This window comes from Bradyrhizobium sp. S3.12.5 (genome assembly GCF_040548225.1).
GTDB classification, from domain to species: domain Bacteria; phylum Pseudomonadota; class Alphaproteobacteria; order Rhizobiales; family Xanthobacteraceae; genus Bradyrhizobium; species Bradyrhizobium cytisi.
Genome location: NZ_JBEPRF010000002.1, coordinates 1 through 115,343 on the forward strand (window position 1 = coordinate 1; position 115,343 = coordinate 115,343).

The window sequence follows — 115,343 nt, forward strand, 5'->3', positions numbered from 1 at the left end:
GGCAAGTCCTGGCGCCGGCAAGTCCTGGCGCCGGCAAGTCCTGGCGCCGGCAAGTCCTGGCGCCGGCAAGTCCTGGCGCCGGCAAGTCCTGGCGCCGGCAAGTCCTGGCGCAGCTCCCAATATTCGGCTAGGTCAATTTGGCGTCGAGCGTGATCGTCGCGTTAAGCACTTTCGACACCGGACAGTTCTTCTCGGCCTCGCCGGCGATACGGGCAAAACCGGCGTCGTCGAGGTTGGGCACTTTGGCGCGCAAGGTCAGCGCCGACTTGCTGATCTTGAATCCCTTCCCTTCGGGATCGAGGGTAACCGCGGCCTCGGTGGAGAGCTCAGTCGGCGTGAAGCCAGCGAGCTGAAGACCGAAGGCCAGCGCCATCGTGAAGCAGCCGGCGTGGGCCGCTGCAATCAATTCCTCGGGATTGGTGCCCTTCTCGTTCTCGAACCGCGTCTTGAACGAATAGGCCGTCTCGGCGAGCACGCCGGATTCGCTCGATAGATGGCCGGTCCCATCGCGGCCGGTGCCCTGCCATACTGCTTTTGCCTTGCGGATCATCTCTTTCTCCTGGTTTTGCTTGCCTGCTTGCGCACCGCGCCGACGGAAGGCTATCCCGGCGTCACCGCGGTGTCGCCCTTCAACCGTTCGAGCGCCGGAGCGGTTCCGTCAAATACCGACCTGTCCGGCGTGGAGGCCCAGGCCTAGCCGGATTTCGACGTCGCCCGCGCGGTGGAAACCACGCGCCGCTCCAGCCGGATGTCTTCAGCCGCGACAGATGATCAGCTTGCGATCGACGTTGGCTGAAGAGGTTCTTTATCCCGCCGGCAGCGCATCGAGGTGGCAGGCGACCCACTGTTCGCCCCCAGCCGAACGAAGCTGCGGCTCTTCGGTCCGGCAGCGATCGAACACGTAGGGGCAGCGGGTGTGGAAGCGGCACCCGCTCGGCGGATTGATCGGGCTCGGCACGTCGCCGCCAAGGATGATGGGGTTGCGCTGCGCACCGGGCTCCGGCAACGGAACTGCCGAGAGCAGCGCCTTGGTATAGGGATGCCTGGGCGCCGCAAATATCTCCCGGCGCGGCGCCACCTCGACGATCTTGCCGAGATACATCACCGCAACGCGGTGGGTCATGTGCTCGACGATCGCGAGGTCATGGCTGATGAACAGCAATGCCAGCCCGAACTCGCGCTGAAGATCCTGCAAGAGGTTGACGATCTGCGCCTTGACCGAGACGTCGAGCGCCGAAACTGCCTCGTCGCAGACGATCAGCTCCGGCTCGGCCGCGAGCGCCCGTGCAATGCCGATGCGCTGACGCTGGCCGCCGGAGAATTCGTGTGGCCTGCGGTTGAGCGCTTCCCGCGGCAAGCGCACCGTGTCCATCAGCGCGGTCACGCGCGTCTCGAGGTCGGCCGCGGATTTGGCGAGGCCGAAATTGCGGATTGGCTCCGCGAGGATGTCGCGCACGCGCATGCGCGGATTGAGGCTCGAGAACGGATCCTGGAACACCACCTGCATGCGTTGCCGCATCTGGCGCATCGTGCTCGGATGCGCGTCGTCGATGCGCTGGCCATCGAGGATCACCTGGCCCGACGTCACGTCGAACAGCCGCAGGATTGCGCGGCCGACCGTCGACTTGCCGCAGCCGGATTCGCCGACCAGCGACAATGTCTCGCCGCGCGCAATCTCGAACGACACGCCGTCGACGGCGTAGACCCATTCGGACTTGCGCCCGAACAGGCCGGTCTTGACCGGAAAATGCTTCTTGAGGTCGTTGACCTGGAGCAGCGGAGGGCTCATGCCGCAACCGCTCCCTTGGCGGCGTAGTGGCAGGCCGCGATGTGGCGCGGCGACTTTTCCTCGAGACCCGGCGCATATTGCCGGCAGAGATCGGTTGCCAGCGCACAACGGCCGGCGAAGACGCAGCCGGTGATGGGCTTGCGCAGATCGGGCACCTGTCCGGGAATCTCGGCGAGCCGCCTCGCGGCGCCGGTCAGCGAGGAGCCGAGCCTCGGCACCGCGCCGAGCAGGCCCTGGGTATAGGGATGGCGCGGCGAGCGGAACAGCTCGGCGACCGGCGCCTCCTCGACTTTACGGCCGGCATACATGACCATGACGCGTTCGGCGATTTCGGCGACCACGCCGAGATCGTGCGTGATCAGGATGATCGCCGCACCGACACGGCGCTTCAAATCCAGCATCAGCTTCAGGATCTGTGCCTGGATGGTGACGTCGAGCGCGGTGGTCGGCTCGTCCGCGATCAGGAGCTTCGGATTGCAGGCGAGCGCGATCGCGATCATCACGCGCTGACGCATGCCGCCGGAAAGCTGGTGCGGATATTCGCGCACGCGCCGTTTCGGCTCGGGAATGCCGACCAGCGTCAACATCTCGATCGCGTGCGCCTCGGCGGCCTGCTGGTCCAGCCCCTGATGGATCATCAGCGTTTCACGGATCTGACGGCCGACGGTCAGCACCGGATTGAGGCTCGTCATCGGTTCCTGAAAGATCATCGAGATGTCGTTGCCGCGGATCGCGCGCATCTCGCGATCTGAAAGCTTCAAGATATCTTTGCCCGCGAAGCGGATGGCGCCTGCGATCCTGCCCGGCGGCTCCGGGATCAGCCGCATCAGGGACATCGAGGTCACCGACTTGCCGCAGCCGGACTCCCCGACGATGGCCAGCGTCTCGCCCTCATTGACGTGGAAGGATACGCCGTCGACCGCGCGGTTGATGCCGCTGGGCGTGCGGAAGTGGGTCTGCAGATTCTCGACTTCGAGCAGTGCCATCGCGATCAGCCTCGATACATCAGAGGCTCTTGGCCATGCGCGGATCGAGCGCATCGCGAAGGCCGTCGCCCAGCAGGTTGACCGCGAGCACGGTGACGGACAGGAATGCCGCCGGGAAGAACACGATATAGGGCTTGACCTGCCACAGCGCGCGGCCCTCGGCCATGATGTTGCCCCAGGACGGAATGGTCGGCGGCGTGCCGGCGCCGATGAAGGACAGGATCGCCTCCGTGATCATCGCGCTGGCGCAGATATAGGTCGCCTGCACCAACATCGGCGCCAGCGTGTTGGGCAGGATGTGGCGCAGGATGATCATCGGCGTGCGCGTGCCGCAGGCTACCGCCGCATCGACATAGGGCTGTTCGCGCAACGACAGCACGACGCTGCGGACGAGCCGCGAGACGCGCGGGATCTCGGCAACGGTGATCGCCAGGATGACGTTACCGACGCTGCCGCGCGTCAAGGCCATCAGCGCGATTGCCAGCAGGATCGGCGGGATCGACATCAAGCCATCCATGAAGCGCATCAGAATGCCATCTGCCCAGCGGATGAAGCCGGCGACGATTCCGATGGCAAGACCCGCCGCGGAGGCGAATATCGCAACGGACAGACCGACCGTGAGCGAGACCCGCGCGCCAAACAGCACGCGCGAGTAGATATCGCGGCCGAGCACGTCGGAGCCAAACCAGAAAACAGCCGAGGGCGCGCGGGTCCGCTTGGCTGGCGCGAGCGCGGTCGGATCGACCGTACCGAGATAGGGCGCGAAGACTGCGATAAGAACGAGCATCAGCAGCAGCGCGCCGCCGATGGCGACCGTCGGATGGCCGCGCAGAAAACCGACGATGCCACGCCGGATCACGACAGGCCGAAGGATTTCAGGCAGTTGAGGCGCGACGACGAGGCCGGCCGGGAGCGCGTGCGGGTTGACGGTCATGTCGGTCAATAGCGGATCCTCGGGTCAACGATCGTATAGGTGACGTCGATCATCAGATTGACCAACACGTAAACAAAGCTGAACAGCAGCACGATGCCCTGGATGACGGGATAGTCGCGGCGCAGGATCGCATCGATCGTCAGCCGCCCAAGGCCCGGGATCGCAAACACGCTTTCAGTCACGACCGCGCCGCCGATCAAAAGCGCGATGCCGATCCCGATCACAGTGACGATCGGCACGGCTGCGTTCTTCAGCGCATGAACGAAGAGGATGCCGCCCTGCCCCAGGCCCTTGGCCCGCGCCGTGCGGATATAGTCCTGCTGCAGCACTTCGAGCATGGTCGCGCGAGTAATGCGCGCGATCAGCGCGATGTAGACGCAGCCGAGCGCGACCGCCGGCAGGATCAGATTTTGCAGCCAGGGCCAGAACCCCTCCGTGAGCGGCGTGTAGCCCTGCACCGGAAGCCATTCGAGCTCCAGCGCGAAGATATAGGCAAGGACATAGCCGACCACGAAGACCGGCAGCGAGAAGCCGAACACGGCGAACGCCATGATGGCGCGGTCGATCAGGCTGCCAGCCTTCCACGCGGCCACGACCCCGAGCGGCACCGCGACCACGATCGTGAGCAGCAGCGTGACCATCATCAACGACAGTGTCGGTCCGAGGCGCTGGCCGATCATCGTCGAAACCGGTAGGTTGGTGAAGATCGAGGTGCCGAGATCGCCATGCAGAATACGCCAGACCCAGCTTCCGAACTGGATCAGGAAGGGCCGATCGAGGCCGAGGCTCTGGCGGATGCGCTCCACATCCTCCGGGCTTGCCTGGTCGCCCGCAATCACCACGGCGGGATCACCCGGCGCGATGTAGAGCAGGCTGAACACGAACAGCGCGACGATTGCCATCACTGGCAGGGTCGAGACGATGCGCCGGAGGATGTAGGAGAGCATCTGGCTTCAGCGCGCGGTCATGCGGATTTCGACACGCCCCAGAAGAACGGCAGCGGCCCTTTCGCGATGCCGGAGATGTTCTTGCGCCACGCCGTGTAGCTCAGGAAGAAGCCGGTCGGGGCGTAGACGACGTCATCGAGTGCGGCCTTGTTGAGGCGACCGATGGCGGCCTTCTCCTCATCGAGGTTCTTGGCCTCGAACCAGGACGAGACTTCCTTCTCGGTATTGGGGCTGCTGGGCCAGCCGAACCAGGCCTTGTCACCGTTGGCGCGAATGGCGGTGTAGGGCGCGGGATTGATGCAATCCGCGCCGGCGTGCCAGGTGTGGAACATGTTCCAGCCGCCCTGTCCCGGCGGCGTCTTCGCCGCACGGCGCGAGCCGACCGTGCCCCAATCGGTGGCGACGAAGTCGACATTCATGCCGAGCTGCTTGAGGAGGTCCGCGGTAACGTCACCCTGCGCCTTGGTGATCGGCTGGTCCTGCGCCACCAGGCACGTCACCGGCTGGCCGGAATAACCGCTCTCGGCGAGCAGCTTCTTGGCCGCATCGAGATCGCGCTTGCCCTTCAGGATCTCGCCGCCCATCTCGGAATAGAGCGGCGTGTCCGGCGTGAAGTAGCCGGGCAGCGGCTTCCACAGCGAATTGTCGTCGCCGACGATGGCGCGCATATAGTCTTCCTGGCTCATGGCCATCAGCACCGCACGCCGCGCCCGCACGTCGTTGAAGGGCGGATACAGGAAGTTCATGCGGAACGAACCGATATTGCCGAGGGGATCGCCGATATCGACGCTGATGTTCTTGTTCTTTTTCAGGACTGGAACGAGGTCGGCAATCGGGCTCTCCCACCAGTCGACTTCGCCGTTCTGCAGCGCGGCTGCTGCGGTCGCCGCATCCGGCATCACGATCCATTCCACGCGATCGACCAGGATCTGCTTGCCGCCGGCGAGCCACGACGCCTTCTCTTGCCGCGGCGCATAGTCGGCGAATTTCTCGAACACGGCTTTCGCGCCGGGGACCCACTCGCTCTTGGCGAACTTCATCGGCCCGGAGCCGACATAGTCACCAATCTGCTTGAACGGGTCGGTCTGAGCGATCCGCTCCGGCATGATGAAGGCGCAAGGCGAGTTGTTCTTCGCGAGCGCGTAGAGCATCTTCGGGAAAGGCTGCTTCAGCACCCATTTGAAGGTGCGGTCGTCGACCGCGGTGAGCTCCTGCTGGAGCGCCTTGATCATCAGACCCATCGGATCGCGCGCCGCCCAGCGCGCAAGACTCGCGACGACGTCCTTGCTCAGCACCGGCTCGCCGTCATGGAATTTGAGCCCCGATCGCAGCTTGAACGTCCAGGTCGTGCCATCGTCGGTTACTTCCTCGGATTCGACCATCTGACGTTGCGGTTGAAGCGAGGAATCGATGCCGTAGAGCGTATCCCAGACCAGCGCCGCCGCGTTGCGCACGACATATTGGGTGCCCCAGATCGGATCGAAATTGGCGAGATTGGCCTGTGGCACGAAGCGCAGGGTGCGGGCTGAGGCGCCTTGTGCGATCGCAGGCGCCGAGACGCCACCCGACAATGCCAGACCGCCCGCGCCGGCCAGTCCCTTCAATACGGTCCTGCGATCCATGAAATCCTCCCGGTAATGCCGTGATGCCGGCCGTATTGGCCAAGGGCAGGTGAAACAGAGCCCATTTGCGTGCAAATGGTATGCCAGTAACCGCGGGGCCGCCAGCGGGTTCTCATCGCCTTTTGGGCCTATCGTTGCGCAGCAGCACGGACGAGACCGCGCCAAGGACACGCGAGGTGCTGGTCCGCGACGATCCATCGCGCGCGGTCCGCGATCACAGCAGTTTTGCTCCGAAATTCCGCTCAGGATCCATGTCCGCCACCAGCCGGCCCATCGGCTTTGCCGCCTCGCCGCCGCTCCGCGCCAGGAATTTGCCGCTGCCGGCGCTGGCGAGGCACTTGTCGCCGTCGACGATCACGCGGCCGCGCGAGAGCACCGACACCGGCCACCCCTTCAGCTTGCGGTCCGCAAACGGCGTGTAACCAGCAAGATCGTGCATCATGTCGTCCGCAATCGTGGTCCCGCGATTGGGATCCCAGATCGCGATATCAGCATCCGCGCCGACCGCGATCGAGCCCTTGCGCGGATGCAAATTGTAGATTTTTGCGGGTGCCGTCGCGGTCAGCTCGACGAACTTCTCAAGACCGAGCCGTCCTTTCGACACCATCGCGTCGAACAGCAGCGGCAGCCGCAGCTCCAGTCCCGGCAGGCCGTTCGCGACCTGCTTGAAGTTCGGATTGGGGCCAGCGCGCAGCTTGCCGGTCTCGTCGTAACGATACGGCGCGTGGTCCGAGGAAATGGTCTGGAGATCGCCGAGCGAAAGCGCCTGCCACAGCGCCTCCTGGTCCGAATGCGTGCGCGGCGGCGGGCTGCACATCCACTTCGCCCCCTCCGCGCCGGGCTTGTCGAGATCATCAGCCGTGAGGAACAGATATTGCGGACAGGTCTCGGCGAACACCTTGAGCCCCTGCCCGCGCGAATCGCGGATGACCTTTGCGCCCTCGGCGGTCGAGACATGGAAGATCATGATGGGCTGATCGATCAGCGCCGCCATGCCGATCAGCCGGGTGAAGGCTTCCGCCTCTGAGACGCGGGCGTGGCTGACGGCGTGGTATTTGGGCATCGTGTAGCCGCGCGCGAGCAGCCGCTTCACCATCCAGGCGATGATGCCGTGATTTTCGGCATGGGCGCATAACATCGCGCCGGACTGGCGTGCGGCGAGGAGAATGTCGAGCAGCGGCTCGTCGTCGACCTTGAGCCGGTCGTAGGTCATGAAGATCTTGATCGAGGCGTGCCCCTGCCTCACCAGCGCCGGAATGTGCTCCTCGACCGTCTCCCTGGTCGCGTCCGCGATGATCATGTGAAAGGCGTAGTCGATCACGGCGCCTTTCTTTGCAAGCGCGTGATAATCCTCCACCACCTGCGGCAGCTTCATGCCGACGTGCTGGGCCGCGAACGGGATCACCGTGGTCGTACCGCCAAAGGCCGCCGACACGGTCGCGCTTTCAAAAGTGTCGGCATTCATGATACCGGCCGCGGACAGCTGCTCGATATGCGCATGACTGTCGACACCGCCGGGCAGCACCAGCTTGCCGCGTGCGTCGATCTCGCGCTTGGCGGACGGAAGCCCGCGGCCGATGGCTACGATGGTCTCGCCGGAGATTGCGACATCGGCCTCGAACACATCGGTCGTGGTAGCGACGCGGCCGCCGCGGATAATCAGATCGTAAGTGGGTTCAGTCATGAGGCACTCCATGATAGGCCTGAGCGAAATGATTGCCAGTTTGCAGGAACACCATGGGCATCATTTCTCCGGCGGCGGCACCGCGCCGGTACGGCTGGTGATCAGGCCGTAATGCTCGATGCGGCGGTGCTGTGCAAAGTTGAAGATCGTGGTTTTGCCGAAGGTGGTGGCCTCGAGATCGCAAGGATGGACAAGTAGCTCGTCGCCGTCCGTCCGGGCTTCGGCAACGATCTCGCCGTCGGGATCGACGATCAGACTGCCGCCAAACAACGCATGGCCGTCCTCGACGCCAGCCTTGGCCACCGCGACCACCCAGGTCGCATTCTGATACGCGCCGGCCTGCACGGAGAGGCGGTTGTGAAACAGGCGCTTCTCGACGCCCTCCTCGCTTCGCTCCGCATTCACCGATGGCGTGTTGTAGCCTATCAGCACCATCTCGACACCCTGCAGGCCCATGACGCGATAGGTCTCCGGCCAGCGGCGGTCGTTGCAGATCGCCATGCCGATGATGCCGCCCAGCTCGCGCCAGACGTTGAACCCAAGATCGCCCGGCTCGAAATAGCGCTTCTCCAGATGCTGGTGCGATCGATTGGTGTCGTATTCCGCATGGCCGGGCAAATGGACCTTGCGATATTTGCCGACGATCTTGCCAGACTTGTCGGTGAGGATCGCCGTGTTGAAGTGGCGGCCGTCGGGCGTCAGCTCGGCATAGCCGAAATTCATTGCCATCTGATGCTGCGCGGCACGCTCGAACAGCGGCTTGGTCGCAGCGCTCGGCATCTCGCGTTCGAACCAGCTGTCGAACTCCGCCCGGTCCTCTGCGTACCAGCGTGGGAAGAAAGTTGTCAGCGCCAGTTCCGGATAGACGATCAGGTCGGCACCTTTGGCCTTGGCTTCGTCCATCAGCGCGATCATGCGCTTGACCACGGCCTCGCGGCTGTCGGCCTTCTGGATCGGGCCCATCTGGGCGGCGGCAACATTGACGATACGCATCGGCGAGTTCCTGATTATTTGAAAAATTTCTTGGCGAGGCTGGGGATCGCAGCTTCTGGGGGGCGGCACGCGCAGCATAACGCAGCCTCACGCCATTTTTCCAGCCAAGCAGCTTTCATGCCGCGCCCTCCGTTCAGCGGACAAGCCGCTCCATCCGAGTTACAAGCATGCGGAACCTCTCTCTTCGCTTCGGTTTATAGCTGCGCCCCCCTCTCCTCTTCCCCAATCCCCTCCGGAGCTTTGCGAATGACACCAGCCGACCGTCCGGCGACGCGGCTCGCCACGCGCCTCTCGTTCCTGGTCGCCGGCTTCGGCATTGCGTGCTGGGCGCCGCTGGTGCCGTTCGCAAAGCAACGGCTCGCGGTCGATGACGCGGTCCTTGGCTTGCTGCTGCTCAGCCTCGGTATCGGCTCGGTCATCGCGATGCTCGCAACCGGCATCTTGAGCGCACGCCACGGCACCAAGCCGATCATCATCGCGGGCGGAATTGCCCTCGCCCTGGTGTTGCCCCTGCTGGTCATCGCCGGCACGCCCTTGACATTGGCGATTGCCTTGCTCGCATTCGGCGCTGCGCTCGGCTCCATCGATGTCGCCATGAACATCCATGCCGTCGAGGTCGAACGTGCGGCAGGACAACCGCTGATGTCGGGCTTTCATGCGCTCTTCAGCATTGGCGGGTTCGCCGGATCCGCGGTGATGACGGCGCTGTTGTCGTTTCATCTTGGACCGCTCGCGAGCGCATTGATCTGCGCCGTGCTGATGCTGATCGCGATGGCGCTCGCCTGGCCGCGCCTGCTGCGTTCGGCGCAGGCGCAGGAGGGACCGCTGTTCGTGCTGCCGCATGGCATCGTGCTGCTGCTGGCGTTGCTGGCGGCCATCACCTTCCTGATCGAAGGCGCGATGCTCGACTGGGGCGCGTTGCTCGTCATCGGCACGGGCCTCGTCAGCGAGGCCCAGGGCGGGATCGGTTACATCGTGTTCTCGATCGCGATGACCATTGGCCGGCTCGGCGGCGACGCCGTCGTGGCACGCATCGGCGATCGCACAACGCTGGTCGGGGGAAGCCTGCTTGCCGTCGCGGGGCTTGCAGTGTTGTTGCTCGCGCCGAGCAAGGCCGTTGCCATCGCCGGTTTCCTGCTCATCGGTCTCGGCGCCTCGAACCTCGTGCCGGTGCTGTTTCGTGGCGCAGCCATGCAGACCGCAATGCCCACGGGGCTCGCGGTGGCATCGATCACCACCGCCGGATATGCCGGCGTTCTGGTTGGCCCCGCCGGCATCGGCTTTATCGCCCACGCCACCGGACTGCCGATGGCATTCTGGATGCTCGCCGCGCTGATGTGCCTCGTCACGCTGTCCGCGCGCGCCGTGACCACAAAATAGCAAAGCGCGCCACAGCATCATCTTCCCGTCACACTAGGCTCGACTTGCCGCGGCTCAGCACCTCGCCCGCGCCCTTATCGCCGACGATCCTGCCCTGCTCGTACACGACCCGGCCCCGCGCGATGGTGGTGACAGGCCAGCCGGTGACGTCAAAGCCTTCCCAAGGCGTGTAGTCGGAGCCGTGGTGCAGATCGACCTGCCGGATCGGCTTCTTGAGCTTCGGGTCCCATAGCACGATATCGGCGTCGAAGCCGATTCCGATCGAGCCCTTGCGCGGATAGAGCCCGTAGATGCGGGCGTGGTTGGTCGCGGTCAGCTCGACAAACTTCTGCAGCGTGATCCTCCCCTTCGAGACGCCCTCGGAGAACAGGATCGGCAGTCGCGTCTCGATGCCGGGGATGCCATTCGGCACCCAGCGGAACGAGGTGCGGGCATTCGGCGTCAGCTTGCCCTTGGGATCGTCGTAGCGGAACGGGCAGTGGTCGGACGAGAAGGTCTGAAACACCCCGGTGGTGATGCCTTCCCAGATCGCCTGCTGGCTCTCGGCATCGCGCGGCGGCGGCGAGCAGACATATTTGGCTCCTGAGATGTCCATGTTCAGGCCATTCATGTCGTCGGCCGTGAGCGTAATGTATTGCGGGCAGGTTTCGGCATGCACCGGCAGGCCGCGCTGCTGGGCCCACCGTATCTGCTCCATCGCCTCGCGCCCCGAGACGTGGACGATCATGATGGGGACGCCGATCACCTCGGCATGGCTGATGGCGCGATGCGTCGCCTCGCGTTCGACGGCCTGGGGCCGCGATGTGCCATGATAATAGGGCGCGATGTGGCCCTCGCGTTCGAGCTTCGTGGTGAGGAAGCGGATGGCGTCATAGCCCTCGCAATGGACCATCACCAGCGCCTCCTCGCGGCGTGCGACATCGAAGACCTCGAGCAGCTGCTTGTCGCTGAGCACGAGGTCGTCATAGGTCATGAACACCTTGAACGAGGTATAACCGTCCTTGACCAGCGCCGGCAGCTCCTGGCCGAGCACGACCGCGGTCGGATCGGAGATGATGAGGTGGAAGGCGGTGTCGATGTAGCACTCGCCCTCCGCGAGATTACGGTAGTTCTCCACGCAGGTCCGTAGCGACGTCCCCTTCTCCTGTAGCGCGAAGGGCAGCACCATGGTGTTGCCGCCAGCTGCGGCTGCGCGCGTCGCCGAGGCGAAATCGTCGGCCATCACGACGTCGGGGCCCTGGGCTTGAGAGATGTGGACGTGGCTGTCGATCCCGCCCGGCAGCGCCAGCAGCCCCGACGCGTCGATCTCGCGTGCCGCGCCTTCAATGCTGTCGGCGATGGCGACGATCTGGCCGTCGCGAATGCCGATATCGGCGCGAAACTCGTCGCTGGCCGTCACGATGGTGCCGCCGCGAATGGCGAGATCGAGCTGCGTCACTTGACCTTGAAGCACTTGCGTCTCCGTCACTTGATGATCGGCATTGTCTGGAATATGCGCCCCCACGACATAAGGGTCGCGATGTCGCCGCCGGCGAGGCTGAGGCTTCGCCACAGCGTGACTGCAACGGAGTCAAGCACAACGATATTCAGCTCCTGCTCGAGCGAGGCCGCAAGCGCGGCACCGTCGAGATTGGTGCAGAGGATGACGACGGCGTCGGCGCCCTCCGCCGCCACCACGCGGATCATGTCCGCGATCGTCGCGGACGCGACCTCGCCAAAGGCGAAGTTATCGCGCAGGCCGAGGTGACGCTCGGCGTGCGTCGCAATGCCCTCCTCGGCCCAGACCTCGCCAATCCGCCGCTGCACGTCATCGCTATAGGGCGAGACCAGACCGATACGTTTGGCTCGAAGTGCGCGGACGGCATCGATGCAGGCCAGCGTCGAGGTCGTTGCCGGCACGCCGGTGCGCGCCGTGATCGCGTCGCAAAGGCCCCTGTCGCGGCCGATGCCGAGCCAGCTCGCCGACGTACCGTTCCAGGCGATGGCGTCGACCTTGGCATCGGCCAGCAGGTCAGCGGCCGGCAGCATCACCGATGCATCGAACTGGCTCAGCGCTGCCGCGTCGAGCGCGATCTCGGTGACGCGGAAACGGGAGAAATGGGCGGTAACGCCGTCGATGCCCTGCAGCATGACGCTGGTGACGGGCTCCAGTACCGAATTGGAGGACGGCGTGATCATGCCGAGACGCTTGCGCAGGACTGACATCGATCACGGACGCTCCATTGCGAAGGCGCGATTGCGCCCCTCGAAAGATCATCCTTGCCGGCATCGCGCTGCGCAAGCCGCAATCTGCATGCTGCATACAATTTATTCGATATGCATTTGTTTTGAGCCACATACGTCGCCAATTTGGGCACCGCATTTGGTGGGGAGTGGATAGGGTCATGCGCAGGCAGGAAGCCCGCGTGCAGCAGAAATCCGAACCAAGCCCCGGACGAAAATCGCCCAAGCTCAAGAGGACGGGCTTGCATGAGCGCGCCGCCACGCGGATGCGGACGATGATCATTCGCGGCGAGCTGCCGCCGGGATCGCAGACCCAGGAGACAAAGCTGTCGAAAGAGCTGGGCGTATCGCGCACCCCTTTGCGCGAGGCGATGAAGGTGCTCGCCGCCGAAGGATTGATCGAGCTCCGTCCCAACCGCAGCCCGCGCATCGCCGATATCGCGGTCGACGGCATCTCGGAATTGTTCGAGGCGCTGGCCGGCATCGAGCGACTTGCCGCAGAGCTCGCCGCGGAGCGTGCCACCGAGCGCGACCTTGCCCGCTTGCGCACGCTTCAGACCCGGATGGAGGGTCATCACCGTAACGGCAAGCTCGACGACTACTTCGCCATCAACGGCGAGATCCACAACACCATCGTCCGTATGGCCCGCAACAAGCCGCTGCGCGAAGCGCATGAGATGCTGATCTCCCGCGCCGAGCGCGCGCGCTACCTCGCACTCGGTGCCGACCGCCGCTGGAGCAATTCGGTCGACGAGCACGCCGCTATTCTTGCCACGCTCGAGGCGCGCAACGGCGAGGCGGCCGGCCGCCTGCTCGGCGCTCATGTCGCACGCACCGGGACGGCGCTGCTCGAAGTCCTCGCCAAATCCCAACCCAGGCGGACGGCGTCATGAAGCTTCTGCTGCTCAACCCGAACACCAGCATCCAGGTTACCCGGCTGATGGCGGGCGTCGGACAGCGCGCGGCGTCCCCCGGCACCGAGCTGATCCCCTGCACCGCGACGCGCGGTGTGCCCTATATCTCGACGCGCACCGAGGCCCAGATCGGCGGCGCCATCGCGCTGGAGATGCTGGCCGAGCAGCAGCGGAACGTCGACGCCGCAATTATCGCGGCTTTCGGTGACCCCGGCCTGTTCGCCGCACGCGAGACCTTTGACATTCCCGTGGTCGGCATGGCGGAAGCAGCGATGCTCACGGCCTGCATGGCCGGACGCCGCTTTGCCATCGTCACTTTCGCACGGGCCTTGGGGCCCTGGTACGAGGAATGCGTCCGCGCCCACGGGCTGTGGGAGCGCTGCGCCGGTATCCGCATGCTCGATACGCCGTTTCAAGCGATCTCGGAGGTCGGCACCGAAAAGGAGGATGTGCTCGTCGATCTCGCCCAACGCGCGATCGACGAGAACGAGGCCGACGTCCTGATCTTTGCGGGCGCCCCGCTTTCGGGGCTTGCCGAGCGCGTCGCCCACCGCGTCCCGGTTCCTGTGGTTGATCAAGTGGTCGCCTCAGTGAAGCAGGCCGAGGCGCTGGTTGCGCTGCGCCTGCGCAAGGCTACGGCAGGGACGTTCCGAAGGCCCGCTGCCAAGCCAACCATTGGCCTTGCCGAGGTGCTCGCCGCCCGGCTCGAGCATCGCGACAATGAGTGAGAAGGGTCTGACGATGCGAGAGGTACGATCGGTCTTCAATCGCACGGCTGGCGGCAGACTGGGGCACGAGACTTGCTTTCTTTCCGGGGAGAACGGGAGGCAACACCATGGCTGATACGCCAGGCGGGCGATCGCTCGTCGTCGACGCGGTGACCCATCGCTATCAGAGCGGCGCGCTTGCCGTCGAGAACATCAATCTCGACATCAGGGGCGGCGAGATCATCGCACTGCTCGGGCCCTCCGGCTGCGGCAAGACGACACTGCTGCGTATCATCGCCGGCTTCATTGCACAGACCCAGGGGCGGATCATCATCGGCGATCACATCGTCGATGCGCTGCCGCCCAACCGCCGCGCCGTCGGCATCGTGTTCCAGAACTACGCGCTGTTTCCGCACCTCTCGATCAGCGAAAATGTCGGCTATGGCCTCGCCGCCCGCGGCGTCGACAAGGCGTCGCGCCAGCGTGAGGCGCAGCGGCTGCTAGAACTCGTGCAGTTACCCGCAATGGCGGAGCGGCTACCCCGGCAACTCTCCGGTGGCCAACAGCAGCGTGTCGCGCTCGCCCGTGCGCTCGCGATCAAGCCGTCGATCCTGCTGCTCGACGAGCCCTTTGCCGCGCTCGACAAGAATCTGCGGCTCGACATGCAGATCGAGGTCAAGCGGTTGCAGCGCGTCTCCGGCATCACGACGCTGATCGTGACGCATGACCAGGAAGAGGCACTATCGATGGCCGACCGTGTCGCCGTGCTGAGCCATGGCAAGCTCGAGCAGTTCGGATCGCCGTCGGACGTCTATGACCGTCCGCAGACCTTGTTCGTCAACACCTTTGTCGGCTCCAGCAACCGCATGCCGGGCGTCGTGGTATCCGCGGACCGCACGGCTGCAAAGGTGCGGCTCGATGCCGGCGCGGAGATCATCGCGCGGCCGGCCGGCGGCACTCTCACCGAAGGCGGCCGCGTCACGGTGTGCATCCGCCCCGAGCATCTGCAATTCGTCGGCGACGAGACGGGCTTTGCCGGCGTGGTCGGCATGTCGCTGCCGCTGGGGGCGACCGTCGTGCACGAAGTGACCACCGCCGACGGCTCCGGCGTCAAGATTTCCCAGGCGCGCATCGGCGGGACGCGCGCGCTGGAAAACGGTGCGGCGGTGCGCCTCGCGCCGCTCGCCCCCTCGCTCGCCAACGCCTTTCCCGCAACGCTTTAGATTTTAGTCTAGTCCACAGGGAGTTCGACATGATCCTCAACCGCCGAAGCCTGATGACCACCGCGCTCACCCTCGGCGCCATGAAGGCGTTTCCGGGGCTGAGCTACGCCCAGGCCCGCCCACTGGTGTTTGCGACCTTCACCGGAAGCTGGGAGGAAGCGCACAAGGCCGTGCTGGTGCCGGCGTTCCGCAAAGCCAACGCCGACGCGGCGATCGTGCTCGATCCGATGCTGTCGGTCGACCAGATCGCGAAGATCAATGCCGCCAAGGCCAATCCGCCGATCGACGTGATGCTGCACGATCCCGGTCCGGCGCTTGTCGCGATTGGCCAGGATCTCGCAGAATCCTATCCGGTCGAGAAGAGCGCCTATTTCAAGGACCTGATCTCGGAAGCGCAGGAGCCGATGGGCCCCGCCCCATTCTTCCAGGTCGTCGGCCTCACCTACAATCCGGAGGCCATCAAGACGCCGCCGACCTCCTGGGCCGATCTGTGGAAGCCGGAATTCAAGGGCCGCGTCGGCATCACCAACCTCAATTCGACGCTCGGCACCGGCTGGCTGGTCGAGATCGCCAAGATGCGCGGCGGCTCGGAGGCCAATGTCGATCCCGCCTTCAAGGCGCTCGAAGAGCTGAAGCCCAATCTGGCCGCGGTCGCCGCCAATCCCGGCGCGCTCGCCACCCTGTTCCAGCAGGGCCAGATCGACATCTCGCCCGGCAATTTCAACGCCATCCAGATCCTGAAAGCGCGCGGCGTGCCGGTCGAGTTCGTGGCGCCGAAGGAAGGCGCGATCGCCTTCAAGACCACGATCCACATCGTCAAGAACTCGCCCAACCGCGAGCTCGCCTTCAAGCTGATCGAGGCATCGCTCAGCCCGGAGGTGCAGACCGCGCTGATGAACTCGCCCTATCTGATCGTGCCGACCAATTCCAAGGTGGCGATGGGCGGCGAGATCGCGCGTGTGCTCGCCAAGGACACGGCCGAGCTGAAGCAGAAATTCGTGTTCCAGGACTGGAAGAAGATCAATGAGCAGCGCTCAGCCTGGATCGAGCGCTTCAACCGCGAGATCAAGATCTAGCACCATGGGCACAGCACCGGCATCACGGGACGTGACGTCCTACGGAATGGGATTGGCAGCGCCGCTGGCGCTGTTCTTCCTGGTCTTCTTCGTGGCGCCGCTGCTGCAACTGCTCTGGCTCTCGCTGCACAACGACACGGCCGGGCTCCATTGGGGGCTCGGCCAGTACCTCCACTTCCTCACCGATCCCTTCAGCCTCAGCGTGCTCGGCTCGACGCTGTGGCTGGGTGCCGAGGTGACCGCCGTCTGTCTCGTGCTCGGTTTTCCCATCGCCTGGGTCTACCAACGGGTCGGGCCGCGGCTGCAGACAATCATCATCTTGATCGTGCTGCTGCCGCTCCTGACCAGCGTCGTGGTCCGCACCTTCGCCTGGATCGTCATCCTGGGCCGCCAGGGCATCATCAACGCGACGCTGCAATCGCTCGGCATCGTCGATACGCCCTTAAAACTGCTCTACACCCAGTTCGGCGTGGTGATCGCGCTGGCGCAGGTGCAGATGCCACTGATGACACTGCCGCTGATCACCGCGCTCGGCAGGATCGATCCCAATCTCGACGACGCCTCCTGCTCGCTCGGCGCCGGGAGCTGGCGCACCTTCTTCAGGATCGTGCTGCCGCTGTCGCTGCCCGGCGTGATCGCCGGATGCACGCTGACCTATGCCGCTGCTATCACCGCCTTCATCACGCAGTCGCTGATCGGCGGCGGGCAGATGCTGTTCATGCCGATGTATCTCTATCAGCAGGCGTCCACGCTGCAGAACTGGCCGTTTGCGTCCGCGATCTCGATCATCTTCCTGCTCGCCGTGCTCGCGGTCGTCTCCGTCTTCACCACGCTCGGCCGCATGTCGCGCGGCTATGGAGGGGCGTGATGAGCGGACGCAAACGGACCCTTGAAGCGATCAGCTTCGAATTTGTCATGACTGTCATCGCGATCATCGCGTTGGTCATCATCATTGCACCATCGTTGGTGGTCCTGATCGTCTCCTTCACCAGCGGCTTCTCGCTGCGGTTCCCACCGCCGGGTTATTCGTTGCGCTGGTACGCCGAACTGTGGAACGCCTGGCAGCTCCATTTCGCGGCGAAGAACAGCCTGATCGTCGCGCTATGGGCAACGGGCCTGTCGATCGTGCTTGGCGTTGCGGCGGCACTTGCGATCTCGCGATCGCGCGCGCTGTCGGCGCGGCTGCTCGATTCCCTGTTCATGTCGCCGCTGGTGCTGCCGGCGCTGGCTTTCGGTCTGGCTGCGCTGATGCTATTCTCGCTGGTCGGTCTGCCGGTGTCGCCGCTGACGCTGGTGATCGGCCACACCGTGGTCTGCGTGCCCTATGTCGTGCGCAATACGGTCGCGGCTCTTGCCCAGCTCGAGCCGACTCTCCTGGAGAGCTCGGCAGTGCTGGGCGCGAGCCGCCTCTATACGTTCCGGCGCATCGTGCTGCCGCTGATCCGGCCGGGCATCATTGCCGGGGCCTTCATCGCCTTCATGTCGTCCTTCGACAACGTGCCGGTCTCGCTGTTCCTGCGCGATGCCGCAACCGACATGCTGCCGATCCGGATGTGGCAGGATCTCGAGGGCAAGCTCGATGTCACCATCGCAGCACTTTCGAGCGTGCTGATCATAGCCACAGTCCTGCTGGTTGCTGTCATGGAGCGCGTCACCGGCCTGTCGCGGCGCTTGGCGAACTGATCAGGCGCCGCGGAACAGCGAATATCCCCAGCGCGTAAATTTCAGCGGCAGATGAAAATGCTCGTCGACATTGTGGATGCGGAAGCGGAACGGCGTCACGGTCAAGAAGCCGTCGCTGTCCGCGAAGAACTCGCCGAGATGAAACAGGACCTCGTACTCGCCGGCCGTGACGCCTTCACCCTGCGCGACAGGGTGATCAAGCACGCCGTTGGCACCGAGCCGCCCGTCGGCGATCCGAGACGAATCCGGATCAATCCGCCAGATCTCGACACGCAACCCCTGCGCGGGCCGTCCGCTCGCCACATCGACCGCGTGAATGGAAATGCCGCCTGCCACAATGTTCCTCCCGTGAGCGCGCCGCCATGGTAGACGGAAACGCGGCGGTTCGGCCAGTGCCTGGACTGCTGCCGGCGTTCGGCGCAGCGTGCCTCGCGCTCTGCGCCACACTGGCGTTGATCCGGGGAGGCCATGACAAAGCCGGCACATAGCGCGCGCGAGATTGCGGCCGAGGTCAGCGCCGGACGGATCAGTGCGGTAGAGACTGCCAAGGCCGCCCTCGCCCGCATCGAGGCTGCGAAAGCCTTGAATGCGGTCGTCACGATCGATCCCGAGCGGACGCTCGCTGATGCGGCAGCGGTCGACGCACGCTTGCGCAATGGCGAGGCCATGTCGCTCGCCGGCGTTCCCGTCATCGTCAAGGACAATATCTGGGTCGGCGGCTGGCGCGTGACGCAGGGCTCGCGCCTGTTCGCCGATTTCATCGCGCCGCAGGATGCCATTGCGATCGAGCGGCTGCGCCGCGCAGGCGCTGTTGTCGTCGGCATCGGGGCAACATCCGAGTTCGCCTGCAAGGGCGTGACGACGTCGTCGCTGTTTGGGCCGACACGGCATCCGCAAAATCCCGCACTGACGCCGGGCGGCTCTTCGGGCGGACCCGCCGCGGCCGTTGCAGCCGGCCTTGTGCCGCTCGCGATCGGCACCGATGCCGGTGGCTCCAGCCGCAGGCCTCCGGCCCATGTCGGCGTCGCCGGCTTCAAGCCGTCCTATGGCGCGATCCCCTATGGGCCCGGTTTCGCCGAGCCATTCTTCGGCCTGTCGGTCATCGCGCCGATCGCCATCGATGTCGGCGATATCGCCCTGGCGTTCGAAGCCATGGCCGGCGACGATCCGCGCGATCCGGACTCAGCGAACATCGCGCGACATGCCAGTGACACCTCCAGCCTGCGCATCGCATTCTCGCCACGTCTCGGGCTCGACGTCGCAGTCGACGATGTCGTCGCAAATGGGCTCGCCTCCGCGGTTGCGCGTCTCGCCGCCGCAGGCTTGCCTATCGCACAACGCGATCCCGTCTGGCCGCCGGGTGCGACGGAAGACGCTATCATGCCGCTTCAGCACGCCGGCCTTGCCGCTCTCTACGGCGATGGCTTTCGCAAGGATCCAACCGCTTTCGATCCTGACATCGCCAAGCAGGTCGAACGCGGTCTCGCCTGGTCAGGCAGCGATGTTGCCCGGGCGCTGGTCGCCAGCACGTCGATCGCCCATGCGTTTGCGACCTTCTTCATCGAAGTCGACCTGCTGCTGGCCCCGACGGTGCCCTGTGTCGCCTGGCCGTTGACCCAGCTCGGACCCGACCTGATCGGCGGCCGCCCGGCGAGCCCCCGCGGGCACGCCGTGTTCACACCATTCGTCAATCACGCCCGGCTGCCGGCGATCTCGATCCCATGCGGGCGAGATAAGGCCGGGCTTCCTTTCGGCCTCCAGATCATCGCCCGGCGCGGGCAGGACCGCACATTGCTGTGCGCCGCACGACATATCGAGGCGGTGCTGCGGGCGTAGCTCAGGTCACGAAGGTCGACCGCAAACGGTTCCAGCCGATCACGATGCCCGTGACGGAGAACACCAGGCCAAGCGCGCAAAGTCCGGCGATCAGGACATCGCGCAGATGCGGATGCGCCATCAGGACAGCGAAATCCAGCGTGTGCAGCGCGCTGTAGAACCAGCGATAGGCCCGTCGCGAGGCATCCAGCCGTTGCAGCACGCTGCCATCGGCGCCGTCGATGTCGAACCAGAGATCGCCGCAGCGGGCGCGGTAGACGGGCGCGCCGGGAACGATGGACTGCGCGGGATAGTCATCCTTATAGGCGACAACGGACGCCGCGCCGCAGCCTGTCGCCAGGCGCGTCGTCAGGCTGAGGAAGTCCTGCTCAGTCAGGAACGCCGCTTGCCGAGCCGGGGCCGGCTCGCCCACCCTGGTCAAGGTCTGGCTGTTAAGGCCGGTCCGATCGCGCCGAAAGACGCTCCCCTGGAAGGCAAACCATTCGATTTCACGGACCGGGGAGGAAATGGGCTGCTGATCGAGCGACGGAGCTGCGCGCCAGTCCGGCACGGCGTTCGTCACGGCGGCCTCGGCCGGGGTCAATTGCCCACGCGAGAACAGCCGGCCGTGATCCATCGAGAGCCAGCCGCTGAAAATCCAGGTCAGCACGAAAGCAGTCGAAACCAGCCCGATGATGTGATGCAGGGCGTGCCAACCGCGATAGGGCGACGCGATCCGGCGCGGGCGAATCCTGATCCTGACGACGCCGAGCACCGCGCCCAGCAGTGCGGCGATCAAAGCCACCAGCGACAGTGTCGAGACCACCTGGTCCCACAGCGACCAGTTGCTCCTGAGCACCGTCGGATAGATCCAGTGCACGACGCAGCCGACCCAATTCCATCCGCGCTCGCTGCGGATCGTGTCGAGCACAACCTCGCCGGTGCGCGACGAGACATAGATTTCCGTTCCCGCCGCATCGCCGAGCGCGACCCGAAACAGAGGCCGATGGCGATCGAAACCGTTGGGGACGCTCCATTGATCGTAATCGGCACGCGCGACGATCGTGGCGTTTGCGGCATCGAACCCACGTCGACGAGCATGATCTTGCGCAATGGCGAGCGCGACGTCGGGAAACTCCACCGATGCATCGGCCCCATCGGACGCATGAACCGCCCGCACACGCGATGGTCCCGACACCACATAGACCGGCCCGTCGCTGCGCTGGATCAAGCGCACACGCGTGGCGTCCGCGATTCCACTGGCGGCGACCGCGTCGGCCACCGACATGACCGGCTGCGCGCGCTCAACTGGCGCGAGCCCGGCAAAGCGCTCCGCCTCCGTCAGCGACGGAAACGGAACGAAGTGCATCACGATTCCGCTCGCAAACCACATCGCGAACAGGAAGCAGAACGCGATCCCGAGCCAGCGGTGCGAGAGGACGATCGCGCCCATCATGTGGTCAACACCCTACCATTTGAACGCGGCGGAGATTTCATAGGTCCGCGGTGCACCCAGCAGGATCTGGTCGGGATAAAACGGGTCGCCCCAGATCGCGTAGCGCTTGTCGGTGAAGTTGCGCACCCGGAAGGTTACGCGGGCCTGGTCGACCGCATTGAACACCGTCTTGGGGATATCGACGAAGGCGTAGACATCGCCGACGTTGTAGGCATTCATGGTCACGGTGTTCGCATCGGTGTTGTAGCGGTCGCCGACATGGCGGCCGGTGATGCCGACCTCCACCGGCCATGCCGTCGAGAAGCGCCAGGACGCGCCGGCATTGGCGACGATGCGCGGCACGTTCGGCGGTGTGTTGCCGGAGAACGAGCCGCCGACGAAATCATAATCGGCATAGCGCGCATCGACATAGGCGATGTTGCCCCAGAGACGCAAAGGCTCGATCGGGCGGACCGATCCGGCAAGCTCGACACCCTTGGATTCCTGCCGTCCCGCGATGTTGAGCGTCATGCCGCCGGCCGCCGCATAGACATTCTTGCGCACGATATCGTAGGCCGAGAACGACCACTCCGCCCTGTTGTCCCAGAGCACATGCTTGACGCCAGTCTCGTAAGTGCGCGCGGTCGTCAGGTCGAGGTTCTGGGTCGGAGCAAGCAGGAAGATATTGTTGGCCGAGACGTCCGCGCCGGTGGCGTACTGGCTGAAGAAGGTCAGGCCCGGAACGGCTTCCCAGGTGTAGCCGATGCGGCCGGTGACGGGCGCCCAGGATTTCGAGAATGGGAAGTCTGCTTTCACAAGCCCGGCGGGGTCAGTCGAATTGCGGTCAAGCCCAATATGCTCGACGCGCAGACCACCGATCAGCGCAAAGGTGCGCGTCAGCTTCAGCCGGTCCTCGAACGACAGCGCCTCGTTGTCGATGCGCGCGGTCTGCTGCTGTATCGTGAGCGGGCCATAAAAACCGCGGTCGAAATCGACCAGCGGCACAGAATCGCCAAGGGGCTTGAAGGCACCCGGCCTGACGAAGTCCAGGTAGCTCGACGACAGCGTCGTGACGAGACGATTGTCGAAGCCTGCGATATTCGCATCCCAAGTCAGGTCGGTGATGTTGCCGACCAGCCGCTGGCTGTGCGCCACATAGAAGCGGCTGCGATCAACCGTGTTGGTCGCGGTGTTGAACGCCTCGACCTCGTTGTTGAACCAGGAGCGCTCGGCGCCGTAGGCATAGGCCTGGCTCTTCAACGTCAGGTCGGGGGTAAGCTTCAGCTCGAAGCCGCCGCGCAGCCAGACCTCCTGCGCCACGTTGCGATTGTCGAGGACGTTGTAATTGGTGTTGAAGGTGCGGTCGTCGATCGTGATCGGCCCGAGAATCGAATTGTTGGAGGCGACATAGGCGCCCGAGACGATGCCGGCCGTCGCATGCGATCCGCTATAGGCCACCGGCACCAGTGGCGCGCCCCAATAAGCCTTTGAGCGGTCCTCGCGATATTCGATCGCGCCCCAGACCTTGAGGCTGTCGGAGATGCGGTAGTTGAGCTGGCCGGAGACGTCGAGCGTTTTGGTGTTGGTGTCGTCGGCAAAGCCGTTGAGCGTGGAGCGGCTGACGTCGAAGCGGTAGTCGAGCCCCTCGACATTGGTGCTGCCGCCCGAGCCGTAATGCGCGCGGAAGGAGTTCAGGGAGTCGTATGAAAAGTCAGCCTCGTTCCGGATCGGCCCGGTGTGCGGCTGCCTGCTGACGAAGTTGATCGCGCCGCCGGCGGCGCCCTCGCCCGAGATCAGCGAGGCCGGCCCTTTCAGGATCTCCACGGCTTCAAGATTGGCCGTGTCGGTGATCCGCGAGGTCATGTTCTGCGGGCCGATCTTGATGCCGTTGTAGAGCGTGTTGATCTGGCTGTTGGTGAAGCCGCGCATCGAGAAGGCCGACGGCTCCGCCGGATTGTCGCCGGCGGTGACGCCGACCGCGCCCTGGGCGACGTCGGAGACGGTGCGGTAGCCCTGCTCGCGCATGGTCTCGGCGGAGATCACCTCGACGGTTGCGGGCGTCTCGCGCACGGTCAGGCCGAGGCGCGAGGCACTTTCGGCGACCACGTTGCTGTTGAGCGGCGTCGGCGCCGCAGCGATCGGCACGACCGGCTTGGGCGCGGCCGCTGCCGCGGCGGCCCTGCGCGCCGCCGTGCGGCGTGCGCTTGCCGCATCCCGGCCGGCCGGCTTGGTCTGCTTGCGGGATTGCGGCGGCGAGACCTCCACGGGCGGCAGGGGTTCGCGGACCTGCTGCGCCAAGGCAGCTGGCATGTCGATGGCGACAAAAGATGTGAGAGCGGCGGACGCCAGCAGGAAACGGCGTGGTCGTACAATACGGCTAGAAGACACGGTCTTGGACCTCGGTGTGACGTCAGTGGCACGTCACCGCGAACCAAGGTCCCATCTTCCGGCTCATAAGCCTTCCGATGAAGCCGAATGTCTGTACTCCCCGACCGACATCTTCGCGTGTGACCACGGCTGACGGCAGGTCTCCTGGCTCGCGGGTCGTGACCGCTTCGTCGCCTTCCCGGGACCGAGGACCCAGTGGCTTCTGACGAAGGATTCACCGCTTACAGTTGCGGGGGCAGCTACGGCATTGGGGACAATGTCCCCGCACCGCATTCCCTTTTCATCCCCTCTCGGGGAAACCGTCAAAATCATCTAGGGTTACGATCAAGACAGAGTCAATGTACAAGCTGCGCCATTATTGCCGCAGCGACCAACTTCTTTGGAGATAAGCATGGAAGGCGAGACCTTCCTCTGGCTGATCCGGCATGCGCCGGTCGGCGGCGTCAAAGGGACGATCCACGCCGCCGACGCGCCCGCCGATCTCGGCGACCGCGCGCAGCTGGAGGCGCTGCGGCAGCGCTTGCCGCAGGATGCCGCGAGCTATGCCAGCCCGTCACGACGTACGGTCGAGACGGCGCGCGCTCTAGGGCTAGAGCCGGCGTTGGTCACCGAATTCGGCGAGCAGGATTTTGGCGGCTGGACCGGCCGGCGGCATGACGAGCTCGCGGCCGACGGAGGCCAGGCCTATGCGCAATTCTGGAGCGATCCGGCGCGCGGACGGCCGCCAGGCGGCGAGAGCTTTGAGGATCAGGTCGCGCGCGTCCGGCTGGGGCTAGCGCGGATCGGCACAGCTCACGCAACGCTCGTCGTGCATTCAGGCACCATCCGTGCCGCGCTCTGCCTCGCACTGGATCTGACGCCGCAAGCGGCGTTGCGCTTCGTGATCGATCCGCTGTCGCTGACCCGGATCGATCGGCTCGCGACCGGCTGGCGTGTCGTCTCGGTCAATCAGCGCGTGGCCTGATCAAACAGGCCGATCCGGCACGTTGGCCTGCGCGAACGTCGCCATGTCGTTGTGAAGGCTACATGCCGATCGCACCAGCGGCAGCGCGATCGCGGCGCCCGATCCCTCACCGAGCCTGAGATCGAGGCTGATCAGCGGCTGCACGTTCAGCGCGCGCAGCACCAGCCGATGCCCCTGCTCCGCCGATTGATGCGAGGCGAGCTGGAACGGCTGGCACGACGGGTTCAGCCGCACGGCCGCGAGCGCGGCAACGGAGACGATGAAACCGTCGATCAGCACGGGAATGCGCGCCTGCGCGGCTGCGATGATTGCGCCGGAGATCGCCGCAATCTCGAGGCCCCCCACGGCGCACAGGATCTTTTCCGGCGCCGCACCCGCAACGCCATGACGCGCGATCGCCGCATCGATCACGCGCGCCTTGTGCGCCCGGCCCGCCGCATCGACTCCGGTGCCCGTGCCCGCGATTTCCTCGGCGCTGATGCCGAGCAGGCTCGCGGCGATCGCCGCCGACGTCGTGGTGTTGCCGATGCCCATCTCGCCGAAGATCAGCAGATCGGGCTGATTGGCCTGCGCCCGCCCCACTGCGCGCTGGCCGGCCTCGAAGGCGAATGCAAGCTCGGCCGGCAAGAGTGCTGCGTCGATGCTGAAATCGCGGGTGCCAAAGCGCGGCTTGTCCGTGACGATATCAGGCATCGCCATTTCAGCCAGCGTTCCGGCATCGACGACCTCGAGGGTAGAGCCGAGCTCGCGCGCCAGCACCGAGATCGCGGCGCCGCCGGAGGCAAAATTCGCCATCATCGCGATGGTCACGGCCTGCGGATAGGCCGACACGCCCTGCGCGACGATGCCGTGATCGCCGGCGAAGATGACGATCGGCACGCGTGCGGCCCGAGGGCGTTCGGTCGCCTGCAAGGCGGCAAGCTCGATCGCAAGCTGCTCCAGCCGCCCCAGCGCGCCGGTCGGTTTTGTCAGTTGCGTCTGCCGCGCGATCGCGGCCTCGCGATGAGCGGCGGAGATCTCGGGGCATTTCCGGGTGACCCAATCAGGGAGCATGGTGCCTCGCTTACGGCCTGCGCTTGAGAATGTAACTGTCCATGATCCAGCCGTGCCGCTCGCGCGCGGCCTGCCGCGATGCGACGATGCGCGGGCCGATCTTGGCGAGCGCGCCGGACATGATGATCTGATCGGCCATGCCGAGATAGGCGCCCCACCAGATGTGAAGTCCCTCCGGATCGAGCGACTGGAACGCCGTGCCGCCGTCGAGCATCACAACGACTGTGTCGACGCCCACCGGCCAGCCGCCTTCGCGCAAGCGGCGTCCCGTCGTCACCAGAAACGGCTCGCCGATGTCGTTGAGCGGCAGCGCATGGGCCGCGCACAGCGCCTGGATCGACGTGATGCCGGGCACGACCTCGATATCAGGCAACGGATGGAGCCGCCGCGCGATGCGGAGCGAGGAATCGTACAACGAGGGATCACCCCAGATCAGCAGCGCAACCTTGCCGTCACCGCCGGGATGATCGGCGATCGTCTGCGACCAGGTCGCGGCGACCGCGTCGTGCCAGTCGTCGACGCCCTTGCGATAATCGGCCTCGCCGGCGTCGCGCATGGGGAGATCGAACTCGGCGATACGCGTGGTGTCATTGGTGAGCACATCGGCGCAAATCGTTCGTCTGAGATCGGCAAGATCGGATTTTGCCGTCCCCTTGCGTGGGATTAGAACGAGATCGGCGGCATTTATTGCGCCAATCGCCGCACGCGTGAGCTGCCCGGGATCGCCGCAACCGATGCCGATCAGGGAGAGCGTCATCATGACGATCCGCCCTCCGCCAGCGCGCCGAACACGATCACAGCCGCCGTGGAAGCCGCACCGCCGCGCGCGAGCTGCTCGGCAAGCTCGGAAATGGTGGTGCGCACCAGCCGCTCGTCGGTACGGCCGAGGGACTCGGCGAATAGCGCCGGCGTATTCGGCGAAAGCCCGTGCTCGATCAATTTCGCGACCAACGCCGGAAAGGTGCGCCGGCCCATATAGACCACGGTCGTCGCATCAGGATCGGCCAGCGCGGCCCAGTTCAAATTCTGCGGCAGCTCGCCGGTGACATCGGCGCCGGTGACGAATTGCACCCGGCGCGAGGTGTGGCGACGGGTCAGGGGAATGCCGGCCTGCGCTGCGGCAACGCAAGCCGAAGTGACGCCGGGAACGATCTCGTAACCGATACCGGCCTCGCGCAGCGTCTCCAGCTCCTCCTCGAGCCGGCCAAAAATGCCGGCATCGCCCGACTTGAGCCGCACGACGCGCACGCCCGTGGCAGCGTAGTCGACCAGCAAGCGGTTGACGTGGTGTTGCTTGGTCGAGGGCCGCCCTGCGCGCTTCCCGACCGCGACGAGATTGGCGCCCGGGCGCGCCAGATCGAGGATCGCGCCCGAGGCAAGGTCGTCATAGAGCACGACGTCCGCCTCGCGCAGCCGCGCGGCGCCCTTAAGCGTGAGCAGCTCAGGATCGCCGGGCCCGGCGGAAATGAAGGTGACAAAGCCGCTCACCGATCCTCCGCAATTAGATGGAAGAACGTGCCGGTGGCGTGGCCGCGCCACGAGCCGGTTTCGGCGATGACCGCTCCGGTTGCGTCGTGCACGACTGCCAGCGGCGTATCGGGCTGGGCGACGATCGTCGAATAGTGGAATTCATGACCGCGCAGGCGCGCGCCAACCTGATGGCCCGGCATTGGCGCAGCGAGCGCGGCGAGACGATAACCCAGATGCATCCGGCGCTTGGCAAAGCTCGTCTCCAGTCCGAGCAGGCCCGTCATCTCATGACTGATACCGTCGGCGTCGGTCAAAGCAGTTCCCAGCACCATATACCCCCCGCATTCGCCGTGCACGGGTCGTGTCTCGGCGAAGGCGCGCAAGCCGCTGCGGAAGCGCGCATTGGCGGCGATCTTGCCGGCATGAAGCTCGGGGTAGCCGCCGGGCAGCCAGCACACGTCGGCGCTAGCGTCGGGCGCTTCATCCGCCAGCGGCGAGAACGTCGAGATCTCTGCACCCGCTGCGCGCCAGCCTTCCAGCATATGCGGATAGACGAAGGAGAAAGCGGCATCGCGGGCGAGTGCAATGCGCTGCCCCGGCGGCGTCACGTTCAGGCCGTTCGCCGCTGGTTGCACAGACCAGGCGGCCGCGGACCGCAGCACGGCATCGAGATCGACATGCTCCGAGACATAGCGCGCGGCCTCGTCGATCAGCTTTCCGATCTCGGCCTGCTCCTCGGCCTGCACCAGGCCGAGATGACGCTTCGGCAGGCTGATCTCGGCATGACGCGGCAGCGCGCCGAACACGGCGATGCCGGCGTCATTGAGCGCGCGACGCACGAGGTCCTCGTGACGGGGGCTCGCGACGCGGTTGAGCACCACGCCGGCAAGGCGCACGCCGGCGTGATAATCACGAAGCCCTGCGGCAATCGCCGCCGCCGTCTGCGCCTGCCCGGATGGATCGATCACCAGCACCACCGGCCAACCCAGCATCTCCGCGATGTCAGCGGTGGCGCCGGTGCCGGAGACGCCGCGCGCGGCGACGCCGTCGAACAGGCCCATCGAGCCCTCGGCGAGCACGATATCGGCATCGGTGCCCCGGCCGACGAGATGTGCGATCGTGGCGCGGTCCATCGCCCAGCTGTCGATGTTGACGGAGGCGCGGCCTGTGGCGGCGGCATGGAAGGCGGGATCGATGTAGTCGGGCCCGCTCTTGAAGCACTGCACGCGCAATCCGCAATTGCGCCAGGCGCGCGCGAGCGCCAGCGTCAGCGTGGTCTTGCCGACGCCGGACGCCGGCGCGGAGATGACGAGGCCGGCCGGCATCACGACGCCTCCGGAAAACGCGGCTCGGCACCGACAGGCCGGTAGCGGCGGTCATAGTCGGCGGCGTAAAGCCGGCTCTCGTCGAAATCCGCAGCGCCAACCGTCTTTCCGACCAGGATGAGTGCGGTGCGCTCCATCTCGGCAGCCACCGCTGCATCGAGCGATGCGAGCGTGGCGCGGACGATGCGCTGGTCGGGCCAGCTCGCGCGCCAGACGATGGCGACCGGGCAGTCCGCGCCGTAATGCGGCGTCAGCTCGGCGATGACCTTGTCGAGCAGATGGATCGACAGGTGGATGGCGAGCACCGCGCCGGTTGCGGCGAATGCCGCAAGCTTCTCGCCCTCGGGCATCGCGCTGGCGCGGCCCGGCGTGCGCGTCAGCACCACCGTCTGGGCAAGGCCAGGCAACGTCAGCTCGGCCTCGAGCGCCGCCGCGGCCGCCGAGAACGACGGCACGCCGGGCGTGACGGTGAAGGGAATGCCGAGCGCGCGCAGGCGGCGAAGCTGCTCGCCCATCGCCGACCAGATCGAGAGGTCGCCGGAATGCAGCCGCGCGACGTCCTTGCCATCCGCATGCGCGGCCGTGATCTCCGCGACGATCTCGTCGAGCGATAATGATGCGGTGTTGACGATGCGCGCACCGTTCGGGCAATGCGCCAGTACGCCCTCGGGCACCAGCGAGCCCGCATAGAGGCAGACCGGACTGGCCGCGATCAGGTCGCGCCCGCGAAGGGTGAGAAGATCGGCGGCGCCCGGCCCGGCGCCGATGAAATGCACCGTCATGGGCCGTCTCCTTCCGCGATTGCCGCGGTCGCGGTGCGATCCTGCGAGACCGCGCGCGTCGCGATGAGCCGCGCGCGAGGGCCGGCGGCTGCCAGCGCTGCCGCTTCGGCGACGGATCCCGTGCCGAACTTTTCGGTGATGAGTTTTGACTGCGTCGGCGTCGCGATGCCGGCCAGCACCTCGGCGGCGACGGCCCTGATCGGAACGCCACACTCGCGCGCGAGCAGTTTCAATGCCTCTGCGTCAGCCTTGTCGCTGACGGTTGCCACCGCCGCCAGACCCTCGGGACCGCCGGCGGCCACAAGCGCTTCGCGTAACGAGGCCAGCGTCACATCCTTCTTGAATCCGAGCCCGGCAACCTTCATCGGACCGCACTCCACTGCACCACCGGCCGCGCCGCCTCCCAGGACCGGTAGCGGCCGAGCGGGGTGGCATGCGCAATCTCGACCCGCATCAGCTCGCCGCCATGCTGCCGGTGCAATTCGCCGAGCAGCGCTTCCGTCTCCAGCGTGACGGCATGGGCCACGAGCCGTGTGCTTGGCCCGACGCGCGACCAAATGGCATCAAACATTGCGCGATCAAGACCGCCGCCGATGAAGACCGCGTCGGGCACCTCCAACGTTGCGAGCGCATCGGGCGCCTGTCCCACTACCACGGTGATCCGATGCCCCAATCCGAATGCCGCCGCATTGCTGCGGATGTTTTCAGCGCGATCCTCGCGCGCCTCAATGGCAATCGCAGCTCCCCCGCACAGCGCCCACTCCACAGAAATCGAGCCTGACCCGGCGCCGATGTCCCACAGAAGCTCACCGGATCGCGGCGCCAGCGCCGAGAGCGCGAGCGCGCGCACCGGTCGTTTGGTGATCTGGCCGTCATGGACAAAGAGATCGTCCGACAATCCCGAGCCGCGGGGAATGCCCTGTCCTCCCCACGCCTGCACTGCCAGCGCAAGCAGATTGCCGGCAATATCCTCGGCAAAGAGATCGGCGCGGTGCTGGTCGATGCTTTCGCTTGGGCCGCCAAGCGCAACGAGAGTCCACACGAGTGAGGCGCCCCATCCGCGTTGCGTCAGCCACTTCGCGAGATCGCGGGCCGCCTTGCCATCGCGCACGAGACAAATGATGCGCGCACCTCGCGCCAGATGCGGCACGAGCCGCTCAAACGGCGCGGCGTGGAGACCAAGACAGGCGGTTGCTTCCAGGCGCCAACCCAGCCGCGCCGCCGCCAGCGAGAAGGTTGACGGCGCCGGATGTGCGATCCACTCATCCCCGTCGAGCTTCTCGGCCAGGCTCGCGCCGGCGCCGTGCCAGAACGGATCGCCGGAGGCAAGCACCACTGTCGGCCGACCGCGGCAGCTCAGCACGATCTCCGCATCGAACGGCACCGGCCACGCGCGGCCGCGGTGACCGACCTCCGCAAGCGCGAGATGACGCTCCCCGCCGAACACGGTTTCTGCCTTGGCTAGCGCCTTTCGGCTTGCCTCGGACAGCCCGGCAAGGCCATCTTCGCCGATACCGATGATGGTCAGCCAGGGATCAGACATGATGCGCGCCCTTATATTGGGCGGAATTGCCGATGCGAGCCTGCTTGCCGCGGAGATCGCACGCGCAGGGATCGATGCCGTGTATTCCTATGGCGGCCGCACCCGCGCGCCCGCCGATCAGCCGCTGCCGACCCGCAGCGGCGGCTTTGGCGGCGCGGGCGGGCTTGCCGATTACGTCAGGCGCGAAGGCATCACGCACGTGATCGATGCGACGCATCCCTTCGCGGCCGGGATGAGCCGCAATGCCGTTGAAGCGTGCGCGGAAACCGGCACGGCGTTGATTGCGCTCGAACGCGCGCTCTGGGCAAAAGCGCCCGGCGACAACTGGATTGAAGTCGGCGACGTCAACGCCGCGGTTGCCGCCCTTCCCGAAGCAGCCGCACGCGTGTTCCTCGCCATCGGCCGCCAGCACATCGCGCCGTTCGCGGCGCGGCCCCAGCACGCCTACACGCTGCGCTTCGTCGATCCGCCCGAAGCACCCCTGCCCTTCGCTGCCGATGTGATCGTATCGCGTGGACCATTCACCCTCGATGGCGAGCTGGAGATGATGCGCACGCGCGGAATAAACTGGATTGTGGCGCGCAATTCCGGCGGCGGCGGCGCGCGCGCCAAGATCGATGCGGCCCGCACGCTCGGTCTGCCCGTGATCATGATCTCGCGACCGCAATTGCCTGATCGGTTGCGGGTGGAAAGCGTCACTGAAGTGATGCAGTGGCTTGGTCATCGGACCTGCCTCGGCGCATAGACCCAGCGGCCGACCCGCCGCGTCTGCGAATTTCCGACGATGACGAGCGTGCGCATGTCGGCCATCTCTGATGTCGCGTCGTTCAGCGTCACGGTCACGATCTTCTCGTCAGGTGCGCTGATCGCGCGCGCGAAGATCACGAGGCGCTCGCCGCAGCCGGCTTCTTTCAGCGCCGCGAGCGCGCGACCAAATCCGTCCGGCCGACTCGCCGAGCGCGGATTGTACAGCGCAATCGAAAAATCCGCTTCCGCGGCAAGCCTTAGCCGCTTCTCGATGACCGCCCAGGGCTTGAGATTGTCGGAGAGATTGATCGCGCAGAAATCGTGGCCGAGCGGCGCGCCCGCGCGCGCGGCCGCGGCCAGCATCGCGGTGATGCCCGGCAGCACGCGGATCGGCAGCTCCCGATATTGCGGCGCCTGCTCGAGCGCCTCGAATACGGCCGAGGCCATCGCGAACACGCCGGGGTCACCGGAGGAGACGACGACGACCTGCCCGCCTTCGGCAGCCAGACGCAAGGCTGCGCGCGCGCGCTGCAGCTCTTCGCGGTTGTCAGAGGGATACAGGGTGAGACCGGTACGCGGCGGGACGCGCGCGACATAGGGCGCATAGCCCAGAATATCGGTCGCGGCGGCGAGCGCGGCGGAAACCTCCGGCGTCACCAGTGCATCATTGCCGGGCCCGAGGCCCGCGATGGTGAGCGTGCCCGTCATTCTGCGGCGTCCGGATGCCGGCCCTTGCCGTGCACGAGCACGATCGCAAAGTAAGGACAGTCGGCGGCGTCGATCTCGGCGAGCCGCACGACGCGTTCGCCCGGCATGGTGCCGCGCTCGACCAGCCAGGCATCATCCAGCCGGCCGGCTGACGCGAGCGCACGGCGCACCTTTGAAAGATTGCGGCCGGTCTTCATGATGACGAGCGCATCGGAATCGCGCATGCGGCGTTCGAGTTCGGCTTCGGCCAGCGTGCCCATCAGCACCGTCGTCACGTCGTCGCCGAGCGCGATCGGCTGACCAACGCCGTTCCAGCAGCCGACCATGCCGGGAATGCCGGCGATCACCTCGATCTCGACGCGGCCTTGCAGGCGCGTGTGCAGATGCATGAAGGAGCCGTAGAAATAGGGATCGCCCTCGCACAGCACGACGACATCGACGGCGCGCGCCAGTCGCGCCAGGCGCTCGCTCCATTCGTCGTAGAAGCCGGCCAGCAGCTGGACATAGTCCGGGCTGTCGAAAGCGATCTCGGTCGTCACCGGATACTCCATGGGGTATTCAGTGACGTCGCTTCCGAGCATACCCTCGACGATGCGCCGCGCCTGGCCGGGCCGGCCCTTCTTGCGGAAATAGGCAACGTGCTTTGCGCCGCGCACGGTCCGATCGGCGCGCACGCTCATCATGTCAGGGGCGCCGGGGCCGAGACCGCAGCAGGTGATGCGTCCCATCCCTATTCGCTCCGGCTTGCGAGCGCGTTTACGGCGGCGACCGTCATCGCGGAGCCGCCGAGCCGGCCTTCGACCGTCAACGCCGGCACCGGCGGATCGGCCATCAATGCGGCCTTGGATTCGGCCGCACCGACGAAGCCGACGGGGCAGCCGATGATCGCCGCAGGCCGCGGGCAGTCGCGGTCCTCCAGCATATTGAGAAGATGAAACAGCGCCGTCGGCGCATTGCCGATCGCGACGATCGCACCGTCGAGATGCGGGCGCCACAGTTCCAGCGCCGCGGCCGACCGTGTGTTGCGCATGGATTGCGCCAGCGCCGGAACAGTCTCGTCGCCGAGCGTGCAGATCACGGTGTTGGCCGCAGGCAATCGCTCGCGCGTAATTCCCTCCGAGACCATGCGCGCGTCGCACAGGATCGGCGCGCCCTTCTGCAGCGCTGCGCGCGCGGCGGTCGCCATATCAGGCGTGAAGCGGATATGCGCCTCGAGACCCACCATGCCGGCGGCATGGATCATCCGTACCACGACCTGCTCCTCATCAGGCGTGAAACGCGCCAGATCGGCCTCGGCCCGGATGGTCGCGAAAGACTGCCGGTAGATCGCGGCGCCGTCGGTCTCGTAAGTATGCGGCATCAGTGCCCTCCCATCAGGATGGAGGGATCGCGAACGATATCATCGCGGTCGAGCCCGCGCAGGATCGGCTCATCGCGGGTCGACCCGCCGCGCACGAGATCGAATCCTGCGCCTGTCGCAACCAGCGTGATCGCGGCGGTGCCGGAATGGGCGCAGCCCTTGGCGCAGCCCGAGACGTGAAGCCGCGAGGCCGCGCCGATGTTCGGTGCCAGCGCCGCAGCAAGTGCGCGCGTGTCGGCATGCGCCTCGCGACAGCGCGGCGCGCCGCTGCAGGCAATGACGCGGAGCGCCGGATCGTAGGCCTCGGTGATCAGGCCGGAAGCGGTCGGCATCGTCCGCTTGCCCTCGCTCAAGACCATGCGCCATGGCGTCATCCGCAGTGCATGCCCGCAGCCGGACAAGCGATTGAGCGTCGCATGCGGCATCTGCCCGAAGGCGACGCCGACCATGGCTCCTTGCGGATAAAGGCCGGGGCGCGCTGCCGCCATGATGGGCGCCGGCTCCGCCTCGCTGCGCAGCAGCTCAGGTAATTCCGCGCCAGCCGCAAGATGCTTTGCCATGCGCCCGCGCCCGCCGCTGGCTCCACCGGAGGCGACGAACCAGCTTGCGAAAGCGAGTGCGGTCGTCACAGCCTCGCCGCGCGCGACGCTGCGGCCGAGCCTGGCGCCGTCCGCGCGCACGATGAGACCGCCTGCAGCATCACGCTCGATCCGCACATCCGCGGAATTGCCGGCGAGCACGCGTGACTTGCCGTCATCGATGGCGAAGCCGAATTTCGTCGGAAGCTCGAGCATCGAGTCCGCCAGCACCTCTTCGAGCTCGGCCGCAAGCGCCTGGGTCTCGTCGCCATCGCGCCAGAACGGCGTGACCAGAATGTTGCGCCGGGATTCGGTGTCGGCGTCGGGGTCGAGCAGCGTCAGTTGCGCAAGACCGTCAAGCAGCAGCCGGTGGCTGGTGTCGGTGACGCCCCTGATCTGAAGATTGGCGCGGCTGGTCACGTCGATCAGGCCATTGCCGTGGCGCTCGGCGAGATGCGCAAGCCCGGAGGTCTGTGCCGCATCGAGCCGACCGCCGAACGGGCGCACGCGGACCACGAGCCCGTCGCCCGATTGCATCGGCCGCAGCGCGCCAGGACACCAGCCCTTCACCGAAGCCGCGCTCATGACGCCTCCTTCAGTGCAGCCGCAATCGAATTGCGGCGCGTTCGCCAGAGCGAGGCCTCGTGCAGCCGCGTGAAGCAGGTCTCCATCGCGGCGAGCGCCGACGGATTTTCGCGGGCCATGAAGGCACGGACGTCAGCGTCGCCGAGCGTCGCGTCGTAATAGAGATCGAACAGATGCGGCGGCACGGCATCAGCGAGATGGGCGAAGGCGGCCATGTGCTCCAGCGTCGCGGTGATCTCGGCGGCACCGCGAAAACCGTGGCGCATCATGCCGGCGATCCAGGCCGGGTTGGCCGCGCGCGCACGGACCACGCGCGAAATCTCTTCGGTCAACGTGCGCGCACGCGGCTGCTCGGGTCGCGTTGTGTCAAGGTGATAGAGCGATGGCCCCGCCGCACCGAGATGTGCTGCGGCTGCGGCGATCCCGGCTTCATGCGCTGCATAATCGGCGGCGAGCAGCAGATCGGTTTCCGGCAGATCCTGGACGTGAACGAAAGCATCGGCGGAGGCGAGCCGCTGCTCGATGCCGGCGCGATCCGGCTTGATCTCGCCATCGGCGGAGAACGCCCAGGACGATGCCGACAGCCAGGCTTCGCCCGCGGCGTCGCGCGTCTCGGGCGTGAAGGCATCGGGGATTGCCGAGAGGCCGACGCCGTATTGTCCGGGGCGCGGCGCGAACACGCGCGAGGCGCGGTGGCGATAGGGATTCTCCTCGCCCTCCTCCTCGCGCGACGCCAGCGCCTCGGTGGCAGCCTCGAACAATTGCGCAAGGCCTGCGAACACATCGCGGAACAGGCCAGATACCCGCAGCGTGACATCGATGCGGGGACGGCCGAGCTCGACCGGCGCGACGATATCGTATCCGGTAACCCGGCCGGAGGCGTGATCCCAGTGTGGCGCGAGACCGGCCAGATGCAGCGCCATCGCGAACTCCTCGCCCGCGGTGCGCATCGTCGCCGAGCCCCAGAGATCGACGACAAGGCCTCTCGGCCAGTCGCCGTGATCCTGAAGATGACGACGCAGCAGCTCTTCGGCGAGTTTTATCCCCTGCGCATGCGCCGAGGGCGTCGGCACCGCGCGCGGATCGACGGCGAAGAGATTGCGTCCCGTCGGCAGCACGTCCTGGCGTCCGCGATAGGGCGAGCCTGACGGGCCCGGCGCCACGCGCTGGCCCGCGAGCGCGGCACGCAACCCGTCCCGCTCGGCCTCGCCACAGACGCCGCGGCCGAACACGTGCAGGCCATCGCCGAACTGGCTTTCCTTGAGATCGCAGACGAAGCGATCGATCCGCGGGATCGCTTCGGCCGGCGCGGCCGAGGTATCCAGGCCGAGATCGTCCTCGAGGCCTGCCGTGCGCGCCTCGTCGCGGATCGCAGCGATCAGGCGCTGGCGGCGGGCGGGATCGAGACCGTCAGCGGTCGAATATTCGTCGAGCAGACGTTCAAGCCGGCGCAGGCTTTCCGGTACCGCAGATTGTTCAAGCGGCGGCGGCAGATGGCCGATAGTGACGGCACCGATGCGGCGCTTGGCCTGTGCGGCCTCGCCGGGATCGTTGACGATGAAGGGATAGATGACAGGCAGAGCGCCGATCAGCGCTTCCGGCCAGCAGCGCGACGACAGCGCCACGGATTTCCCGGGCAGCCATTCCAGCGTGCCATGCGCGCCCATATGCACGACGGCATCAATCTCCTGCTCCCGGAGCCAGAGATAGAACGCGACATAGGCATGGCGCGGCGTACGGGCGAGATCGTGATAGTCGGAATCGCGCGTGGTCGCGTCGCCACGCTCGGGCTGGACTGCGATGATCGAGTGACCGCACTGGATCGCAGCGAAGTGGAACGCACCATCGCGGCAGCTCGGATCGTTCTCCGGCGTCCCCCAGGCTTGTGCGAGATCGTCCTGCAAACTTTGCGGGAGGCGCGAGAGCGCCACGCGGTACTCGGCGACGCTCCAGGTCAATTGCTGTTTGAGCAGTGTCGCGCCCAGCGCTTCAACTGGCGGAACATCGAAGCCGGCTTCAGTGAGATCGGACACCAGCGCTTCGACCGAGGCGAGCGCGTCGAGACCGACCGCATGCGCGATCTGGTGCGGACGGCCGGGATAGTTCGAGAGCACGATGGCCAGCCGCTTCTCGGCAGCCGGCGTCTCCGCAAGCCGCCGCCAGGCCGCCACGCGGGCGGCGACGGCTCCCACGCGCTCTTGATCCGGCTGATGAGCCAGATGCGAAAATTGCAGATCGATATCCCGCATCGCAGCCGATTTGAAACTCACCACGCCCGCGAACAGGCGCCCGTCGACCTCGGGCAGCACAACATGCATCGCAAGATCGCCCGGCGACAGGCCGCGCAGCGATTCCGCCCAGTCCTCGCGTCGCGCCGATGAGAGCGCGACCTGGAACACCGGACATGACGCGGCATCGAACGGCGTCGTGCCGTCGTCCCCCATCGCCGAGAACGCCGTCGCATTGACGATCGCCGCCGGAGGATTGTTCGCGAGATACGTCCTCAGCCAATCCGCAACGCCTGCGGCCTTCAGGGAGGTGACGAACGCGCCGTGAGCGTCAAACCCCTGTTCGCGCAGCGCCGCGATCAGCGCATCGACCGGACCGGTTTCGGCAGCCGTGAGATAGGAGCGATAGAACGTCACCAGCGCGCGTGGCTTCCCTTCACTCGGCACCGGCGCGCCGATGACGCCGCGTGGGGGATCGTAAAAGCCCATCTCGGGAACGGTCATCTCGCCGACGACCGGCCCGGCGTATAGGCCAGATGCCAGCGCGAGTTGCGCGATCGCGGCTTGCGCGGCGACGGGGCCGCCGGTGTCGCAGAGCACTTTCAGCCGGCGCAGTGTTGAGACCGGCAAGGTGGAATAGGCATCGAGCCGCGTGTCGTCACGACCATCAGCCGGCAGCACGGCGAGCACGATGTTGCGATCCTTCGCCAGCTGCTGCAGCGCCGCCAGCCCGTACGGCCAATAGGACTCACCGCCGATCAGCCGCACCAGGATGCCGCGCGCCCGCGACAACGTGCGCTCGATATAGGTGTCGACCGAGAGCGGATGACGGAGCTCCGCGAGATTCGCCAGCCGCAGCGACGGCAGGCTGGTGCGGCCGCGGCGCCAGCCGGCCGCGAACGCCGCGAGGTCGGAATCCGAGTACGAGAGCACCACGAGATCGGCCGGGTCCTGGCCGATGTCCCTTGGCGTCGCGGTCTCCTCGAGACCGCGGCTCTCGCGGAAGACGACGTGCATCAGACTCCCAATCCCGCCTTGATCGCGGCCGCGTCGATATCGCCGTGCTCGCCGATCACGACGAGCTTTGACTGCCTGTGACCCGCGCCCCAGGGCTTGTCGAACTGATGCCGCACACGCTCGCCGACGGCCTGCAGCAGCAGGCGCATCGGCTTGCCCGCGACCGCGATGTAGCCCTTGACGCGCAGCACGTTCTGCTCACGTGACAGCTTCTGGACCGATGCGACCAGTGCATCGATGTCAGTGACCTCAGGAAGATCGATCACGACGGAGGCAAAATCGTCGTGCTCGTGGTCCTCCTCGCCATCATGATGCGAGGGGCGCGCGGCGAGATCGTTCTCGGCGGCAGCACCGAGGCCAAGGATGACGCGCGCATCGATCGCGCCGTCGGTCACCGGCAGCATCGGTACGCGGCGCGGCATCTCGGCGGTGATCAACGCCTTGGCGGCCTCAATGCCGGCTGCGCCCGCAAGATCGGCCTTGGTCAGCAGCACGATGTCGGCGCAGGCGATCTGGTCCTCGAACACTTCCGACAGTGGCGTCTCGTGATCGAGATTGTCGTCCGACGCACGTTGCGCTTCGACCGCAGCCGGATCCGGCGCAAAGCGGCCGGCGGCGACCGCCTCGGCATCGGCGAGCGCGATCACGCCATCAACCGTGATGCGCGAGCGGATCTCCGGCCAGTCGAACGCCTTCAGCAGCGGCTTTGGCAGCGCCAACCCCGAAGTCTCGATCAGGATGTGATCGGGCCGCACCGGGCGAGCCAAGAGCTTCTCCATGGTCGGAATGAAATCATCCGCAACGGTGCAGCAGATGCAGCCATTGGCGAGCTCGACGATGTTCTCTTCGGGGCAGTTCGCATCCGCGCAGGACTTCAAGATCTCGCCGTCGACGCCTTCGCTGCCGAACTCGTTGACAAGCACGGCGAGCTTCTTGCCGTTGGGATTGGCGAGCAGATGCTGGATCAGCGTCGTCTTGCCGGAGCCGAGAAAGCCGGTGACCACCGTCACAGGGACTTTTGCGAGCGAGTTCATTCGGCGGCCTCCGGCAACACGGCAATGGGGGGAATGCGGGCAAGCGACTGCTTGCGGAAGATCTCAGGCCTGCTGCGCCACGGCACGAGGCCATCGGGCGCGGCGGCATAGGCGGCAGCGCCCGCGACCACGTCCTGCGCGTTGGCATCCGACAGCCGGCCATAGACATAGGACCAGCGGCCGGGCGCGCTGAGCGCCACCGAGCAGCCCTGGCTGCATGCAGACAGGCATTCGACGGGAACCACATTGACGCCGTCGGGCACGCCGGCCTCGAGGATCGCTCCATGCAGGCGCTTGCCGGGTGTCGCCTCGCCTTCGCTCGGCGTCTCGCCGGCACGGCAGGTGATGCAGACGTGAAGTGTAACGGTCATCGCCTCTTCCAGAAGTATCTGCGGGAGGCGAAGAGGCACACGAACCGTTCTTGCGAAGGCCCGTTTCCCCGTCGCGGAACACCCCGTCCGCCGGTTCAAGAATCGTCCGCGCTGGCAGGTCTCCCGGCTTGCGGAGCAGGGTTTCCCCTTCGATCCCCGCCTTCCCGATCCGCAAGTAGGATCAGTGGCTTTGGGCATCTCTCCGGTCACGGTCGCGGGGGCGGCTGCAGTTTGGACCCAAATCTTGCCGATTCGGACCCTATCGCATTCCCTCTTCGCCTGTCATAGGACAGGAACCAACGCCGGGTCACCATTTGCCCCCGGCCGCCTCTTGTCAAGCCGAAGGACCGGGTACGATGACGCCTGAACCGGATACAAAAACGGCCGCGGAAGCCGACGCCAGGCATGCCGCGAAGATGGCGAAAATCAAGGTCGCGCGCGACAAGATCATGGCGACCAAGAGCGGCGAAAAGGGCCTCATCATCGTCCATACCGGTGCCGGCAAGGGCAAGTCCTCCTCCGCCTTCGGCATGATCGTGCGCTGCGTCGCCCACGGCTTCCCCTGCGCCGTCGTGCAGTTCATCAAGGGCGCCTGGGATACCGGCGAGCGGCGCCTGCTCACCGGCCATTTTGGCGAGCTCTGCCAGTTCCATGCGATGGGCGAAGGCTTTACCTGGGAGACGCAGGACCGCGCCCGCGACATCGCGGCCGCGCGCGCCGGCTGGGACAAGGCGAAGGAACTGATTCTCGATTCCAATCTGCGCATGGTCGTGCTCGACGAGATCAACATCGCGCTGCGCTACGACTATCTCGACATCGCGGAGGTCGTCGATTTCCTGAAGACCTCGAAACCGCCGATGACGCATGTCGTGCTCACCGGGCGCAACGCCAAGGACGAGCTGATCGAGATCGCCGATCTCGTCACCGAGATGACGCTGGTGAAGCATCCGTTCCGCTCCGGCATCAAGGCGCAGGCCGGCGTCGAGTTCTGAAGACACCAAGCTCTGAAAAAACCAAGCTCTTAAAAAAACCATGGCGCGCGCATTGATGATCCAGGGAGCCGGCTCGGACGTGGGCAAATCGCTCATCGTCGCCGGTCTCGCGCGCGCCTTCACGCGCCGCGGACTCCGCGTGCTCCCGTTCAAGCCGCAGAACATGTCGAACAATGCCGCCGTCACCATCGATGGTGGCGAGATCGGCCGCGCCCAGGCGCTGCAGGCGCTCGCCGCCGGCGTCGAGCCGCACACCGACATGAACCCGGTGCTGCTGAAACCCGAGACGGATGTCGGCGCGCAGGTCATCGTGCAGGGCAAGCGCATCGCGACCGCGCGTGCACGCGAATACGCGGCGATGAAGCCTTCCTTGATGGGCGCGGTGCTGGAGAGCTTTGAGCGGCTGAAGGCGCGCTCCGATCTGGTGCTGGTCGAAGGCGCCGGCAGTCCGGCCGAGGTGAATCTGCGCAAGGCCGACATCGCCAATATGGGCTTTGCGCGCAAGGCCGACGTGCCCGTCGTGCTGGTCGGCGACATCGATCGCGGCGGCGTCATCGCGCAGCTCGTCGGCATCAAGACGGTGATCGACCCCGACGATGCCGCGATGATCCAGGGTTTTGTCATCAACAAGTTCCGCGGCGATCCCACGCTGTTCGACGACGGCTACAGGCTGATCGAAGCGAAGACCGAATGGCGCGGCCTTGGCGTGCTGCCCTGGTTCGCGCGCGCCGGCGAGCTGCCGGCCGAGGATGCGCTGGGCTTAAGCGACGCGCGCAAGCCAGACCAGTGCAAGATTGCCTGCCTCGGGCTGTCGCGGATTGCCAATTTCGACGATCTCGATCCGCTGAAGCTCGAGCCGGGTGTCGATCTCGTGATTGTGCGTCCGGGCGAAGCGATCCCGGGCGATGTCAGCCTCGTCATCATCCCCGGCTCAAAATCCACCCGCGGCGATCTCGCCTTTCTGCGCGCACAGGGCTGGGACATCGATCTGCTCGCGCATCACCGCAGGGGCGGTCATGTGCTCGGCCTCTGCGGCGGCTATCAGATGCTCGGACGCAGCGTCGCCGACCCTGATGGCATTGAGGGGCCCGCGGGCGACACGCCGGGCCTTGGCCTGCTGGATGTGGAAACTGTGATGAGCCCGCAGAAGACGCTGACGCGTGTGACGGCGGTCCATGCGGCGACGGATCAGCCGGTCCAGGCCTACGAGATCCACATCGGTCGCACCGATGGACCTGATCGCGCGCGGCCGTTCTCCAAACTGAACGGCGAGCCCGAAGGCGCGATCTCACGCGATGGGCGCGTGCAAGGCAGCTATCTGCACGGCCTCTTTACGTCGGACGCATTTCGCAGGGCATTCCTTGCAAAGCTCGACATTCCCGCGGGCGACGAGCCCTATCACGCCAGGGTCGAGAGCGCGCTCGACGCACTCGCCGATCACATCGAAAAGCATCTCGACGTCGAAGGCCTCCTCGCGTTAGCGCGCTAGGACCTCGGCAAGGCGCAACCATTCGGCCTCAGCGCCCGGAAGCCCAAGGCGCAGCCATGTCGGGTTTTGCGCGAAGACGCGGGACCAGATCTGGCCACGCGCGAGCTTGTCCTGCGCGGCACGCGCATCCGGCGCCTCGTAGAGGCGAAACAGGGGCGCACCGCCAACCAGCCGCCAGCCTTGCGACTGCGCGATGTCGTCGAGGCGAACGCAGTCGCGGGCAAGCCGCGCTGACGTCGCCTTGGCCCAGGCGTCATCGCGCAAGGCGCGGCAGCCAATCGCGATCGCCGCGCCCGACACCGGCCATGGACCTGACGCCGCCGCGATTCTGCCGACGTCATCCGCATGACCGATCGCGAAGCCGAGCCGCAGGCCGGCAAGACCATAGAACTTTCCGAACGAGCGCAGGATCAGCAGCCCCGGCCGCCCCGCTTCCGAAGCGAGCGAGAGCTCGGGAATGCCGTCCGCAAAACTCTCGTCGATGACGAGGTGACCGACGCGCGGCAACAGCGCGAGCAGATCCTTCGGCGCATAACGGCGGCCGTCGGGATTGTTGGGATTGACGACGATGGCAAGGTTCGCCCCCGCCAGCGCGTCGGGCGCCCTCACCTCCTCGACCTCCCATCCCGCAGCCGACAGAACGGCGGCATATTCGTTGTAGGTCGGCGCGAGAATGCGCGCGCGGCCGCGCGGCGCGAGTTGCGGGAGCAATTGAATGGCAGCCTGTGCGCCGCCCATCGCAACGATCGGCGCGCTCGTGCCATAGGCATGCCGGGCCGTCTGAAGCAGGGCGTCGAGCTCGGACCGCGACGGCAACGCCTGCCAATGATGCGCGGCGATCTCGCCCACCGGATAGGTGAGCCGGTTGATTCCGGTCGACAGATCAATCCAATCCTCTGCGCGTCCGCCAAAACGCTGCCGGGCCAGATCAAGATTTCCACCGTGCTCGCGCATGCCCTGTTCTTTCACGCGCAGGCCAGGATCGCAAGGAGCCCCGCGAGCAGCAGCATGGCCCGACGGTAGACGGTCAATCCCTCGCCGATGTCGGCCGCAAGCGGATCGCGCGCGCCTCCGTTCAGCCAGGGCTCGTCGGTGATGCTGCCGTGATAGATGCGAGGGCCGCTGAGCCGCACGCCGAGCGCTCCCGCCATCGCCGCCTCCGGCCAGCCGGCATTGGGCGATCGATGACGGCGCGCATCGCGCATCATGCACGACAGCGCAGCGGCTCGTCGCGGCGCCAGCATCACGAACAGAAAGCCGGTCAGACGCGCCGGAATGAAATTCGCGACGTCGTCGATGCGCGCCGCGGCCCAGCCAAAGGCTTCGTGCCGTTCGTTGCGATGGCCGATCATGGAGTCGAGCGTGTTGATCGCCTTGTAGCCCAAAATACCGGGCAGGCCGAACAGCGCACCCCAGAACACCGGCGCGACGATGCCGTCGGACGCATTCTCCGCAAGGCTCTCGAGCGCCGCGCGCGCGATGCCGGCTTCATCGAGCGCGGCGGGATCGCGACCAACGATGCGCGAGACCGCCGCGCGGGCCGCGGCGATGTCGCCGCCCAGCAGGGGACTCGCGACCGCGGCGACATGATCATGCAACGAACGTAGCGCCACCAGCGGCCAGGCCAGGATGCCGGCCAGCGCGATTCCGATCCAACTCGGGGGAAGCAAGGACTGGAGCAGCCAGCCGAGCGCAACCGCGAGCGCAATCACCAGAAGCGCGCCGGCGATGCCGGCAGCGCGGCGGAGCGCCGGCGGGTCAGATTCGCGATTCCAGCCGGCATCGATGGCGGCGATCAGCCCGCCCAGCCAGGTCACGGGGTGGCCGATCCGCGCAAACAGCTTTGACGGCCAGCCCAGCAAGGCATCCACCGCCATCGCCACCACCATCGCGCCCGCAAAACCCACACTGGCCTCCTGTCCCGCCCCTGTTGCGCAAAGCGAGCGGCGAGCGCAAGCCCCCGGGTGCCTGATTTCGGCTTTGTCTTTGGCCACGATTGGTGATTAGTCAGGCCCACAGGAGACCTTCATGGCCGTCATCTTGATCACGGGCGGAGCGCGATCGGGCAAGAGCAAGCGTGCGGAAACGCGCACGCGCGCCTTCCCCGGGCAGCCGGTCTATGTCGCGACGGCCGAGGCGCTCGATGCGGAAATGGAGGCGCGCATCGCAAAACACCGCGCGCGCCGCGGAACCGACTGGATCGAGCGCGAGGTGCCGCTCGATCTCGTGCCCGCGCTGGTCGCAACCGATGGCGGCGGCGCGCGGCTCGTCGACTGTCTGACGCTGTGGCTCTCCAACCTGATGCATGCGGCGCGCGACTGGGAGCGCGAGGTGACCGAACTCGCCGCCGCCCTGCCCCGGCTCAGCAGCCCGGTGGTCTTCGTCACCAATGAGGTCGGCCTCGGCATCGTGCCCGACAATGCATTGGCGCGCAGCTTTCGCGACGCCGCCGGGATCATGAACCAGACCGTTGCGGCGGCCGCTGACGAAGTCGAGCTCGTCGTTGCCGGCCTGCCGTTGAAACTGAAATGATGCCGCGCGCCGCCATTCTGAAAGACGTGGTCGCCGATCTCAGGATCGCGGCGTCCTTCGTCACGATCGTGCCGGTGGCATCGTCAAAGCCGGCCGGCGACGGTGACATCGCGCGCGCGACCTGGGCGCTGCCGATCGCGGGATTGCTGGTGGGCCTTGCAGGCGCAGTATCCTATGCGCTTGCGAGCAGACTGGGACTGGCACCAGGCATGGCCGCCCTGCTCGCTCTGGCGACAACGACCCTCATCACCGGCGCGCTGCACGAGGACGGGCTCGCAGATACCGCCGACGGCCTCGGCGGCGGACGGACGCGCGAGCGCAAGCTCGAGATCATGCGCGACAGCCGAATCGGCAGCTATGGCGTCTGTGCGTTGATCCTGTCGTTCGGCCTGCGCTGGAGTGCGCTCGCCGCAATCGCCGATCCATGGGCCGTGATGCTGGCTTTGTGCTCGGCCCACGCTGCGGCCCGCGCCGGCGTGCCGGCCTTCATGTCGCTGGTCGCCCCTGCGCGTCCCGACGGGCTCTCCGCGCGCGCCGGATCGCCGCCGGGCCGCAGCGTGGCGATCGCCTTCGCTGTTGGAACGCTCGCCCTCGCCGTTGCGCTCGGACCGGCCAAGGCGCTGGTCGGCCTGGTCCTGCTCTCGCTCACCGGGCTGATCGTGGCGCAGCTTGCCATCCGTCAGATCGGCGGGCAGACCGGCGACATCCTCGGCGCTTTCGAGCAGGCCGGCGAGATCCTGATCCTGCTGGTGGCCGCAGCTTTCCTTCATGCGGGAGGATGATCGATGGTCGAGTTCGACGACGCCTTCCGCCTGCAATTGCGCGAGCTGTTCGTGTGGCGCCGCGACGTGCGCCGCTTTCGCACCGATGCGCTGCCCGACGGCGCCGTGGAGCGGCTGATCGAGACGGCCTGCCTGTCGCCATCGGTCGGCCTGAGCCAGCCATGGCGCTTCGTCACCGTCGATGATGCGGTACGGCGCCGCGCCGTGATCGACGATTTCAGGACCTGCAACGCCGACGCGCTGAATTGCTACTCCGGCGAGCGCGCCGCGCGCTATGCCGCGCTCAAGCTCTCTGGGCTCGAACAGGCACCTCGCCATCTCGCAATATTCGCGGACAAGGCCAGCGAGATCGGCCACGGCCTCGGCCGCGCGACCATGCCGGAGACAACAGAATATTCCGTGGTCGCGGCGATCACCGCCATGTGGCTCGCCGCACGCGCCGAGGGAATCGGGCTCGGCTGGGTCTCGATCCTCAATCCGGAGCGCATCGGCGGCGTGCTCGACGTGCCCGCGTCCTGGAAATTCATCGCCTATCTCTGCATCGGCTATCCCGAGGCGGAGTGCGATCAGCCCGAGCTCGAGCGGGCGAATTGGGAGCACCGGCGGGGTGCAGACGAATTCACGCTGCGGCGCTAAGCGAGCTGCGTCTCGGACCTAGCCGTGAAGCTGCGAGTTGAGGCCGTCCCAATTTGGAGTACGCCTGGTTGCCTCAAGAGCGCCGCTCTGGGAATTACGACGAAAAAGCAGGCCCCTCTCGCCTGAGAGCTCTCTGGCTTTCAGCACGCGGCCGTCCTCCAGAAGGATGCGCGCGCCTGCCGTGACATAACAACCCGCCTCGACGATACAATCGTCACCCAATGAAATGCCGATACCGGCGTTGGCTCCGATCAGGCAGCGCTCACCGACTGTAATCCTCTCTTTGCCTCCTCCGGACAGAGTGCCCATGATCGAGGCTCCGCCGCCAACGTCGCTGCCACTACCCACAACCACACCGGCGCTGATCCGCCCTTCGACCATGCAGGGGCCGAGCGTACCTGCATTGAAATTGCAAAAGCCTTCATGCATGACGGTCGTGCCCGGAGCCAGGTAGGCTCCGAGCCTCACGCGATCCGCATCTGCAATTCTCACATCCGCAGGCGTCACATAGTCAGTCATGCGCGGGAACTTATCCACGCCTGTCACCTCGAACGCCAGGGCCCGCGTTCGTGCGAGGATTCGTGCTTCCGGTACACGAGGGCATTCACAGGGCCCGAGGGTGGTCCAGGCAACGTTAGGCAACAGACTGAAAATTCCCTCGAGGTTCAGGCAATTGGGCTGGACGAGCCGGTGGCTCAGGAGATGGAGGCGAAGATATGCGTCGTGCACATCAATCGGCGCGGATGCAAGAGAGTCAATTTCTGTCTGGATTGCAACGATACCGGCGTTGCGGACGTCGTCGTGCCGCGCGTATCCGTCTGCCGACTCACCGAGCGACCTCTTGATCTCGTCCTTCGTCAGCAGCACCGTTGCCGACTTGCCGGCCTCCTCAACCAGGCGCAGCTGAAGGAACCAGGAATCCAGCACGCGACCGTCGGCGGTCACCGTCGCAAATCCCTCGCCTCTCGCGCCCCTCAGCTCCATCGTCATTTGAATTGCTCACCTACGACCCGACACATAGTGCATACGCGAGTTCCCCTGGAATTGGCAACTCGCTTTGGGTTCATTTTCGACGGATTCAGCGGGGGACTCGCGTCAGCCAGAATAAGGCTGCGGCTTAATGCGTCCGCGTCCTGATCTGGATTGCTTCATCGCGCCAGCGCAAAATTGCTTCGCAATTTGTCGCGGTCAGAGAGAGAGGCAACCCGTCCTACGACTTGCTCTTGCCGGCAACGGCCGCCACGGGCGTGGCGCTCTGCTGCTTCTCGAACATCAGCAGCGGACGGAAGATGACGCGGCCATAGGCCTCGTAGTGATGCTGGGTCGAGACCGCCATCTTCAGCGGCGTCGCGTAATTGGCCTCGAACGTCATGAACTGCGCATACGTCCAGGAGAAGCCGACGCCGACCGAGCCCAGTTCCGTGACGCCGGGGAATGTAGAGTACACCGCACCCCAATCGGTGAAGATGTAGGTGTCAAATCCCCTAAGCCATTGGGACCAGTTGTAGTGCAGCTCGGCGTTGAAGTAATAGCCGCTGTCGCCCGACGCGGCGTTGGTCGGATAACCGCGCACGGTGGTGGGACCGCCGATCGTGAAGATCTGGTCGCCCGGCAGCAGCTTCTCCTGCGTGTACTGCCAGCTTGCGAGCACGTTGGTGCTGAAATTGGCGGGTCCCGCGGTGCTGGTCGCGAGCATCGTGCCAGTATAGGTGTTGAACGTACGATTGTTGCCGAGCACGTGGTCCTGCCATTCGATGTAGTTGACGGCAGGCGAGACCGTGATCGAATAGGTGTTGCCGGAATTGGTCACGGAGACGCCGGCCGTGGCCTTGTCGTAGTGGTCGTCGGTCACCGCGACCGACGAGAAGCGGCTCACCGTCTTACCCTCGGTCTCGGCGGCGTTGAGCAGCACCAGCCAGTTCTGCGTTACCCAGACCGGCTGGCTGAAATTGACCGCGGCCTGGCTCGACCGCCCGGTGACGTCGAGCGCGACGAAGGGTCCGTCGATAATCTTGATCTTGCCTTCGGTATAGCTGACGCCGGCGCGGCCGCCCCAGGGGGTGACCGGGACGCTGTAGGCAACGTTGCCGTTGAGGTTGCCGTCGGAACGGACGCCGTAAAAGGTCAGCCGGTCGTCGACGCCGAACAGGCCGTGGCGCTTGTAGAAGGTGCCCCCTTCCCAGCGGCCTGTATTCTCCGCGGCCTGATTGTCGACGAAGAGCTGCCAGGTATCGACCGGCGGCTCGATCACCGCAAACTGCAGGTCGGTCAGCCCGAAGCTCGCGCCGGGCTGGAGCAGCGCCTTGATCTGCACGTCGTTGGTCCGGTTGAACCAGGTCACGTCGCGATTGAGTTTTGGAACGTCGAGGACCTCGGCTTCCGGCTCCTTGACGCGCTGGAGGATGTAGTCGGTGCGGGTCTGCTTGTTGCCCTCGATGGTCGTCTTCTGGAGCCGGCCTTCGGTCAGCTTGATCCTGACCACCCCGTCCTTGGGATCCTGATCGGGCAGGGTCGCGATGCCGGTCACGATGCCGCGCTCGGTGTAGATCGCATTGATATCGGCGACGATCTGCAGCAGCGTCGCGATGTCGACGTTCTTGCCGACATATTTCTTCGCGACCTCGTCGAGCTCGGCCGGCGTGATGAATTTGGATGAGTCGAATTCGAGCTTGCGCAGGCGGAACTTCGGGCCGCCCGGCTTCAGCAGCGGCGACTTTTCACGTGCGCCGCCGATCACGGCCGGACCGTTCAGCTTGGGTGGCTCGCTCTGCTGTTCGACCTGGCGGCGTTGCCGGTCGATGTCGTTCTGGATCGCGCCGGGATTGATCGATGGCACCTGCGCGCGCGCGGCCACGATGCTCGATGCTGCGAGCCCGATCCCGAGTGCTGCCCCCAGAACCCGCATCTCGACCTACCATGCCTCCGCAAGGCGACTCACCGCCGGCTTCGTCATTGCACCAATTGCTGCGTCCTTCCAACCCGGGCGACCCGTGCGCTGCCCCTGGCGGCGCAGCTTGCGCATGTCGCTGAGCCCTTCGACGTTCACGGCTGGACCAGACCCGATGGTCTCGACCGGCCGCGGCGACAGCAACGCGTCGAGCCGTGCATGGCCGGAGAGACCGAGCTGGTAGAACGTCCCTTCCCCGCTCTTCTGCGCCAGCCAGGTGCCGATGCTCTCATGGCCCTCGCCGTCGACGGAGATGTTGCGCACCATGCTGGCGCCTGTGTAGTCGCTGCAGCAGGCGTGGCTCGAACCGTAATTGGAGACGCTCGCCGAGATATCGCCCGCGTAGAACACCACATAGGCGTTGGTGACGTTGGCGTTGCCGACCTGGCTCATCGTGAACACGCCGTCGGGCTGGTAGAGCTGGAGCGTCGGCCTATTGCTCGGCGCCGGCGTACGGTTGTTCAGCAGCACCTGCTCGGTCGCTGTGGTGAGCAGGAGTTGGCCCGGCACGTAGCCGTTCAGGATCGTCACGGAGTGCGCGTCGGTCAGGAAGTTCGCGTCGATCACCCTGAACTGGTTGACGATGATGGAGTCCGGATCGATCGAGATATTGGCATACTTCGCGATGCCACCATTGTAGCCCGTGATGTTCAGGATCAGCGGAATCGGCGGATTCGAGCGGACCTGCTCGCCCGTGACGGTGATGGTATCGGCGGCGAGGTCGAGCTCCCTGACCACGCTGACCCAGTTGATGGTCAGATCACCCGACGAGGTCAACTTGATGGTTTCGCCGCTGACCCGGTCGAACGAGACCGATCCGGCCACATCAAAACGGGTATCGCCGTTGGCCGAGATCGAGCCGCCGCGAAGCGAGCCGGTGTCGGACTTGACGATCAGATCGCCGGCATCGCCCGGGATGCCGGTCGTGGTGAGCTGGCGGAAGACGACGTCGTTCACCGCATGCAGCGTCTGCGTGCCGCCGCTGATAGCGGTACCGAGGGTGATCCCTCCGACTGTCGCAGCGATGCCGAGCGTGCCGCCGACGTTGAGATTGTCCCACTTGACGACGGTACCCTGCAGAAGCGCGTTGCCGGTCGACGCCGAGAGGTTGTGACCCATGTTGGTGCCCGCGGCGATCAGCCTCACCGAGCCGTTGGCCGAGAGCGAACCCAGCGTCGGCACGCCGGCTGACATCACCGTCTGCGCCAGGATGAAACCGTTGTCCGCATCGACGTTGATGTTGCCGGCGTCGCCATTGATGCCCGTCGCCGTCAGCGCGTTGAAGGTCACGTTGTCGTGGGCGCGGATGGTCTGCGAGCCGCCGCTCTGCGCGGTCTGCAAGGTGATGCTGCCCTGGCCCGCGGTCGCGCCCAGCGTCGTCGCGACGTTGAGGACGTTCCAGTTGATCGGGCCGCCGGCGGTCAGCAGGCCTGAGCCGGTCGTCGCCGCAAGAATGTTGCCGGTGATGGTCGTGGCGGCGATCAGCTTCGCCGAGCCATTGGCGGAGACCGAGCCCAGCGTCGGCACACCGCCGGACATCACCGTCTGCGCCAGGAGGAAACCGTTGTCCGCATCGACGTTGATGTTGCCGGCGTCGCCGGCATTGCCGGTGGAGGCGAGCGAGTTGAATGTCACGTTGTCGTGGGCGTGGATGGTCTGCGAGCCCCCGCTGTGTGCGGTCTGCAAGGCGATGCTGCCCTGGCCCGCGGTCGCGCCCAGCGTCGTCGCGACGTTGAGGACGTTCCAGTTGGTCGGGCCGCCGGCGCTCAGCAGGCCTGAGCCGGTCGTCGCCGCAAGAATGTTGCCGGTGATGGTCGTGGCGGCGATCAGCCTCACCGAGCCGTTGGCGGAGACCGAGCCCGGCGTCGTCGCGCCGCCGGACATCACCGTCTGCGCCAGGATGAAACCGTTGTCCGCATCGACGTTGATGCTTCCGGCGTCGCCATTGATGCCGGTCGCCGTCAGCGCGTTGAAGGTCACGTTGTCGTGGGCGTGGATGGTCTGCGAGCCGCCGCTCTGCGCGGTCTGCACGGTGATGCTGCCCTGGCCCGCAGTCGCGCCCAGCGTCGTCGCGACGTTGAGGACGTTCCAGTTGATCGGGCCGCCGGCGCTCAGCAGGCCTGAGCCGGTCGTCGCCGCAAGAATGTTGCCGGTGATGGTCGTGGCGGCGATTAGCGTCGCCGAGCCATTGGCCGAGAGCGAGCCCAGCGTCGGCACGCCGCCGGACATCACCGTCTGCGCCAGGATGAAGCCGTTATCGGCGGTGACGTTGATGTTGCCGACGTCGCCGGCATTGCCGGTGGAGGCGAGCGAGTTGAGCGTCACGTTCTGGCTGGCGTGGATCGTCTGCAAGCCGCTGCTGCTGGCAGTCCCGATCACGATGCTGCCGTTGGTGGTGACGGCGCTGAAGCTGCCGCTCGCGCCCGTCGCCGTGCCCGCGACCACCTGATCGAGCGTCAGGCCGCCGGTACCGAGAATGTCGACGCTGCCCTTCACGGCAGACAGCAGGATCGCGTCGGTGTCGGTGAGAGCCTTCAGGTAGATTGCGCCGTCGGTCGCGCTTGCCGATAGCCGCGCGGCGCTGAAGATGAACCGGTCCGTCGCGGTGCCGATGCCGTTCGACGCGCCCAGCGAAAGTTCGGCGCCAGTGCCGGACGCGACGAACTTGGTCTGACCGTCGCCATTGTCGATGATCGCTCCGAGCGAGGCGACGCCACCGGCAGTGACGATGATCGACGGAGCGTTGCCGGCTGCAGCATGGGACAGCGACGAATTCAGCTGACCAATCGTCGCATCGCCCGTAGTGGTCACCGAAATCGCGCCGGCCGCGTTGATGGCCGAATAGGCGCCCATCGACAGCGTCGCGGCCACCAGCGTCACCCCGTCGGAGCTGCTGGTCGCAACCATGGGTGCCGTGCTGGTGCCGGCCGCGAAGGTCATGCCGCGATTGGCAAGGAGCTGCATCAGGCCGTCGCTGGTGAGGTCGGCATTGATGGTGAGCGCGCCGCGCGGCACGTTCAGCGTCATCGCGCCGCCGGCCGTCAGCGACCCGTAGGCGCCGCTGGTGCCGACTGCGAGGTCGCCGGTGACCGCGAGAAGGCTGAAATCGCCGCCTGCCGAACCGGTCACGGCGCCGGAGATATTCACCTGCAGCGGCTGGAAGGTCGAGCTGTTGAAGCCGATATTGCCGCCGGCGCGCAGATCGAGGTCGGTGCCCAGAATGTGGATCGCGGTGCGGTCCGAGAAGCCGGCTTCGGCGTAGATGCTGCCGGTCGCGGCAAGCTGGATCTCGTTGCCGGCGGAGATGTTGCCGAGGATGAGATCGCCGGTGGTCTGCTTCACATAGATGCCCTGTCCGGACGAGACCTGGTCGAGCTGGTCGTTGGCCGGGCTGGCAAAGGCGATCTGGATCGCATTGGCATTGGTCGCGGGATTGCTTCCGGCAGTCCCGGGAGCGCCGATATTGCCGTGCTCGGCGATCAGGGTCAGGTTGGCGATATCGCCTGATATCACGGGCACACCGGTCACGCCGGCGGCAGCGGTGATGCCGGTCACGGCGTCGAGCTTGACGTCGCCACGACCGGTCACCTGGATGCCGTTGGCCTGCGCGGCCGCGATCGGGCCGTAGCTCGCCGTGACGCCGCCGAGCGTGAGACTGTTCTTGCTGCCGAGATAGATATTCGACAGCGCGTTGGCCGAGATCGCGGTCGGGTTGTCGAGGACGACGAGGTTCTGCTGCGACAGGCTGACCGTATAGGTCACGACGTGGGTCGTCGGATCCGTGGTCGCACCGACGGTGAGCTGGCCGGGACCGGCCGAGGAGAGCAATCCCCGCTGCACAGTCGTCAGCGACGAGGAATCGACACTGGTGAAGGTGAACGTCTGGGGCGCGGCCGAATTGCCGACCGAGCCGTGCGGCGCGTAGAGCATGATCTGGCTCGCGCTGACATTGGCCGCGACGTTCGGGTCGATCGGCGGCGGTGCCGCGCCGACGGCCGACGACGAGACCGTGTAGGCAAGCTGGCTCTGCGTCCACTGCGCGCCCGCGGTGATGACGCCGTAGACGCGCTCGGTCGATGCGAGCGTGTAGGTGTAGTTCGAATTGTAGGCATTAAGCGCCGTCTGCAGGGCCGTATTGCTCGGCAGGCGCTGATTGGCTGTGGCCACGCCGTCGAACAATTTCGCGAACAGGGTCGTCGACAGCGAGCTGCCGAACACGGTCGCCAGCGGATCCGCGGGCGCGGTACCGAGCAGCGTCGTCAGCGAGCTCTTCAGCTCATCGGTGTTGATCTTGCCGAGCAGGAACTGATCCCGCAGGAACCGTGTCGTGGCCTCGTTCTTCATATCCGTGGTCGAGACCCTGGAAGGATCGATGCCGAGCTTGGCCGCCACCTGCGCCCGCAGCACCGTCAGCCCCACCGAGGTCGGGTTGTAGGTGCTGCCGTTCGCGAAGGCGATATTCTTGAGCTGGAAGTAATCGTTGTAGGCCGACGTGACCATGGACTGGTAGCTGTTGACGGCTGCGGTGGCGGGGTTGCCGTTGAGCAGATCGAGATTGGCCCAGACGGCCTGGAGATGTGCGCTCTCCGCCGCGGTGATACCGGCGGCCGCCCGGCCGTTCAGGATGCTGGCCTGGTTGCCGTCGGAGCCGGCCGCCTCCAGGAACACCGGGCCGCCGGTCGACTGGACCGTGCCGAGGCGCAAATCGCCCTTGGACTGGATGATGTAGCTGCCGGTGGCCGAGGCGCTGTCGAGGACGCCGCCATCGACGGCGCCGTTGGTCTGAACTGTGCCCGTCGCCTGGATCACCAGCGGATTGATGTTGGTCAGCGTGGACGCGCCATTGACGACGCTGCTGGTCGCGCCGATCGCGCCGGCGGCGGAGTCGATCTCGATATTCTTGCCGATCACGACGGGGTTGGCGACGTCGTAGGGGGACGCCGAGTTGATGTCGCCGATGGCCGAGAGGAAGACGCTGCCTTGCGGCGCCTGGCCCGTGACGGTCGGGCTCACCTTAACCTGGTTGATCGACAGCGAGCCGATCGCCGAGATTGAGATGTCGTGGTCGATCGAATTGGCGGTAAGGCTGCCGCCATAGAGCTGCACCTGGACCGGAACACCGTTCGTGCCGAGCGTGCCGATGCCGCCCGGCGCGGACAGGCTGACGCTGGTGCCCGAGATCACCGGGTTGTTCGCGTGCGCGCCGACCGTGATCGACGAGTTGGCGCCGGTGGCCGTGAACGAGGTTGTGCCCTGAAGGTTGTTGACCGACCCGATGAGGACGATGCTGGAGTTCGAATTGACCGCAACGGTGCTGGTGCTGCCGCCGTTGAACTGGATGTTGATCGGGTTCGACGCCTTGACCGTGTTGGTCAGCGTCAGGGTCAGGTGCGTGTAGATCTCCTGGTACCAGTTGAACTGGGAGTCCGCGCCGCAACACGCGTCGGAATGGGTGTTCTGCCCGTTGTTGCCCGGCCTGCTGTCGTTCGGAATGTAATAGGCGCCGGTGGCGGTGACGACTTCCTGGTAGTTGGAGGTCTGCACGCCTGACACCAGACTGACCGCGCGGGTCCAGCTATGCCCGGCGTTTTGCGTATAAGTCCAGCCGTAGTCGAACTGCGTGCTGGTCGGCGAACGATCCAGCGTCGCCGTATCGACCCACTGATAAAGCATATCGGCCTGCGGCGCGTACTGGACACCTGCCGTACCGCTGACGCCGGTGAGCATCGAGCCGGTGTACTGGTTTGCATTGACGCTGTTGGTCACATACGTCGACACCTGCTGGCCGGCCGCCGCGGTGGGGTCGAAGACGTACCACTTGGTCTGCTGCTTGAGCTGGTCGACGATCTCGATCACGCTGGGCGTGGTGACACCGGTGTTGATGGTGTTGGTGACGAGCTGCAGGCCGGTGGTGTTGTTGACCGTGACCGTGCCGGCACCGCCATTGATCACGAGCTTGCCCTGTAACTGGCCGTCCTGGGTCGAGGTCGAGATGATCTTGCCGTTCAAGTAGATGTAGCCGCCCGACCCCTGCACCACGCTGTTCAAGATGATCTGGTCGGTGAGAACGTTGTACTTCGCCCCGATCGTGGCGTCGCCGGTGCCCGACGTCGTCAGATCGGACACCGGTATATCCCAATAGACGCCGTGTTGCGCATTGGCCTGGGCCTGGGCAAGGCCTGTGCCGCTCTTGAGGATGTTAATGTCCGACAGGGCGTTGGCGCCGATGTTGACCGAGTAATTGCTGCTCGAGCCGCTCTGGAGGGTGCCGTTGATGTTGATCACTGACGCCGAGATGATGATCGCCTTGCCGATGATCTGCGCATCGTTTTGAGGCTGGACCGGCGGCGCAGCCTTGGTGATCGGCGTGATCGCGGCCGGCTGGATGTTGATGACCTGGAAGTAGGCATCGCAGGTCGCGCAGTTGAACGGGGTGGAGTATGTGCTCGAACCGCTGGTCGTGCCGCTGTAGACGCCCAGGCCGTCATAGTCGTGCTGGTGCCACGGCGCCGTGGTGATGCTCTGGGTCGTCGGTCCCTCGATGACTGCGAGCGTGGCGGGGTACGGCACGCTGCCAGCGTGCTCATTTCCATCGCCGGGCGCGCCCTGACCCATCGGCAGGAAGATCGCCGAATAGAGCGAGGTGCCGTCGAAATACAGATCCAGCATGCGCGCCGTGAAGATCGTACTGTTGGCGGCCGTTTGCTGAACGCCGGTATTGCCGTCGACGCAGCAATAATAGAAGTACGGGTGATTGCCGCCGCCGGCGATGTGCGGGCTGGTGGCGTAATCGCCGTAGGCACCGAGATAGGTCGCCGCCAACATCACCGCCGTGAGCGTGTCGTTGTCACCCGGCTTGAATTCCGTACCCGCCCATTGATCGGCGACGCTGCCGTTGGTGTCCTTGAAGCTCCCGAGACCGCCGAGGAAGGTGAACGAGCCCTTGGGCACCACCATCTGGATGGTCGCGGCATTCATGGCCTGCGACGCGACGACGCTGCCCGAATTGTTGGTGATCTTGAGCAGGCCGTTGTTGTTGGTGATGGCGCCGTCCAGGTAGATGTCGGGCGTGCTGGTGAGCGCGTTGCCGTTCTGGTCGACGGCCTGGCCGGTGACGGCATCCAGGCGGTTGTAGATGGCCGAGATGTCGATCCTCGGCGACGCGCTCGGCGTAGCGGTGAAGGTCACGTTGGAGTGCGAATCCGGATCGACATGGTCGATCTGGCGGTAGGTGATGTTGCCTCCGCTCACATCGGTGACCGTGAGGTTGTTCAGGTCCATGAAATCGAGACCCTTGTTCTCGACCTTGATCAACGGCGAGCTGCGCGCGATGACCGCCGGCGCCGCGGGATTCGTGCCGCTGTTGCCGGTCAGCTTCTGCGCCAGGATCGAGACGTTGCCGGCGGACACCAGCATGTCGCCGAGCGCGAAGGCATTACCTGCAGCGTCGGTGGTATAGGGCGCCTGCTGGATCAGCGTGTTGATCTGGCGCTGGATGTCGCCGGTCGGATCGGTCCCGGAGGGCGACATCGTGGCCGGGTTCGCGGTCGTTGACGTCGCAAGCTGAGAGCGGATTTGCGCGGCGGTCAGGCCGGTCAGCGTCACGAGCTGGTTGACGATCAGCTGGTAGGGATTGAAGCTGGAGACGATGGTATACTGGACCGTCTGGTGGTTCCAGCTCATCACTGGATTGAAGTGATTGACGTCGGAGACGTATTCGAGAACAGACGAGCCGCTGTTGGTCAGCGACGAGTAAGGACTGGTCGTGCTCACCGTCGGCGCGGTCGCGCCCAGCTCAATCGTGACAGTCAGATCGTCGTTGATGCCCGCAACCACCAGGCCGTTGAGCGCGACGTCGCCGCTGCCGCTGGTGTGGCTGTGGTTGTCGCTGTTCTTGGCGCTGAAGATGTCCAGATACGGATTGTAGTTGCTGCCGTTGCCAGTGGCGGTGACCTGCGCCTGGGTCGCACCCAGATAGATGTTTTGCACGCCAAGCACGCTCGACGTATTGGCGAGCGTCAGGCTCGTGGTGTCGTCCGCATTGGCCGTGCCGCGGTACAGGGTGGAGATCGGGACAGCGGTGTTGTTGTAGACGACCGTCGTCGCCGTCGCCTGCACGCTGCTGAAGACGCTGCCGTCGCCGGCGAGACCCGCATAGATGGTGATGTCGCCCCAGGCCTCGACCTTCGCGTTGCTGCCGACATTCACGGCCTGGTTGGCATGAACCCAACTGTTGGTGCTGGCGCCGACACCGGCGATCGCGCCGTAAAGACTGGCGTTGGCATTGTTGGCCGCCGCCATCTTCGCGGCCGAGCCGACATAGATCTTGCCCGCGCTGAAGAGCTCGCGGGCATTGATGTTGACCGTGAGCGTGGCGTTCGCCGTCATGTCGGATTCGGCGCCGCCGCCGGCGAAGAAGCTCGCCGTGGCCAGGCTCACCGTGTCGTTCGTATTCAGCGTGTTGTAGGCCTCGATGTTGATCACCGCGTTCGACGTCCGCGGATCGTCGTTGAGGCTCAGGACCGTCCCGGCGTCGATGTTGGTGGTGACGGTCTGGGTGACGGTCGAGTTGCTGAGCGCTGCGGCGCCCGAGAACATGCCGCCCGAGCCCGAACGCGCGCCGCCGCCGGCCTGATTGACGATGTCGTTGGAGATAACATCCATGTCGCCGCCGGCCGAGTTGATGATCAGGTGCGTGCCGACCTCCGCGGTCGTGTTTGTGGTCACCGTGTTTTGCGCACTGCCGCCGGACACGCCGGCGGTGGAGGCCTGGTAGGCGTCGCCGCTGGCGGCATAGTTCGTGGTGTGCTTGGCGCGGATGTTGAGACCGCCGAAATAAAGCGTGTCGTCGGTTCCGTTGCCGTCGGCCCTCGCCTGGGTCGTCGCGGTCGAGCTGGTGGTCGCCACCGCCGCGGCGCCGGCATAGGTGCCGCCCGCGCCGACGACCGCATTGGCAACGTTGGCATCGACGCCGGTCGCGGTAATCTGAAGAGCACCGGTGTTGGACGCCGACGTGATCGCGCCCGCCCCGAGATAGGCGTAGGTGTGCGCGCTGGACGATACCTGTGCGACGCTCGCGCCCAATGCCAGGAAGCCGGTCGAAAGTCCGGTCGCCTGGGCGTATTGGGCGCTGTCGTTTTCGGCTGCAATAGTCACGTTTGCGTTGGGAAGCGTAACTCCGGTCCCGCCATAGGCGTTGACCGTCGCGTTCTCCGAAGCCTTGGCGAAGCTGCCCTGGGCACCGATCAGCGATCCGCCACCACCTGCGAGTGCCCAGGCGTAGGTCGTCGTGCCGCCGGTCGGGACCAGCGCCATGGCAGCCACGGAGATCGCGCCGCCTGAGAAGATGGTGTTGTCGCCGATATCGGCCGTGACCTGGGCCCCGACCGTCGACAGGGCGACGGCGACGCCGACCGCACCGCCGCCGACCGCGACGCCGATCGCGCTGCTCGACAGATTGGGCGTGATCGACGCCGACACCAGCGTGCCGGCTCCGGTCGCGGACGTCGCGATCGTGGAGCCTGCGCCGATATCGGCGGTCACGCTCGAATTCTCGTGAGCCTCCGCGTCCGCACCGACGCCCGCGACGATGCCGCCGCCAAACGCCGTTGCCGTCGTGGTCAAGGTGCCCGCGCCTTGCGCGCCGACCGCGAGCGTCGAGGTATTGACATTGGCACCCTGCAGCACCTCTGCCGAGACCGTGCTCGACCGGCTCGCCGTCGAGATCGAGGCGCCGACCGCCGCGGCACCGGCGGTGACACCGCCCGTGAAGACGATCTGGGTCGTGGAATCCTGCGCCATCACGGCAACGCCGGCGCCGCCCGTCCCGGTCACGGAGCCGCCGAGCTCTGCCGTCACGTGGTTGGAGACGTTGCCGATCGCCACCGCGGCATCCGCGCCGAAGTAAAGCGCAGCACCACCGGCGATCGCCTCGGTGTTGATGGTCTGGCCGGCATAAGGCCCGGTGCCGGCGTCCTTGACCACCGCCGCAACCATGACGGACGGCGCGGTGACGGCCGAGCTCAGATTGGCTGTCACGCGACTGTTGACGCTGGTGTAGCCGATGCCTGCACCGATGCCGACATTCTTGGCGAAGCCGGCGCCGAGCAGGTACATCTCGGTCGCATTGGCGCTGGTGGCGCCGACATTGACCTGCGTGCCCGTGGTGGTGCCGCCCGCGATCTGCGCGGTGACGCCGTCGGCACCGCCGACCAGCACGGTGCTGACGTCGTAGGTCGAGCTGACATGGGCGTAGTTCGGATTGCCGGCGGTGCCGCTCGCAACCGCATCGCTGCCGTGCGAATTGCTGGTGCTGTTGTTGACCGCCGTGATGGTGCCGTTGTTGTGGCCGTTGCTGTCGCGCTGATCCAGTTGCCCGGTTTCCTGGATCTGCGTGTCGGAATCGGCCGTATTCTCGCCGATGATGATGACGCCGACCGTCGCGCCGATGCCGACGCTGCCGCCGATGCCCGCGGTGACCGCGTAGGACAGCACTTCCTTGGTGCTGAGCGCGCTGACATTGATCGCGGCGGAGGAGTTCAAATTGCTGTTGACGCTTTCCGCAATGGTCTGGCTCTTGAAGACGAGCACGTTGGCGGCGGCGCCGACACCGACGCCTGAGCCGCTGGCGCCGATCGCGAGCGCGCCGGCGATCTCCTTGATCGCGACATCCTCGTTCGCGCTGACGGTGACCGCGCCGGCTGCGCCGCCCGTAGGCGACCGCAGCGTGGTGTCATAGACACCGGCGATGGTGGTGTTGTTGGCGATCTCGATGTTCGCCATGCCGGCGATCGCGGCCGATCCGGTCGCGAGCGAGCCGCCGACCGAATAGGCCTGGAAGCGGTCCTTGGTGTTGGCCTCGACGTCGAGCGCACCGCTCAGATTGAGCGCGGTCGTGTGGGTCGTGCTGCCGCCATGATAGAAGAACTCGTCGCCGACATAGGCCTCGGTCCGATTCGCCGAGACCTGGACCAGGAAGGCTGCGGCGACCGCGGCCTGGCTGCCATAGGCTGCCGAGCCGCCGGCCGAGTAGATGCCGGTGGTGTCATTGGCGTTCACGGTGAGCGACGACGCGGTCAGCGCGCCGCCGTCGACATAGGCCTCGGTGGTCGCGGTGAAGATGTTCAGAGCGACCGAGCCGGTGTTGAAGCCGATGCCGATCGAGGACGCATCCTGCTCGGCATTGGCCTTCACGTTGACGGCGCCGACCGTCGGGGTCGTCGTCGCCGACAGGCTGCCGACGGTCGCATTGGTGACGGTGGCCATCGTGGTGCGCGACATCGTCGTCGAGATGATGGTCGCGCCGCCACCGCCGGTGCCGGTCGGAGGCACGATGCCGGCGCCGAACGCGCCCGAATAGGAGAAGCTCGAGGCGGCGACGTCGATCTGCGGCAGCAGGCTGGCACTGGTGAGGCGCGTATCGATGCTGGCACCGTCGATATAGGCGCTGGTCGACCCGCTCAGCACCGAGGTGATCGGGTTGACCATGATCGAGATGCCGGAGCCCGCCGCGATCGTCATGACATTGGTCACGACGGCCTGGTGCGAGCTGGCGACCACGGCGAGGCCCTTCACCGTATCCTGGGTCTCGCTTAGATCGGGCGTGCTGTCGGTCGGCGCCTGGAAGCCGCCGAGATCGCTCGCGTGCGCCAGCGTGCCGCTATTGACTGACAACGTGTCGGTCGAGCTGGTTCCGAGTGCGTCGACCTTGGTGCTCGATCCGCTGATGTAGGCAGAGGTGCTGCCGGTGATCTGGTTGGTCACGATCGAGCCGGCGCCGCCGGCCGGGCCCTTGGAGATCGAAAGCGCGCCGGCAGACACGACGATATTGTCCGAATTTTTGGCGATCACGCCGACATTGTTGTTGGCCGTGACGTCCGCCCCATTGGTGATGCTGGCCGTGACGTTGGTGCCCAGCAGGTTGGTCGCGACCGATCCCGCGAGGCCGATCTGGGAGGACAACGCTACGCCGACGGCGACCGTCGAGATCCTGCCGTTCGAGGTGGCACTGACCACGGCGCTGCTGCCGGCGAGCAACTTGGCGCTCGTGACGTTGGCGTCGAGCTGATTGTCGATCTCGCTATACACGATAGCGAGACCGCCGGCGCTGCCCTGGGTGGATGCTCCCGCGACCGCCGCCGTGGAGGTGATCGCGGAGTTGTCGAGCGCCTGTACGGTGACGTTGCCCGCGCTCACCACCGTATCGGAGGTGGTCGAATTGGCGTCGCCGATGCTCGCCGAAACGTTGTTCCTGATGGTGCTGATGACGGCCCCGCCCTGCCCGGCAAACTGTCCGGTCGACAGACCGAATCCGACCGCAACGGACTGGATCTTCGAGGGATCTTCCGCCGCAACCAGCACGTTGCCACTCGTCACGGTCATCAGGGTCTTGGTGATGTAGGCCGAACGCGTGGCGCTGATCTCATCGACGACGATGGCGATGCCGATGTTGTTCTTGCCGAATTGGACGATGCCCGCAACCGACGTGATCGCGGCTCCGGGGCCGGCGCCGACGCCGCCGTTCAGCGCGGCTCCGCTGAAATCCACGCAAGCCTGCGACCCGCTCGACGTCGTGCAATTATCATGTGCAAGCTGGCCGTGGTTGGTAGCGCGCACCAGCGTGCCGAGCGCATCGTCCAGCGAGGCGATATCGACACTCTCGGCGCTGACGGTGACGTTTCCGCCCGAAACCGTCACGGTGCTCGAGCTGATATAGGCCAGCACGCTCGGGCTGATCTCGTCGATGACGATGGACCCGGCCAATCCGTTCTCGGCGTAACCGCCGGAAGCGCCGCCGGCCGCGATCACGCTGGCGTCGTCACCGATGACCGTCAGCGAATTGAAACCCGTGACGGTGGAACCGGAAATATGGGCATCGACGGCGTTGCTGCCGCCGGGATTGCGGATTTCGGCATAGGTCAGCGCCAGGCCGGCCGCGTTCTTGTCACCGTTGAGGTAAAGCGACCCGCCGCCGATCGCGATGTCGGAGGTCTGGTAAGCGTTGACATTGGCCGCGTTCGCCGTGCCGCCGCTCACGCCGGTGATGGTCGAGTTGTCGATATAGGCGGTCGCCGAATCCGAGATCGAGCCGACCGAAACCGATACCGAGGCGGCGGTGCCGGTGCGCGTCGCGGAGAGTGCGATCGCCACCGCCGTCAGCGAGCCGCCGCTGAGCGCCCGGACGTTGACCGCCGATTCATCCGAAACCGTCGAATTGGCGATGTAGGCCGTCGTCGAGTTGCTGGACAGCGCGATCGAGATCGCACCGGCGATCGCGGCGCTGGTCGCGTTCCCGCCAGCAAGGTTGAGCGCGCCGGAGCCGGAGCCATTGGTGGTGATGGTGTCGTTGAGCGCCTGGACCTGGATGACGGCCGCGTCCGTGGCGGTATAGGGATTGCCGCTGTTGACGGTGACGCCCTTGATGTAGGCCGAGGTATCGAGGGACGTGGCCGAGACCGCGGAGCTGCCGGCGATATCGATGCTGAACTTCGACGTTCCGTTCTTCTTCGCGGCGGCCTGCTTGGCCACTTCGAGGGCCCCCAATCCGCCAAAGGCCGGCGACTTGTAGAGCGCCGTGGCCTTGCTGACATAGCCGATCTGCGCGAACGGATCGGATTCCACCGCCGCTACCGCGGCAACCGTGATCCGGCCCGCAGTCGCAGCATTGACCTGCAGGCTCTTGGTGGTCACGTGACCGCCCGAGCCGCTCGTGGCATTCGGATCGTCGCTGCTGAACGCGCCGCCGGCGATGTCGTTGCGGTTATCGCCGATATAGGCGGCGGTGTCGGCGAGCGCCGTCATGTAGGCGGCAGAGACGCCGACGCCGGAGGTGGTGCCGAGCTGGATCGCGCCCGACAGCGAGAACAGCGACACGTTCTGGTCGGCCGAAATCTGCACCGAACGCGGCGAGAGAATGGTCGCCAGGGAGCTGATCGAGGCGTGGGTCGTGTTGTCGATGGAGGCCATCGACAGGATGCCGTTCAGCGCCAGGCTGCCGCTCGACGATCCCGACGTCGGCGCGATCGCGAACAGCAGGTCGGTCGTATCAGCGGTCACGCTGACGTCGCTCTGCGAACTCAGTGTGGCGCCGGAGGACACGCCGGCAATCGTGTTGCTGGTAGACTGGATCAGGTTGAGCGTTCCGCCCGCCGCCGTTCCCGGGCTGTCGGAGCCGGGCAGCAGCACCAGCGGACCGAACACGCCGCCGATGTCGATCGACGTGTTGTAGGTGTAGGCCGAAACCGTCAGCGCCGAGGCGAAGCCCTGCGAAATGACCACCCCGTCGATGTTGTAGGCCGCCGTCGCCGTCCAGCCGGCCGTGCCGCTCGACGCACGGGTCGAGTACAATTGCGCGCCGCTGCCGACCCACGCCGTGGTGTTGTCGGTCAGGCCGAAATAGGCGAACGAGCCGGCGACGGAAACGGTGCCGCCGCCGCTGGAGTTCGCATTGGCATAGGTGGTGACGATATTGTTGACGACGCCGAAATTGGCATTGAGATGGCTCAACGTGTCGCTGAGACCGTTCCACTGCTCCCAGGTGTTGGTGTTCGGTATCGTCGTCAAGGCGGCGACGCCGATGTCCGCGGCGCTGATGACCACGTTCGCGCCGACATAGGCGTTCGAGTTGTGGGTGTACTCGCCGAAGGCGACCGCGGCAGAAATCGCAAATGCCGGACCCTTGTCCGCGCTGCTGACGTTCACCGTCGAAGAGGAATTGTTGCGGATCTGGTCGTCGATCAATTGGCTGACCACGGCGACGTCGCCGGACGTGTAGATCTGGGGCGCCGTCCCGCCGTTCGTGGCCGCGATGGCGGCGTTGGCCGATTCCGACGTCATTGCAAGCGATAGCGACCCCGCTACCTTGAACGGCAGCTTGACGTCCGTAATCGGCGTCAGCAGCGTCCCGGCCGCCTTCTTGAAGCCCTCGGACGCGCCGGCCCCGCCATTGATGATGGCACCGAGCAATCCGGGCGACCCGAGCGTGACCGACGCGCTGGTCGCGTTCCTCGCAATGTCGGTCGCTGCGGCCACCACGAGATTGCCGGCCTGATTGGCGCCGCTGCCACCGAAGTTGGCGCCCATCGTCGCCGTGGTCGTGACATTGATGTTGCTCACGGCAACCGCGCCGCCCATTCCGCCGGAATCGCTCGTGGACGTCAGCGGGGTGAACCCGAGTGCTGTCGCGCTGACCGAGAAGTTGCCGTAGTTGTTCGCCGAGACCTGAAGGCCCTGGTTGCCGCTGGAGAGGATCGCGCCCGTGTTGACCGTCGCCTCGGTCTTGATGTTGGCCAGGCCGACCGCGGACGTCGCCAGGAACAGACCTTTTGTCGTGACAGCAAGCGCCGACACATTCAACGTGGTGTCGGTGGCGGCGCCGACCAGAAGTCCCCCGCCCGCGTGGATCGAGGCGCCGGATGACACGATCGCCGAGACGTCAGCCGTCACCTTGCCGACGACGACGGCCGCACCGACCGGCGATACCAGGCCGGCCGAAACCACGGGATCCTCGGCGTCCTGGGTACTCCGCGCGGAAATCTTCACGTCGCCGGAACCGTTGATGTCGGCATGGCCGGTGATCGCCACCTTGGCGACCGTATCGGCGGCAACGTATCCGCCGTTGACGCCGAGGATCAGTGACCCGACCGTCTCGGCCACCGACGCGAAAAAGCCCGCGGCGGTGGCCGTATTCATATTCGACGTGGCGGTCGACTCGGCCTTGATGGTGATGTTGCCACCGGTGATCTTGCCGTCGACGGTAATGCCGGTGCTCGCGCTCGCGAGCCCCGACAACAGCGTCTGGCTGGCGGTCGCGATCAGGCTGACATCGCCGCTGGTGAAGCTGGTCCCGTTGTTGATGGCCTGTGCCCTGATCTCGGCGCCCTGCATGATCGAGATCGTTGGCGCGGTCAGCGTGACGTTGAGCGGATAATTCTGGGAGAAGCCGGAACCGTTCAGGAGACGCGTATCGATGACGCCATTGGGATCGATCGTGATCGAGTTGTTGGTGCTGATCGTGAACGTGCTGAGGCTCGGGGACGCGAGGATCAGGTTGGCGATCGTGTCATTGCTGACGAACCCGGTCCTGCTCGAATTGGCGTCGCCAGTCGGTCCGATATAGACGTCGTCCTGGTCGAAGCTTACCCCGACCGCACCCGCGATGATCCGGGCACCGGTTGCAACCGAGAGCGCCTTCGACGAGAACGCGATATTGACGTTGCTGCCGCCGTTGATCACGGCGGTCGAGGTCAGGTGCATGGTCCAGGCGCCCAACGACGACAGGACGAACGTCCCGCCCGCCTGCATCGCCGCGATATAGCTCGCGATCACGTTGTTCGACAGGACCCCGTTCGACCCGTTGCTGTTCGCGGTATTGTTGACGTCTTCTCCGTTCCAGAAGCCGAAGCGCACGCTGCCGCCGGTGTCGACGAGCAGCGCCGCGGTGTTCGCGACGGTGATGCCGCCGGCAGCAAGCACCACCGAGCTGCCCTTGATCGTGCCGCCGATCGTAAGCGCGCCGCCCGCGGTCCCGTTGATGACGTCGGTCATCGTGGCCGAGATGGAAACGGCGCCGGACCTGTACGTGGTGCCGCCCGCATTGGCGGCCTGGGCGTCGATCACGGCGCCCGCGGCGACCGTCACTGAGGCCGCCGACAGCGAGACGTTGACCCCGTCGGCGGTGGAGTGGGAATGCGAGTCCTTGGCGGTAGCGTCGATCCTGCCGCTGGCATCGACGGTGAGTGTGGTTGTTGTGGAGCCCGCAGTAGCCGCAGCAATCGAGATCGAGCCAGCGCCATGCAGCGCCGTCACGTAGCGCGCAATGGTCGTATTATCGATGAATCCGGGTGCGTTGACATTGGTGTCGGTGGATGCGTTCCCGATGTAAACGCTATCGGTGCTGGTCAACTTGACCTGCGAAGCGAGCAGCATCAGCGGCGACTGCGCCGTGATCGTCGCGCCGCCATTGTACGCGGCATTGACCGCGAGCGTGCCGGCGCGTCCGGCATTGAGCACGATCGTATTGCCGATCAAGGTGGTGTTGCCGGCGAACGAGATCAGCGAGCCCGCAGTCAGGTTGACGTTGCGGGCCGCTTCGGCGGCGATGCTGCCGCCGTTGTCGACGTACAGCGAATTGGTCGCGGCCAGCGCAAACGTGCTCGAACCAGCCAGCGAAGCAAGATAGTTCGAGATCGTCGCATTGCTCAGGAATACGGTGCCGGCGGGCGGATTGCTGCCGTTCGGATCGTTGGACGGCCCGACATAGATGGTCCCCGCCCCGGCGTTGAACGTCACGACACCGCCATTGATCGTGCCGGCGCCGGCCGTGATGTTCGACGCCGCCAGCGTAATGCTTCCCGGCGTATAGAAGGTCTGCCCCGATACGTTGCTGACATCGGTGCGCAGGCTCGCGCCGCTCTCGATCGCGATCGTCGGCGCCGCCAGCGCGATGTTTCCGGATGCGCCTGACGAATGTCCGCTGGCCGCGTCGAAGCGACGGAGGTCGATCACGCCGCCGTTCTTCACCGTGATCGAAGATGCCGCACTCAGCTTCAGCGTGCCGACCGAGCCGCCCGCCGTCGACAGATAGCCTGCAATGCTGGCGTTGGTCAGGTTGACGGCTGCGTTGGCGGCATCGCCGACCACCATGTTGGCCGAGCTGGTGAGATTGAGGACCGAAGCGATCAGCGTGAGCTGCGGCGAGAGCACGGTGCCGCCGGTCACGCCGGCGTTGATGGTGACGGTGTTGCTGTTGATACCGACGCCGTTGCCGGTCACGCTGCTGTTGCCGGCCAGCGAGATCGACGTCCCCGCCGTGAGCGCCACGCCGGCAGCGCCGCCGGCGATCACGCCGTGCGCATCGATAGCGAGGCTGTCGATCGCCGACAGTGTAACCACACCGTTGCCGCCGAGGGCGGCGATATAGCCGGCGACCGTGGCGTTGGAGATGAAGCCGGGGTTGGACGCATCGGCCGCATCCTGCGTGGGATCGCCGACGATCACCGCGCTGCGCTGGATGTCGTAGATGACGGAGTTCGCCGAGAACTGCGCGCCGCTGGTCACATTGATGGTCGGCGCCTGCAGCGTGATCGCGGCGGTGCCTGCCGGAACGGAGGCACCGATCCGGGCCGCAGCTCCGACACTGACCGAGGCGCCCGCCATCAGCGTGACATTAGAACCGGTGATCGATCCGTTGGCGGTCACGGAACCGTTGCTGACGGCGGTCGCGTCGAAGGTGACGGCGCCGGCGACATAGCTGTCGCTGCCGGAATTGACCGCGCCGGCCTGGATCTGGCTGCCGGCCGCGGCTGTGATGCTGTTCGCCGTGATCGTGACGTCGCCGGAATCGCGGAGCGCGTTGCCGTCGGAATCGCGATTGCGGGTGTCGATGATCGCGGTGGGGTTCAGCGCCACCGAGGTGCCCTTCAGCGTGACGCTGCCGCCGGAGAGCAAGCCTGCCACCGTCACGGCCCCCGGCGCGCCCGATGTCGCGTCGAGGATGATTTTGCCGGCGGTGAACGTCACGTCCGACGTGTTGACCGATTGCGCCAGCACCTGCCCGCCGGACGCGATGGCGATGGTCGGGGCCTTGAGCGCGACGTCGAGCGACTTTCCGTTCGACACGCCGTCGCTGCCGAGCTGGCGCGTATCGATGATGCCGGTGCTATCGACGGTCAGGGCGGTGGCCGCGCTCACCGTGAGGTCGCCCAATCCGCCCATTGCCGCGGAGTAGCGGGCGATTGCGGCATTCGAGATGAAGCCCGCCGCGTTCTTGTTGGCCGAACTGGTGCCGTCGCCCACGAACGCGGTGCTCGCGCTGGTCAACATCAGATGCGCGGCGATGAACCGCAGCGCTGTGTTGGTCATCATTTGCGCGCCGCCGTTGGCGGCGGCGTTGACGTTGATGGTGCCGCTCGCACCGGAATCCAGCAACACCGTATCGCCGCGCAGGTAGCTGCCGGCCAGCAGAGTCAAGGTCGGCGCACTCAGCGCGACATTGACGCCGCCGGAGCCACCATCGACCCGGCCATGCTGATCGATCGTGATCGAATTGCTCGCGGACAGCGTGAAGGTGCCGGTGCCGTTCAGCGCGGAGATGGCGGCCGCGACCGTCGCGTTCGACATGTTGACATTGGCGTCGCCCTGGGCCGCGTCGCCGATGATGATGTCGACGGGATCGAGGACCAGCGTGCCGTGCTTGCCGTTCGGCGCCGCCAGATTGATCTGGACCTTGTCGCCGATATCGAACTTGCCGTCGGCGCTGAGGTCGACCAGACCGCCATTGCCCCTGGCCGAACTGGCATCGATCCTGGCGCCGCTCCTGACGGTCAGGTCGCCCTGGGTCTTCAGCGTGATATTGCCGGCGTTGGCGGTCTTGCTGGCCGTGCTGAGTTTCGCGTTCTTGCCAACCTCGATGCTGGTGCCGGCCGTCACGGTGATGTTGCTGGGCGTCGCGCTCTTGCTGCGCGCCGTCAGCCGCCCGTTGACCGTGGCGTTGTTGACGGCCCCGATATGGATCGAGCCGTTGCTCACGGTGATGGCGCTGGCGCTGCGCAGGCCCTTGGAATTGACGGAGGCCGCGAACTTCGCGGCGTGATCGAGATTGGCGATGTCGCGCTGGCTTGCGCCGCCGACAAGGACGTTCTGCCCGGTCAGGCGGACGCCGTCGACGGCATTGATCCGGCCGTAGATCCTGACATTGCCGTCCGGCGAGACCGGGAACGAGCCCGCCATCAGGTTGCCGACCGCGGTGCCGTTGATCGCGCCGCCCGGGCCGATCAGGCTGTCGGTGAACTCGCGCGTCGGCGTCGAGACGTTCAGGCTGCCGACATTGACCGTGCCGCTGCGGCCGACGACGAAGCCCTTGGGATCGGCGAAGTAGACGTTACCGCCGATGGCGCCGTTCATGTAGGAGTTCAGCGTGCCGTTGACGTAGACCGGTGCGTCGCGAACGATGTTGACGAGGTTTTGGGTGCCGGTCGGCAGCTGCAGATTGACGGTGTTGCCCTGCCCGACGCTGAACTGCGAGAATGAGTTGAAGGCATTGGCGCCCGACACCGTCGACGTCGTGACGTTGGTGACGCCGCCGGCGGTCTGCAAGGACGTGCCGGTGCGGCCGTCCGGAACGATGACGTTCGCCGTCTGCGCCTGAAGGCGGACGCTGAACACCGGAAGAAAGGCCATCTGCATCGCGCAAAGCAGCGACATCGAACGGAAGCGTGCAAGTCCTTGCAGCATCCGTTCGTTGTTGTCTCGCCTCGCAGATGGTCTGCGCATTTCAGATCCTCTTCATCGGCATTGGCGCCGATCCACAACCGGGTGGGAGAATGATTTGAGATGACCCGTGATCAGAACTGGCCGGGCGGAAGCTTGAAGACGTCGGGGCTCTTGGCGTCGGCGACGTAGAACAGCAGCAGGCTCGTCGGCGTGAGCACGCGCTGGTTGTTCTCCTTGTTCTCGAACGTGCCCTGGAGCAGCAGAATCACGGAACGATCCTTGGCGTCGCTGCCGCGGAACATCACGATGCCGCCGTTGACGGGCATGTTGACCGCGATGGAGTCGGGCTTGAAGCCCTCGCTGAGGAAGTGCGCGCGCAGGATGTTGGCGTTGGAGAACAGCTTCTCCGCTGTCATCGCCGCATCGGTCCCCTTGGACCAGACTGCGCCGATCTGGATCAGCGACTTGGACTTGTAGCCGAACACATAGGAGAGCTCGGCGGTGCCGCCGCTCGGTAGCAGATCCGGAACGGTGAGCAGCACGCTATGGGTCAGCTCCGACGGATTGTCCTGCGACTTGATCGCGTCGGCCTTCGGGTTGAAATCCTTGGCCATCGCCGCGCGTGCGTCGGTCTCGTTCATGCCGAACCTGGCGGAGCGGAAACCGTCGATCGCCTTGGTCTTGTCGTCGGCGGTCTCGCTCGAGGCTGCCGGTGCCGCACCGGCGGGGGCGGCTGCGGCGGGCGATGCGCCTGCCGCGACCGCCTTCGGCGCCGCCGCGGCCTTCTGCTTGGGCGTCGCGCCCTGAACGCCTTGGGCCGCCAGCGGCCCGGCCGCAACAATGGTGAGAAGGCCGACAAGGGCCGGAACATGATAGATCTTGTGCATTGTAAACCTTCGAAACAAACCTGAAACAACAGCTCAAAAATCGGCAGTTACGAGATTCCCCCGAACCGCCGCCCGCAATCGAGACGGAAATGTTGCAATGCCAAAAGGCCCTACAAGGCGTCACGGAGCAGACATCAACCGAAACAGCGATTCACATAGCAATACGGTATCGGGCTGCCCGTGGCTGCGAATGAACATTCACAAGGGCATTTTTTCATCAATTGTCGCCGTCAGGCTTTCGCGTTATGCACATGCTCAGGGACAATCTTTGCGAAGCATGTCATGACTGAGCGGCCCGCTCCTGCCCGCGTTGTGCCGGCGGTCGCCCGCCGCGATTTCATTCGCCTTGCGGGCGCGACAGCCGCGGGATTTTTTGCGCTTGGGGCAACGTCGGATCGCATGCGGGTCGTCGCCTCGATCACCAGCCTGTCGCTCGACGACGAGCTGACCAGACGAAACATGACCGAAAGCCCGACCACGCGCCTCGGTGCGCTGATCGCGGGCCTGAGGCAGCGTGGCTGGGTCGAAGGGGTCAACTACCGTTTCGAGATCCGCTCGAGTTTCGGCGGACCGGACAAGATGAAGTCCGCGGTCGCCGAGCTCATCGACCTCAACCCGGATGTCATCCTCACCGGCTCGACCGTCGAAACCGCAGCCGTCATGGCAGCCACCAAGACCATCCCGATCGTTTTCGCGACATCCAACGACCCCATCGGCAATGGCTTCGTTCAAAGCCTCGCCCGTCCCGGCGGCAACGTCACGGGCTTCACCAGCAGCACCCCCGAGATGGGTGGCAAATGGCTTCAGCTGGTCAGGGAGGCCGTGCCGGATATCCAGCGCGTCGGCGTCCTGTTCAATCCGGCGAGCACGCCTCGCGCCGGGCGCTTCTATCTTGACTCCGTCGAGCAGGAGGCCGCGGCCTCGGGCGTGACCGTGGTCCTCACCCCGATCAGCACGGCAGCCGAAATCGACGGCGCGATCGGCCGCTTCGCCGGGCCGCCGAAGGCGGCGATGATCTCGCTCGTCGACAGCTTTCTGGTAGTGAACCGGCAGGCGATCGTCGCGACGACCGCGAAATATCGCGTGCCGATGATCTATCCGTTCCACTACTTCATGGATGCCGGCGGGCTGATGAGCTACGGGCCGACGCTGGAGGTGCGCTCGGCCGATTACGTCGATCTCATCCTGCGCGGCACCAAGGCCGGCGATCTCCCGGTGCAATCGCCGCGGAAATACGAGCTGTTGATCAACCGTACCGTTGCCAACGCGCTCGGGCTGACCATCCCGTTCACGCTGCTCGCGCGCGCCGACGAGATTCGCGAGTGAACGAGGCGGTCGACCAGGGACATTTGCGGACGCCTCCGGGCCGGCTGTTCCGCAAATATCTCTACTCGATCGCCGCCCTCGCCTTTGCTGCGCTCGCCATCAACACCGGCTTCGACATCTGGTTCTCCTATCGCGAGCAGAAGCAGCTTCTCGCGGCGACCCAGCGCGAGCAGGCCGCAAGCGCGGCCATTCAGATCGGCCAATTCATCGGCCAGATCGAGAACCAAATCAGATGGCTCTCCCGCCTGCCTCCGGAGCTGTCGAACAACGAGGACGAGCGCCTGAACGCCATCCGCCTGCTGCGCCTTTCGCCCGCGATCGCCGAATTGACCGAGCTCGATGCGCAAGGCCGCGAGCAGGTGCGCGTGTCGCGCCGTGTCGCGGACAGGATCGGCAGCAACGCCGACTACTCCTCCTCTGCCGCCTTCCGCGGCGCCAATGAAAGCCGGGCCTATTACGGGCCGGTCTACTTCTTCGGCGACACCGAGCCCTTCATGACGATCGCCACCCGCGGCACCGGCCGCGAGCCCCATGTGGTCGTCGCTGAGGTCAATCTGCGCTTCATCTGGGACCTCGTCGCCGGGATCAGGGTCGGCAACACCGGCAAGGCCTATGTGGTCGATCGCCTTGGCGTGCTGATCGCGCATCCCGATTTGTGGCCGGCGCTCCGCCGCAGCGATCTCTCCGGGCATCCGGATGTGCGCGCCGCGCTCGACGGCGTAGGCCCGCCCTCCGGCGGCCTGATCAAGCAGGATTTCTCCGGGCAACGCGTGCTTTCGACCTATGCGACGGTCCCCTCGCTCGGCTGGCTGGTGTTCGTCGAGCTTCCGCTCAGCGAAGCCTACGCGCCGATCTACGCCTCGATCGGACGGTCGACGTTCCTGCTGATCGTCCTGCTGGCCTTCGCGGCCCTGGTGTCGCTCTGGCTCAGCCGGCGCATGACCGTGCCGATCCAGATGCTGACGCAGGGCGCGCGGCGGATCGAGAGCGGCGATCTCGGATTGCGGCTCGCGATCAGGACGGGTGACGAGCTCGAGGCGCTCGGCGACCAGTTCAACCGGATGGCCGCGCATTTGCGTGAATCCTATGCGACGCTGGAGCGGAAGGTCATCGAACGGACCTCCGAGCTCGAGAAGGCGCGCGATCACGCCCTTGCCGAGCACGATGCGGCCGAGCGCGCGCGCAGCGTAGCGGTTACGGCCAACGAGACCAAATCGCGCTTCCTTGCCGTGGTCAGCCACGAGCTGCGCACGCCGCTCAACGGCGTCATGGGCGTGCTGCAGCTGCTCGACGACGGCCGCCTCGGCGAGGTCCAGCGCCGCCACCTCGCAACCGCCGCCGCCTCGGGCGAAACGCTGATCGCGCTGGTCGATGCCATTCTCGAATATGCCCGCCTCGAGGCCAGCACTGAGGCGCTGGAGACGCGCGACTTCCGTCTCGACCGACTGGTCGAGACCGCAGCCGATCTGATGCGGCCGCAAGCCTTCGGCAAGGGATTGAGCTTCGACCTCGACTGTGATGCGACGCTCAGCACCTCCGTGCACGGCGATCCTGTCAGGCTCAACCGCATCCTGCTCAATTTGATCGGCAACGCCATCAAGTTCACCCCGAACGGCGGCATCTCGCTGAGCGCGACAGCCGAGCGGCACGACGATCATGCCCTGCTTCGCCTCGTCGTTCGTGACACCGGGATCGGCATCGCGCCCGACATGCACGAGCGGATTTTCGAGGATTTTGTGCAGGCCGACGACAGCATCGCGCGGCGGTTCGGCGGCACCGGCCTCGGACTTGCGATCGCCCGCCGTCTCGCCCGGCTGATGCACGGCGAGCTGACGGTGGCGAGCACGCCGGGCGCCGGCAGCGTGTTCACGCTTCTCGTTCCACTCGGCTATGCCGGCAGCGGCGTTGCACAAGGCGCGCCTTCGCCGCCATCGCGGCAGCGCCGCGTGCTGCTGGTCGATGACGACCCCGTCAATTGCGAGGTCGGCGAAGCGATTCTGAACCGGCTCGGCCACCGTTCCAGGATCGCAAGGAATGGTGCGGCCGCGGTCGCGCTCGCCGCCGACCAGTCGTTCGACACCATCCTGATGGATCTGCACATGCCCGACATGGATGGCGTCGAGGCGACCGCGCGCATTCGACAGCTCCCGCTGCAGCCGATGCCGCGGATCATCGTCGTGACCGCCGACGTGTCGCGCAGCACCCGCGAGCGGCTCGCAGGCGCCGGGATCACCAAAATCGTCAGCAAGCCGATCCTGATCAACGCGCTTCGCGAGGCGATCGAAGACGAGCCCGAGCACCGCTCGACCGACGCGCCGCTTGCGGCCGGCGCATTCATCGACCGGCACTTTCTCGACGACCAGAAGGAGCTGCTCGGCGCCTCGCAGATCACGAAGCTTCATGATCTGCTGGACCAGACCGGCGACAGACTGATCGCCGACATCACTGCGGCGGCTGCAGCTGGCGATCACAAGCAGCTGGCGCGCTCCGCGCATCAGCTCGGCAGCGCGGCAAGTGCCCTCGGCCTCGTCCGCCTGTTCGAGCGCTGCCGTGACATCGAGCTGGCCGCGCCGACGATGCCGCTCGCCGAGTGCCAGGATGCAGCGCGCGAGCTGGCCGTGCTTCGCGCGGCGTCGATGAGCGCGCTGGACGATCTGCTCGCGCCCGCCGAGCAGCGGTCGGGTTAGCTAGGACTGGATAGGCGCGCGAGACAGGAGCGCGTCAGCAAGCCGATTGTCGCGTATTTCGATCACGACCCGGCCAAAAGCGGGCTCATTGTGCTCGTCGGTAGTCGCTTCTGGTTTTGACCTAAAGGAGAAGGGAGCTATTGCAACTTGCGGCGGCATTTCATTTCTGCTTACTGCTGCTCTCTAGGTGGAAAGCCGTTGTCCCAATTGAGGTCTACGCCAAATGCTCACCGTTTACGGCCGTAAATCGTCATTCAACTTGCAGAAGGTGATGTGGCTAGTCGGTGAACTCGGCATCGCGCACAAGCATGTCGAACTTGGAGGCTCGTTCGGCGGCCTCGACACTGATGAATTCCTAGCCATGAACCCGCATGGCCGCGTTCCGGTGATTGATGACTCTGGCATCATCGTCTGGGAGTCGCACGCCATCTTAAGGTATCTTGCGGCCAAATACTCTTCCGAAACTTCGTTCTGTAAGGCGAATCCGGCTGAGCGTGCGAACGCAGACCAATGGATGGACTGGTCGCAAACCGCGTTGCAGCCAGCATTCATGGTTGGCGTATTTTGGGGCTGGTACAGGACGCCCGAAGCGCAACGCAATTTGGTTGCGGTCGACAAAGCTCTGGAACAGACCAACCGTTATCTGAAGCACATCGACCATCAGTTGAAAGGCAGGTCTTTCATGCTGGGAGACCACTTATCACTCGCCGATATTCCGATAGGGACCCATCTTTATCGCTACCTCAATCTTGACCTTCCGCGCCCGAACTTGCCGAACGTTGAGCGCTGGTATGAGCGGCTGCAATCGAGATCCGCCTACCGCGAGCATGTGTGCGTGCCATTCGACGAACTCTACGGCCGGCTTGATTTTTGATTTCCACAATTACGAAATTACGGTGACAGTGCATTCAATTCGGCCGGACCGAATAGGGTGCACTGTCACCGTAACACGGCGGATGGAGACACGTGATGATCTTTTGGCAGCTAGTTACTCTTGTTGGCGCGGCTTACCTTGGGACCGGGTTCGTATATGCCCGACTCACGTCATTAGACGCGCAACATTTGCGTGTCCCCCCATCAATTCTGAAATGGCCAATAGAGACCATTTCCAATTCGCAATTTTCTTACTTGCTGATGTTCGCGCTGCTCGTGGTGGTCATCATCTGCAAATACTACACAAGTTACGCCTGAGTCCGGTTTATCAATGTCGCCTCTTGGCCCATCGCTTCCGTTGGCGTGGTGCAGCTTTATGTCGGCTCACAGGGGTAGACCGGAAGTTTGCATCCGTGCGCCAAACCGACGCGAATGACCCGCAGCGGACAATTGACGATTGATGCGCCCGATAGCTTACGGAAGCTGGAGAAAACGAGATGTCGCTCGTTCTATGTCTACTTGCCGTTGCGCTGATCGGCGTTGCCGGATGGGGTTTTCAGTCCGTGATGATGGAACTGGACAAGTGGGATCTGCAAGAGCCAGCGGACTCTATTTCTCGCAGGTTCGAGGTTGATGATTTCGTCTGGAGCTCCCGCGCACCGCGAGCATTGCGCCGTCGGTATGTTGCGACACAGGCGTGCGCTATACCGGCGGCGCTCTGCTTGGCCGCACTGGTGTGGCTGAATGAAGCGCGTCTCGATGTGCGTATCTTGGGGACTGTCGCATTCTGCTCCATGTCACTTCTGGTCGCTGGTTCTCTGACGTGGAAAGTCATTCAGCGGGGTGTAATCGCAAGCCGTCCTTGGGTCGCAGGACCGGGTGATGGCATAAATTGAAGATCGAAGTTGGCTAGTTTGAAAGGTAAGACAGCGCGGCTATGGCCGCAGCAAAAACGAATAGCATTCTCTCAAACCATATCAGGGTAGTGAGATAGCGATCATTGAGCGCGGCATGGTCACCAGCCCAGACAAATAGCATCAACCGACAATTGGATACCCAGTTTTGCCAAGCTTCACTAAAAGTCCCCAGCACTATCCCCCAGCCTGTTGGAGAGCCGAGCTGAATCCAATCGGTTAAGGAAACACGTTTAAGACGGCGCGCCAGAAGCCAGAGGACTAACCAGAACAGCAAAACTGTGAGGAGTATTGGTATTACCAATGGCAATGGGTGCGTTGGCATCGTTTGGTACTCTGGCTAGGACGTGTACTCATAACGCGCAGATGTCCGGTCTTGGAGGCTGAGCGGAAATGTTCGGCTCGGCCAGAGCATTACCGTTCTTGACCCATTGCTGACGTTAGCTACTGCGCCGGCCGCCGTTCCGCGCAAAGAGGATCAGGAGAGGATATGCCAGCGCGAGAATGAAGATGGCGTCGAACAAGTAAACCCCAAATCCTCGACCGAACGACGCTCGGGGCCTGAACGTAAACTCTCGCGCGTCAGAGAACGAAATCGGCAGGTTGAGAACGGTCGAGATGACGTGACCGCCCCAACCATCTTCGCAGGCGAAGCTTTGCCGTCCCTCGTTCAAACCGCACCCGATGGATTTCAGCATAGGATAAGCGACAAGCTCCAAGGGAGCTACAACAACGGCGACTCCCACGATGCATAAGCAAACCATGCTCACACCTCGAAAGACCCTAATCATTACCGACCCTGCCATTCACCAAGAATAGCAATATCGATAGCGAGTTGCGACTATCGTTGGTTGGCTCATCGAACGGGAGCGAGATGCTGGTAAACGGACCCTTGCGGCGGATGAGCTTCCGCTGTTGGCCCATCGCTTCCGTTGGCGTGGTGCAGCTTTATGTCGGATCACAGGGGTAGACCGGAAGTTTGCATCCGTGCGCCAAACCGACGGCAGATTACGGTGCATTCAACTCGGCTTGACCAATTATGTGCAGTCCAGCACTGTCACCGTAATTCCCCTTAGCCTTTTAGCGGTCGGTCGCTCCATCTATCGGCGTATGCTGCATCGGTCCAAAAGAACTCGTGAATGGCAATCACTTCACAGCCTTCCGCCTTGGCGAGCCCCATTGCTTCTACCGTGAAGTGTTGACCTGCGAGCAATATCGGGCCGCGCGGAGTTGGTATTTTTCCTAGCGCATGTGAAACCGCGCGCCCGGTGACAACGCCGTCGGGGAATTTGAGGACGAAGGCGTACTTCGGCACCTTGGGATTTGCAGAGTACTGCTTGGCCAGCTTGGGACCGATGGCCTTCTTTATCGAAGAGACATCGGCCGGAACGTTACAAATGACGGATGGCTTTAGGGTCACGTTACCCTCACCTGCTTATCGCCGACCTCTTAACCCCAGAGAGTTAAAGGCCATTTGAACAGAATACATAAAGCTTGGCGAATAATCGCGCCATGTCCGCTAGTGTGAAGGTTTTCATGGCCTCGTCGGTCATGGGGATGCTCCTGTCTTGAGTGAGGTTGTCGAAACCCCTCGATCTCAAGACAGGACGTCCCGCCGCGCTATCCTCTTGGCTCCGTCGGCAGCCGCGGAGTCCTACCGCGCAAGCGGTTTAGTCCTGTGGCCCTTCTTGGACTCATGCAAATGTCCGCTCCTCCACCGCTGCCAGGAGACAAGCGGACATCGCGGATTTCATGAGCGCCCGCCCCCCTCCTCCTGCCCAAACCGCTCAACCAGAAAATCGATAAACAGCCGCACCTTCACCGACAAATGCCGCGTCGGTGGATAGACCGCATAGAGCGCAAGCGGCGGCGCAAAGTAGTCGTCCAGCAACGTCCGCAGTTCGCCCTTGCGCAAAGCATCCGCGGCAATGAAGTCGGGCAGCAGCGCGAGGCCCCTGCCTTTGATCGCGGCATCGCGCAGCACCTCGGCATTGTTGACGCAGAGCGACCAGGCCGGCTGGATCCAGTGATCGCCGTCGCGGCCGGTGAGCTTCCACTGGTTGCCGGTGAGCAGGAAGCCGTAGGTAAGCGAGGCATGCTCGCGCAGATGCTGCGGATGCTTTGGCGTACCGTGGCGCGCGAGATAATCCGGCGATGCGCAGATCATGCGCGCCACCGGCATGATTTTTCGTGCGATCAAGCTCGAGGATTCCAGCTCCGCAATCCGCAACGTCACGTCAAAACCGTCCTGGACGGGATCGAGCAGATCGTCGCTGAGCACGATCTGGAGCTGAAGCTCCGGATATTGCTTCATGAAGTCCGCGAGAACAGGCCCGAGCCGCATCGTGCCGAACGACATCGGCGCGTTGACACGCAACAGTCCTCGCGGCGCCGACTGGGCCTGCGCCACCGCCTGATCGGCGGCCTCGATCTCCGAGAGGATGACGACGGCGCGCTCGAAATAGCGCTGGCCGCTCTCGGTCGGGCTGGCGTGGCGGGTGGTCCGGTTCAAAAGCTGGACGCCGAGGCTCTCCTCGAGGTCGGCGATGTATTTGCTGATCGCCGAGCGCGACAGCCGCAATTGCCGGCCGGCCTCGGCAAAGCTGCCGCTTTCGACCACTTTGACGAAGGCCCGGAGGCTGGCGACCTTATCCAAGGGCCGGCCCCGGCGATTGTTTCCAAATCGTAGACATAGACGTCATATTTGCATGGATTGTCTCCAATCCAAAGCGGAACGATATTTCGCTCCAGAGCAAGACCGCTCCCCGAATTCTGGAGAACTACAATGTCTGGACTGCACCATGTCACCGCGATTGCCGGCGACCCCATCCGCAATTTCGGCTTTTACACCCGGGATCTCGGCCTGCGCTTCGTCAAGAAGACGGTCAATTTCGACGATCCCGGCACCTATCACTTCTATTATGGCGACGAGACCGGCCGCCCCGGCACCATCCTCACCTTCTTCCCGTGGGCCGGCGCATCGGCCGGGCGTCGCGGCGTCGGCGAGACCCATCAGACCGCCTTCCGCGTGCCGCAGCGCTCGCTCGGCTACTGGACGCAGCGCTTCGTCGAGAAGGGCATCGCCTACGAGGCGCTCGAGAAGCGCTTCGGCGAGTCCGTGCTGCCGTTCACGGACCCTGACGGCATGGCGCTCGCGCTGGTCGGCATTCCCGGCGCCGAGAACGAGCCGGGTTGGAGCAATGGCGACGTGCCCGCCGAGCATGCGATCCGCGGCTTCCACGGCGTGACCTTGCTGCTCGATAGCGCCGCGAAGACGGCCGCCGTCCTCACCGACGTGTTCGGCTTCAAGGAGACCGGGCGCGAAGGCTCGGTGATCCGCTTCAAGGCCTCGGGCGATGCTGAGGGCAGCGTCGTCGACATCTACGAGGCCAAGGGCTTCCTGCGTGGACATCAGGGCGGCGGCTCGGTGCACCACATCGCGTTCCGCGCGGCTGACGATGCCGAGCAGGGCAAGATGGCGCAGAAGCTCGTGACCAATCACGGCCTGCATCCGACCGAGCAGCGAGACCGCAACTACTTCCGCTCGATCTATTTCCGTGAGCCGGGCGGCGTGCTGTTCGAGATCGCGACCGATATCCCCGGCTTCGCCGTCGACGAGCCCGTCGCGACGCTCGGACGCGACCTGAAGCTGCCGGGCTTCCTCGAAGCGCATCGCAAGCAGATCGAGGGCGTGCTGCCGAATTTGGAAGAGACCGCGTCATGACCGACTTCATCCATCGCTACGAGCCCGCCACCAAGGCGGGCTCTCCTCCTCTTCTGCTGCTGCACGGCACCGGCGGTGACGAGAACGATCTGCTCGGCCTCGGCGAGATGATCGCTCCCGGCTCCGCCCTGCTCTCGCCGCGCGGCCGCGTGCTCGAGCACGGCATGCCGCGCTTCTTCCGCCGACTTGCCGAAGGCGTGTTCGACGAGGAGGACGTGCGTCGCCGCGCGCTCGAGCTCGGCGAGTTCGTCGCCGACGCACGGAAGCAATACGGCATTGGCGCGCCAGTTGCGGTCGGCTTCTCCAATGGCGCCAACATCGCAGCCGCACTGTTGCTGCTGAAGCCGGACGTGCTTGCAGGCGCGATCCTGCTGCGCGCCATGGTGCCGCTGTCGGATCCGCCCAAGGCCAACCTTGCAGGCAAGCCCGTTCTGTTGCTGTCCGGCCAAAGTGACCCGATCGTGCCGGCGACCAATTCGGCAAGGCTTGCGGCGCAGTTGTCGGAAGCAGGCGCGCGCGTCGAGCACAAGGTCTTGCCGGCCGGCCATCAGCTGTCGCAGGCCGACGTCACGCTCGCCCGCAGCTGGATCGGCAGCGTCGAGGCGAAGGCGGCATGAAGCGGCCAGCGGCGCATCGTTTTCGGACGGTGCGCTGCCGTCTCACTCGAACCAGCCGCGCCGCTTGAACCAGATCAGCGGCAACACCCCGCTGGCGACGATCACGAGCAGCGACAGCGGATAGCCGAACGTCCAGCTCAGCTCCGGCATGTTCTTGAAGTTCATGCCCCAGACACCGACCAGGATCGTGGGCGGCACGCCGACCACGGAGACAATTGTCAGGACCTTGAAGATCTCGTTCTGCTGGATGTTGATGAAGCCGAGCACGGCATCGAGCAGAAGCTGGATCTTGTCGGACAGTCGCGTCTCGTAATCGCTGAGCGAAGCGACGTCCTTAGAGACCGCCTCGAGGCGCTTCTTCGACGCCGCCGTGATCCACTCGCTCCCGACATTGTCGGCATAGGATGCAATACGCCCGACGCCGAGCAGGACATCGCGCGACTTGGCGAGACGATCGGCCAGCTCGCCGACATTCTCCAGCGCCTCGCGCATCCTACGGCTGGAGCGAACCGGCCGCCTGGTGCGAATGAGACCGCCCTTGAAGACGCCGCGCGAGAGCTGGTCGAGCTTCGCGCCGAGGTGCTCCAGAGCATCGGCGCCGCGGTCGATCATGGCCTCGAGCAGGCTGGTGAACACGCACATGCCGTTCTCGAGGCTGTCGTCGGAGCCGACGCGCTTGCTGATCTGGTCGAAGATCGGCAGCTCTGCAAAGCGCACCGTCACCAGCACATGCGGGCCAATCACGAACCCCACCGGCGTGATCTCGGCCTCGTTGTCCTCGTTGACCCGGACCGCCGGCGAGCTGAGGTAGAGCGTGCCGTGCTCGAGGATCAGCCGGCTCGACGCCTCGATCTCGCTGAGCGATTCCTCGGACGGAATCCGTATCTTGAGCATTCGCTCGACGAATTGCTTTTCGCCTGCGGTCGCGTTCAGGAGATCGGCCCAGATGATCTCCGAGGGCATTTCCGCGCCGATGCCTTGCCAATCGTCGGACGGCCATCTGTGCAGTTTCAGCAATGACCGAACTCCGTTTGTCCTCGCGCCGGCACGCACGGCATGCGGCCATCCTGCGCCGGCTAACGCATGAGGGTTTCAATCGTTCAAGCGGCGGGGATCAAGAGAAGCGGCGCTGCCAAATGAACATGGGCGACGGCTTTCTCCGACGATGCCATCATGCCAGTGTTTTGCCCGACGGGTCAACGTTCACGGCCGACATGCGCAAGCCATCGAGCGGGTCGCGCAAGCCATTGAAAGAACTAGCCCCGGCTACTGTGCATGGGGTTGTTTTAAGGGTTTTGCTTTGGGCAGTTGAAAAAAACCTCTCCCCGACGGGGAGAGGTCGAAATCGAGATGTCGGATTTGACTTGGAGGACTCTACTCCCAGGACCAGGCCGAGAAGTCGTTCTCGAACTGCGGGACTTCCTTCCAGACGCCCTTCAGCTTCTTGTTGATGACCGTGGGCCATTGCGGCTGGAACAGGAAGCCGGCCACCGCGTCGGTCGCCAGCATGCGCTGGGCATCGCCGAGCAGCTTAGCGCGGCCGGCCTCGTCAGGCGTCGACACGATCTGCTTGTAGAGCGCGTTGAACGCCTCGCTGTTGTAGCCGAGGTAGAAGTCGGGCTCGGTCAGCTTGACGAGATCGAACGGCTCGACATGGGAGACGATGGTGAGGTCGTAATTGTGCGGTCCGTTGGGGGCGAACGCCTGCGACAGCCACTGCGCCCATTCGACGTTCTCGATCTTGGCGTTGATGCCGACCTTGGCGAGCTGGGCTGCGAGGATCTCGCCGCCCTGCCGCGCGTAAGGCGGCGGCGGCAGCTTCAGGCTGAGCTCGAGCGGCGTGGTGATGCCGGCCTCGGCCAGCAGCTTCTTCGCCTTCTCGGGGTCGTAGGGATTGACGGCGGTGGTGTCGACATAGCCGAGCGAGCCCGGCGTGTAGAAGCTACCGATCGGCGTGCCGAAACCTTCGACCGCGCCGTCGATCATCGACTTGCGGTCGATGGCGGCGAGGATCGCGCGGCGCACTCGCACGTCGTCGAGCGGCTTCTTCTTCTCGTTGATGGCGACGATGGTCTTGGCCTTGGAGCCGCCGACCAGCACGGTGAAGCGCGGATCGCTCTTGAACTGCGCGACGCCGCGGGTGGTGACGCGCGGGAATGCGTCGACGTCACCGGACAGCAGGGCCGCAATCTGCGCGGCGGGATCGCCGATGAAGCGGATCGTCACCTTGGACAGCTTGATCGCGGAGGCGTTGCGATAGTCGGCCCATTTGTTGAGCGTGAGCGAGGAGCCCTTGACCCAGGCCCCTAACTGGTATGGCCCGGTGCCGACCGGTTGCGTCACATTGGTCGCCGCACTCTTCGGCTCGACGATCGAGCCGCTAGCCTGCCCCAGCAGGAACGGCAGGTTCGGCTCGGGATATTTCAGCGTGAGCACGATCGTGTCGGCGTCCGGCGCATCGACTTTCTCGAAGGCCTGGAACAGGCTCTTGTCCTTGTTGGTGCTGTTCGCGGCCGCGTTGCGCTCGAACGAGAATTTGACGGCAGCGGAATCGAAGGCCTCGCCGTTCTGGAATTTGACGCCCTTGCGCAGCTTGAACGTGTAGGTCTTCAGGTCGGGCGAGGCGGTCCAGCTCTCGGCGAGCAGCGGCGCGACCGAGCCGTCCTCGTTGATCTTGGTCAGGGTCTCGTAGATGTTGTAGAGCGTGACCTCTGCGATCGCGGCCGCAGCGGCGTTGGTGGGATCGAGCCCCGGCGGCTCCAGCGTCATGCCCATGACGACGCTGTCCTTCTTGCTCTGCGCCAGCACCGGCAGCGGCGCCGCGGCCAATGCCGCGGCAAAAGCGACGATCGTTAGCTTCTTCAACATGCCTGACTCCCCAGCCTTCTTCTGTCGTTTGAGGCTACGCCAATCTCGTAGCCGACATTAATCTTCCATGGCCGCCTGCGGCAATGCCATCACGGCCTCCGCCTTGTGGCAGGCGGCGAGATGTCCCTCGCCCACCCTGCGTAGCAAGGGCGGAACCTCGCGGCAATGCTGGTCGGCGAGCGGACAGCGCGGCGCATAGGGGCACCCGGCAGCGGCCGCCGATTGCGAGGCGATTGCCTGGGCGCCGCGCCGGCGCCGGCCCCCGCCGGCACGCGCCCGCGGTATCGCGTCCAGCAGCGCCCGCGTATAGGGATGGGCGCAGCGCTCGAACAGATCCTCCGGCCGCCCCTGCTCGACCACCCGGCCGAGATACATCACCGCGACCTCGTCGCAGAGATAGTCGACCACGGCGAGGTCGTGGCTGATCAGGATGTAGCTCAGGCCGAACTGCTCCTGGAGGTCCTGCATCAGATTCAGCACCTGCGCCTGCACGGAGACATCGAGCGCGGAGACCGGCTCGTCCGCGACGATGAGCTTCGGCTGGGTGATCAGCGCACGCGCGATCGCGATGCGCTGGCGCTGTCCGCCGGAGAACTCGTGCGGGTATTTGTCCATGTCCGCTTCGCGCAAGCCGACCTGCTTCAGCACCGCAGCGACGCGGGCGCGGAACGTGCTGCGGTCGGCGTCATCAAGCACGGTGAGCGGCTCGGCGACGATACGCGCAATCATCTGGCGCGGATCGAGCGAACCGTAGGGATCCTGGAACACCATCTGGATATCGCGCCGTGCGCGGCGCAATTCATCGGGGGAGATGCGGTTGAGGTCGCGACCGAGCAGCGTGACCCGCCCCGCACTCGGCCGCTCCAGCGCCATCACGACGCGCGCAAAAGTGGATTTGCCGGAGCCGGACTCGCCGACGATGCCGAGGCTCTTGCCGGCGGCGACCTGCACGCTCACCCCGTTGAGCGCGCGCACCTCTCCGGGCGATCGGAACAGGCTTTCGCGCGGCAGCGCGTAGCGCTGCTCGAGATCCTTGACGTCGAGAAGCGGTGCTGCGGTCATGCGGACAGCGCCCCGACCTTCGCTGCCATCGAGACGTCGGTACGCACGCAGCGCACGACATGCGCGGGACCGACCTCGACCATTGGCGGCAGCGCCGCGCGGCATTTGTCCTCGACCAGCGGACAGCGCTCGCTGAAGGCACAGCCCGCCGGCAGATCGGCGAGCTCCGGCACCGTGCCCGAGATCGTCGTCAGCCGCGTCCCCTTGCGCGCGCCGAGCTTCGGGCGGGCGCGGAACAGCCCCTGCGTGTAGGGATGCCCCATACGGCGGAACACCTCGTCGGTCGGCCCGCTCTCGACGACCGTGCCGCCATACATCACCATCATGCGCTGCACGTTCTCGGCGATAACGCCGAGATCGTGCGAGATCAGGATCATCGACATGCCGCGCTCCTCGACGAGGTCGGCGATGAGATCGAGGATCTGGCCCTGGATGGTGACGTCGAGTGCGGTGGTGGGCTCGTCAGCTATCAGGAGATCCGGCTCGCAGGCAAGCGCCATCGCAATCGTGACACGCTGGCGCTGGCCGCCGGAGAACTGGTGCGGATAGGCGTCGATGCGCTTGGCCGGATCGGGCAGCCCGACGCGGTCGAGCAAGGCGATCGCCTCTGTGCGCGCCTGCCCAGCGGAATATTTCTTGTGACGCCGTAGCGGCTCGGCGACCTGATGGCCGATTGTGTGCATCGGGTTGAGCGCCGTCATCGGCTCCTGGAAGATCATGCTGATGCGGTTGCCGCGCAGGCCGCAGTAATCCGCATCCGGGAGCCGCGCGAGCTCGCGTCCATCCAGCTTGATGCTGCCGGTGACGACCGCGGTGTCCGGCAAGAGCCCCATCAGCGACAGCGCGGTGACCGACTTGCCGCAGCCGGATTCGCCAACAAGCCCCAGCGTCTCGCCGCGCTTCAGCGCAAAACTGACGCCGCGCACGGCCTGCGCCGGGCCGCGGCTGGTGTTGAGGCGAACGCCGAGGTTTTCGACGGCGATCAGCGGCATGGTTGCGGGATCGGCCACCGTCACCGCTCCCGCGCCAGTCTGGGATCGAACAGATCACGCAGGCCGTCGCCAAGCAGGTTGAGGCCGAGCACGGCGATCGCGATCGCCGCCCCTGGATAGACTGCGAGCATCGGCGACTGGAACAGCATGGTCTGCGCATCGTTCAGCATGCGGCCCCAGGACGGCTGCGGCGGCTGCGTGCCGAGGCCGAGATAGGACAAGGCGGCTTCGGCGAGAATGGCGAGCGCAAACTGAATGGTCGCCTGCACGATCAGGATCGACAGGATGTTCGGCAGCACGTGCTCGATGGTGATGCGGAAGGCGCCCTTCCCCGAGGCGCGCGCCGCCAGCACGTATTCGCGCGCCCAGATCGCATTGGCGGAGCCGCGTGTCAGTCGGATGAGCGTCGGGATCTGGAAGATGCCGATCGCGATGATCGAGGTCAGCATGCCTGGCCCCGCGACCGCGGCGAGCATGATTGCGGAGAGCACGGCCGGAAAGGCGAAGGTGAAATCCGAGAATCGCATGATGATCTCTTCGGTCCAGCCGCGCTTGGCCGATGCGATCAGGCCGAGGCAAACGCCGAAGGTGAGACCGATGCTGACCGCGATGATGCCGACCAGGATGGTCGCGCGCGCGCCGGCAAGCAGCAGCGAGACGATGTCGCGGCCGAAGGTATCGGTGCCGAGCCAGTGCGCGGCCGACGGCGGCCGGAGTTTCGAGGCGATGTCGATCTCGTAAGGCGACCACGGCGTCCACACCAGCGAGAGCAGCGCCGAGGCGACCACCAGCAGGCTGAGCACGCCGCCCAGCACGAAGCTGCGATGCCGCAGCGCTCTGCCCCAGAACGTCTTGGCCGGCAGAGGATGCGGTGCGATCGGCAAGTCGACTGAAGTTGTCAGGGGCGCGCTCACAGGTCGTGAACCTTGATGCGGGGATCGATGAAGGCATAGAGCACATCGACCACGAAATTGACGATGACGACCATGGCGGCGAGCAGCATCACGCAATTGCGCACCACGATCAGGTCGCGGTTGGCGATCGACTGGAAGATCAGCCGGCCCAGACCCGGCAGATAGAACACGTTCTCGATCACGATGGTGCCCGCGAGCAGATTGGCGAATTGCAGGCCCATCACCGTCATCACCGGGATCATGGCGTTGCGCAGCACATGGCCCCACAGCACCTCGCGCCTGCCGAGCCCCTTTGCGCGCGCGGTGCGGACGAAGTCTTCGCGCAGCACCTCGAGCACGGCCGAGCGGGTGACGCGGGCGAGGATCGCCGCCTGCACCACCGCAAGCGAGATCGACGGCAGCAGCAGCGATCTGATGCCGGGCCAGATGCCATCTTCCCAGCCGGCAAAGCCGCCCGCGGAGAGCCATTGCAGCCGCACCGCGAACAGCAGCACCAGAAGAATGGCGAACCAGAAGTTCGGCAGTGCGATGCCGATCTGGGTCAGCGACATCACGCCGACATCGCCGAGCTTATTGTGGTTGGCGGCGGTGTAGATGCCGGCCGAGAGTGCCAGCGTCACCGTGATCAGCATCGACATGATCGCGAGCGGAATGGTCAGCACCAGCCGCTCCGCAATCAGGCTGCCGACCGGCGTGCCGTAGACATAGGAATTGCCGAGATCGCCGACGACGAGGCCCTTGATCCATTGCAGATAACGGATCGCGAGCGGCTGATCGAGCCCGAGCTTGGCGGTGAGCGCGCGCACCGCATCGGCGGATGCGTCGGCGCCCATCAGCATTTGCGCGGCATTGCCCGGCAGCGCATCCAGCACCAGGAAAATGATCACGGATGCGCCGACCAGCGTCGCCAGCAAAGTCAGGACACGTCGGAGGACAAATACGCTCATGCGCGGTCGGTTTCAGGGCTCATCGGCGGCACGATCAACATGTCCGGACCCCGGACGCAAGCCTTTTGCGGCCCATCGTGGACCCCTCAAGCCGGCCGGCGGGCGAGAAGGTCGTGCGAGGCCTCGAACAGCGCGCTGACGCGCAGCAATTCCGCGTCGGCCCGGAAGCGGCCCACAAGCTGGAGCCCGATCGGCAGGCCGTCGCGACCAAAGCCGCAGGGCAGACTGATCGCGGGGTGACCGGTCATGTTGAACGGCATGGTCCAGGGGAACCAGTGCGGGCGGACGCTGTCAAATTGCGCCCCGTCGATCTCGATGGTGCCGAACAGGTCCTGGTCGATCGGCAGAGCGGTGCGCGTGATGGTCGGCATCGCCAACAAATGCCCGCGCGCAAGCAGGGATTGCACGCGGCGGAACAACGCCGTGCGCGCGAACATCGCTTCTTGATAGTCGACGCCGCTGACATTCGTCGCCAGCGCAATCTGCCTGACGAAGGCCTCGCTGAGGACGTCGCCATGCTCCGCCACCAGCTTCGAGAAGCGCGAGCGCCAGACGGTGTGGTTGATGGCGCGCCAGATCGGTTCGACGTCGTATCCCTCGCCGGAGAATTCCTCGAGCTCGGCACCCAGGCTCGCGAGCCAATCGAGGCTCGCCTTGAACGCTGTGGCAACATCCGCCGACACCGGGCGGCCGGGTGGCGAGGCGCAGAACAGGATTTTCTGCCCGCGCAGATCACCGCGCGGGGCAGCGGAGCCTATGAAATCGGGCACAGGCACACCGATCGACCAGGGATCGCAGGCATCCTCGCCGGCCATCGCCTGCATCATCAATGCCGTGTCGGCGACAGTGCGCGTGGTCGGTGTGACATAGGTCTGGTTGCCGAACGCATCGAGCGCCTGGCTGTGCGCGATCACGCCGTTACTCTGCTTCAAGCCAACGACGCCGTTGCAGGCGGCCGGAATCCGCGTCGAGCCGCCGCCATCGGTGGCAATCGCCAGCGGCGCGATGCCGCTCGCCACCGCAACGGCCGCCCCGCCGCTGGAGCCGCCGGACGAACGCTCCGCACTCCACGCATTGCGGGTGCGCCCGAACAGCGGTGAATCGGTCAGGCACTTGCTGCCGAACTCCGGCGTCGTGGTCTTGCCGATCAGGATCGCACCTTCCGCGCGTAGCTTTGCGACCGCGACGGCATCCTCGGTGGGGACGTTATCCTTGTAGGGAACGGCGCCAAAAGTCGTCTTCACGCCGCGTGTGTTGACGATGTCCTTGACGGTGACGGGAAGCCCATGCAGCAGGCCGAGCAGCTCGCCCGCCATCACCTTGCGCTCGGCTTCGCGCGCCGCTGCCATCGCCTCATCGCCGCAGAGCGTGATGAAGCAGTTCAGCTCAGGCTGGAGCGCTTCGGCGCGCGCGAGCACGGCACGGGTGATCTCGACCGGCGAGATCTGCTTGCTGTTGATGCGTTGGCGCAGTTCGGTGGCAGAGAGGAAACAGAGATCGTCGCTCATCAGGGCGGGCTCGCGTCAGGACGGGCGGACCTTGCCAGCGATGACTTGCCCTGTCCATTCGCCTGGCGCATGGCCGTAGTCCGCCCTGACACGCGGGGCCTCGCATGTCTACTAGCTCCAATTGATCTCGTGGCTCCAGGGCGGATCGGCACCCGGACGGGTGCAGGTCAGGCCAGCGCAATTGGCGGCAAAGGACAACGCGCGGCGGAGCTCGTCTGCGCCGATGTCCTTCAATTTTTGCCGGGCGAGGCGCCCCTGCTTGTGCAGGGCGAACAGCAAAGCGGCCTGAAAGCTGTCGCCGGCGCCGATGGTGTCGGCGACCTCGACCTTCGGTGCCTCGACCTCGATCTGCCCTGCCTTCGCATGCCAGGCGTTGGCGCCATGATTGCCGCGGGTGATGACGACGAGACTTGCGCCCTGCGCCAAGAGCGCACTCGCGCGTTGCTGATAAGGCTCCTCGCCGAAGAGATAGGCGAAGTCAACGTCCGACATCTTGATAAGATCGGCGCTCGCGGCGAACTCGACCATGCGCGCAAGATAGGCCGGCTTGTCCTTGACCAGATTGGGCCGGCAGTTCGGATCGAAGGAAATCGTTGATGAGGCCCGCGCATCTGTGATCAGGGCCTTGGTCTCGGCAGCGCCCCGGTCGTTGACCAGCGTGGTCGAGCCGACATGGACGGCCTCGACCGTATCGAACGGGATGGTGCCGCGCCGAAACGTCCAGTTCCGCGTCGCAGTCCCGGCGTCGTAGAAAGCGTAATGCGATTCGCCGGCGACGATGCGGACGAAGGCGAGCGTGGTCTGATGATCGCTGCGGGTGGCGAGACCAAGCTCGACGTTCGAGGCGGCGGCGTGTTCCGCGATCATGCGCCCGAACAGATCGGTCGAGACGCCGCCGACGAAACCGGTCGGTGCGCCGAGCCGCGCGATGCCGATTGCGACGTTGAGGCAGGAGCCGCCGACCGCCGGCATCACCGCTTCGCGGCCATCGGCGTTTTTCGTCGGCACAAAATCGATCAGCGCATCGCCGCAGGAAATCAGCATGTCTCTTAACCCTTGGCGATGTCGCGCATCGCCGCGCGGCTGCCGCGATCGACCTCGCGCAGCAGCTTGTAGACCTCGCGCTTCCTGGTGTGAAACGCGGCCATGTCGGGCGCGGTCGGCTCACTCTTGCGTCCAAGCGCCGACATTTTTGCCATGGTCTCGCCGATCGAGGCATAGGCCCCACCGGCAACCGCACCCAGCATCGCGGCACCCAGCAGCACCGGCTCGCTGGTTTGCGGCAGCGCAACAGCAAGCCCGGTGGTATCGGCCATGATCTGGCGCACCAGCGGACTGCGGCTGGCGCCGCCGCCCATGATCATGATGCCTGCATGCACGCCATGTGCGGCAAAGGCCTCGATCACCTCGGCGAGCCCGTAGGCCAGCCCGCAGAGACCTGCAATGAACAACCGCTCCATCGAGCTGACATCGGTGTCGAGATCGAGACCCGCGATTACCGCGCGCGTATCGGGATCGGCGTAAGGCGAACGGTTGCCAATGAATTCAGGAAGCACATGGACGTCGCGGGCGAGCAGCGCGGCGCGGCTGGCATCGCCTGCGCGCGCGATGATGCGGCGCTCCAGGAATTCGATGAGGTCGACGCCCTCGCCGCGCGCTGCCGCGCTCGCTTCCGAGTGGCCGGGATGCGACTTGAGGAGATGGTCGATCGCCGCGCCCGCAGCCGACTGGCCGCCTTCATTGAGCCAGAAGTCCGGCACCATGCCGGAATAATAGGGGCCCCAGACGCCGGGCACGAAGCACGGCTCTTTCGTCGTCGCCATGATGCAGGCCGACGTACCCATGATGTAGGCCAGGCGATCGCCGACATCCGTCGTTCCGCCCGATCCGTCACGCCCGCCGATCGCGCCGATGCCGCCGGCATGGGCGTCAATCAAGGAGGCGCCGACCGGCGTGCCAACGGACAGGCCGAGATCGGTGGCGGCCACGCGGGTGAGCCCGGCGCCGAGCCGCGTGCCGGGGGCGACGATCTCGGTGCCGATGCGGGCGTATTTCTCGCTGACGAAGTCAGACAGGCCAATGCGCTGAAAGAACGGCGCACTCCAGCCGCCGCCGTCATGCGCGAGGTAGTTCCATTTGCAGGTGACTGTGCAGGTCGAGCGCTGCAGCGAACCGGTCGCGCGCCAGGTCAGATAGTCCGCCAGATCGAAGAAATGCCCGGCGGCGTCAAAACTCGCGCGCAGATGCCGCTTCAGCCACAACAGTTTTGGCATCTCCATCTCGGGCGAGATCGAGCCGCCGACATAGCGCAGCACTGAGTCGCCGGTCTCGTTGATCAGCCGCGCCTCAGCGATGGCACGGTGATCCATCCAGACGATGACGTTGCGGTGCTTGTCGCCGGAGGCACTCACCGTGACCGGCTCGCCCTGGCGGTCGAGCACCACCAGGGAACAGGTCGCGTCGAAACCGATGCCGCCGATGCTGTCGGGCGCGATTGCCGCCTCCGCCAACGCCGCCCGCACCGATTTGACGCAGGCCTCCCAGATGTCCTGGGACGACTGCTCGACGACGTCGCCAGCCTCTTGCCAGACCCGGATCGGATGCTTGGCGGTCGCCAACAGCGAGCCGGCCTCGTCAAACACCCCTGCCCGCGTGCTCGTGGTCCCCACGTCGACGCCGATATACGCTTGCGGCATAGTCGCTCCTGGTCGCTCTCGTCAGTTTTGACGCAAGCCTACCAGCAAGTATAGCCGCCATCCACCAGCACGATGCTGCCAGTCATGAGGCTCGCAGCCTCGGATGCCAGGAATAGGACCACCGAGGCGATCTCCTCGACCTGCCCCATCCGCCCCATCGGGGTTCCACCGATCCAGGCGTCGTACATTCTCGGGGTGCTCTTCACGAAAGCGTTGAGCGGCGTGTCGATATAGGTTGGCGCCACCGCATTGACGCGGATGCCGCGCGCGCCCCATTCGGCCGCCAGCGACTTGGTCAGATGGTGTACGCCGGCCTTGGAGGCGTTGTAGAAGCACTGCTCCTGCGGCTTGTTGACGATGAAACCGGACATCGAGCCGACATTGACGATGGCGCCGCTCCTGGCCTTGAGCATGTGCTTGCCGAACTCGCGGCAACACCAGAAGGTGCCGTTGAGATTGACGTCGATGACGTTGAGCCAGTGCTCGTCGGTGACGGTCTCGGCCGGCGTTTCGCTGCGCGCAATGCCGGCATTGTTGACGAGGATGTCGACCTTGCCGTGCCGAGCGACGAGATCATTGGCGACCTCCGCCACGCGCTTGGTGTCGGTGACGTCCATGATCGCGGTCTCGATGTCAAAACCCTTCGCCTTCAGGCTGGCCTTGGCGTCTCCGGCGACCTTGCTGTCGCGGTCACCGATAATGACCTTGGCGCCGGCCTCGGCCAGCGCCTCCGCGCAGGCAAGCCCAATGCCCTGCCCGCCGCCGGTGATGAACGCGGTCTTGCCGCTCAGCTTGAATTTTTCTAGGTACATGGTCGTATTCCCGTTTCTTGTTAGTTCCGAAGCGCGTTACCGCTTGCGTCGAAGCGGTGAATGCGCGCGGGGTCCGGCACCAGCGACACGCGGTCGCCGGCATGCAGGCTCAATTCGCCGATGTAGCGTGCCGTTAGCATGCCGAGCGGTCCGGCGTCGACGTAGAGAAAGGTGTCGCTGCCGAGGTGTTCGGCGACCGCGATCGTGCCCGGCCAGCCACCGGCGCCGTCGCGCTCGATCTTGATGTGCTCGGGCCTTACACCGATGGTCGCCGCCCCCTTCTGCGCGGCATTTTCGCCGGTGACGAAATTCATCTTGGGCGAGCCGATGAAGCCGGCAACGAAGAGATTCGCGGGCCGCTCATAGAGCTCCAGCGGCGAGCCGTATTGCTCGATCTTGCCGCCGTTGAGCACGACGATCTTGTCGGCCATGGTCATGGCCTCGACCTGGTCGTGGGTGACGTAAATCGCGGTGGTGCCGAGCTGCTTCTGCAGCCGCGTCACCTCGATACGCATCTGCACGCGCAGCGCGGCGTCGAGGTTCGACAGCGGCTCGTCGAACAGGAACGCCTTGGGCTCGCGCACGATGGCGCGGCCGATCGCGACGCGTTGGCGCTGGCCGCCAGAGAGCTCGCGCGGCTTGCGGTCAAGATAAGGCGTAAGGTTCAACGTCGCCGCGGCGGCTTCTACCTTGCGGTTGGTTTCGTCTTTGGAGAGGCCCGCCATCTTCAGGCCGAAGCCGATATTGCCGCGCACGCTCATATGCGGATAGAGCGCGTAGGACTGGAACACCATCGACAGCCCGCGCTTGGCGGGCGGCGTGTCGACCACGTTCTTGCCGTCGATCAGGATGCTGCCGCCGCTGACGTCCTCCAGCCCGGCAATCAATCGCAGCAGCGTGGTCTTGCCGCAGCCGGAGGGGCCGACGAACACGACGAAGGAGCCGTCGGCAATTTCGAGGTCGGCGCCCTTGATGATGTGCACGGGGCCGAAGGATTTTTGTACCCCTTGAAGTGTGATCTGACCCATGATCCGGCAGCCCCTTTACTTCACCGCGCCGAAGGTAAGCCCGCGCACGAGCTGCTTCTGGCTGAACCAACCGAGGACGAGAATGGGCGCGATCGCCAGCGTCGAGGCCGCCGACAGTTTTGCCCAGAACAGTCCTTCCGGACTGGAATAGGACGCGATGAACGTGGTGAGCGGCGCAGCGTTCGAGGTCGACAAATTGAGCGTCCAGAACGCCTCGTTCCAGGCCAAAATCAGATTGAGCAGCATGGTCGACGCCAGCCCCGGGATCGCCATCGGCGTCAGGACATAGACGAGCTCGCGGCCGATGGTGGCGCCGTCCATGCGCGCGGCCTCGAGGATGTCGCGCGGGATCTCCTTGAAATACGTGAAGAGCATCCAGATCACGATCGGCAAGTTTCCGAGACAGAGGATGAAGACAAGACCGATGCGGGAATCGAGCAGGCCAAAGCTCTTGTAGATCAGGTAGATCGGCACCAGCACGCCGACCGGCGGCATCATCTTGGTCGAAAGCATCCAGAGCAGAATGTCCTTGGTGCGCTTGGTCGGCGAGAACGCCATCGACCAGGCTGCGGGGATCGCGATCAGCAGCGCGATCAGCGTCGAGCCGCCGGCGATGATGATCGAGTTCATGGCATGGAGCAGATAGTCGCTGCGCTCCTGCACGGTCGCATAGTTTTCCGTGGTCCAGTGGAAGAACAGGAAGGACGGCGGAATGGCGAAGGCCTCGAGCTCGGTCTTGAAGCTCGCCAGCACCATCCACAGGATCGGGAAGAAGATCAGGAAGCCGAAGAACCACGCTCCGATCGTCGAAACCACCACCCGCTGCGTCGTTGACTTGCGCGCCATGATTTTAGGCTTCCAGGTTGCGGCCGACGATGCGGACGAGGAAGAAGGCGACCACGTTGGCGATGACGACGGCCACGAGGCCGCCCGCCGAGGCGCTGCCGACGTCGAACTGGATCAGCGCCTGCGAGTAGATCAGGAAGGCGATGTTGGTGGTTTGCAGACCCGGTCCGCCGCCGGTGGTGACGAAGATCTCGGCGAACACGGTCAGCAGGAAAATGGTCTCGATCAGGATCACCACCGTGATCGGGCGTGCCAGATGCGGCAGCGTGATGTAGATGAAGGTCGAGACGGCGCTGGCGCCATCCATCTCGGCCGCCTCCTTCTGCTCCTCGTCGAGCGATTGCAGCGCGGTGAGCAGGATCAGCGTCGCGAACGGCAGCCATTGCCAGGCCACGATCAGGATCACGGCAAACAGCGGCGCGTCGGTGAACCAGTCGATCGGCGTCGCCCCGACCAATCTTGCGAGCCAGGCAAACAGGCCGGATACCGGATGCATCAGCAAGTTTTTCCAGACCAGCGCGCTCACCGTCGGCATCACGAAGAACGGCGCGATCACCATCAGCCGCACGATGTTGCGGCCGATCACCGGCTGATCCATCAGCAGCGCCAGCGGAATGCCTAGCAGGATCGTCAGCGCCAGCACCGAGCCGACCAGCACCAGCGTATTCTGGAGCGAGGCGAGGAAGGCGGGATCGGTGAGGAAGTAGCGAAAGTTTTCCAGCCCGACGAACGATTCCGAGCCGGGATCGAGCAGACTGTAATGCAGCGTCGAGAAATAGAGCGTCAGCGCGAGCGGGACGATCATCCAGATGAAGAGCAGCCCGACGGCCGGGGCCAGGAGCGACCGCGCAAGGAGTTGCGTTTGCCGGGTTGCCATCTTTGGCGTCTCCGCTCGGAGGAAGAAGGCGGCCATCCATCCGGGGTGGAGGATGGCCGCAAGTTTGAGCTCAGGGAGAGCTCGGGTCTACTTGATGTAACCGGCGCGCTTCATCTCGCGTTCGGTCGCTGTTTGCGCGGCGGTGAGTGCCGCATCGACCGTCATCGATCCGGCAAGTGCCGCGGAGAATTGCTGACCGACCTGCGTACCGATGCCCTGGAATTCAGGGATCGCGGCATACTGCACGCCGACGTAAGGCACGGGCTTCACGGTCGGCTTGTTCGGATCAGCCGCGTCGATCGAGGCCAGCGTCATCTTGGCGAAGGGCGCGGCCTTCAGGTAGTCAGGATTCGTGTAGAGCGAGGTGCGTGTACCCGGCGGCACGTTGGCCCAGCCCTCCCTCGAGGCCACGAGCTTGGTGTAGTCCTTGTTCGTCGCCCAGGCGATGAACTTCTCGGCGGCTTCAGTCTTCTTCGAGCCTGCGGGGATCGCGAGGCTCCAGGCCCACAGCCAGTTGGCGTTCTTGCCGAGCCCGGTGTTGGGCGCGAGCGCGAAGCCGACCCTGTCGGCAACCGTGGACTGACTCGGGTTGGTGACGAAGGACGCCGCCACCGTCGCATCGATCCACATGCCGCACTTGCCGGCGTTGAACAGCGCCAGATTTTCATTGAAGCCGTTCGAGCTCGCGCCGGGAGGGCCAGCGTCCTTCATCAGATTGACGTAGGTCGTGAGCGTCGTCTTCCATTCCGGCGTGTTGAACTGCGGCTCCCACTTCTCATCGAACCAGCGCGCGCCGTAGGAATTGGCCATTGCCGAGAGGAAGGCCATGTTCTCGCCCCAGCCGGCCTTGCCGCGCAGGCAGATGCCGTAGACGCCACCGTTCTTGTCCGTGAGCTTCTTGGCGGCGTCGATGACGAAATCCCAGGTCGGCTTTTCCGGCATCTTCAGGCCGGCCTTCTCGAACAGGTCGGTGCGGTACATGATCATCGAGCTCTCGCCGTAGAACGGCGCGGCATAGAGTTTGCCGTCGACGGAGACCGCATCCTTGATCTTCGGCAGGAGGTCGGCGACGTCGTAATCGGCGCCGAGATTGGCGAGCGGCACCAGCCAGCCCTTCTTGGCCCAGATCGGCACCTCGTAGGTGCCGATGGTCAGCACATCGAACTGGCCGCCCTTGGTGGCGATGTCGGTGGTGACGCGCTGGCGCAGCACGTTTTCCTCGAGCGTCACCCATTTCACCGAAATGTCGGGGTTCGCCTTGGTGAATTCGCTGGTCAGGCCCTGCATGCGGATCATGTCGCCATTGTTGACGGTGGCGATCGTCAGGGTCGTTTCGGCCATCGCGGGGACGGCAAGCAGTACGGACGCGCCGCAGACGGCGCCCAAAAATTGTTTCACGGTGACCTCCCTAGCCCGCGCTTTTGAGCATATGCCCACGCGTTGGGCGTATGTTCGGATGAGGGGCGGCGCTTGTCAAGCAGGCTCGTAGCCTTCCCCGCAACTTATGAGTGCTGCGGTGCGGCAACCTTTCCGTCATGCCCCGCGAAGGCGGGGCATCCAGTAATCCGTACAGTCAGTTGGTTTGCCCCAAGCTGGGCCGCGGCGTACTGGATCATCCGCTTTCGCGGATGATGACAGCGGCTCAAGCGGCGAGACAGCCCGCCCTACCGCTCCAGGATCGCCCTTGCGGTGGCCTCGTCGGTGATCAGGCCGTTGATCAGACCCCCGTTCAACGCAGCCGCGATCGCCGGCACCTTGGCCGCACCGACCGCGGCGCCGATGGTCGTGGTCTTGGCCGGGACCTCCGGCGGAATGCTGGTGAGGCGCTTGTTGGTGCCGGCCTTGAGCACGCGTCCCTTGGAATCATAGGCCCAGCCGGTGATCTCGCCGATGGCGCCCTGCCGCATCATCTCGAACAATTCATCGCGCGTGACGAAGCCATCGACATGGACCTGCGCCTTCTGGTCCATCTGGCCGATGCCGACGAGGCGTAAGTCCGCCTTGGCCGCCACCGCCTTGACCTTCGCGATCGGCTCGATCCGCACCATCTTGTTGCGCTCGTCCTCCGACGACATCAGGAACGGCAGCGGCATCGGGTAATGCCGCGCACCGGTGCGGTCGGCGAGCCGGCCGACGGTGTCATAGAAGCTCGCCGAACCGTCGGCGGAGATGTTGCCGACCAGCGAGACGATCTGGTGGTTGGGCCGGTCGATCGGCGTGACGCGCTCGACGGCGGCGCGCACCGCCCGCCCCGTGCCGAGCGCGACGATGACAGGCGTCTCCGAGCGCAGCGTCGCGTCCAGCAGATTGGCGCAGCGCTCGGCGATGCCGGCGGTGGCCTGAGGCGCCGCAGGATCGGCCGGCACCACCTCGCAATAGCTAAGGTCAAACCGCTCCTTCAGCTGCGCGGCCAATTCCATGCAGGCAGCGATCGGATGTTCGAGCCGGAACGTGATCAGCCGCTCGGCGAGGCACAGCGACACCAGCCGCTGCGCCGAGGCGCGCGACACCTGGAGCATCTTTGCGATCTCGTCCTGGGTGTGGCCGGCAATGAAATAGAGCCAGCCGGCACGCGCGGCGTCGTCGAGCCTGGATTTTTCGTTCTCGACGGCCATGCGGCCTCACGCCTCCCAGAATTCGCTCATGCGCGCGAAGACCCGATCGGCTCCGGCGGCGGACAATATAGCGCGGCCATCGCGCGCGCGATAATGGTCACCGCCGACAAATCCCCAGACCATCATGCCTGCCGCCTTGGCAGCCTGCACGCCGCTGACACTGTCCTCGATCACCAGCGTGCGCGCGGGATCGGCCTGCATTTTCCCGGCAGCGTGAAGAAAGAGATCCGGCGCCGGCTTGCCGCGCCTGACCATCTGTGCGGTGTAGAGCCGGTCGCCGAAATGCGGCGCGAGGCCGGTGACATCCAGCGACAGCGAGACGCGGTCGAGGTCGCTCGACGACGCCACACAGCGCGGCGTCTCCAATTCGGACAGAACCGCGCCGACGCCGGGGATCGGCTGGAGCGCTCCCGCAAAGGTCTCGAGCACGCGCGCCTTCAGGCCCGGAAAGAAATCGTCAGGCAGCGTGTGCCCGAGATCGCGATAGTGCTGCTCGATGGCCTTGGTGCTGCGCCCGAGGAAGAGTTCGAGCGCCTGCTCCACACTGAGCTGAAGGCCGAACTCCGCCAGAACCTCGGAGAGGCAGCGGCAGCTCAACAACTCGCTGTCGACGAGCACGCCGTCGCAGTCGAAGATGATCAGATCGGGCTTGCCTGGATCCATCGCCGCATTCGATCATATACTCACTGACTGGGCAATAGCTCAGCCACTGGCCGATCTGTCGAGGACTATCAGGGTACGTCAAGCGACGCGCGCCCATTTCCTCCGCGCAACGTCGAGCAAGCGAGAATGGGCACGGCGCAAATGCACCTTTGCCCGGCAGACGTGCACCGCCGGTATTGATCATCGGCGACTATGCCTGAAGACCGCCCTAACGCTTCCGTTCGAGCTCGGCGGCCCGATGCTTCTGCGAAACCGGATGAATGCGCTGGATCGGAGCGCGAGCGACCGCATCGCGGGCGCGGCGCGCGATCTCATGCATCAGGGCGCGGCCGTCCCAATCGACCGGCCATCCCCGCCAGAGCCGCAAGCGGCCTGCGACAAACACTGCCACGATCTGGTCGCGGTTGCCGAGCCGCACTAGTTCCCACGTCAGATCCCAGGACGGGCTGAACTCCGGCACATCGATGTCGACGAGCAGAAAATCCGCGGCAAGGCCGGGCGCGATCGCGCCGGTGACACCGGCGAGTCCCGATGCGTCCGCGCCTCGCTGGGTCGCGTGCTCGAGCCAGGTCCAACCACCGCCACAGGATGAGTCGCCGTTGGCAAGCCCGAACGCAAGCCTCTGCGCAGCCTCGGCCGCATCGACCAGACGGAAGGCGTCGCTGCGCGTGCCGTCGGTACCGATGCCGAAGCGAATGCCGAGGGTCGCCATCAGCGTCGCCGGCGCCACCGCATTGCCCTTCCATTGCGAGGCAACGGGATTATAGGCGACCGCCGTATTGGTTTCCCGCAGCATTGCGAGTTCCGTGGGCGTGACCAATGTGCCGTGGGCGATCAAAACATGCGGGCCGAGCACGCCCAGATCGTAGAGGTATTCGAGCGGACGTCGTCCCACCTGCGTCAGCGAACGCTCAACGGCAGCAAGATGCTCGTTGACATGACTCTGGAATACTGCGCCAGAACGCGCAGCCAGGAACGACGTCTCGCGCAGCATGTCGGCGGTGGCGGCCTCGGGAATCGAGATTGCCAGCGACGGATGCACCAGACTGTCGGCGCGCCAGCGTGCGAGATGCGCTTCGGCGCGAGCCAAGATCGCGTCGCGATCTGCCGCGGCCCCGCCGCCACCAAGATCGTTGCAAATGAAGCCGAGGACACAGCGCAGGCCGGCTTCTTTGGTGGCCTTTGCGACCGCCGCAACGCTCCCCTCGGCGCGCGTCCCGGCATCGACCACCGCGGTGAAACCACCACGTAGCGACTCCAATGCCGCAGCCTTGGCGGTGAGGTAGACGAGCTCGTCGTCGAGCACGCCTTCGAGCGGCACCCAGATGCGCCGGAAAATCTCCGACGGTTCGCCGAAGGCCAGCGCCTTGCCAAACGTCTGGGTCAGATGGTGGTGCGCATCGACGAAGCCGGGCATCAAGAGCTTGCCCGGCAGCAGCAGCTCGGCGAGACCGGGATGACGCGCGCGGACCTGCATCCGCGGGCCGACGTCTGCGAACTTGCCGCCGCTGACGACGACCGCATGGTCCGGGACGGGCCCGTCGCCGAGCATCAACTGGTCCGGGGCCAGCATCAGTTCTCCGGCGGTCAACTGGTCCGGACTGAGATCGGGAGGCATGACTGAACCTAGACTGGTTTGGAGCGGCGAGCGGAAATCGTTACTCGGCCGCCACTTGCGTGTCGGGCGCAATTGGATCGGCAAGTTCGCCGGCGGGCTCTGCGTGGCCGAAGGCAAATTTCGGGCGGACATGATGGAACAGGATGTTGAGGAGCACCGCGACGACGGTTCCGGCGGCAAGCCCGTTGCCAAGGATCATCTGCACACCGGCGGGAAATTTGCTGTAAATGCCGGGCACCAGGATCGGCAGCAAACCGACTGCGAGCGCAGCAGCGAGCGTGAATAGGTTGCCGTGCTCGCGCAGATCCACCTTGCGCAGCATATCGATGCCCATCACCGCGATGATGCAGAATACGATGATCGCGGTGCCGCCGACGACGGCGCCGGGGATCGCGTTGACCAGCCGGCCGAGCGGCGCCAGCAGGGCAATGACGAGCAGGATGATCCCGCTCGTCGCGGTCACGTAGCGCGAGCGCACGCCGGTGGCGCGGACGATACCGATATTTTCGCCGCTGGTGATGATGAGCGACGTCCCGAAGCATCCCCCCAACAATGAGATCAGCGCGTCGCCGCGAATTGTCTTCGACACATCGTCACGCGGCACGATCTCCTTGCCGACCACATCCGCTATCGCCACCGTCTGTCCCGTAGCTTCCGCCATAGAGATGATGCTGAAGACGATCAGCGGCACTGCCGAAACGAGGTCGAAGTGCGGCACTCCAAACGGAAACGGCTGCGGCAAGGCAATGACGGGACCCGACAGGATGCCGTCGAAACTCATATTGCCGGTCAACGCGGCAGCGATCGTCCCGATCAACAGGCCAAACAGGACGGACAACTGCCCTGCGATGCCGGTGAACAAGCGCGCGAATATCAGCGTGAAGCCGACCGTGCATAGCGCCAGGAGGACGCCCTTCGGAGCTGCGAAATCCGGTGAACCAGGCGTGCCGGTGATGATGCCGCCATATACCTTGACAAGGTTGATGGCGACGAGCAGCAGCATCGTACCGATGACAAGCCTCGGGAAGTAGATCACGCAACGCGCGAACACGGGCAGAAACACAAAATAGAATAGCGCCGTGAGGATGACCGCGCCCGACGCGGTCTGGATGTCGGTCTGCTGCGCGATCGTAAGAAAGATCACGATCGGAGCACCGCCCGGCACCATGATGAACGGCAACCGCGCACCAAACTTAAACGGGCCGATGCTCTGCAACAGCGAGCCGAGCCCGCACATCAGAAACGTGGCGCTGATCAGGTTGACGGTGAGGTCAGATGACAGATGGAGCGCCCTGCCGACCAGAAACACGGCGGTGATCGGCGAGGCCGCCATCACAAGCACATGCTGCAGCCCGAGCAGGATGAGCCGAGACACCGGCAGGACTTCGTCGACGGGATCGGTAACGGCAGCGGGCATCTCACGGGTCCTTGCAATCCCGTAAAACGAAGCAAATGTTGTGCCGCCACTCGGTGGTATTGCCGTGTTCTGGCCGAAGCGTGACCTAGGCCCCGCATGGCTGGCGGACGTCAGCCGACGACCCGTCCGACATCCATCGCCACCCGATACCGCCCCTCACCGTCGCTGATTATACACGTCGATGCACACCGCCCCGAGCAGCACCAGTCCTTTGATCACCTGCTGGTAATCAATGCCGATGCCGAGGATGGACATGCCGTTGTTCATCACGCCCATGATCATGGCGCCGACCACGGCGCCGCCGACGCGCCCGACGCCGCCATAGGCCGAGGCGCCGCCGATGAAGCAGGCGGCGATGACGTCGAGCTCGAAGCCAAGGCCCGCTTTCGGGGTTGCGGTGTTGAGGCGCGCGGCAAAAACCAGGCCGGCGAGCGCGGCCAGCGCGCCCATGTTGACAAAGGTGAAGAAGGTCAGCCGCTCGGTCTTGATACCCGACAGGCCTGCAGCCTTGGCGTTGCCGCCGACGGCATAAATCTGCCGGCCGATCACGGTGCGGCGGGTGACGAAGCCATAGAGCGCGATCAGGGCGCTCATGATGACCAGCACGTTGGGCAGGCCGCGATAGGTCGCGATCAGATAGGTGAAATAGAGCACCGCACAGGCGAGGACGACGCTCTTGCCGAGGAAGAACGCGTAGGGCTCAACTTCGATGCCGTGTGAGACCTCACGCGTGCGGCTCTTGGCGCTGGCATAGACCAGCCCCAATGCAAGTACCGCGCCGATCAGCATCGAGGTCGGATGCAGCGTGCCGGCCTCGGGCAGCACCTCCGGAATGAAGCCCGACGACAGCTTCTGGAAGGTCGACGGAAACGGCCCCAGCGACTGGCCCTGCAAAACGGCAAGCGCAAGGCCCTTGAACACCAGCATGCCGGCCAGGGTCACGATGAAGGACGGGATCTTGAAATAGGCGACCCAATAGCCCTGCGCGGCGCCGATGGCCGCGCCGACCGCGAGGCAGATGATGAAGGCGAGCGTGTAGTCGACCTTGTAGGTCACCATGAGGAGAGCGGCGACCGCACCGACGAAACCCGCCACCGAACCGACCGACAGGTCGATATGGCCGGTGACGATCACCAGCAGCATGCCCAGCGCCATGATGACGATGTAGCTGTTCTGTAACACCAGATTGGTCAGGTTGAGCGGCTGCAGCAGCGTGCCGCCGGTCATGACCTGGAAGAACAGCATGATCGCGATCAGCGACATCAGCATGCCGTAGTTGCGCAGATTGTTCTTGATGAAGCCGCCGTGCCGGCGCTCCTCGGGCAGCGAAACCGTCTTGTCGGTCATGGCTGCGATCCTCCCATCTCAGCGGCCTCGACCGCGCCGTTTCCATTGCGTCGTTCGTTGCGCATGATGGCGCGCATGATCTTTTCCTGTGTCGCCTCAGCGCCCGGGAACTCGCCCACAAAGGCGCCGTCGTTCATGACGCAGATGCGGTCGCAGATGCCGAGCAGCTCTGGCATCTCCGAGGAGATCACAACCACGCCGCGGCCGGCTTCCGCAAGCTCGTTGATGATACAGTAAATCTCGTATTTGGCACCGACGTCGATGCCCCTCGTCGGCTCGTCCAGAATCAGGACCTTGGGGTCGGTCATCAGCCATTTCGACAGCACGACCTTCTGCTGGTTCCCGCCGGAGAGCTGGCCGGTCTCCTGGTAGACGTCGGAACAGCGTATCCGCATGCGGGTACGGTAGTCGCTGGCGACCTTCAGCTCGGCGATGTCGTCGATCACCCGCCCCGGCGCGACCTGCTTGAGGCTTGCCAGCGTAATGTTCTTGCGGACGTCGTCGGCCAGGATCAGCCCGAGCTGCTTGCGGTCCTCGGTGACATAGGCAAGGCCGGCGTCGATCGCGGCGGCAACACTCGTCAGCGCGATCTCGTGGCCTTCGAGGGCGATGCGGCCGCTGACATTGGTGCCCCAAGACCGGCCGAACAGGCTCATGGCGAACTCGGTGCGGCCGGCGCCCATCAGCCCGGCGATGCCGACGACCTCGCCGCGCTTGACGCCGAAATTGACGTTCTTGATCACCTGCCGATCGGGATGAATGGGGTGATAGACCGACCAGTTCGAAACCTCGAGAACGGGCTCGCCGATCTTGGCGCTGCGCTCGGGGAAGCGATGGGCGAGATCGCGATTGACCATGCTGCGGATGATGCGGTCTTCCTGGATCGGCTCGGCCCGGCAGTCGATGCCGTCGACGGTGCGGCCGTCGCGCAGCACGGTGATGTGGTCGGCGACGCGGGCGACCTCGTTGAGCTTGTGCGAGATCAGGATCGAGCCGATACCCTGCTCGCGGAATTTCATCAGACGTTCCAACAAGGCGGCGCTGTCGGCCTCGTTCAGGCTCGCAGTCGGCTCGTCCAGGATCAGCATCCGCACGCGCTTGGACAGCGCCTTCGCAATCTCGACCAGCTGCTGCTTGCCGACGCCGAGATCGGTGATCAGCGTATCCGGCGATTCCTTCAGTCCGACCTGCGCAAGCAGCTCGCGCGTCCGCCGGTACACCTCGTCGCGATCGATCACGCCGAGCTTCGACGGCGGATGCGACAGGAAGATGTTTTCCGCGATCGACATCAGCGGGATCAGCGCCAGTTCCTGGTGGATGATGATGATGCCGAGCGCTTCGGAATCGTTGATGTCGCGGAAGCGGCGCTCTTCGCCTTCGAAGACGATGGTGCCTTCGTAGCTGCCCGCCGGGTAGACGCCGCTCAGCACCTTCATCAGCGTCGATTTGCCGGCGCCGTTCTCGCCGACAAGGGCGTGGATCTGGCCGGCCTCGACCGAGAAGTTTACGTCGCGCAGCGCCTGAACACCGGCAAAGCTCTTGCTGACGTTGCGCATCTCCAGCATGGCGGTCATGATTTTCGTCCTCGATCGATGCTGGTTCCCTCTCCCCGCAAGCGGGGAGAGGGAACAGGTCTCTTACTGGAACTGCGCCTTCTTGTAGTAGCCGCTGTCAACCAGGGTCTTCTCCCAATTGTCCTTGTACACCACGACCGGCTTCAGGAGATAGGACGGGATGGTCTTGACACCGTTCTCATAGGTTTTGGTGTCGTTGACCGTCACCTGCTTGCCGGCGAGCGCGGCGTCGACCATGTCGGCGGTCACCTTGGCGAGATCGCGGGTGTCCTTGAAGATGGTCGAGTACTGATCGCCGCGCAGCATGGCCTTGATCGAGGGCACCTCGGCGTCCTGGCCCGAGATGATCGGCATCGGCTGATCGGCGCTGCCGTAGCCGACACCCTTCAGCGAGGAGATGATGCCGATCGAGAGGCCGTCATAAGGCGACAGCACCGCGCTGACCTTCTTGTTGCCGTAGTAGGCACTGAGCAGATTGTCCATGCGGGACTGGGCGGTGGCGCCGTCCCAGCGCAAGGTCGCGACCTTGTCCATGCCCATCTGACCGGAGGCGACTACGAGCTTGCCGCTATCGATATAGGGCTTCAGCACGCTCATCGCGCCGTTGTAGAAGAAGTAGGCGTTGTTGTCGTCCGGCGAGCCGCCGAACAGCTCGATGTTGAACGGACCCTTGCCTTCCTTGAGACCAAGCCCCTTCTCGATCGATTCCGCCTGGAGCACGCCGACCTGGAAATTGTCGAAGGTCGCATAATAGTCGACATTCGGCGTGCCGCGGATCAGGCGGTCATAGGCGATCACGGTGATGCCCTTGGCCTTGGCCTGCTTGAGCACGTCAGACAGCGTGGTGCCGTCGATCGCGGCGATCACCAGCGCCTTCGCGCCCTTGGTCACCATGTTCTCGACCTGCGAGAGCTGGTTCGGGATGTCGTCCTCGGCATATTGCAGGTCGGTGTTGTAGCCGCGCTCCTTCAGCACCTTGACCATGTTGTTGCCGTCGTCGATCCAGCGCGCCGAGGATTTCGTCGGCATCGAGATGCCCACGGTCGCCTTCTCCTGTGCGGAGGCGGTGACGCCTGCGGCCATCGTTGCGGCGCCGGCCAGCGCCAATGCGAGAAATGTCGTCTTCAATTTCAACATGCTTCACTCCCTTTGGGTGTCAGACTGATTCTTAGTGTCGTCGAGAACAGAGGTAAAGGTCGGCTTCGGATCTCCTATGCGAGCTTGACATCGGGCTCCGCGCGACCGCGCGCGGAGGCTTGCAGCAGAAAGGTGCAGCCGGCCTGCGGATCGGCGGCGCGCGCCTCGGCATCCATATCCTGCCACGCCGAGGTGACGAGTAGGCGCGACAGATCGGCGCCGACGAAAGCGGGACAGCTCGCCTGCCTGGCCGGCACGCGCAGCGAGCGCAGGCGCTCGCCTTGTGGTGAGTAGACGTCGACGCGGCCCGCCCCCCAGCAGGCGTTCCAGATTTGCCCGTCGGCGTCGCATACCGAGCCGTCGAGGCCGCCAATGCCAGTGTGATGCAGCAGCACCTCCGGTTCGCCGCGCGGCAGGCCGGTGGCGGGATCGAGCGGCACCGCATAGAGCACGGCGCGCGCGGTGTCGGTGAAATAGCCGGTGGTGCCGTCCGGCGAAAAGCAGATCGAGTTGGGAATGCTGATGCCGGAAAACAGCGTCGAGATCTTGCCGCGGTGGAGCGCGTAGATCGCTCCCAGCTCCCGCTCGGCTTTGCGCCCCATGGTGCCGATCCAGAACGTGCCTGATTGATGCACGCGGCAATCGTTGGAGCGCGTGGCGGGGTTGTCCGCTTCGAGCGGGCAGAACAGCGTCATCGCGCCGTCGGCCACGCTACGGATGTAACAACCATCTTCCGCGACGACCAGCTGGTGTTCGGCATCGATCCGCCCAAGCGCGCTCGCCATCCGGCCAAGCGCATGGATGCGGATCGTGCCGCTGCCAAGATGCGCCTCGAACAGGCGCCCCTCGCGAATATCAAACCACCACGCTGTATCGGTGGTGACATCATAGGTCGGGCCTTCGCCGAGGTGACAGTGGTCGGCGGAGAGAACAGAGGTCAGCACCTCCTCCATCATGGCGTCCTCACGGCGAAGCGATAGACGGTGTGATGCCGATAGACGCCACCGGGATCGAGGCGCGGGCTCGGGAAATCAGGCCGGTTCGGTGAATTGGGCCACATGTGGGGCTCCAGGCACAACGCGTCCGACTGCCGGATCAGCTTGCCGCCCTTGCCCGAGATCGTGCCGTCGAGATAGTTGCCGGAATAGACCTGGAGGCCGGGCTGATCGGTCAACAGCTCCATGATGCGACCCGAGCGCGGCGCCTCCAGCCGGGCCGCGAGCGCGAGCTTGCCGTCGCGCGCGAGACAATAGGTGTGGTCGTAGCCCCTGCCGTTGCGCAATTGCTGATCGCTCTCGCGAATGCGCGCGCCGACCGCGTGTGCCTCACGGAAATCGAACGGCGTGCCGGCCACGGCGCGCGGCGGCTCCGGCAGCGGAATCGCGGTGGGATCGATGGCCAGGAAATGCTCGGCCTTAACCGTCAGCCTGTGATCGAGGGTGGGCGTGCCTGAGGTCGCGCCTTCCAGATTGAAGAAGCTGTGGTTGGTCAGGTTGACGATGGTCGGACGGTCGGTCCGTGCCTCCATCGTCAACGACAGCTCGGCCGGCCCGGTGACGCGATAGGTCAGGCGCACATCGAGCTTGCCGGGATAATTCTCCTCGCCATGCGGGCTGCTGTAGGTCAGCGTGACCGCAGGACTAGCGCCATCGTCGAGCTCGGCTATGTCCCAGAGCTTGCGGTCAAAGCCGTCGAGGCCGCCATGCAGCGCATTCGGGCCGTTGTTGATTGGAAGCTGGAAGGTCTCGCCATCGAGCGAGAACTGCCCGTTGGCGATGCGGTTGGCGTAGCGGCCGACGGTCGCGCCAAAAAACTTCCGTTCGGCGAGATAGCCGGCAAAGGCATCATGGCCGAGCACGACGTCGTCGTAACCGCCCTTAGCGTCCGGCGCGATCAGCGCCTGGATCACCGCGCCATGAGTGATGATGCGAGCCTCAAACCCGCCCTCGCCGCACAGCACGATGCGCTCGACCTTGCGTCCGTCTGGCAGCGTTCCAAAAACGTCTTTTGTTATTTTCGAGCCAGCCATGTCTAGTCCACAAATGGTTCGACGATGTTGCGCTTGCCGAGCAGGAAAGCGTCGGCAACGAGGCGAAGCGGTGCCAGATCGACGTCGCTCGTGCCGCTCGCGGCAAGCTTGACGAAGCGCCGATACAACTCGCGATATTCCTCATCGGGCGCGTCGGCAACAACCTTGCCGTCGACCGCCATGATCCTGCCGCCGCGGGACAAGGTCATCCGGCCCTCGTCGGTTTCGACCAGGATATCCCAGTTCTGCGGCCCGGTCTGGCGGAAGTCGAATTCGGCCGTGATCGGCAAGCCGCCGATGTCGGTCAGCGTCAAATTGGCGGCAATCGGCGACTGGCAATTGGCCGGAAAAGCGAGCTCAGCCGCGATGACAAACACCGGCCTCGGCAGGATGCGGGTCAGGATCGATAGCGCGTTGATACCGGGATCGAACACGCCGAGCCCGCCCGGCTCCCAGATCCAGGCCTGGCCGGGATGCCAGACGCGGACGTCTTCCTTCCAATTGATGTGCACCGATTTGATCCGGCGCGCAGCCAGCCATTCGCGGGCCGGCTCGACCGCGGGTGCATGGCGCGAATGCCAGGTCGCAAACAGGGTCCGCTTTGCCTCCGACGCCATCGCGATCAACGGATCGAGCTCGGCAACGCCGATGCCGGGCGGCTTCTCCAGCATGACATGCTTGCCGGCGGCGAGCGCCGCGGCGGCCTGGCCACGACGTACCTGCGGCGGCGTGCAGAGCGACACCGCGTCGATCTGCGGTCCCTTATCCAGCAGCTCCTCGACGGTCGCGAAATGCGGCAGGCCCGGCAGCGACGCGTTGCGGCTCGCAACTGCGGCGAGCATCGCGCCTGGCACTGCGGCAATCGCGCCGACATGCTGGTCGCGCGCAATCTTGCCGAAGCCGACGATGGCGATGCGAAGTTCAGTCACGCTTATTCTCCACTTTCGCGGACGGCAGCGGCTCGGCAGGGGCCGTCTCGATCACAGTGCCCTCATGGCGGCGCATGCCGTTGTGAATGACATAGACCATCGCCTCCGACGCCATCCCGGCATCGCCGCACGTGATCGCATCGACGATCTTCTGATGCCAGAGCAGCACGGTGTCGCGGTCCTCCGGCTCGACCGGGGCACTGAGCAGGAACGAGGCGCGCAAGGCGGCCTCGATCACATGCCCGATCGAGCGCATGAACAGATTACCCGATGCCCGCGCCACCGCAACGTGCAGCGCGAGATCGGCATCGGCAAAGCTGACGGAATCGGAAGCCTCGAGCCGCATCCGTTCCATGCTGCGGCGAAGCTCCGCGATATCCTTCTCGGACCGGTGCGCCGCCGCCAGCGCTGCGGCGCGCGGCTCGACCGCGAGGCGGATCTCGGCAAGGTCGTCGAGGAAGCGCTTGTCGATGCCGGCGTCGAGATGCCAGGCCAGCACGTCGGCATCGAACATGTTCCAGGCGGCACGCTCGCGCACGACGGTGCCGACCCGCGCCTTGGTGGTCAAAAGCCCCTTGGCGACCAGCGTCTTCACGCTCTCGCGCAGCACCGGCCGCGACACGCCGAACATCGCAATCAGCTCGGCATCGCCAGGAAGCCGCGCCCCTTCCGCATAGCGGCCAGCGATGATATCGACGCCGATCGAGCGAGCCACTTCCGCGTGATTGGAATGAGCCCGCCTTGTCGGGATGATGACGATGCGCGAGGTCATGAGACGGCTCCCACGCGTTTCGCCACCGGCCGTCGCGCCAGTACGACCAGCCCCTGCTGCAGGGCGATGAAGGCGAACAGCAAGACGCCGGTCGCGATCTTGGTCCACCAGCTCGACAGCGTCCCGTCGAAATTGATGTAGGTCTGGATCATGCCCTGGATCAGCACGCCGAGGAAGGTGCCGATCACCGAGCCCTGCCCGCCCGTGAGCAGCGTGCCGCCGATGACCACGGCCGCGATGCTATCGAGCTCGACACCGACGGCGGAGAGAGAATAGCCGGCGCTGGTGTAGAAGGAGAACACGATGCCGGCTAGCCCTGCGAGCACGCTCGACAGCATGTAGATCTTCACTGTCATCTTGCCGACCGCGACGCCCATCAGGCTTGCGGTGGCCCGGCCGCCGCCGAGTGCATAGACATTGGCGCCGAACCGGGTGAGACGCAGCAGCAGAACGCCGCCGATCACGATCGCGAGCATGATGATCGCGATCGTGGTCAACCGCCCGCCCCCGGGCATGCGCAACGCGAAATCCGACACGGTCGAATAGACCGGCGCCGTGATTGGCACAGATTCCGTCGAGAGCAGGAAGCTCGCGCCGCGCGCCAGGAACATGCCGGCAAGCGTGACGATGAACGGCGGCAGGTCAAACACATGGATGATCGCGCCCATCGCGGCGCCAAAGGCCGCCGAGAGCACGATGATGGCGACGAAAGCGACCAGCGGCGGCACACCCCAGCGCTCGATTGCGAGCGCCACGAACACGGTGGTGAAGCCGATCACCGAGCCGACCGACAGATCGATGCCGCCGGAGATGATGACGAAGGTCATGCCGGTTGCGACGATGCCAAGAAACGCGTTGTCGGTCAGGAGATTGCCGACCACGCGGGTCGAGGCGATGTTGGGAAACTGCAGCGCGCAGAGGGCGAAGCCTGCGACGAGGACGAGGGCCGTGATCAGGACGGGCGGCAGGCCTTTCATGGTTTCGTCCCCCGCAGCCACGCCATGATACCGGCAAAGCCGGACAGTTTTGGCGATTGCAGCAGCAGCACCGCGAGCACCACCATGGCCTTGACCAGCAGGTTGAACTCCGGCGGATAGCCTGACAGCAAAATGCCGGTGTTCATGGTCTGAATGATCAGCGCACCAAGCACCGCCAGGACAAGGCTGAAGCGGCCGCCGAACAGCGAGGTGCCGCCGATCACCACCGCGAGGATGGCGTCGAGCTCGAGCCAAAGGCCGGCATTGTTGGCATCCGCGCCCATGATGTCGGCCGCGGCGATCACGCCGGCGAGCGCGGCGCAAACGCCGCACCAGACATAGACCGCCAAGATCATCGCGCGCGTGCCGACGCCGGCAAGCTCGCTCGCCCGCGCATTGCCGCCGGTCGCCTCGATGAGGAGCCCGAGCGCCGAGCCGCGCACCACTGCGCCGGTGAGGAGCAGCATGCCGAGCGCAATCGCGATCGGCACCGGCACGCCGAGAATGGCGCCGTTGCCGAGCCAGACCAGATCCGGCGACGTGAAGGTCACGATGCGACCTTCGGTGATGAGCTGGGCGATGCCGCGACCGGCGACCATCAGGATCAGCGTCGCCACGATCGGCTGCATGCCAAGCACCGCGACGAGGAAGCCGTTCCACAATCCGCAGACGAGCCCCGCGCCGAGCGCCGCCGCCAGCACCACCGGCAGGCCGTGGCTGTCGGCGAGGCTCGCCGCGATCGCGCCGCAGATCGCCATCACCGCGCCGACGGAGAGATCGATGCCGCGCGTCGCGATCACCAGCACCATGCCGAGCGAGAGCAGCGCCACCGGCGTGCCGCGGTTGAGCACGTCGATGATGCTGCCGAACAGACGGCCGTCCTGGAGACGCAGGTCGAAGAATTGCGGCGACACCACGCGATCGACTGCCAGGATGACGATCAGCGCAAGGATCTGGGCAAGGCCGCGGCGCGGCAATAGCGCTGTCATGCCCGGGCCTCTTGCATCGCTGCGCCATCGGCGGCGATGGCCGCGAGAATGTTGGTGACGTCGATGGCCTCGCCCGAGAGCTCCTCGACATGGGCACGATCGCGCAGCACGACCACACGGTCGGAATAGGTCACGATCTCGTCGAGTTCCGAGGAGATCACGAGCAACGCTAGCCCATCGTCGCAGAGCTCGCGGATCAGGCGGATGATCTCGGCATGCGCGCCGACATCGATACCGCGCGTGGGTTCATCCAGCACGAGGAGCCGCGGCGAAGTCGCGAGCCAGCGCGCCAGCAGAACCTTTTGCTGATTGCCGCCGGAGAGCAGGCCGACGGGCCGTTCGGCATCGGGCGGGCGGATATCGAGCATCTTGACGTAACGGCGCGCGATCTCGTCCTGCTCGCGACGCGACAGCGGCCGATGCAGCCCGCGCTTGGCCTGAAGCGCCAGCACGATATTCTCGCGCACGGTGAGCTCGGCGACGATGCCGTCGGTCTTGCGCTCCTCCGGGCAATAGCCAAAGCCGTGGCGCACGCCATCTCGCGGCGACTGCAGCCGCACGGAAGCGCCTTCCACCCTCGCCTGCCCGCCATCGGCGCGCTCGGCGCCGAACACCAGCCGCGCCGTCTCGGTGCGACCCGAGCCGAGGAGGCCAGCGAGGCCAACGACCTCGCCATGGCGCAGCTCGAGATTGAATGGGGCGACATAGCCGGCCTTGCCGTAGTTCTCGAAACTCGCACAGATCTCGCGAACCTTGTGCTCGCCGACTGCCGCCCGCGCGCTGGTGGTCTCGGCCAGCTCGCGGCCGAGCATCATCCGGATCAGCTCGAGCCGTGGCAGCGAAGCGGTCTCGCGCTCGCCGACCAGGCGACCGTTGCGCAAGACGGTGATGCGGTCGGAGATCTCGTAGACCTGATCGAGGAAATGACTGACGAAGACGATGCCGATGCCGCGCTTGGCCAACTGGCGCATGATGCCGAACAATATCTCGACCTCATGACGGTCGAGGCTCGCGGTCGGCTCGTCCAGGATCAGCACGCGTGCGGACAGATCGACGGCCCGCGCGATCGCGGTGACATGCTGCACGGCCACCGAATAATGGCCGAGTGGCGCTGCGACATCGATATCGAGGCCGAACTCCGTGAGCAGCGCTTTGGCGCGGCGACGCATCTCGCCCTCGCGCACGATGCCGAAGCGCATCGGCTGGCGGTCGAGAAACAGGTTCTGCGCCACCGACAGGTTCGGCAGCAGGTTGACCTCCTGGTAAACGGTGGCAATACCGGCCTGCAGCGCGGCCTTGGCAGAACGCGGCGCGACCTCTTCGCCGCCCAGACGGACGACACCGGCATCGCGCGGGAACACGCCGGTGATGACCTTGATCAGCGTGGATTTGCCGGCGCCGTTCTCGCCGAGCAGAGCATGGATCTCGCCAGGACGAAGCGTGAAGTCGACCTCCTGCAACGCGCGCACCGCACCGAAGCTCTTGCTGATCCCGCGCGCCTCCAGCAGGCAAGGAGCAGGATCAAGGCTGTTCTCCATAACGACGTCACTCCCACCGGCGCCCGCTTATGCTGCGGACACCCAGCCTATTCGTTCGTGCGGCGGATGCGAAGGGGGGTGCCGGACCGCAAAGCGCGATCCGGCAAGGCGCCCGCCTCAGTAACCGAGGCCCTTCTTGCTGTCGTATTCCTTCTGCGGATCGTCGGCGGCGGTGAGAAGCCTGGATTCGGTCTGGATCCACTTCGGGGGCACGGTGCCCTTATTCTTGAACGCCGCGACGGTATCGAAGGCCGGGCCCGCCATGTTCGGCGTCAACTCGACCGTCGCGTTGGCTTCGCCGGCCACCATCGCCTTGAAGATATCGGGAACCGCGTCGATCGAGACGGTGAGGATGTCCTTGCCCGGCTTGAGGCCGGCTTCCTTCATCGCCTGGATCGCGCCGACCATCATGTCGTCGTTGTGAGCATAGACCGCGCAGATCGTCTTGCCGCCGCCTTCGGCCTTGATGAAGCTCTCCATGACTTCCTTGCCCTTGGCGCGGGTGAAGTCGCCGGTCTGGCTGCGCACCACCTTCAAATTGGCGTGCTTGGCGATGGCGGTGTCAAAACCCTTCTTGCGGTTGGCGGCGACGCTGGCGCCGACCGTGCCCTGCAATTCGACGACGTTGCAGGCCTTCTCGCCTACGGTCTTGGCCAGCCATTCGCCGGCGACGGCGCCTTCATGCACGCTGTCCGAGGTGACGGCGGTGAGATAGAGGTCCTTGCCGGACGGATCGATGTCGCGGTCGAGCAGCACGACCGGGATCTTGGCTTCCTTAGCCTCCTTCAGCACCGAATCCCAGCCGGTCGAGACCACGGGCGCGAGGAAGATCGCATCGACATTCTGCGCGATGAAGGAGCGGATCGCCTTGATCTGGTTCTCCTGCTTCTGCTGTGCATCGGCGATCTTGAGATTGACCTTGCGCTTGGTGGCCTCCTGCTTGGAGACCGAAGTCTCGGCCGCGCGCCAGCCGGATTCCGATCCGATCTGCGAGAAGCCGATGGTGAGCTCGGCCGCATTGGCCGGCAGCGCGAGCAACAACGCGGCCGTGGCGCTGGCCGCAAAAAGGGCTTTGAAGGTCATCAGACGTGTCTCCCAAAATGTTGTCCGGGGCGCCGATTGGTAGCATGGCACCCTCAAGCCGGCCTTTGAGGGCGGCGGGAGGCACTATTTCACGGAAGTTTACGTCCGTATAGTCATATTATCTGACTATTTAGACGAATGAAGAGAGATGCCGAGTTGGCGGAGCAGATCACATGCCAAGCGGGACTTTACCAACTGATACAACTTGGAGATGACGGAGTTAGTTAGTGTGGGGCCACGAGTGCGCCGTGCGGATGGCGACCTAGTCGACGCGCGGAGACGCGAAGCGCTAGATCAACTTCCGCTGCGCCAGGTTCTTCATCAGTGCGCCGATGCCGAACGTCCAGGGCTCGCACACGTCGCTGGTGCGCATGCGGTTGACGAGCTTGCCGAGCTGAGGTGCGGCGATGGTGACGATGTCGTCGCGCTTGTGGGTGAAGCCCTGCCCCGGCGCGTCGCGATCCTTGACCGGCGCGAACATCGTGCCGAGGAACAGAACGAAGCCATCAGGATATTGATGCACCTTGCCGATGGTCTGCGCGACGAGATCGGTCGGATCGCGGCTGATCATGCTGATCGAGGAATGGCCGTCGAGAACGAAACCGTCCGCACCCCTCACGTTCAGGCTGATGTTGAGCTTGCGCGCGTCGTCGAGCGTGAATGTGTCGTCGAACAGGCGTAGCAGCGGTCCGATCGAGCACGAGGCGTTGTTGTCCTTGGCCTTCGACAACAGCAGCGCCGAGCGGCCCTCGAAGTCACGCAGATTCACGTCATTGCCGAGCGCGCCGCCGACGATCTTGCCGCGGCTGGAGACGAACAGCACCAGCTCCGGCTCGGGGTTGTTCCAGGTCGACTTCGGATGCAGCCCGGCGTCCATGCCGGTGCCGACCGAGGACAGGGTCGGCGCCTTGGTGAAGACTTCGGCATCGGGGCCAATGCCGACCTCGAGATACTGGCTCCAGGCGTTCTGGTCGATCAGCACCTGCTTTAGATGCATCGCCTGGTCCGAGCCCGGCTTGAGCTTTGACAGATCGTCGCCGATCAATCGTGTCACTTCCTTCCGGATCGCGTCGGCCGAGGCCGGATTGCCCTTGGCCCGCTCCTCGATCACGCGTTCCAGCATCGAGATGGCGAAGGTGACGCCGGCGGCCTTCAAGGTCTGGAGATCGACCGGCGCGAGCAGCCAGGGCTTTTTCGTATCGCGCCCATCCGGCGCCGTGTTGGCGACAATGGCTTCGAGATCGCCGATACGCTCGCCCTTGGTCGCGGCAAGCGACTTGGCCGGATTGTCCTCCTCGCAGAGGGCGCTGACGGTTGGGAATTTCGCGGTGACGTCGAAGACGCCGTCGCTGCGCACGGCGACCACCGCCGGACCGTTCGCCTGCGGCAGCCAGACGCGACCGACCAGCGTCCCTTTTGTTCCATCCTCGGGGAGAAGGTCTTTAACGGACAGTGTCGTCATGGCCGGCGTCCTCGCTGTTTTTCGGACCGGCCGCGTTCAATCAGAAGCCGGTCACGTTGGCGAAGACAAATAAACGTCTGGCGGGGGAAGTCCAGACCGGCAGCGATGAGCCGCTATGCCCCTGCCCTCGCCTTCCGGGCCGCGATCTGCTGCAAGGCCCAGCGTGCATTCTTGCGGACATCCGGATCGGCATCGTCGGCGATGACGGCCAGGAACGCTTCACCGTCGGAATGGGCGATCTCACCAAGCGCGGCGGCCGCCTCTTTCCGCAAATTCGCCTGATCGTGGTTGATGCAATTGCCGATCGGCCGCACCGCGCGTTCGATCTTCATCTTGCCGAGGCTGCGGATCGCCTTCAGCCTCACCTGCCAGAACCCATCAGCGAGCGCACCGACGAGCTGGTCGGCGGCGATCGAACCGTTGACGTTGAGACCGAGCGTTTCCGCCGCCATCTCGCGGACC

Annotated in this window: 87 protein-coding genes and 2 riboswitches (1 of these 89 running past the window's edge); of the genes, 21 read left to right on the forward strand and 66 right to left on the reverse strand. The window is 65.2% G+C overall.

From position 1 onward, the window contains the following. Nucleotides 1-127 precede the first annotated feature (127 nt). From ABIC09_RS02215 to ABIC09_RS02250, 8 genes are all read right to left on the reverse strand, one after another. A complete protein-coding gene (locus ABIC09_RS02215; protein WP_354085807.1) occupies nucleotides 128-550 on the reverse strand; it encodes an OsmC family protein in 423 nt (140 codons plus the stop codon). Between the two features lie 255 nt (nucleotides 551-805). Further along, a complete protein-coding gene (locus tag ABIC09_RS02220) occupies nucleotides 806-1,789 on the reverse strand; it encodes an ABC transporter ATP-binding protein (RefSeq protein ID WP_148755478.1) in 984 nt (327 codons plus the stop codon). Next, nucleotides 1,786-2,775, reverse strand: a complete 990-nt coding sequence (locus tag ABIC09_RS02225) for an ABC transporter ATP-binding protein (RefSeq protein ID WP_354085809.1) — start codon at nucleotides 2,773-2,775, stop codon at nucleotides 1,786-1,788. Before ABIC09_RS02225 ends, ABIC09_RS02220 begins: the two co-directional genes overlap by 4 nt. Nucleotides 2,776-2,794: 19 nt before the next feature. Next, a complete protein-coding gene (locus ABIC09_RS02230) occupies nucleotides 2,795-3,718 on the reverse strand; it encodes an ABC transporter permease (protein ID WP_354108261.1) in 924 nt (307 codons plus the stop codon). Then, nucleotides 3,715-4,656, reverse strand: a complete 942-nt coding sequence (locus tag ABIC09_RS02235; protein ID WP_148755481.1) for an ABC transporter permease — start codon at nucleotides 4,654-4,656, stop codon at nucleotides 3,715-3,717. The genes ABIC09_RS02230 and ABIC09_RS02235 overlap by 4 nt, the downstream gene beginning before the upstream one ends. 17 nt (nucleotides 4,657-4,673) lie before the next feature. Further along, the gene (locus tag ABIC09_RS02240; protein ID WP_354108262.1) at nucleotides 4,674-6,278 is read right to left on the reverse strand and encodes an ABC transporter substrate-binding protein; all 1,605 of its coding nucleotides are present in this window, start codon (nucleotides 6,276-6,278) and stop codon (nucleotides 4,674-4,676) included. A gap of 214 nt (nucleotides 6,279-6,492) precedes the next feature. Next, nucleotides 6,493-7,962: a dihydropyrimidinase gene (gene hydA / locus ABIC09_RS02245; protein ID WP_354108263.1), complete on the reverse strand. Its 1,470-nt coding sequence runs from the start codon at nucleotides 7,960-7,962 to the stop codon at nucleotides 6,493-6,495. Between the two features lie 60 nt (nucleotides 7,963-8,022). Beyond that, nucleotides 8,023-8,955, reverse strand: coding sequence for an N-carbamoyl-D-amino-acid hydrolase (locus ABIC09_RS02250; protein WP_354032028.1), 933 nt, complete (start codon nucleotides 8,953-8,955; stop codon nucleotides 8,023-8,025). A gap of 246 nt (nucleotides 8,956-9,201) precedes the next feature. Between ABIC09_RS02250 and ABIC09_RS02255 the strand changes: the two genes are divergently transcribed. After that, nucleotides 9,202-10,335, forward strand: a complete 1,134-nt coding sequence (locus tag ABIC09_RS02255) for an MFS transporter (RefSeq protein WP_354108264.1) — start codon at nucleotides 9,202-9,204, stop codon at nucleotides 10,333-10,335. Between the two features lie 28 nt (nucleotides 10,336-10,363). Here the strand turns inward: ABIC09_RS02255 and hydA (ABIC09_RS02260) are convergent, their stop codons facing one another. Both hydA (ABIC09_RS02260) and ABIC09_RS02265 read right to left on the reverse strand, forming a co-directional pair. Beyond that, a complete protein-coding gene (hydA, locus tag ABIC09_RS02260) occupies nucleotides 10,364-11,773 on the reverse strand; it encodes a dihydropyrimidinase (protein ID WP_354108466.1) in 1,410 nt (469 codons plus the stop codon). A 26-nt stretch (nucleotides 11,774-11,799) separates the two neighbouring features. After that, on the reverse strand, nucleotides 11,800-12,540 hold the full coding sequence (locus tag ABIC09_RS02265; RefSeq protein WP_354108265.1) for a maleate cis-trans isomerase family protein: 741 nt from the start codon (nucleotides 12,538-12,540) through the stop codon (nucleotides 11,800-11,802). A gap of 179 nt (nucleotides 12,541-12,719) precedes the next feature. On the opposite strand from ABIC09_RS02265, the gene ABIC09_RS02270 reads away from it, so the two are divergent. The 6 genes from ABIC09_RS02270 (at nucleotide 12,720) to ABIC09_RS02295 (ending at nucleotide 18,161) form a co-directional block, all read left to right on the forward strand. Then, nucleotides 12,720-13,451: a GntR family transcriptional regulator gene (locus tag ABIC09_RS02270; RefSeq protein ID WP_354108266.1), complete on the forward strand. Its 732-nt coding sequence runs from the start codon at nucleotides 12,720-12,722 to the stop codon at nucleotides 13,449-13,451. Continuing rightward, entirely contained in the window at nucleotides 13,448-14,200 is a 753-nt protein-coding gene (locus tag ABIC09_RS02275) for an aspartate/glutamate racemase family protein (RefSeq protein ID WP_354108267.1), read from the forward strand. The genes ABIC09_RS02270 and ABIC09_RS02275 overlap by 4 nt, the downstream gene beginning before the upstream one ends. Nucleotides 14,201-14,307: 107 nt before the next feature. Continuing rightward, nucleotides 14,308-15,402, forward strand: coding sequence for an ABC transporter ATP-binding protein (locus tag ABIC09_RS02280; protein WP_354108268.1), 1,095 nt, complete (start codon nucleotides 14,308-14,310; stop codon nucleotides 15,400-15,402). Nucleotides 15,403-15,431: 29 nt separating this feature from the next. Next, complete coding sequence (locus ABIC09_RS02285; RefSeq protein ID WP_354085815.1) at nucleotides 15,432-16,478, forward strand: ABC transporter substrate-binding protein; 1,047 nt, start codon at nucleotides 15,432-15,434, stop codon at nucleotides 16,476-16,478. 4 nt (nucleotides 16,479-16,482) lie between these two features. Beyond that, nucleotides 16,483-17,346: an ABC transporter permease gene (locus tag ABIC09_RS02290; protein ID WP_354108269.1), complete on the forward strand. Its 864-nt coding sequence runs from the start codon at nucleotides 16,483-16,485 to the stop codon at nucleotides 17,344-17,346. Continuing rightward, nucleotides 17,346-18,161, forward strand: coding sequence for an ABC transporter permease (locus ABIC09_RS02295; RefSeq protein WP_354032021.1), 816 nt, complete (start codon nucleotides 17,346-17,348; stop codon nucleotides 18,159-18,161). The genes ABIC09_RS02290 and ABIC09_RS02295 overlap by 1 nt, the downstream gene beginning before the upstream one ends. Here ABIC09_RS02295 and ABIC09_RS02300 read toward each other — a convergent pair whose 3' ends face one another. Next, the gene (locus ABIC09_RS02300) at nucleotides 18,162-18,497 is read right to left on the reverse strand and encodes a hydroxyisourate hydrolase (RefSeq protein WP_354108270.1); all 336 of its coding nucleotides are present in this window, start codon (nucleotides 18,495-18,497) and stop codon (nucleotides 18,162-18,164) included. A 132-nt stretch (nucleotides 18,498-18,629) separates the two neighbouring features. On the opposite strand from ABIC09_RS02300, the gene ABIC09_RS02305 reads away from it, so the two are divergent. Then, nucleotides 18,630-19,997, forward strand: coding sequence for an amidase (locus ABIC09_RS02305; protein WP_354108271.1), 1,368 nt, complete (start codon nucleotides 18,630-18,632; stop codon nucleotides 19,995-19,997). A gap of 1 nt (nucleotide 19,998) precedes the next feature. Here the strand turns inward: ABIC09_RS02305 and ABIC09_RS02310 are convergent, their stop codons facing one another. Beyond that, nucleotides 19,999-21,432, reverse strand: a complete 1,434-nt coding sequence (locus ABIC09_RS02310; protein ID WP_354108272.1) for a PepSY domain-containing protein — start codon at nucleotides 21,430-21,432, stop codon at nucleotides 19,999-20,001. A gap of 12 nt (nucleotides 21,433-21,444) precedes the next feature. After that, nucleotides 21,445-23,799: a TonB-dependent receptor gene (locus ABIC09_RS02315; RefSeq protein WP_354108273.1), complete on the reverse strand. Its 2,355-nt coding sequence runs from the start codon at nucleotides 23,797-23,799 to the stop codon at nucleotides 21,445-21,447. Nucleotides 23,800-23,916: 117 nt separating this feature from the next. Beyond that, nucleotides 23,917-24,118, reverse strand: a riboswitch (cobalamin riboswitch). Between the two features lie 72 nt (nucleotides 24,119-24,190). Between ABIC09_RS02315 and ABIC09_RS02320 the strand changes: the two genes are divergently transcribed. Further along, nucleotides 24,191-24,763 carry a histidine phosphatase family protein gene (locus ABIC09_RS02320; RefSeq protein ID WP_354108274.1) on the forward strand — a complete coding sequence of 191 codons (573 nt, stop codon included), beginning with the start codon at nucleotides 24,191-24,193 and terminating at the stop codon, nucleotides 24,761-24,763. Here the strand turns inward: ABIC09_RS02320 and cobT are convergent, their stop codons facing one another. The 7 genes from cobT to cbiE are packed head-to-tail and all read right to left on the reverse strand — an operon-like array spanning nucleotide 24,764 to nucleotide 30,936. Then, nucleotides 24,764-25,816, reverse strand: coding sequence for a nicotinate-nucleotide--dimethylbenzimidazole phosphoribosyltransferase (gene cobT, locus ABIC09_RS02325; protein WP_354108275.1), 1,053 nt, complete (start codon nucleotides 25,814-25,816; stop codon nucleotides 24,764-24,766). A 10-nt stretch (nucleotides 25,817-25,826) separates the two neighbouring features. Continuing rightward, nucleotides 25,827-26,576, reverse strand: a complete 750-nt coding sequence (gene cobF / locus ABIC09_RS02330) for a precorrin-6A synthase (deacetylating) (protein ID WP_354108276.1) — start codon at nucleotides 26,574-26,576, stop codon at nucleotides 25,827-25,829. Next, nucleotides 26,573-27,304 (reverse strand): uroporphyrinogen-III C-methyltransferase, encoded by a 732-nt coding sequence (gene cobA / locus ABIC09_RS02335; RefSeq protein WP_148755500.1) that lies wholly within the window; start codon nucleotides 27,302-27,304, stop codon nucleotides 26,573-26,575. Before cobA ends, cobF begins: the two co-directional genes overlap by 4 nt. Then, entirely contained in the window at nucleotides 27,301-28,611 is a 1,311-nt protein-coding gene (locus tag ABIC09_RS02340; protein WP_354108277.1) for a cobyrinic acid a,c-diamide synthase CobB, read from the reverse strand. The genes cobA and ABIC09_RS02340 overlap by 4 nt, the downstream gene beginning before the upstream one ends. Then, nucleotides 28,611-29,393 (reverse strand): precorrin-4 C(11)-methyltransferase, encoded by a 783-nt coding sequence (gene cobM / locus ABIC09_RS02345; protein ID WP_354108278.1) that lies wholly within the window; start codon nucleotides 29,391-29,393, stop codon nucleotides 28,611-28,613. Before cobM ends, ABIC09_RS02340 begins: the two co-directional genes overlap by 1 nt. Continuing rightward, the gene (locus ABIC09_RS02350) at nucleotides 29,390-29,758 is read right to left on the reverse strand and encodes a cobalamin biosynthesis protein (RefSeq protein ID WP_354108279.1); all 369 of its coding nucleotides are present in this window, start codon (nucleotides 29,756-29,758) and stop codon (nucleotides 29,390-29,392) included. Before ABIC09_RS02350 ends, cobM begins: the two co-directional genes overlap by 4 nt. Beyond that, nucleotides 29,755-30,936 (reverse strand): precorrin-6y C5,15-methyltransferase (decarboxylating) subunit CbiE, encoded by a 1,182-nt coding sequence (gene cbiE, locus ABIC09_RS02355; RefSeq protein ID WP_354108280.1) that lies wholly within the window; start codon nucleotides 30,934-30,936, stop codon nucleotides 29,755-29,757. The genes ABIC09_RS02350 and cbiE overlap by 4 nt, the downstream gene beginning before the upstream one ends. On the opposite strand from cbiE, the gene ABIC09_RS02360 reads away from it, so the two are divergent. Continuing rightward, the gene (locus tag ABIC09_RS02360) at nucleotides 30,935-31,681 is read left to right on the forward strand and encodes a cobalt-precorrin-6A reductase (RefSeq protein ID WP_354108281.1); all 747 of its coding nucleotides are present in this window, start codon (nucleotides 30,935-30,937) and stop codon (nucleotides 31,679-31,681) included. The genes cbiE and ABIC09_RS02360 overlap by 2 nt on opposite strands. Here ABIC09_RS02360 and cobJ read toward each other — a convergent pair. The 7 genes from cobJ to ABIC09_RS02395 are packed head-to-tail and all read right to left on the reverse strand — an operon-like array spanning nucleotide 31,657 to nucleotide 39,564. Continuing rightward, nucleotides 31,657-32,391 (reverse strand): precorrin-3B C(17)-methyltransferase, encoded by a 735-nt coding sequence (gene cobJ, locus ABIC09_RS02365; protein ID WP_354108282.1) that lies wholly within the window; start codon nucleotides 32,389-32,391, stop codon nucleotides 31,657-31,659. The genes ABIC09_RS02360 and cobJ overlap by 25 nt on opposite strands. Continuing rightward, the gene (locus ABIC09_RS02370) at nucleotides 32,388-33,119 is read right to left on the reverse strand and encodes a precorrin-2 C(20)-methyltransferase (protein ID WP_354108283.1); all 732 of its coding nucleotides are present in this window, start codon (nucleotides 33,117-33,119) and stop codon (nucleotides 32,388-32,390) included. Before ABIC09_RS02370 ends, cobJ begins: the two co-directional genes overlap by 4 nt. A gap of 2 nt (nucleotides 33,120-33,121) precedes the next feature. After that, nucleotides 33,122-33,751 carry a precorrin-8X methylmutase gene (locus ABIC09_RS02375; protein ID WP_354108284.1) on the reverse strand — a complete coding sequence of 210 codons (630 nt, stop codon included), beginning with the start codon at nucleotides 33,749-33,751 and terminating at the stop codon, nucleotides 33,122-33,124. Then, the gene (gene cobG, locus ABIC09_RS02380; RefSeq protein WP_354108285.1) at nucleotides 33,751-34,914 is read right to left on the reverse strand and encodes a precorrin-3B synthase; all 1,164 of its coding nucleotides are present in this window, start codon (nucleotides 34,912-34,914) and stop codon (nucleotides 33,751-33,753) included. The genes ABIC09_RS02375 and cobG overlap by 1 nt, the downstream gene beginning before the upstream one ends. Further along, entirely contained in the window at nucleotides 34,911-38,159 is a 3,249-nt protein-coding gene (cobN, locus tag ABIC09_RS02385) for a cobaltochelatase subunit CobN (RefSeq protein ID WP_354108286.1), read from the reverse strand. The genes cobG and cobN overlap by 4 nt, the downstream gene beginning before the upstream one ends. After that, the gene (cobW, locus tag ABIC09_RS02390; RefSeq protein WP_354108287.1) at nucleotides 38,159-39,193 is read right to left on the reverse strand and encodes a cobalamin biosynthesis protein CobW; all 1,035 of its coding nucleotides are present in this window, start codon (nucleotides 39,191-39,193) and stop codon (nucleotides 38,159-38,161) included. Before cobW ends, cobN begins: the two co-directional genes overlap by 1 nt. Further along, on the reverse strand, nucleotides 39,190-39,564 hold the full coding sequence (locus tag ABIC09_RS02395; RefSeq protein WP_148755512.1) for a DUF1636 family protein: 375 nt from the start codon (nucleotides 39,562-39,564) through the stop codon (nucleotides 39,190-39,192). The genes cobW and ABIC09_RS02395 overlap by 4 nt, the downstream gene beginning before the upstream one ends. 96 nt (nucleotides 39,565-39,660) lie before the next feature. Next, a riboswitch (cobalamin riboswitch) is annotated at nucleotides 39,661-39,880 on the reverse strand. 40 nt (nucleotides 39,881-39,920) lie between these two features. Here ABIC09_RS02395 and cobO point away from each other — a divergent pair. Together cobO and ABIC09_RS02405 are read left to right on the forward strand one after the other, a co-directional pair. Further along, entirely contained in the window at nucleotides 39,921-40,556 is a 636-nt protein-coding gene (gene cobO / locus ABIC09_RS02400; protein WP_354085832.1) for a cob(I)yrinic acid a,c-diamide adenosyltransferase, read from the forward strand. Between the two features lie 40 nt (nucleotides 40,557-40,596). Continuing rightward, nucleotides 40,597-42,045 carry a cobyric acid synthase gene (locus ABIC09_RS02405; RefSeq protein WP_354108288.1) on the forward strand — a complete coding sequence of 483 codons (1,449 nt, stop codon included), beginning with the start codon at nucleotides 40,597-40,599 and terminating at the stop codon, nucleotides 42,043-42,045. On the opposite strand, the gene cobD is transcribed toward ABIC09_RS02405, so the two are convergent. Together cobD and cbiB are read right to left on the reverse strand one after the other, a co-directional pair. Then, complete coding sequence (gene cobD, locus ABIC09_RS02410; RefSeq protein ID WP_354108289.1) at nucleotides 42,034-42,999, reverse strand: threonine-phosphate decarboxylase CobD; 966 nt, start codon at nucleotides 42,997-42,999, stop codon at nucleotides 42,034-42,036. The genes ABIC09_RS02405 and cobD overlap by 12 nt on opposite strands. 11 nt (nucleotides 43,000-43,010) lie before the next feature. Then, the gene (gene cbiB, locus ABIC09_RS02415) at nucleotides 43,011-43,952 is read right to left on the reverse strand and encodes an adenosylcobinamide-phosphate synthase CbiB (RefSeq protein ID WP_354108290.1); all 942 of its coding nucleotides are present in this window, start codon (nucleotides 43,950-43,952) and stop codon (nucleotides 43,011-43,013) included. A 121-nt stretch (nucleotides 43,953-44,073) separates the two neighbouring features. Between cbiB and cobU the strand changes: the two genes are divergently transcribed. Genes cobU through bluB form a run of 3 tightly spaced genes read left to right on the forward strand, consistent with a single transcriptional unit; the run spans nucleotide 44,074 to nucleotide 45,995 of the window. Then, nucleotides 44,074-44,577: a bifunctional adenosylcobinamide kinase/adenosylcobinamide-phosphate guanylyltransferase gene (gene cobU, locus ABIC09_RS02420; protein ID WP_354108291.1), complete on the forward strand. Its 504-nt coding sequence runs from the start codon at nucleotides 44,074-44,076 to the stop codon at nucleotides 44,575-44,577. Beyond that, nucleotides 44,574-45,359 (forward strand): adenosylcobinamide-GDP ribazoletransferase, encoded by a 786-nt coding sequence (gene cobS, locus ABIC09_RS02425; protein ID WP_354108292.1) that lies wholly within the window; start codon nucleotides 44,574-44,576, stop codon nucleotides 45,357-45,359. Before cobU ends, cobS begins: the two co-directional genes overlap by 4 nt. Before the next feature lie 3 nt (nucleotides 45,360-45,362). Continuing rightward, a complete protein-coding gene (gene bluB / locus ABIC09_RS02430; protein WP_354108293.1) occupies nucleotides 45,363-45,995 on the forward strand; it encodes a 5,6-dimethylbenzimidazole synthase in 633 nt (210 codons plus the stop codon). 18 nt (nucleotides 45,996-46,013) lie between these two features. Here bluB and dapD read toward each other — a convergent pair whose 3' ends face one another. From dapD to ABIC09_RS02450, 4 genes are all read right to left on the reverse strand, one after another. Beyond that, nucleotides 46,014-46,985, reverse strand: a complete 972-nt coding sequence (gene dapD, locus ABIC09_RS02435) for a 2,3,4,5-tetrahydropyridine-2,6-dicarboxylate N-succinyltransferase (protein WP_354108294.1) — start codon at nucleotides 46,983-46,985, stop codon at nucleotides 46,014-46,016. A 220-nt stretch (nucleotides 46,986-47,205) separates the two neighbouring features. Next, a complete protein-coding gene (locus ABIC09_RS02440; RefSeq protein ID WP_354108295.1) occupies nucleotides 47,206-48,900 on the reverse strand; it encodes a ShlB/FhaC/HecB family hemolysin secretion/activation protein in 1,695 nt (564 codons plus the stop codon). Nucleotides 48,901-48,906: 6 nt separating this feature from the next. Then, the gene (locus tag ABIC09_RS02445; RefSeq protein ID WP_354108296.1) at nucleotides 48,907-69,213 is read right to left on the reverse strand and encodes a leukotoxin LktA family filamentous adhesin; all 20,307 of its coding nucleotides are present in this window, start codon (nucleotides 69,211-69,213) and stop codon (nucleotides 48,907-48,909) included. A 71-nt stretch (nucleotides 69,214-69,284) separates the two neighbouring features. Beyond that, nucleotides 69,285-70,040: a hypothetical protein gene (locus tag ABIC09_RS02450; protein WP_354108297.1), complete on the reverse strand. Its 756-nt coding sequence runs from the start codon at nucleotides 70,038-70,040 to the stop codon at nucleotides 69,285-69,287. Nucleotides 70,041-70,322: 282 nt separating this feature from the next. On the opposite strand from ABIC09_RS02450, the gene ABIC09_RS02455 reads away from it, so the two are divergent. From ABIC09_RS02455 to ABIC09_RS02470, 4 genes are all read left to right on the forward strand, one after another. Beyond that, entirely contained in the window at nucleotides 70,323-71,366 is a 1,044-nt protein-coding gene (locus tag ABIC09_RS02455) for an ABC transporter substrate-binding protein (RefSeq protein ID WP_148755520.1), read from the forward strand. Next, complete coding sequence (locus ABIC09_RS02460; protein WP_354108298.1) at nucleotides 71,363-74,053, forward strand: hybrid sensor histidine kinase/response regulator; 2,691 nt, start codon at nucleotides 71,363-71,365, stop codon at nucleotides 74,051-74,053. Before ABIC09_RS02455 ends, ABIC09_RS02460 begins: the two co-directional genes overlap by 4 nt. A 223-nt stretch (nucleotides 74,054-74,276) precedes the next feature. Next, a complete protein-coding gene (locus ABIC09_RS02465) occupies nucleotides 74,277-74,927 on the forward strand; it encodes a glutathione S-transferase family protein (protein ID WP_354108299.1) in 651 nt (216 codons plus the stop codon). Between the two features lie 496 nt (nucleotides 74,928-75,423). Beyond that, complete coding sequence (locus ABIC09_RS02470; RefSeq protein ID WP_354108300.1) at nucleotides 75,424-75,822, forward strand: hypothetical protein; 399 nt, start codon at nucleotides 75,424-75,426, stop codon at nucleotides 75,820-75,822. Between the two features lie 1,090 nt (nucleotides 75,823-76,912). On the opposite strand, the gene ABIC09_RS02475 is transcribed toward ABIC09_RS02470, so the two are convergent. Both ABIC09_RS02475 and ABIC09_RS02480 read right to left on the reverse strand, forming a co-directional pair. Continuing rightward, nucleotides 76,913-77,260: a hypothetical protein gene (locus tag ABIC09_RS02475; RefSeq protein WP_354031993.1), complete on the reverse strand. Its 348-nt coding sequence runs from the start codon at nucleotides 77,258-77,260 to the stop codon at nucleotides 76,913-76,915. Nucleotides 77,261-77,590: 330 nt separating this feature from the next. Continuing rightward, the gene (locus ABIC09_RS02480) at nucleotides 77,591-78,496 is read right to left on the reverse strand and encodes a LysR family transcriptional regulator (protein WP_354108301.1); all 906 of its coding nucleotides are present in this window, start codon (nucleotides 78,494-78,496) and stop codon (nucleotides 77,591-77,593) included. Nucleotides 78,497-78,625: 129 nt separating this feature from the next. Here ABIC09_RS02480 and ABIC09_RS02485 point away from each other — a divergent pair, with 129 nt between their 5' ends. Continuing rightward, nucleotides 78,626-79,564 carry a ring-cleaving dioxygenase gene (locus ABIC09_RS02485; RefSeq protein WP_148755526.1) on the forward strand — a complete coding sequence of 313 codons (939 nt, stop codon included), beginning with the start codon at nucleotides 78,626-78,628 and terminating at the stop codon, nucleotides 79,562-79,564. Then, nucleotides 79,561-80,181 (forward strand): alpha/beta hydrolase, encoded by a 621-nt coding sequence (locus ABIC09_RS02490; RefSeq protein WP_354108302.1) that lies wholly within the window; start codon nucleotides 79,561-79,563, stop codon nucleotides 80,179-80,181. The genes ABIC09_RS02485 and ABIC09_RS02490 overlap by 4 nt, the downstream gene beginning before the upstream one ends. A 42-nt stretch (nucleotides 80,182-80,223) precedes the next feature. Here ABIC09_RS02490 and ABIC09_RS02495 read toward each other — a convergent pair whose 3' ends face one another. The 31 genes from ABIC09_RS02495 to ABIC09_RS02645 form a co-directional block, all read right to left on the reverse strand. Next, nucleotides 80,224-81,198, reverse strand: a complete 975-nt coding sequence (locus ABIC09_RS02495) for a magnesium transporter CorA family protein (protein WP_148755528.1) — start codon at nucleotides 81,196-81,198, stop codon at nucleotides 80,224-80,226. A gap of 357 nt (nucleotides 81,199-81,555) precedes the next feature. Next, on the reverse strand, nucleotides 81,556-83,049 hold the full coding sequence (locus tag ABIC09_RS02500) for an ABC transporter substrate-binding protein (RefSeq protein WP_148755529.1): 1,494 nt from the start codon (nucleotides 83,047-83,049) through the stop codon (nucleotides 81,556-81,558). Between the two features lie 57 nt (nucleotides 83,050-83,106). Continuing rightward, on the reverse strand, nucleotides 83,107-84,111 hold the full coding sequence (locus ABIC09_RS02505) for an ABC transporter ATP-binding protein (protein WP_354084569.1): 1,005 nt from the start codon (nucleotides 84,109-84,111) through the stop codon (nucleotides 83,107-83,109). Beyond that, nucleotides 84,108-85,103: an ABC transporter ATP-binding protein gene (locus ABIC09_RS02510; RefSeq protein ID WP_502917638.1), complete on the reverse strand. Its 996-nt coding sequence runs from the start codon at nucleotides 85,101-85,103 to the stop codon at nucleotides 84,108-84,110. The genes ABIC09_RS02505 and ABIC09_RS02510 overlap by 4 nt, the downstream gene beginning before the upstream one ends. 20 nt (nucleotides 85,104-85,123) lie before the next feature. Next, a complete protein-coding gene (locus tag ABIC09_RS02515) occupies nucleotides 85,124-86,017 on the reverse strand; it encodes an ABC transporter permease (RefSeq protein WP_354108304.1) in 894 nt (297 codons plus the stop codon). Then, nucleotides 86,014-86,964, reverse strand: coding sequence for an ABC transporter permease (locus ABIC09_RS02520; protein ID WP_354108305.1), 951 nt, complete (start codon nucleotides 86,962-86,964; stop codon nucleotides 86,014-86,016). The genes ABIC09_RS02515 and ABIC09_RS02520 overlap by 4 nt, the downstream gene beginning before the upstream one ends. Nucleotides 86,965-87,050: 86 nt before the next feature. Further along, nucleotides 87,051-88,472, reverse strand: coding sequence for an amidase (locus ABIC09_RS02525; protein WP_354108306.1), 1,422 nt, complete (start codon nucleotides 88,470-88,472; stop codon nucleotides 87,051-87,053). Nucleotides 88,473-88,583: 111 nt separating this feature from the next. Beyond that, nucleotides 88,584-89,516, reverse strand: a complete 933-nt coding sequence (locus tag ABIC09_RS02530; protein WP_354108307.1) for a carbohydrate kinase family protein — start codon at nucleotides 89,514-89,516, stop codon at nucleotides 88,584-88,586. 5 nt (nucleotides 89,517-89,521) lie between these two features. Further along, a complete protein-coding gene (locus tag ABIC09_RS02535; protein ID WP_354108308.1) occupies nucleotides 89,522-91,168 on the reverse strand; it encodes an FGGY-family carbohydrate kinase in 1,647 nt (548 codons plus the stop codon). Between the two features lie 38 nt (nucleotides 91,169-91,206). Beyond that, a complete protein-coding gene (locus ABIC09_RS02540) occupies nucleotides 91,207-91,980 on the reverse strand; it encodes an SDR family NAD(P)-dependent oxidoreductase (RefSeq protein WP_148755537.1) in 774 nt (257 codons plus the stop codon). A gap of 20 nt (nucleotides 91,981-92,000) precedes the next feature. Next, nucleotides 92,001-93,008, reverse strand: a complete 1,008-nt coding sequence (locus ABIC09_RS02545) for an ABC transporter ATP-binding protein (protein WP_354108309.1) — start codon at nucleotides 93,006-93,008, stop codon at nucleotides 92,001-92,003. 15 nt (nucleotides 93,009-93,023) lie between these two features. Further along, entirely contained in the window at nucleotides 93,024-93,854 is an 831-nt protein-coding gene (locus tag ABIC09_RS02550; protein WP_148755539.1) for a carbohydrate ABC transporter permease, read from the reverse strand. Nucleotides 93,855-93,858: 4 nt separating this feature from the next. Continuing rightward, nucleotides 93,859-94,731, reverse strand: coding sequence for a carbohydrate ABC transporter permease (locus ABIC09_RS02555; protein ID WP_187435359.1), 873 nt, complete (start codon nucleotides 94,729-94,731; stop codon nucleotides 93,859-93,861). Nucleotides 94,732-94,818: 87 nt separating this feature from the next. Continuing rightward, complete coding sequence (locus tag ABIC09_RS02560; RefSeq protein WP_502917634.1) at nucleotides 94,819-96,129, reverse strand: ABC transporter substrate-binding protein; 1,311 nt, start codon at nucleotides 96,127-96,129, stop codon at nucleotides 94,819-94,821. A 266-nt stretch (nucleotides 96,130-96,395) separates the two neighbouring features. Then, on the reverse strand, nucleotides 96,396-97,346 hold the full coding sequence (locus ABIC09_RS02565) for a sugar-binding transcriptional regulator (protein ID WP_148754706.1): 951 nt from the start codon (nucleotides 97,344-97,346) through the stop codon (nucleotides 96,396-96,398). Between the two features lie 6 nt (nucleotides 97,347-97,352). After that, nucleotides 97,353-98,009: an HAD family hydrolase gene (locus ABIC09_RS02570; protein WP_354108310.1), complete on the reverse strand. Its 657-nt coding sequence runs from the start codon at nucleotides 98,007-98,009 to the stop codon at nucleotides 97,353-97,355. Between the two features lie 208 nt (nucleotides 98,010-98,217). Then, a complete protein-coding gene (locus ABIC09_RS02575; RefSeq protein WP_354108311.1) occupies nucleotides 98,218-99,582 on the reverse strand; it encodes an amidohydrolase family protein in 1,365 nt (454 codons plus the stop codon). 85 nt (nucleotides 99,583-99,667) lie between these two features. Beyond that, nucleotides 99,668-101,044: a uracil-xanthine permease family protein gene (locus ABIC09_RS02580; protein ID WP_354108312.1), complete on the reverse strand. Its 1,377-nt coding sequence runs from the start codon at nucleotides 101,042-101,044 to the stop codon at nucleotides 99,668-99,670. 156 nt (nucleotides 101,045-101,200) lie between these two features. Beyond that, complete coding sequence (mmsB, locus tag ABIC09_RS02585; RefSeq protein WP_354108313.1) at nucleotides 101,201-102,391, reverse strand: multiple monosaccharide ABC transporter permease; 1,191 nt, start codon at nucleotides 102,389-102,391, stop codon at nucleotides 101,201-101,203. After that, entirely contained in the window at nucleotides 102,388-103,965 is a 1,578-nt protein-coding gene (gene mmsA / locus ABIC09_RS02590) for a multiple monosaccharide ABC transporter ATP-binding protein (protein WP_354108314.1), read from the reverse strand. Before mmsA ends, mmsB begins: the two co-directional genes overlap by 4 nt. 63 nt (nucleotides 103,966-104,028) lie before the next feature. After that, the gene (chvE, locus tag ABIC09_RS02595) at nucleotides 104,029-105,102 is read right to left on the reverse strand and encodes a multiple monosaccharide ABC transporter substrate-binding protein (RefSeq protein WP_354031973.1); all 1,074 of its coding nucleotides are present in this window, start codon (nucleotides 105,100-105,102) and stop codon (nucleotides 104,029-104,031) included. 74 nt (nucleotides 105,103-105,176) lie between these two features. Continuing rightward, on the reverse strand, nucleotides 105,177-106,055 hold the full coding sequence (locus ABIC09_RS02600) for an SMP-30/gluconolactonase/LRE family protein (protein WP_354108468.1): 879 nt from the start codon (nucleotides 106,053-106,055) through the stop codon (nucleotides 105,177-105,179). Further along, entirely contained in the window at nucleotides 106,055-107,131 is a 1,077-nt protein-coding gene (locus ABIC09_RS02605; protein WP_148754698.1) for an aldose epimerase family protein, read from the reverse strand. The genes ABIC09_RS02600 and ABIC09_RS02605 overlap by 1 nt, the downstream gene beginning before the upstream one ends. Nucleotides 107,132-107,133: 2 nt before the next feature. Then, entirely contained in the window at nucleotides 107,134-108,060 is a 927-nt protein-coding gene (locus ABIC09_RS02610) for a Gfo/Idh/MocA family protein (protein ID WP_354108315.1), read from the reverse strand. After that, nucleotides 108,053-108,832: a FadR/GntR family transcriptional regulator gene (locus ABIC09_RS02615; RefSeq protein ID WP_354108316.1), complete on the reverse strand. Its 780-nt coding sequence runs from the start codon at nucleotides 108,830-108,832 to the stop codon at nucleotides 108,053-108,055. Before ABIC09_RS02615 ends, ABIC09_RS02610 begins: the two co-directional genes overlap by 8 nt. Then, nucleotides 108,829-109,809 carry a galactofuranose ABC transporter, permease protein YjfF gene (gene yjfF, locus ABIC09_RS02620; protein WP_354108317.1) on the reverse strand — a complete coding sequence of 327 codons (981 nt, stop codon included), beginning with the start codon at nucleotides 109,807-109,809 and terminating at the stop codon, nucleotides 108,829-108,831. The genes ABIC09_RS02615 and yjfF overlap by 4 nt, the downstream gene beginning before the upstream one ends. Beyond that, entirely contained in the window at nucleotides 109,806-110,798 is a 993-nt protein-coding gene (locus ABIC09_RS02625) for an ABC transporter permease (protein ID WP_354031969.1), read from the reverse strand. The genes yjfF and ABIC09_RS02625 overlap by 4 nt, the downstream gene beginning before the upstream one ends. Further along, on the reverse strand, nucleotides 110,795-112,336 hold the full coding sequence (locus ABIC09_RS02630) for a sugar ABC transporter ATP-binding protein (protein ID WP_354084553.1): 1,542 nt from the start codon (nucleotides 112,334-112,336) through the stop codon (nucleotides 110,795-110,797). Before ABIC09_RS02630 ends, ABIC09_RS02625 begins: the two co-directional genes overlap by 4 nt. Before the next feature lie 117 nt (nucleotides 112,337-112,453). Then, a complete protein-coding gene (gene ytfQ / locus ABIC09_RS02635; protein WP_148754692.1) occupies nucleotides 112,454-113,419 on the reverse strand; it encodes a galactofuranose ABC transporter, galactofuranose-binding protein YtfQ in 966 nt (321 codons plus the stop codon). Between the two features lie 289 nt (nucleotides 113,420-113,708). After that, on the reverse strand, nucleotides 113,709-114,881 hold the full coding sequence (locus tag ABIC09_RS02640; RefSeq protein ID WP_148754691.1) for a fumarylacetoacetate hydrolase family protein: 1,173 nt from the start codon (nucleotides 114,879-114,881) through the stop codon (nucleotides 113,709-113,711). 113 nt (nucleotides 114,882-114,994) lie between these two features. Then, nucleotides 114,995-115,343, reverse strand: the 3' end of a protein-coding gene (locus ABIC09_RS02645) for a HEAT repeat domain-containing protein (RefSeq protein WP_354108318.1). 629 nt of this gene lie beyond the right edge of the window; 349 of the gene's 978 nt are visible here — the last part of the coding sequence; its start codon lies off the right edge, out of view; the stop codon is at nucleotides 114,995-114,997.

What these genes read in the sequence shown, in the direction of transcription:
- cbiE (WP_354108280.1), bottom strand. Translation starts at nt 30,936, where the DNA reads ATGTCTGATCCCTGGCTGACCATCATCGGTATCGGCGAAGATGGCCTT.
- yjfF (WP_354108317.1), bottom strand. Translation starts at nt 109,809, where the DNA reads ATGAAAGGCCTGCCGCCCGTCCTGATCACGGCCCTCGTCCTCGTCGCA.
- cobM (WP_354108278.1), bottom strand. Translation starts at nt 29,393, where the DNA reads ATGACGGTGCATTTCATCGGCGCCGGGCCGGGCGCCGCCGATCTTCTC.
- ABIC09_RS02305 (WP_354108271.1), top strand. Translation starts at nt 18,630, where the DNA reads ATGACAAAGCCGGCACATAGCGCGCGCGAGATTGCGGCCGAGGTCAGC.
- ABIC09_RS02465 (WP_354108299.1), top strand. Translation starts at nt 74,277, where the DNA reads ATGCTCACCGTTTACGGCCGTAAATCGTCATTCAACTTGCAGAAGGTG.
- ABIC09_RS02275 (WP_354108267.1), top strand. Translation starts at nt 13,448, where the DNA reads ATGAAGCTTCTGCTGCTCAACCCGAACACCAGCATCCAGGTTACCCGG.
- ABIC09_RS02630 (WP_354084553.1), bottom strand. Translation starts at nt 112,336, where the DNA reads ATGGAGAACAGCCTTGATCCTGCTCCTTGCCTGCTGGAGGCGCGCGGG.
- ABIC09_RS02490 (WP_354108302.1), top strand. Translation starts at nt 79,561, where the DNA reads ATGACCGACTTCATCCATCGCTACGAGCCCGCCACCAAGGCGGGCTCT.
- ABIC09_RS02215 (WP_354085807.1), bottom strand. Translation starts at nt 550, where the DNA reads ATGATCCGCAAGGCAAAAGCAGTATGGCAGGGCACCGGCCGCGATGGG.
- ABIC09_RS02240 (WP_354108262.1), bottom strand. Translation starts at nt 6,278, where the DNA reads ATGGATCGCAGGACCGTATTGAAGGGACTGGCCGGCGCGGGCGGTCTG.
- ABIC09_RS02450 (WP_354108297.1), bottom strand. Translation starts at nt 70,040, where the DNA reads ATGCACAAGATCTATCATGTTCCGGCCCTTGTCGGCCTTCTCACCATT.
- cobO (WP_354085832.1), top strand. Translation starts at nt 39,921, where the DNA reads ATGACGCCTGAACCGGATACAAAAACGGCCGCGGAAGCCGACGCCAGG.
- ABIC09_RS02295 (WP_354032021.1), top strand. Translation starts at nt 17,346, where the DNA reads ATGAGCGGACGCAAACGGACCCTTGAAGCGATCAGCTTCGAATTTGTC.
- chvE (WP_354031973.1), bottom strand. Translation starts at nt 105,102, where the DNA reads ATGTTGAAATTGAAGACGACATTTCTCGCATTGGCGCTGGCCGGCGCC.
- ABIC09_RS02265 (WP_354108265.1), bottom strand. Translation starts at nt 12,540, where the DNA reads ATGTCAGTCCTGCGCAAGCGTCTCGGCATGATCACGCCGTCCTCCAAT.
- ABIC09_RS02520 (WP_354108305.1), bottom strand. Translation starts at nt 86,964, where the DNA reads ATGAGCGTATTTGTCCTCCGACGTGTCCTGACTTTGCTGGCGACGCTG.
- ABIC09_RS02360 (WP_354108281.1), top strand. Translation starts at nt 30,935, where the DNA reads ATGATGCGCGCCCTTATATTGGGCGGAATTGCCGATGCGAGCCTGCTT.
- ABIC09_RS02570 (WP_354108310.1), bottom strand. Translation starts at nt 98,009, where the DNA reads ATGGATCCAGGCAAGCCCGATCTGATCATCTTCGACTGCGACGGCGTG.
- cobF (WP_354108276.1), bottom strand. Translation starts at nt 26,576, where the DNA reads ATGATGACGCTCTCCCTGATCGGCATCGGTTGCGGCGATCCCGGGCAG.
- ABIC09_RS02500 (WP_148755529.1), bottom strand. Translation starts at nt 83,049, where the DNA reads ATGTTGAAGAAGCTAACGATCGTCGCTTTTGCCGCGGCATTGGCCGCG.
- ABIC09_RS02545 (WP_354108309.1), bottom strand. Translation starts at nt 93,008, where the DNA reads ATGGGTCAGATCACACTTCAAGGGGTACAAAAATCCTTCGGCCCCGTG.
- ABIC09_RS02270 (WP_354108266.1), top strand. Translation starts at nt 12,720, where the DNA reads ATGCGCAGGCAGGAAGCCCGCGTGCAGCAGAAATCCGAACCAAGCCCC.
- ABIC09_RS02320 (WP_354108274.1), top strand. Translation starts at nt 24,191, where the DNA reads ATGGAAGGCGAGACCTTCCTCTGGCTGATCCGGCATGCGCCGGTCGGC.
- ABIC09_RS02255 (WP_354108264.1), top strand. Translation starts at nt 9,202, where the DNA reads ATGACACCAGCCGACCGTCCGGCGACGCGGCTCGCCACGCGCCTCTCG.
- cobT (WP_354108275.1), bottom strand. Translation starts at nt 25,816, where the DNA reads ATGCTCCCTGATTGGGTCACCCGGAAATGCCCCGAGATCTCCGCCGCT.
- ABIC09_RS02555 (WP_187435359.1), bottom strand. Translation starts at nt 94,731, where the DNA reads ATGGCAACCCGGCAAACGCAACTCCTTGCGCGGTCGCTCCTGGCCCCG.
- cobN (WP_354108286.1), bottom strand. Translation starts at nt 38,159, where the DNA reads ATGCACGTCGTCTTCCGCGAGAGCCGCGGTCTCGAGGAGACCGCGACG.
- ABIC09_RS02440 (WP_354108295.1), bottom strand. Translation starts at nt 48,900, where the DNA reads ATGCGGGTTCTGGGGGCAGCACTCGGGATCGGGCTCGCAGCATCGAGC.
- ABIC09_RS02600 (WP_354108468.1), bottom strand. Translation starts at nt 106,055, where the DNA reads ATGGAGGAGGTGCTGACCTCTGTTCTCTCCGCCGACCACTGTCACCTC.
- cobG (WP_354108285.1), bottom strand. Translation starts at nt 34,914, where the DNA reads ATGAGCGCGGCTTCGGTGAAGGGCTGGTGTCCTGGCGCGCTGCGGCCG.
- ABIC09_RS02370 (WP_354108283.1), bottom strand. Translation starts at nt 33,119, where the DNA reads ATGGGACGCATCACCTGCTGCGGTCTCGGCCCCGGCGCCCCTGACATG.
- ABIC09_RS02540 (WP_148755537.1), bottom strand. Translation starts at nt 91,980, where the DNA reads ATGTACCTAGAAAAATTCAAGCTGAGCGGCAAGACCGCGTTCATCACC.
- ABIC09_RS02535 (WP_354108308.1), bottom strand. Translation starts at nt 91,168, where the DNA reads ATGCCGCAAGCGTATATCGGCGTCGACGTGGGGACCACGAGCACGCGG.
- ABIC09_RS02565 (WP_148754706.1), bottom strand. Translation starts at nt 97,346, where the DNA reads ATGGCCGTCGAGAACGAAAAATCCAGGCTCGACGACGCCGCGCGTGCC.
- cobU (WP_354108291.1), top strand. Translation starts at nt 44,074, where the DNA reads ATGGCCGTCATCTTGATCACGGGCGGAGCGCGATCGGGCAAGAGCAAG.
- ABIC09_RS02310 (WP_354108272.1), bottom strand. Translation starts at nt 21,432, where the DNA reads ATGATGGGCGCGATCGTCCTCTCGCACCGCTGGCTCGGGATCGCGTTC.
- ytfQ (WP_148754692.1), bottom strand. Translation starts at nt 113,419, where the DNA reads ATGACCTTCAAAGCCCTTTTTGCGGCCAGCGCCACGGCCGCGTTGTTG.
- ABIC09_RS02605 (WP_148754698.1), bottom strand. Translation starts at nt 107,131, where the DNA reads ATGGCTGGCTCGAAAATAACAAAAGACGTTTTTGGAACGCTGCCAGAC.
- ABIC09_RS02625 (WP_354031969.1), bottom strand. Translation starts at nt 110,798, where the DNA reads ATGACAGCGCTATTGCCGCGCCGCGGCCTTGCCCAGATCCTTGCGCTG.
- ABIC09_RS02350 (WP_354108279.1), bottom strand. Translation starts at nt 29,758, where the DNA reads ATGAAGGTTGCCGGGCTCGGATTCAAGAAGGATGTGACGCTGGCCTCG.
- ABIC09_RS02640 (WP_148754691.1), bottom strand. Translation starts at nt 114,881, where the DNA reads ATGACGACACTGTCCGTTAAAGACCTTCTCCCCGAGGATGGAACAAAA.
- ABIC09_RS02280 (WP_354108268.1), top strand. Translation starts at nt 14,308, where the DNA reads ATGGCTGATACGCCAGGCGGGCGATCGCTCGTCGTCGACGCGGTGACC.
- ABIC09_RS02395 (WP_148755512.1), bottom strand. Translation starts at nt 39,564, where the DNA reads ATGACCGTTACACTTCACGTCTGCATCACCTGCCGTGCCGGCGAGACG.
- ABIC09_RS02505 (WP_354084569.1), bottom strand. Translation starts at nt 84,111, where the DNA reads ATGACCGCAGCACCGCTTCTCGACGTCAAGGATCTCGAGCAGCGCTAC.
- ABIC09_RS02285 (WP_354085815.1), top strand. Translation starts at nt 15,432, where the DNA reads ATGATCCTCAACCGCCGAAGCCTGATGACCACCGCGCTCACCCTCGGC.
- ABIC09_RS02510 (WP_502917638.1), bottom strand. Translation starts at nt 85,103, where the DNA reads ATGCCGCTGATCGCCGTCGAAAACCTCGGCGTTCGCCTCAACACCAGC.
- ABIC09_RS02530 (WP_354108307.1), bottom strand. Translation starts at nt 89,516, where the DNA reads ATGCTGATTTCCTGCGGCGATGCGCTGATCGATTTTGTGCCGACGAAA.
- cobJ (WP_354108282.1), bottom strand. Translation starts at nt 32,391, where the DNA reads ATGACGGGCACGCTCACCATCGCGGGCCTCGGGCCCGGCAATGATGCA.
- ABIC09_RS02485 (WP_148755526.1), top strand. Translation starts at nt 78,626, where the DNA reads ATGTCTGGACTGCACCATGTCACCGCGATTGCCGGCGACCCCATCCGC.
- ABIC09_RS02290 (WP_354108269.1), top strand. Translation starts at nt 16,483, where the DNA reads ATGGGCACAGCACCGGCATCACGGGACGTGACGTCCTACGGAATGGGA.
- ABIC09_RS02470 (WP_354108300.1), top strand. Translation starts at nt 75,424, where the DNA reads ATGTCGCTCGTTCTATGTCTACTTGCCGTTGCGCTGATCGGCGTTGCC.
- ABIC09_RS02580 (WP_354108312.1), bottom strand. Translation starts at nt 101,044, where the DNA reads ATGCCCGCTGCCGTTACCGATCCCGTCGACGAAGTCCTGCCGGTGTCT.
- mmsA (WP_354108314.1), bottom strand. Translation starts at nt 103,965, where the DNA reads ATGACCGCCATGCTGGAGATGCGCAACGTCAGCAAGAGCTTTGCCGGT.
- ABIC09_RS02340 (WP_354108277.1), bottom strand. Translation starts at nt 28,611, where the DNA reads ATGCCGGCCGGCCTCGTCATCTCCGCGCCGGCGTCCGGCGTCGGCAAG.
- ABIC09_RS02575 (WP_354108311.1), bottom strand. Translation starts at nt 99,582, where the DNA reads ATGCTGGCCCCGGACCAGTTGATGCTCGGCGACGGGCCCGTCCCGGAC.
- dapD (WP_354108294.1), bottom strand. Translation starts at nt 46,985, where the DNA reads ATGACGATGGAGCTGAGGGGCGCGAGAGGCGAGGGATTTGCGACGGTG.
- ABIC09_RS02455 (WP_148755520.1), top strand. Translation starts at nt 70,323, where the DNA reads ATGACTGAGCGGCCCGCTCCTGCCCGCGTTGTGCCGGCGGTCGCCCGC.
- mmsB (WP_354108313.1), bottom strand. Translation starts at nt 102,391, where the DNA reads ATGACCGACAAGACGGTTTCGCTGCCCGAGGAGCGCCGGCACGGCGGC.
- ABIC09_RS02235 (WP_148755481.1), bottom strand. Translation starts at nt 4,656, where the DNA reads ATGCTCTCCTACATCCTCCGGCGCATCGTCTCGACCCTGCCAGTGATG.
- hydA (WP_354108263.1), bottom strand. Translation starts at nt 7,962, where the DNA reads ATGACTGAACCCACTTACGATCTGATTATCCGCGGCGGCCGCGTCGCT.
- ABIC09_RS02525 (WP_354108306.1), bottom strand. Translation starts at nt 88,472, where the DNA reads ATGAGCGACGATCTCTGTTTCCTCTCTGCCACCGAACTGCGCCAACGC.
- ABIC09_RS02220 (WP_148755478.1), bottom strand. Translation starts at nt 1,789, where the DNA reads ATGAGCCCTCCGCTGCTCCAGGTCAACGACCTCAAGAAGCATTTTCCG.
- ABIC09_RS02405 (WP_354108288.1), top strand. Translation starts at nt 40,597, where the DNA reads ATGGCGCGCGCATTGATGATCCAGGGAGCCGGCTCGGACGTGGGCAAA.
- ABIC09_RS02550 (WP_148755539.1), bottom strand. Translation starts at nt 93,854, where the DNA reads ATGGCGCGCAAGTCAACGACGCAGCGGGTGGTGGTTTCGACGATCGGA.
- ABIC09_RS02250 (WP_354032028.1), bottom strand. Translation starts at nt 8,955, where the DNA reads ATGCGTATCGTCAATGTTGCCGCCGCCCAGATGGGCCCGATCCAGAAG.
- ABIC09_RS02225 (WP_354085809.1), bottom strand. Translation starts at nt 2,775, where the DNA reads ATGGCACTGCTCGAAGTCGAGAATCTGCAGACCCACTTCCGCACGCCC.
- bluB (WP_354108293.1), top strand. Translation starts at nt 45,363, where the DNA reads ATGGTCGAGTTCGACGACGCCTTCCGCCTGCAATTGCGCGAGCTGTTC.
- ABIC09_RS02375 (WP_354108284.1), bottom strand. Translation starts at nt 33,751, where the DNA reads ATGCCGCATACTTACGAGACCGACGGCGCCGCGATCTACCGGCAGTCT.
- cobW (WP_354108287.1), bottom strand. Translation starts at nt 39,193, where the DNA reads ATGAACTCGCTCGCAAAAGTCCCTGTGACGGTGGTCACCGGCTTTCTC.
- cobS (WP_354108292.1), top strand. Translation starts at nt 44,574, where the DNA reads ATGATGCCGCGCGCCGCCATTCTGAAAGACGTGGTCGCCGATCTCAGG.
- ABIC09_RS02445 (WP_354108296.1), bottom strand. Translation starts at nt 69,213, where the DNA reads ATGCGCAGACCATCTGCGAGGCGAGACAACAACGAACGGATGCTGCAA.
- ABIC09_RS02615 (WP_354108316.1), bottom strand. Translation starts at nt 108,832, where the DNA reads ATGACCTCGCGCATCGTCATCATCCCGACAAGGCGGGCTCATTCCAAT.
- cobD (WP_354108289.1), bottom strand. Translation starts at nt 42,999, where the DNA reads ATGCGCGAGCACGGTGGAAATCTTGATCTGGCCCGGCAGCGTTTTGGC.